Source organism: Methylobacterium organophilum, assembly GCF_022179465.1.
GTDB lineage: Bacteria > Pseudomonadota > Alphaproteobacteria > Rhizobiales > Beijerinckiaceae > Methylobacterium > Methylobacterium organophilum.
Window position 1 is genome coordinate 110972 of the sequence record NZ_BPQV01000009.1, and the last position, 111520, is coordinate 222491.

Below are 111520 nucleotides of genomic sequence, written 5' to 3' on the forward strand. Positions count from 1 at the left end.
CCGCGCAGGATCTCGAGGGCGCCCTCCGCCTGGGCGTAGCGCCGCTCGACGCGGGCGAAGAACAGAGCCGGCACCGGCTGGCCGCCGGCTGCCTCCTTGCTGGACATGTGAGGAAACAGCTCCCGGGATCAGCCGTAGCGCAGGGCCTGCACCGGATCGAGCCGGGCGGCGCGCCAGGAGGGATAGAGGGTCGCCACCAGCGAGAGGGCGATGGAGGTGAGCACCACCGCCGTGATCTCGTTGGCGTTCATCTCCGCCGGGATCTCGGCGAGGAAGCGCACGGTCGGATCCCAGGCGGAGGGGAAGAGGATCCGCTGGATCGGCTTGATGTTGAGGGTGAACACGATCCCGAGCGCGAGCCCGCACAGGGTGCCGACGATGCCGATCAGGGCGCCGTTGAGCAGGAAGACCCGCATGATCGTGCCCGGCGTCGCCCCCATGGTGCGCAGGATCGCGATGTCGCTCGACTTGTCGCGCACGAGCAGGATCAGGCCGGAGATGATGTTGAGGGTCGCCACCACCACAATCAGGCTGAGGATGAGGAACATCACGTTCCGCTCCACCTCCAGCGCGCCGAAGAAGGTGCGGTTGCGCTGGCGCCAATCGGTGAGCACCACCGGGCGCTCCGCGGCCATCTCCAGGTCGCCGCGCAGCTCGGCCACCCCGTCGGGATTGTCGATATAGACCTCGATCAGGCTGACATCGCCGTCGCGGTTGAAGAAAGCCTGCGACTCCGTCAGCGGCATGAACACGAAGGTCTGGTCGAACTCGGTCATGCCGATCTCGAACACCGCCTTGACCGTGTAGGTCTTGGTGCGGGGCGCCACGCCGAAGGGCGTGCTGGCGCCCTTCGGCGTCGAGAGGGTGATCTGGTCGCCGGCCTGGAGGCCGAGCGTCTCCGCGAGCCGGCGGCCGATGGCGACGCCGGTGCCGTCGTCGAAGCCGGCGAGCGAGCCGCCTTTGATGTTGGAGGAGATCGCCGCGATCTTGTCGAGGTCCTTGGCGCGTACGCCGCGCACCAGCACGCCGGAGCCGCCATAGGGCGAGGAGGCGAAGGCCTGCCCCTCCACGAGGGGGATCGCCGCGCGCACGCCGGCCACCTTCTCCAGGCGGTCGGAGAGGTCGGCATAGTCGGTGAACAGGCGATCGACCGGGGCGACGAAGATGTGGCCGTTCAGCCCGACGATCTTCGACAGCAATTCCGTGCGGAAGCCGTTCATCACCGAGAGCACGATGATGAGCGTGGCGACGCCGAGGGCGATGCCGAGCACCGAGAACAGGGCCACCACCGAGACGCCGCCGCCCCGCCGCCGCGCCCGGAGGTAGCGCCCGGCGATGATCCACTCGAAGGGCGCGAAGGGCGCGGTGCCGCCGCCGCCGAAGCGCGCGGCGAGGCTGCCGGCGAATGCCCGTGCCTTGATCCCGAGACCGGCCGCGCCCGCCATCGCCGCCTCAGACCAGCCGGAAGCGCGCGACGAGGTCGATCGGCGCGATGGTCTCGCGCTCGCCGGTGGCGCGGCGCTTGATCTCGACCTTGCCCTCGGCGAGCCCCTTCGGCCCGACGATGACCTGCCAGGGCAGGCCGATCAGGTCGGCGGTGGCGAACTTGGCGCCGGGGCGCTCGTCGCGGTCGTCGTAGAGCACCGACATGCCGCCGGTCTCCAGGCTCGCCTGGATCTCGGCGCAGGCCTTGTCGCAGGCGGCGTCGCCGACCTTCAGATTGATCAGGGCGACGTCGAAGGGCGCGACGGAATCCGGCCAGATGATGCCGCCCTCGTCGTGGCTCGCCTCGATGATCGCCGGCACGAGTCGGCTCGGGCCGATGCCGTAGGAGCCCATATGCACCGGCCGCTCCTGGCCGTCCGGCCCGGTGACCACGGCCTTCATCGGCGCGGAATACTTGGTGCCGAAATAGAAGATGTGCCCGACCTCGATGCCGCGGGCGGACATGCGCGCCTCCTCGGGCACCTCGGCGAAGACCGCCGCGTCGTGCATCTCGTCCGTGGCGGCGTAATGCGAGGTCCAGGCGTCGACCGTGCCCTGCAGCCCGGCCACGTCGTCGAAATCGACGGTGGGCGGGGGGATGTCGAAGTCGAGATAGGCCTTGTCGCAGAAGACCTCGCTCTCGCCGGTCTGGGCGAGGATGATGAACTCATGGCTGAGATCGCCGCCGATCGGGCCGGTATCCGCCCGCATCGGGATCGCCTTGAGGCCGAGCGCCGAGAAGGTCCGCAGGTAGGCCACGAACATCTTGTTGTAGGAGTGCCGCGCACCGGCCTGGTCGAGATCGAAGGAATAGGCGTCCTTCATCAGGAATTCCCGCGAGCGCATGGTGCCGAAGCGCGGCCGCACCTCGTCGCGGAACTTCCAGGAGATCTGGTAGAGGTTCTTGGGCAGGTCCTTGTAGGAGCGCGCGCTCGCCCGGAAGATCTCGGTGACGACTTCCTCGGCGGTGGGCCCGTACAGGATGTCGCGCTCGTGGCGATCCTTGATGCGCAGCATCTCCTTGCCATAGGCCTCGTAGCGGCCCGATTCCCGCCAGAGATCGGCCGACTGGATCGTCGGCATCAGGATCTCGATGGCGCCGGCGCGGTTCTGCTCCTCGCGGATGATCTTGCAGACCTTGTCCAGCACCCGCAGGCCGAGCGGCAGCCAGGCATAGATGCCCGCCGCCTCCTGACGGATCAGGCCCGCGCGCAGCATCAGCCGGTGCGAGACGATCTCGGCTTCCTTGGGCGTCTCGCGCAGGATCGGCAGGAAGTAGCGGGAGAGACGCATCGTCAGGCCTTCATGAAACCTTTTCGCACCCGTTGAGGGCGCGCTTGCGGGGCACACAACACATTGCCCCGGCAAAAGACAAGCGTTCCGGGGCGACGGTCTCCGCGCAATCGACGGACGGGGACTTCACATCCCGCTGGCGCCGCACCGCGCCGCGGTGACCCCGACCGGAAGGGCATATTGCCCCGTGAAAAAAAACGCAGCAAATCTCTCTTGGGCTGATGACAAAGGGAAATCTTCTTCCTATAAGCGGCCCCGTGATGGTCGCAGCCGTCTTCCGGCAGCGAACGGTCCGGGTCTTGGGAGGAACAATCAGCCGCCGCGCCGATCAAGATGCGCGAGACAAATCGAGGCTGTTCATATCCTTTATTCAAAAGCAAGGCTTCGAGCCTTGCTTTTTGTTTTGTTGGACCCTCCCTTCCAACGCGTAAGTCTTGAAGACCCGCTCGCAGCAGAGCGGCCTCGGATGCGGCGTATCCGATTGTCTTGGACGCGCCCGATCTCCCCGGACATCTGGACCGTCCCGCCGCTCCCCCAGCTCAGCCGGCAAAGCATTACGCGACTTCTCGCGGTCGTCTCCCGAGATCCGGCCCGCGGCCGTGCACGCCGCTACGCGGCGACCGCGCCGGACCGCGTCGAGGCCTGGCCGAACACGTCCCGCAGGTTGGCGAAGGCGTAGGCCGCGATGCAGAGGTAGCAGACCACCGGGGCGCCGAGGGATAAGGCAAGCCCGAAGCCATCCGCCAGCATGCCGGTGATCACGGGCACGATCGCCCCGCCGACGATGGCGACACAGACGATCCCCGCCCCCTGCGCGGTCCGCGCGCCCAGCCCTTCGATCGCCATGGCGAAGATGGTCGGGAACATGATCGCATTGGCGAGCCCCACCGCGATCAGCGTCCAGGCCGCGAGCGGACCGGCCGACAGGCCCGACAGGGTCGCGAGTAGGCCGGCCGTAAGCGCGCAGGCACAGAGCGCCGCCCCCGGCCGCACGAGGCGCAGCACCGCCGCGCCGACGATGCGGCCGGTGAGCGCGCCGCCCCAATAGAAGCTGAGGAGATGAGCCGCCCGTTCGGGGGGCGCCGCCAAAACCCGGGGCTGCTCCAGATAGCTGACCATCAGCGTCCCGATGGAGACTTCGGCGCCGACATAGAGGAAGATCGCCAGGGCTCCGAAGGCGAGGCGCGGCCGCCGCAGCAGGTCGAGCCCGAGGCCGCCGCCCCCGGCGGAGGCCGGCTTCTCCTCCCGCACCCGGCGGCGCAGGGACCAGAACAGGATCGCCAGGGCGCCGAGCCCCAGGGCGATCACCAGAAAGGGCGTGCGCACGACATCGGCCTCGGCTTGGCGCGCCGCGGCGAGGGCCGCCGCGTCCGTGCCCGCGGGCGCAGCCGATTGCGCCAGGATGGTGTAGGCGCCGATCACCGGCCCCACGGTGGTGCCGAGGGAATTGAAGGTCTGGGCCAGGGTGAGGCGGCTCGAGGCCTGGGCCGGGTCGCCGAGCCGGGCCACCAGGGGATTGGCCGCGACCTGAAGGATGGCGATGCCCGAGGCCATCACGAACAGGGCGAGCAGGAACATCGGGAACAGCCCGAGCCGCGCCGCCGGCGCGAAAAGCAGGCAGCCCGTGGCCATGACGAGCAGCCCGGTGACGAGGCCGCGCATGTAGCCGATCCGCGCCACCATCGCGCCGGCCGGCAGCGAGACGAGGGCAAAGGCCGCGAAGAAGCAGAACTGGGTGAGTGTCGCCTCGGTGTAGCTCAGCGAGAACAGGCTCTTGAGCTTGGGCGTGACGATGTCGACGAGAACGGTGGCGAGCCCCCAGGCGAAGAACAGCGCCAGCATGAAGGGAAAGAGCCAGCCCTGGCCGCCCGACCCGCCCTCGCTCCTGGCGGAGGTCGTCCCCGGGGCCGTCACCATGGCGTTCTCCCTGTCGCGCGCGGGCCAAGCCCGGCTCGCCCTTCGGCAGCTGCGCGTCCGGGGCAAAGTTGCAGAGGCAACGGCTCGGCTGTCAACAGAAAGCCGCACCGCATCCCAGGGGCTTCACAGCCGGGCCAGGGGGAAGACCAGCACCGCGATGAAGAAGGCCACGGCTGCGACGAGGGTCGTGACGAGGGCCTTCTCGCGCAGGCGCGGCAGGGCGGGCGCGCCGGGATCCTGCCCCGGCACCATCCGCTGCGGATCGGCTTCCGGCGCGTTGCCGATCGGCAGAATCGCGAACAGGAAGGTCCACCACAGCACGAAATAGAGGGCGCAGGCTCCGAACACGGTCAGGTCGAACACCTTCACGGCGATCCAGGCGATCGCCGCCACGCCGGCGGCGACCATGAGGAGCGTGAGCGGCGTGGAGGCCGCGACGGATCGGAACAGGCTGCGCACGAAGGGGCTCTCTCGGAAACGTCGGAACGGCCGCAGGTCGCTCAGACCTGTTCCAGTTCCACGAGGGTGCCGAGGAAGTCCTTGGGATGCAGGAAGATCACCGGCTTGCCGTGGGCGCCGATCTTCGGCTCGCCGGTCCCGAGCACGCGGGCGCCGGCAGCCTTCATCTTGTCGCGGGCGGCGATGATGTCCTCGACCTCGTAGCAGACATGGTGAATGCCGCCGGCCGGGTTCTTGTCCACGAAGCCCTGGATGGTCGAGTTCTCGCCGAGGGGCGACATCAGCTCGACCTTGCTGTTGGGCAGCTCGACGAACACCACCGTCACGCCATGCTCCGGCTGCGGCAGCGGCTCGGTCACCTTGGCGCCGAGGGTGTCGCGATAGACGGCCGTCGCCGCCTCGAGGTCCTTCACGGCGATGGCCACGTGGTTGAGCCGCCCGATCATTGTGTCGTCCTCCCTCGTCTCGTTCTTCGGTCACCGCGGGCGCGCGCGACGGGTCGCCCGCCGGCGCCCGCGGTGACCGTTTCGGTCCCCGGCGCACGGAGCGCCGGGAAAGCTATCACACCTCGACCACCTGCACGTGGCAGGCGGGCTTCTTACCCCAGGCCTCGTTGACGGCGGAGCGGACGGCCCGGTCGACCGCGTTCTCCACGGCCTCGGAATCCTTCATCTTGCCGCGCGACAGGCCGCTCAGGGTCCGGTGCACCGTGTCCACCACCGTGTCGAGCAGGGGTTCGTTCGAGCGCCCGCGGTTGGGCAGACCCATGATGTCCACCGCCGGCTCGCCGATCACCTCGCCCCGCTCGTCGATGGCGATGGCCACCGAGACGATGCCCGTCTGGGCGAGCTTGCGGCGCTCCGGGATCGCCCGGTCGTTCGCGTCGATCAGGACATTGCCGTCCTTGAACAGGCGGCCGGCCTTGACGTGGCCGATCACCTCCGGGGCGCCCGGCGCCAAGCGCACCACGGAGCCGTTGCGCGCCTTCACCACCGTGTCGACGCCCTGCGAGCGGGCGAAGCGCGCATGCTCGTCGAGATGCAGGGCCTCGCCGTGCACCGGCACGGCGGCCTTGGGCCGCGTCCAGGAATACATCGCCACCATCTCGTCCCGGCGGGGATGGCCGGAGACGTGAACGAGTTCGGTCCGGTCGGTGATGACCTCGACGCCGGCCTCGATCAGGTCGTTGATGATGGCCCCGACATCCCGCTCGTTGCCGGGGATGGCCCGCGAGGAGAAGATCACCCGGTCGCCCGCGGTCAGCGAGATCGCCGGATGGTCGTCCCGCGACACCCGGGCCAGGGCCGCCCGGGACTCGCCCTGCGAGCCGGTGAGCAGGCAGACGACCTTGTCGCGGGGCAGGCGCGCGTAGGAATCGGCGGAGAGGAAGTCGGGCAGGCCGTCGAGATAGCCGCATTCCCGGGCGACATCGATCACCCGGTCCATGGCCCGGCCCACGGCGATCACCTGCCGGCCGCAGGCCTTGGCCGCGTCGGCCACGGCGCGGATGCGGGCGACGTTGGAGGCGAAGGTCGTCACCGCGACCCGGTGCGGCGCCTCCTCGATCAGGCGGGCCAGGGTGGCCGCCACCTCGGACTCGCTCGGGGAACGGCCCTCGCGCACGATGTTGGTGGAATCGCAGACGAGCGCCAGCACGCCCTCGTCGCCGAGCGCCCGGAAGGCGTCGGGCGAGGTGATGTCGCCGGCCACCGGCGTGTCGTCGAGCTTCCAGTCACCCGTATGCAGCACGAGGCCGTGCTCCGTGCGGATGGCGATGGCGTTCGATTCCGGGATCGAGTGTGAGACGGGCACGAACTCGATCTCGAAGGGGCCGATCGGCACGCGCTTGCCGGGCTTGATCTCGCGCAGCTCCACCTTCGGCGCGCCAGGCTCGGAGAGCCGGCGGGTCTCCAAGAGCTGCTTGGCGAAGCGAGTCGCGTAGACCGGCGCCTTGAGCCGCGGCCACAGCTCGCTCACCGCGCCGATATGATCCTCGTGCGCATGGGTGATGAAGATGCCCAGAAGGTCCTTCCGGCGCTCCTCGATGAAGCTGAGGTCGGGGAACATCAGGTCGATGCCGGGGAAACCCTCCTCGCCGGCAAAGCCCATTCCGCAATCGACCATGATCCATTTGCGGCTCTTCTCCGGGCCGAAGCCATAGAGGGCCGCGTTCATGCCGATCTCGCCCACGCCGCCGAGCGGCACGAAGACGAGTTCGTCCTGCCTAGTCGTCATCTTGTCCTTGGTTCCACGTTCAGGCCGCCGTCGCGGCTTCTCCGAAATGCACCTCGCCCGCCGTCACGGTTCGCCGCGTACCATCATCCGGGGCGAGGATCACGAGCCGCCCCCCCTCGTCGATATCGTCGAAGGTCCCCGCCAGCGTCTCGCTGCCGGTGCGCACCGCCACGGGCTGCTTCAGCCCCGCGGCGCGCTCCAGCCAGCGCCGGCGGATTCCTTCCGGAAATCCGCGCCCCTTGTTCCAGATCCGGGCCGCTTCCACAAATCGTTCCGACAGGAATTCGAAGAGAAGCGGCGCATTGCCCCCGCCATGATCGCGCAGGCAGGCCGCCGGAGAGGGCAATCCCTCGGGTGCGGCGGCGACATTGACGCCGAAACCGATCACCACCGCCCGCCGCCCGCCGGGCAGCTGCTCGGCTTCGAGGAGGATGCCGGCGAGCTTCCTGCCCTCCGCCAGTACGTCGTTGGGCCATTTCAGGCGGAACGCGTCCGGGGACTTGGTCACGTCGCCGAGCGCCCCCACCAGGGCCACGCCGGCCACGAAGCCCAGGGTCGCGACCAGCTCCGGCGCCACGCCCGGCACCGGCCAGAGCAGGCTGGCGGCGAGGTTGCCTTCCGGCGAGACCCAGGCATTGCCGCGCCGCCCTCGGCCCGCCTCCTGGCGCTTCGTCACCACCCAGAGCGGGCCGGCCGTCCCCTCCCGGGCGAGGCGCAGGGCCTCGCTGTTGGTCGAGGGCAGCGTGTCGTGCAGGTGCAAACGATGCCCCTCGGCCCTTGCCCCCTGGCCGAGCCGAAACGTCATCGCTCTCAGAACAGGGACTTGGCCGCCTCGCCGGCTGCCGCCACGAGGGGCGCCGGGGCGAGGAAGAACAGCAGCACCACCGCACTCGACACGCCGAGCACGATGCGCAGGCCCGGCGCCATCGGCTCGTAGGGCGCGCGGGCATCGTCGAAATACATCACCTTGACGAGGCGCAGGTAGTAGAAGGCGCCGACCACGCTGGTGACGACGCCGATCACGGCCAGCGTCACGAGCCCTTCCTTGATGGCGGCGGCGAAGACGTAGAACTTCGCGAAGAAGCCGGCCAGGGGCGGGATGCCGGCCAGCGAGAACATCATCGCGGCGAGGCAGAAGGCCAGGACGGGATGCGTCCGCGACAGGCCGGACAGGTCGTCGATCGTCTCGTACATCCGGTCCTGGCGGCGCAGGCTCAGGAGCACCGCGAAGGCGCCGAGCGTCATCGCCAGGTAGATGATCATGTAGATGATGACGCCGCGTACGCCCTCCTCGGTGCCGGCGGCCAGCCCGATCAGGGCGTAGCCGACATTGCCGATGGAGGAATAGGCCATCAGGCGCTTGATGTTGCGCTGGCCGATGGCGGCGAAGGAGCCGAGCGCCATCGAGGCGATCGCCACGAACACGATGATCTGCTGCCAGATCGCCGTCACGTCCGGGAAGGCGCCGATGAAGACGCGCACGGTCATCGCCATGGCCGCCATCTTCGGGGCGGAGGCGAAGAAGGCGGTCACCGGGGTCGGCGAGCCCTCGTAAACGTCCGGCGTCCACATGTGGAACGGCACGGCGGCGAGCTTGAAGGCGACGCCGGCCGCCACGAACACGATGCCGAGCACGATGCCGAAGCTGGTGGCGCCGTGCAGGGCCGTCACGATGCCCGGGAAGGAGACGGTGCCGGTGAAGCCGTAGACCAGCGACGCGCCGTAGAGCAGCATGCCGGAGGAGAGCGCGCCGAGCACGAAGTACTTCAGGCCGGCTTCCGTCGACTTCACGTCGTCGCGGTGGAAGGCGGCGATGACGTAGGCGGCGAGCGACTGCAGCTCCAGGCCGAGATAGAGCGCGATCAGGTCGTTGGCCGAGGCCATCACCATCATGCCGATGGTGCAGAGCACGACCAGCAGCGGGTACTCGAACCGGTCGATCCGCTCGCGCTGGAAATAGTCGCGCGAGAGCAGGATGGTGGCGGCCGAGCCGATCAGGATCAGGGCCTTCATCACCCGGGCGAAGTTGTCGGCGATGAAGGCGCCGTTCAGCGTCGTCACCTTGCCCTGCTGGGTCACCACCAGGAAGAAGGTGAAGATCAGGAAGGCGAGCGCGCCGAGATTGACCCCTTCCGAGGATTTCTCGCCGCGCCAGGCGCCGTAGAGCACCAGCAGCAGGGCGCCGATGCTGAGCACGATCTCCGGCAGGACCGGGAGGATCGAGGGCATCACGGAATGGATGTTGCTCATCGGGCGGCGACCTCGGACGCGGCGTCGGCCAGCTTGGGCTTCTCCGCCGTCTTGAGCTTCAGCGTCTCGGCCTCGGCGGCCTGCGTGTTGGCGAGCGCGGCGCGCATGTTCTGCATCAGCTGGTCCGTCGACGGGGCGAAGGTGTCGAGGACCGGCGCGGGATGGACGCCGTACCAGATCGTCAGGGCGACGAGGGGGGCGATGATCAGCTTCTCGCGGGTGTCCAGATCGAGAATGCCCTGGAGGCTCGGCTTCTCGAGCTTGCCGTAGATCACCCGGGCGTAGAGCCAGAGGGCGTAGGCCGCCGAGAGGATGATGCCAAAGACCGAGAAGAAGGCCACGGTCGGGTTCGTCCGGAAGGCGCCCATCATGGCCAGGAACTCGCCGACGAAGCCGGAGGTGCCGGGCAGGCCGACATTGGCCATGGTGAAGACCATCATCGCCGCCGCGTAGAGCGGCATCCGCTTCACCAGGCCGCCATAGGCCGCGATCTCGCGGGTGTGCATGCGGTCGTAGACCACGCCGACGCAGAGGAAGAGCGCGCCCGAGACGATGCCGTGGGAGATCATCAGGAACAGGGCGCCCTGGATGCCCTGCTCGTTCAGCGTGAACAGGCCGAGCGTCACGAAGCCCATATGCGCCACGGAGGAATAGGCGATCAGCTTCTTGATGTCGGTCTGCATCATCGCGGTGAGCGAGGTGAAGATGATCGCGATCACCGAGAGGGCGAAGACGAGGGGCGCGAAGGACTGGCTCGCATCCGGCAGCATCGGCAGCGAGATCCGGATGAAGCCGTAGCCGCCCATCTTCAGGAGGATGCCCGCCAGGATCACCGAGCCGGCGGTGGGCGCCTCGACGTGGGCGTCCGGCAGCCAGGTATGGACCGGCCACATCGGCATCTTCACCGCGAAGGAGGCGAAGAAGGCGAGCCAGAGCCAGGTCTGCATGCCCACCGGGAAGCGGTGCGCGAGCAGGGTCGGGATGTCGGTCGTGCCGGCCTCCCAGTACATCGCCATGATGGCGAGCAGCATCAGCACCGAGCCGAGCAGGGTGTACAGGAAGAACTTGAAGCTCGCGTAGATCCGGCGCTTGCCGCCCCAGATGCCGATGATGAGGAACATCGGGATCAGTCCGGCCTCGAAGAACAGGTAGAACAGCACCAGGTCGAGGGCGCAGAACACGCCGATCATCGTCGTCTCGAGGACGAGGAAGGCGACGAAGTACTCCTTCACGCGGCTCTCGACCGAGAGCCACGAGGCGCCGATGCAGAACGGCATCAGGAAGGTGGTCAGCAGGATCAGCGGCATCGAGAAGCCATCGACGCCGAGCTTGAACTTGATCGTCTCGGCGAGCCAGCCATGGGTCTCGACGAGCTGGAAGCTCGGGCTCGCCACGTCGTAGCGCGCCCAGGCGACCAGGGAGAGCAGGAAGGTGACCACCGTGGTGATCAGCGCTGCCCAGCGGGCGTTGCGCTTCACGCCCTCGGTCTCGTCGCCGAGGGTCAGGATGAAGGCCGCACCGACGAGCGGAACGATCAGCAGGCCCGAGAGGATGCCGAGACCGAGCATCAATGCGCCCCCCCGGCCGCGCCGGTCACGAGATACCAGGTGATCAGCCCCGCGACGCCGATCAGCATCACGAAGGCGTAGTGATAGACGTAGCCGGTCTGGAGCCGGACCACGCCGCGGGTCACGTCGACCACGCGCGCGGCGATGCCGTTCGGGCCGAGGCCGTCGATGATGCGGCCGTCGCCCTCCTTCCAGAGGAACAGGCCGAAATTCTTGGCCGGGCGGACGAAGACCCGGTCGTAGATCTCGTCGAAGTACCACTTGTTGAGCAGGAAGCGGTACAGGACCGGCTGGGACTCGGCGAGCCGGTGCGGCATGTCAGGTCGGCGGATATACATCCAGAAGGCGAGCAGGAAGCCGGCCACCAGCATCACGAAGGGCGAGAGCGAGACCCAGCGGGGCGCCTCGTGGATCGCGTGCATGATGTGGTTCTCGGGGCCGTGCGCCAGGGCATGGCCCCAGAAGGCCTCCATGTCGTGCCCGATGAAGCGCTCCTTGAACACGAGGCCCGCGAGCAGCGCGCCGACCGCCAGGATCGCCAGCGGGATCGTCATCACCAGCGGGCTCTCGTGCGGCGTGTGGACGTGGTCGTGATGCTCGATCGCGCTGTGCGAGGCGGGCTCCACGTCGTGGCCGTGATCGTCGTGGGCGACGCCCTCGTGGTGGCCGGGGGCTCCGTCGGCCCCATGCGCCGAAGCGTCATGGGCGTGAGCATCGTGGCCGTGGGCGCCGTGCGCCGCCCAGCGGGCCGGGCCCTCGAAGGTCAGGAAGAACAGGCGCCAGGAATAGAAGGAGGTCATGAAGGCCGCCACCACCGTCGCCAGGAAGGCGAGCACGTGGCCCGGGCGGTCGGACATGTAGGCCGCCTCGATGATCGCGTCCTTCGAGTAGTAGCCGGCGGTGAAGGGGAAGCCGATCAGCGCGAGGGTGCCGATCGTCATCATCGCCGTGGTGAAGGGGATGTAGCGGCGCAGGGCCCCCATGTTCCGCATGTCCTGCTCGTGGTGCATCGCATGGATGACCGAGCCGGCCCCGAGGAACAGCAGCGCCTTGAAGAAGGCGTGGGTGAAGAGGTGGAACACGCCCGCGGCATAGGCGCCGACGCCCAGCGCCACGAACATGTAGCCGAGCTGCGAGCAGGTCGAGTAGGCGATGACCCGCTTAATGTCGTTCTGCACGAGGCCGACGGTCGCCGCGAAGAAGGCGGTGATGCCGCCGATGATCGTGACCACCGAAAGCGCGGTCGGCGCCAGCTCGAAGACCGGCGACAGGCGGGCGACCATGAACACGCCCGCGGTCACCATGGTGGCGGCGTGGATGAGGGCGGAGACCGGGGTCGGGCCCTCCATCGCGTCCGGCAGCCAGGTGTGCAGCAGGAACTGCGCCGACTTGCCCATGGCGCCCATGAAGAGCAGCAGGCAGGCGAGCGTCAGGGCGTGCCAGTCATGGCCCAGGAAGTGGAAATGCGCGTCCTTCAGCTCGGGCAGCTTGGCGAAGATGCCGTCGAAGGCGACCGAGCCGGTGAGCACGAAGACGAGGAAGATGCCCAGCGAGAAGCCGAAATCGCCGACGCGGTTGACGATGAAGGCCTTCATCGCCGCGGCATTGGCCGAGGGCTTCTCGTACCAGAAGCCGATCAGCAGGTAGGATGCGAGGCCGACGCCCTCCCAGCCGAAGAACATCTGCACGAGGTTGTCGGAGGTCACCAGCATCAGCATCGCGAAGGTGAACAGCGACAGGTAGGCGAAGAAGCGCGGCCGGTGCGGATCCTCGTGCATGTAGCCGATGGAATAGAGGTGCACGAGCGTCGAGACCGAGGTGACGACGATCAGCATCACCGCGGTCAGCGTGTCGGCCTTGAAGGCCCAGTCGACCACGAGGTCGCCGGCGGAGAACCACTGCGCCACCTGCACCCGCTCGGCATGCCCCTCTCCGGTCACCAGGAAGAAGGCGCCCCAGGCGATCAGGCAGGCGAAGGCCAGGCAGCCCGTCGTCACGTACTCGCTGATCCGGGCGCCGATGACGCGGCCGAACAGGCCGGCGACGAGGGCGCCGATCAGGGGGAAGAAGACGATCGCGTGGTACATGTCGGGCAGAAGCCTCGCAGAAGGCGGAAGGAAAGGGCGGCGGCGCTCGGCGCGGTCACCCCTTCATCATGCTCACGTCCTCGACGGCGATAGAGCCGCGGTTGCGGAAGAACACCACCAAGATGGCGAGCCCGATGGCGGCCTCGGCGGCGGCGACGGTCAGCACGAACAGAGCGAAGACCTGCCCGGTGATGTCGCCGAGATGGGTCGAGAAGGCCACGAGGTTGATGTTCACGGCGAGCAGGATCAGCTCGACCGACATCAGGATCACGATGACGTTCTTGCGGTTGATGAAGATCCCGAGCACCCCGAGGGTGAACAGGATCGCGGCGACCGTCAGGTAGTGGCTCAGGCCGATCATGACGAAGACTCCTGCCTAGCCTGTTCAGACCTCGACGCCCTGGCGCGAGGGCACCTTGACGTTGGTCACGGCCATGCCCTGCGTGCGGGCGTTCTGGACGGCGATGTTCTGGCGCTTCACGCCCGGGCGGTCCCTCAGCGTCAGCACGATCGCGCCGATCATCGCCACCAGCAGGACGAGGCCGGCGATCTGGAAGAAGTAGACGTAGTCCGTGTAGAGGACGCGCCCGAGCTCCTGGGCGTTGGTCAGGCCCTCGGCACCGGCGGCGCGGCCGAGGGGCGCCTGCACGAGGCCGGGATCGATCGTCCAGGATCCGACGACGAGGATGAGCTCGATGGCGAAGACCGCGCCGATCAGCGCGCCGATCGGCAGGTAGCGCTGGAAGCCCTGGCGAAGCGCGGCAAAATCCACGTCGAGCATCATCACGACGAAGAGGAACAGCACCGCCACGGCGCCGACATAGACGACCACCAGGATCATCGCCAGGAACTCGGCGCCCATCAGCACGAACAGGCCGGCCGCGTTCACGAAGGCGAGGATCAGGAACAGAACGGACGTGACCGGGTTCCTCGCCGAGATGACCATGAAGGCCGAGGCGAGGGCGACGCCCGCGAAGAGGTAGAAGAAGGCGGCGGCTGCGGTCATGCGGTCTTCAGCGTAGCCGCCCTGCGAGAGCGGCTCCTCCTGCCTTGAGAGACTCGGTCGAACCGCGGCGGGCGGCCCGTCTATAAAACCCGGTCCTGCGGCGCACAACCGGCGCGCCGCCCGGTCCGGAGCGTCAGCGATACGGCGCGTCGATCGCGATGTTGCGGGCGATCTCGCGCTCCCAGCGGTCGCCGTTCGCGAGCAGCTTCTGCTTGTCGTAGAGCAGCTCTTCCCGGGTCTCGACGGAGAACTCGAAGTTCGGCCCCTCGACGATGGCGTCCACCGGGCAGGCCTCCTGGCACATGCCGCAATAGATGCACTTCACCATGTCGATGTCGTAGCGGGTGGTGCGCCGCGTGCCGTCGTTGCGGCGCGGCCCCGCCTCGATGGTGATGGCCTGGGCCGGGCAGATCGCCTCGCAGAGCTTGCAGGCGATGCAGCGTTCCTCGCCGTTGGGATAACGCCGCAGGGCGTGCTCCCCGCGGAAGCGGGGGCCGCGATGGCCCATCTCGAACGGGTAGTTGATGGTGGCCTTGGGCTTGAAGAAGTACTTCATGGCGAGGACGAACCCCGACACGAACTCCTTGAGCAGAAGGCTGCGTGCGACCTGATCGAGCTTCACGGCGCGATCTCCGATGCGGTTGCGGTCAGGCCCCCGGCGCGAGGCCGGTGAGCTTGAGGACGAAGGCGACGACGACGACCGAGATCAGCGAGAGGGGAAGGAACACCTTCCAGCCGAGCCGCATGAGCTGGTCGTAGCGGTAGCGGGGCACCATGGCCTTCACCATGGCGATCATGAAGAACAGGAAGCTCGCCTTGAGCGCGAACCAGATCACGCCGGGCACCCAGGTGAAGGGCGCGAAGGGAATCGGCGAGAGCCAGCCGCCCAGGAACAGCACCGTGCCGAGCGCGCACATGGTCATGATCGCCACGTACTCGCCGAGCATGAAGAGCAGGTACGGGGTCGAGGAATACTCGACCATGTAGCCGGCCACGAGCTCGGATTCCGCTTCCGGCAGGTCGAAGGGCGGCCGGTTCGTCTCGGCCAGCGCCGAGATGAAGAACACCACGAACATCGGGAACAGCCACAGCCAGTACCAGCCGAGGATGCCGAGCGAGGTGTCCTGCGCCATCACGATGCGCGACAGGTTGAGCGAGCCGGCGCAGAGCAGCACGCAGATGATCACGAAGCCGAGGGAGACCTCGTAGGAGATCATCTGCGCGGCCGAGCGCAGGGCGCCGAGGAAGGCGTATTTCGAGTTCGAAGCCCAGCCGCCCATGATGACGCCGTAGACGCCGAGCGACGAGATCGCGAAGATGTAGGTGATGCCGACATTGATGTCGGCGATGGCCCAGTTCTCCGCGAGCGGGATCACCGCCCAGGAGGAGAGCGCCAGCGTTGCGAAGACGAGGGGGGCCAGCAGGTAGATCGCCTTGTTGGCGCCCGCCGGGATCACCGGCTCCTTGATCACGAACTTGATCAGGTCCGCGAAGGACTGGAACAGGCCGAAGGGGCCGACTACGTTCGGGCCGCGGCGCAACTGCACCGCCGCCCAGATCTTGCGGTCGGCGAGCAGGGCATAGGCGATGAAGACCAGCAGCGCCGAGAGCAGAACCAGGCTCTTGAGCGCCACCAGCAGCACGGTGCCGATCATCTCGAGGGGCGTCATGGGCGTCTAGCTCCTCACTCGGCCGCTTCGAGCGCCCGCCCGCGGGCGAGGTTCGAGCATTCCGCGAGCACCCGCGAGGCGCGGGCGATCGGGTTCGACAGGTAGAAGTCGCTGATCGGCGAGACGAACCCGTCCCGGGCCGGGCTGCCGCCGAGGCCGCTCAGGGTCTCGACGGTGGCGGCGACGTCGCCGCCCTGGACCGCGTTGAGCGCGGCGAAGACCGGATATTCCGCGTAGAGCGCCCGGCGCAGGGCGGCGAGGGAATCGTAGGGCAGCGTGTGGCCGAGCCGCTCGGACAGGGCGCGCAGGATCGCCCAGTCCTCGCGGGCATCGCCCGGCGGGAAGCCGGCGCGTCCGGTCATCTGCACTCGGCCCTCCAGATTCACGAAGGTGGCGCTCTTCTCGGTGTAGGTGGCGCCGGGCAGGATCACGTCGGCGCGCATGGCGCCGAGATCGCCGTGGGTGCCCTGGTAGATCACGAAGGCGCCGGGCTCGATCGCCCGCTCGTCGGCGCCGAGGTTGAACACCACGTCGAGGGCGCCCGCCGCGCAGATGCCGGCGAAGTCGAGGCCCCCCTCCCCCGGCACGAAGCCGAGATCGAGGGCGCCGGCGCGGGCCGCGGCGGTCGGCAGCACGCCGAAGCCGTTCCAGTCCGGGGTGACCGCGCCGATCGCCTTGGCATAGGCCGCCGCCGCCGCGAGCACCGCGGCGCCGTCGGGCCGGGCGACCGCGCCGGTGCCGACGATGACGAGGGGCCGCTCGGCCTTCTCCAGCACCGCGTGGAAGCTGTGCTGACCCGCGGCGAGGTCGGCCAGGGTCTCGGGGCCGGCGCCGAGATAGGTGTGAGGATAGGTGAGGTCCACGTCCTCGCCGATCAGCCCGACCGCGAGGGGCGCCATCCGCCAGCGCTTGCGGATGCGGACATTGAGGAGCGAGGCCTCGAGGCGGGGATTGGTGCCGACGAGCAGGATCGCGTCCGCCTGCTCGATGCCGGGGATCGTCACGGGCAGGGTGTAGGCGGCCCGGCCCCAGGCAGGATCGATCGCCTCGCCGGCCTGGCGGCTGTCGCGGTTCGTCACGCCCAGCGCGGTCATGAGCTGCTTGAGCGCGAAGATCTCCTCGACGCCGGCGAGGTCGCCGACGAGCGCGCCGATGCGGCTCGGATCCGTGCCCTTCACCTTGGCGGCGATGGCCGCGAAGGCCTCGCCCCAGGAGGCGGGGCGCAGGCGGCCGTTCTCACGCAGGAAGGGCCGGTCGAGGCGCTGAAGCCGCAGGCCGTCCACGACCTGCCGCGTCTTGTCGGAGATCCACTCCTCGTTGATGTCCTCGTTCAGCCGCGGGTTGATCTGCATGACCTCGCGGCCGCGGGCATCCACCCGGATCGCGGAGCCGACCGCGTCCATCACGTCGATCGACTCGGTCTTGTGCAGTTCCCAGGGGCGCACGTTGTAGCTCTGGGGCTTGGGCACGAGGGCGCCCACGGGGCAGAGATCGGCCACGTTGCCCTGCAGCTCCGAGCCCATGGCCTGCTCGAGATAGGAGGTGATCTCCATGTCCTCGCCGCGGCCGATGGCGCCGAGATCCGGCACGCCGGCCACCTCCGCCAGGAAGCGCACGCAGCGGGTGCAGTGGATGCAGCGGTTCATCGCCGTCCGCACCAGCGGGCCGATATACTTCTCCTCGACCGCCCGCTTGTTCTCCTTGTAGCGGGTCGAGTCGACGCCGTAGGCCATCGCCTGATCCTGCAGGTCGCAATGGCCGCCCTGGTCGCAGATCGGGCAATCGAGCGGGTGGTTGATGAGCAGGAACTCCATCACCCCCTCGCGCGCCTTCTTGGTGAGCCCGGAGCGGGTCAGCACCTCGGGCGGCTCGCCGTTCGGGCCGGGGCGGCAATCCTTCACCGCGTAGGCGCAGGAGGCCACGGGCTTCGGGGCGCCCTTCAGCTCCACCAGGCACATGCGGCAATTGCCGGCGATGGACAGCCGCTCGTGGAAGCAGAAGCGCGGGATCTCCGCACCCGCGATCTCGCAGGCCTGGAGCAGGGTGTAGTCGGCCGGGACATCGACCTCGGTGCCGTCGACGAGGATCTTGGTCATCGGGTCATCTCGAAGGTGAGCTGCGGCACGGCGATCACTCCGCCGCCATCGGCACCGCATCGGAATGCGGGTTGGCGCTGTAGCGGTCGATGCGCTTCTCGATCTCGGGGCGGAAATGCCGGATCAGGCCCTGGATCGGCCAGGCCGCGGCGTCGCCGAGGGCGCAGATCGTGTGGCCCTCGACCTGCTTGGTGACTTCGAGCAGCATGTCGATCTCGCGCTTCTGGGCGCGGCCCTCGGCCATGCGGGTGAGCACGCGCCACATCCAGCCGGTGCCCTCGCGGCAGGGGGTGCACTGCCCGCAGCTCTCGTGCTTGTAGAAGTACGAGATGCGCGCGATCGCCGAGACGATGTCGGTCGACTTGTCGAGGACGATCACCGCCGCGGTGCCCAGGCCCGAGCCGAGATTGCGCAGGGTGTCGAAATCCATCTTGGCGTCGATGATCTGCTCGGCCGGCACCAGCGGCACCGAGGAGCCGCCGGGGATCGAGCAGAGCAGGTTGTCCCAGCCGCCGCGCATGCCGCCGCAATGCTTGTCGATCAGCTCGCGGAAGGTGATTCCGAGCTCTTCCTCGACGTTGCAGGGCTTGTTGACGTGGCCCGACACGCAGAACAGCTTCGTGCCGGTGTTGTTCTTGCCGCCGAGGCCCGCGAACCAGGCGCCGCCCCGGCGCAGGATGGTGCCGGCCACCGCGATCGACTCGACGTTGTTCACCGTCGTGGGGCAGCCGTAGAGGCCCATATTGGCCGGGAACGGCGGCTTCAGCCGCGGCATCCCCTTCTTGCCCTCGAGGCTCTCAATGAGCGCCGTCTCCTCGCCGCAGATATAGGCGCCGGCGCCGTGATGGACGTAGATGTCGAAGGGATAGTCGTGGACGTTGGACTGGCCGACGAGCCGGGCCGCATAGGCCTCGTCCACCGCCCGCTGCAGAGCGAATTTTTCCGCCACGTACTCGCCGCGGATGTAGATGTAGCAGGCATGCGCGCCCATGGCGAAGCAGGCCAGCATGCAGCCCTCGATCAGGAGATGCGGGTCGTGCCGCATGATCTCCCGGTCCTTGCAGGTGCCCGGCTCCGACTCGTCGGCATTGACGACGAGGTAATGCGGGCGCCCGTCGGACTTCTTGGGCATGAAGGACCATTTCAGGCCCGTGGGGAAGCCGGCGCCGCCGCGGCCGCGCAGGCCCGAAGCCTTCATCTCGTCGATGATCCAGTCCCGGCCCATGTCGAGCAGGAACTTGGTGCCGTCCCAGGCGCCGCGCTTCTTCGCGGCGTCGAGATCCGGCGAATGCAGGCCGTAGAGGTTGGTGAAGATGCGATCCTGATCGGAGAGCATGCCGTCCTCCTCAACCCCTGGTGCCGGCGAGGCCGCGGGCCTGGCCGACCCAATCCTCGCGGTCGATCCGCCCCGGGAACGCCAGATAGGCGCCGACCCAGGCGACCTCCTGCGGGGACCAGGCGGCGACCTGGTCATAATGCCAGATGCCGAGATCGTTGAGCCGGCGCTGGTTCACCGGGCCGATCCCCTTGATCTTGGTCAGGTCGTCCGGCCGGTCGTCCCGGGCGGCGGGCAGGCCCTGCGGGCGGGTGCCGGCCGCGTCGGCACGGGCCTCCGGGTTCTCGGCCTCGGGCACGGCATCGTCCGCGCCGCTGGCGATGGGCTGGGCCGGCGGCTCGGTGCGCAGCACCTTGTCCTCGGCGACCGCGCGCTCCTCCTCGGCGATCTCCGCCTTCGGAGCCTCGCCCGCCGGAGCGGCATGGGCCTGCGAGGTCTTGGGCTCGGCGGCATCCGCCTCGTCCGAGGGCTTCACCGGCGTCTCGCCGGAGGCGGCGCGCTGAGCCGGGGCGTCGACCTTGCCCTGCTCGGTCGGCCGTCCGGCCGAGGGATGCGCGGGCTTGGCCTCGGTGGCCGCGCGCTGCTCGGTGGAGGCCGCCTCGTCGGAGGTCTCCTTGTCCTTGCCGGCCTCCTCGAAGCGCTTGCGCCAGGCGCCGATCCGGGAGCCGTCGAACAGACCCGGATCGGTCAGGGTGTTGACGGCGCCCATCGGCTCGGAGGCCTTGCGGCCGTTCTGCGGGCCGATCTTGACGGGGCGGCCCGCGGCGAGGTCGTCGAGGAGCGCGTTCAGGCTCTCCGGCGTCAGGTCCTCGTAATAGTCCTGGTTGATCTGCACCATCGGCGCGTTGCAGCAGGCGCCGAGGCACTCGACCTCGATCCAGGAGAAATTGCCGTCGGCGGAGACATGGCCGGGCGGTCCCAGCCGCTCGTGCAGCGCCTTCTTCAGCCCCTTCGCGCCGCAGACGTCGCAGGGGACGGTGCCGCAGAGCTGGATCCAGAACCGGCCGACCGGCTCGAGGGCGAACATCGTGTAGAAGGTCGCCACCTCCAGCACGCGGATATGCGGCATGCCGAGCTGGTCGGCGACCGCCTCGATCGCCTTCTGCGGCAGCCAGCCGCCATTCTGCTCCTGCGCCTTCCACAGGAGGGAGATCACCGCCGAGGCCTGACGCCCCTCGGGATATTTCTCGATCTGGCCGCGGGCCCACTCGGCGTTCTCGGGCGTGAACGCGAAGCTGGTCGGCTGCTCGGCGGCAGGTGCAAGTCTGCGGTTCGCCATGACGTCCGACTCGTCTCCTCAGCGGTCCACTTCGCCGAACACGATGTCGAGCGTGCCGAGCACGCAGGACACGTCGGCGAGCAGGTGGCCGCGGCACATCCAGTCCATCGCCTGTAGATGGGCGAAGCCGGGCGCGCGGATCTTGCAGCGATAGGGTTTGTTGGTGCCGTCCGAGACCAGGTAGACGCCGAACTCGCCCTTGGGGGCCTCGACCGCGGCGTAGACATCGCCGGCGGGCACGTGGAAGCCCTCGGTGTAGAGCTTGAAGTGGTGGATGAGCGCTTCCATCGAGCGCTTCATCTCCCGGCGCGGCGGCGGCGCGAACTTGCCGTCCGTCGAGGCGATCGGCCCCTGGCCGGCGGGCTCGCGCAGCTTGGCCACGCATTGCTTCATGATGCGCACGGACTGGCGCATCTCTTCCATCCGGATCACCTGGCGATCGTAGGTATCGCCGTTCTTTCCGACGGGGACGTCGAACTCCATCTCCTCGTAGGCCTCGTAGGGCTGCGCCTTGCGCAGGTCCCACGGGATGCCGGAGCCGCGCACCATCACGCCCGAGAAGCCCCAGGCGAGGGCCTCGTCCTGCGTGACGATGCCGATATCGACGTTGCGCTGCTTGAAGATGCGGTTGGCCATGACGAGGTCGTCGAGGTCGTCCACCACCTTCAGGAAGGGGTCGCAGAAGGCCTCGATGTCGTCGATCAGCGCGGGCGGCAGGTCCTGGTGGACGCCGCCGGGGCGGAAGTAATTGGCGTGGAGGCGGGCGCCGGAGGCTCGCTCGTAGAAGATCATCAGCTTCTCGCGCTCCTCGAAGCCCCAGAGGGGCGGCGTGAGCGCGCCGACATCCATCGCCTGCGTCGTCACGTTGAGGAGGTGGGAGAGGAGACGCCCGATCTCGCAGAACAGCGTGCGGATCAGCTGCGCCCGCCGCGGCACCGGGATGCCGGCAAGCCGCTCGACCGCGAGGCAGAAGGCATGCTCCTGGTTCATCGGCGCGACGTAGTCGAGCCGGTCGAAATACGGCGTGGCCTGCAGGTAGGTCTTGTGCTCGATCAGCTTCTCGGTGCCGCGATGGAGCAGCCCGATATGCGGATCGACCCGCTCCACCACCTCGCCGTCGAGCTCCAGAACGAGACGGAGCACGCCATGCGCCGCCGGGTGTTGCGGCCCGAAATTGATCGAGAAGTTGCGGATGTTGTGTTCGGACATGCCCGCAGCCTTCAGCTCGACTTCTTCTCGTCCCCCGGAAGCACGTAATCCGTGCCTTCCCACGGGGAGAGGAAGTCGAAGTTCCGGAATTCCTGGGTGAGCTTCACCGGCTCGTAGACGACGCGCGCCGCGTCCTGGTCGTAGCGGACCTCGACGAAGCCGGTGAGCGGGAAGTCCTTGCGGAGCGGGTGCCCCTCGAACCCGTAATCGGTGAGCATCCGGCGCAGATCCGGATGACCCGAGAACAGGATCCCGTAGAGGTCGTAGGTCTCGCGCTCGAACCAGTTGGCGGCGGGAAAGACCGAGATCACGGACGGGACCGGGGTGTTCTCGTCGGTCTGCACCTTCACCCGGATGCGCAGGTTATGGCGCAGGGAGAGCAGGTGATAGACGACGTCGAAGCGCCGCTCGCGCTCGGGATAGTCGACCCCGCAGATGTCGATGAAGCTGCGGAAGGCGCAGGCCGGGTCGTCGCGCAGATAGGTGAGCGCGTAGACGATGTCGGAGCTCTGGATGCCCAGGGTCAGCTCGCCATAGGCGACCTTCCACTCGGTCACGGCCGGCCCGAGGGCGCCGGCGATGCGCTCGCCGAGCGCCTTGAGGGCTTCGTCGCCCTGCGGCACCGCGATGGTGGAGCGCAGGGTGATGCCGTTGGTGGTGATGGCGTCGGTCATGCGCTCACCGCTCGATCGTGCCGGTGCGGCGGATCTTCCGCTGCAGCAGGAGCACGCCGTAGAGCAGCGCCTCCGCGGTCGGCGGGCAGCCCGGCACGTAGATGTCCACCGGGACGACCCGGTCGCAGCCGCGCACCACCGAATAGGAGTAGTGGTAGTAGCCGCCGCCATTGGCGCAGGAGCCCATGGAGATGACGTAGCGCGGCTCCGGCATCTGATCGTAGACCTTGCGAAGGGCCGGGGCCATCTTGTTGGTCAGCGTCCCGGCCACGATCATCACGTCCGACTGGCGGGGCGAGCCGCGGGGGGCGAAGCCGAAGCGCTCGCAATCGTAGCGCGGCATCGACATCTGCATCATCTCGACGGCGCAGCAGGCGAGGCCGAAGGTCATCCACATCAGCGAGCCGGTGCGGGCCCAGTTGATGAGATCGTCCGTCGTCGTCAGCAGGAAGCCGCGGTCGGCGAGTTCGCTGTTGATCGACAGGAAGGTCGGATCGTTCGCCCCGAACGGAAGACCGGTGGCGGGATCGAGGATGCCCTTCGGCTGGGGGGCGACCTCGGGCGTCCGGGAAAGCGCGGTGTTCAGAGCCATCCGAGCCTCGGTGAATAATGAATTATGGCGGATAACACGACCGTCAGTCCCATTCGAGAGCGCCTTTTCGCCACTCGTAGACGAAGCCGACGGTGAGCACGCCGAGGAAGACCATCATCGACCAGAAGCCGAACCATCCGAGTTCCCCGAAGGTGATGGCCCAGGGGAACAGGAAGGCCACTTCGAGGTCGAAGATGATGAACAGGATCGCGACGAGGTAGAATCGTACGTCGAATTTCATGCGCGCGTCATCGAACGCGTTGAAGCCGCATTCGTAGGCCGACAACTTCTCCGGGTCGGGACTGTTGTAGGCCACCAGGAAGGGGGCGACGAGGAGCGCAACGGCGATGAACAGCGAGACGCCGATGAAGACGATCAGGGGAAGGTAATCCGCCAGCAGGCCTGTCATCGCGACACCTCTTCGGCTCCCTGTGCTCTGGCCCGGTTGTCCGGTGGAGTTGGAATTTATCCAATGCCAGGCTGCGTTGGCGGGAGGCTTAGACGAGCGGTCCGGGTGAAACAAGGGCATTGCGCGTCGCACAAATGGCTTCTTGTCACTGCCGAGCCGTCGCGGGCCGCGCGGCGCCGGATCGGCGAATTCGGGCGGCCGGGGGCCGGGATGAAGCCTCGCCGTCGCCCGTGCGGCGACTCGACTCGGAAACGCCTTGACAGGTCGGGGCGGCGCTCATACACCGCCGGCCGTCGCCCAGAAGGCGTCACGCCACGCGGGCGTAGCTCAGTTGGTTAGAGTGCCGGCCTGTCACGCCGGAGGTCGCGGGTTCGAGCCCCGTCGCCCGCGCCACGTTCCTTGTACAATCCATCGTCGATGCCGCGGGCCCGACTCGCCGCGACGATACTGTACCATACGGAACCATCCGGCGGGACATTATAGGGGACATACGCCACGCGGGCGTAGCTCAGTTGGTTAGAGTGCCGGCCTGTCACGCCGGAGGTCGCGGGTTCGAGCCCCGTCGCCCGCGCCACGCATACCACGCATTCCCCAGCACCATACGGCCACGCTTGTTGCGGCGCGTCAGATCGCGCCTTCGGCCCGGTGAACCTCCCCGGCGCGCGGTGTTGGATCTCCATCGTCTCCAGATGGATCCCCTCGCATGCGAATCCCGATTCTTGCCGGCCTGACCGGCCTCGCGCTGCTCGTCTCGGGCGGCGCCATCGCCCAGAGCAGCACCACCGGTGGCCCCACGGGCAGCAACCTCAGCAATCCCAGCCGTGCCGGGGGCGCGGGACCGCAACCCCTGAATTCCGCCGGATCGACCACGGGCTCGGTCGGCACCGGAGCCGCGCCGGCCGGCGCGCCGGCAATCGGCTCGACGCCGGGCACCAATATCGGCGGCACCCCGACCAGCGGCCCGCCCGGCACCGGAGGCGCCGCGGGCGGCCCCTCCCTCGGCGGGCGGTAGCGCCAGGAGAGACCCTGACACGGCTGGGCCGGCAGCGCTCCTGCGCCGCCGGCCCGATTCCTGCGATGGTGCGCGATCGGGAACGGGAGACGGATGGAGGCGGGATGGCGGGCTTCTTCTTTCTCTATTTCACGGCCTGCGCCGCGAATGCGCCGGATACCTGCGAGTCGCGGCGCCTCCCCCTCGACGTCCCCGATGCGCGCGCCTGCCTGCACGTGGCCCAACCCCAACTCGCCCGCTGGGTCGGAGAGCACCCGCGCTATCGCATCACCCGCTGGCGCTGCGGCGCCCCGCCGAAGGAGGACGGGACGCGCATCTGACCCGAAGGCGGCGTGACCGGGGGGCCACAGGGCGCCCCCTCGCGCGAGCGCGGCCGCCGAGGGTTACCGTCATCGCCTCGCTTTCGCCTCAAGCGCCCGGAATGCGGGAGCCGGATCTCACCTCTGGCTCAGCCTCCGGCCCATGTCGCGCCCCTCTTCCGTCCGTCCCGCCCTGCTCGCGGCGGCGACGCTGCTCCTGGCGGCTGTCCTCTCCGGCTGCGGCATGGGCTCCTCGGTGCTCGAAGCCGACCTGCCGGTGAGCCCCGTTATCCTCGACGAGGGCGCGGCCGCAGCGGCGATCTCCCGCTACCGGGCGCAGCATGGACTCGGTCCCGTGGTGATCGATTCCAGCCTGATCCGGGCCGCCTCGTTCCAGGCCGGTGCCAATGCCCGGGCGGGGCGCCTCAGCCACGATCGCTTCGAGAGCCGCATGGCCGGCATCGGCCTCGGCCGCAGCTACGCCGCGGAGAATCTGAGCGCGGGCTCGGAGACCTTCGACCAGGTCTTCGCCCGCTGGAAGGCTTCGCCGGAGCACAACCGCAACATGCTGATCCCGCAGCTGCGTCGGGTCGGCATTGCCCGGGTGGATGCGCCCGGCACCCGCTACAAGCGCTTCTGGGCGCTGGTGATGGCCGGCAATTGAGGGCCGTCGCCGGGTGCCTCCCGTCTCCGGCGACACTTTATCGCCGCCTCTCCCCGGCGACGCTTGCGCCGCCAAAGCAAAATGGTTTTGAAACGCTCTGAACTCGCGGTTGCGATCGCGGGAACCGCGGACCGGTCTCCGGGCCGGTCCGATGATCGAGAACAAGGATGATGCCGCAACGGCATCCAGGGCGGAAACGATGACGAGCTACGCGCCGGCGAGCGAACAGGAGGCGGCTGCCCTGGTGGCGGAGGCGGCGGGCCGGGCGGAGCAGCTCCGCCTCGTCGGCGGCGGTACCAAGGCCGCCATCGGCCGGCCGGCCCAGGACGAGGCGACCCTGTCGGCGGCCGGCCTGACCGGCGTGACCCTCTACGAGCCGGCGGAGATGGTCGTCTCGGCCCGGGCGGGCACGCCCCTCGCCGAGATCCAGAGCCTCCTCGCCGAACGCGGTCAGATGCTGCCCTTCGAGCCCATGGATCATCGGGTGCTGCTGGCGAGCACGGGCGTGCCGAGCTTCGGCGCGGTGGCCGCCGTCAACAATTCCGGCCCCCGCCGCATCAATGCCGGCGCCGCCCGCGACAGCCTGATCGGCGTGCGCTTCGTCAACGGGCGTGGGGAGGCGATCAAGTCCGGCGGCCGGGTGATGAAGAACGTCACGGGCCTCGATCTCGTGAAGCTCATGGCCGGCGCCTGGGGCACCCTCGGTCTTCTCACCGAGGTGACCTTCAAGGTGCTGCCCGTACAGGAGCGGGTGGCCACCCTGGTCTTTTCCGGCCTCAACGACGCCCGCGCGGTCGAGGCCCTGGCCACCGCCCTGGGCTCGCCCTTCGAGCTCACCGGCGCCGCCCATCTCCCGGCCGGAATCGGCGCCGGGGAGGCCCGGACCTGCCTGCGTCTGGAAGGCTTCTCGACCTCGATCGACTACCGCCTCGGCGAGCTGCGCCGCCTGCTCAAGCGCTACGGCACGGCCGATACGCTGGAGGGCGAGGCAGGCGCGGCCCTCTGGCAGGGCATCCGCGACGTGGCGCCGCTCGCCGAGCCGCGCGACGCGGCGGTCTGGCGCATCTCCACCGCGCCGACAAGGGGACCAGCCGTGACGGCGGCCATCGCTGCGCGGCGGGCGGCCCGCTGGTTCTACGATTGGGGCGGCGGGCTGATCTGGCTCGCCACCGATGCCGCGGGCGATGCCGGGGCCGAGATTGTGCGGGCCGCCGTGAAGACGCAGGGCGGCCACGCCACGCTGATCCGCGCGCCGGACGCAATTCGCGCCGCCGTACCGGTGTTCGAGCCGCAGTCCGAGCCGCTGATGCGCCTGACCGCCGGCATCAAGGCCGCGCACGATCCGGCGGGCATCTTCAACCCGGGCCGGATGTATGCCGGGGTCTGAGGATCCCTCTGGCGGCAGGCCGGCGGGCTCTCCGGGCCCCGGCCTCTGCGTAGGCCCCGCCGCGCTAGGCTGACGGCGCGGACAGCGCCCGCATCGCCGTCTCCAGCTCCTCGCTCTGCGCGCGAAGCAACGCCGAGCTGTCTCCCAGGGAATGGGACGAGGCCACCGCTTCCGTCGTCGTCGCCTGCAGGGCGTCGAGCTGGCTCACGGCCTCGGCGATCGTCCTCCTGGCGCGGGAGACGCGCTCCGCCACGCCCGACGAGACCTCCTCGTAGGCGCCGCTGATGCGACCGATATCGAACGAGGCTCCGTGAACGGTCTCGATCTCGCCTCTCACGCGGTTCAGGGAGGCCGTCGCCTCCGCCGCGGCACGCCCCAGGCGGCCGACCTGAGCGGCGATCTCGGCGGTCGCCTGAGTGACCTGGGCGGACAAGTCCTTGACCTCGGCAGCGACGACCGAGAAGCCCCGCCCGGCCTCGCCCGCCCGTGCGGCCTCGATGGTCGCATTGAGCGCCAGCAGGTTCGTCTGGCCGGCGATCACGCCGATCAGATCGCCGATATGGCCGACATCCCGGATTTTTCCCTGCAGATCCGTGAAGGTCGTCACGGCTTCGGCGAGCGCGGCCACCGTCGTGCCCGAGATGGCGTCGATCCTCTCCGCGTGGCCCCGCGCCTCGTGGGACAGCGTGACGAGCTGCTGCATGAGCGCCGTGGGGCCCTCGATCTCCTGCGAGACCTCGGTGCTGGCCCGGTCGACATCGGCACGGCGCGCATCGACGTTCTGCGCCACGCTCAGCACCGTCCGGGATCCGGTCTCGACGCTCGCCGTCGTCTCGGCGAGCCGGGCAGCGATGCTCCCCAGGGCCTGCATCAGCCCCTCGGACCGCGCCCGCTGATCATGCTCCACCAGGGTGATGGCCAGCCGCTCCGCGACATAGGCCATCAGTTCCAAAAGCTCGCCATCAAGGCGGGCAGGCTCATGCGAGAAGAATTCGAGGACGATCTCGACCCGACCCTCGACGATGACGGGGAAGGCGAAGCAGCCTCGCACCCCGTTGGCCTTGGCCGTCGCGGCGCGGAGGAAACCCGGCAGCACGGTCACATCCTCGCAGGAGACGGGGTTGCCGTCGGCGGCCACGCGGCCGATCATGCCCTCGCCCGGGGCGAAGACGGCACGCTCCGAGGCCGCGACGAAGGATTCCGCCGCCTGGCTGCCCTGACCCGCCGCCAGGAACCAGACACCCATCGACGTCATTCGCCCGTCGCTGTCGGGCTGCCGCCGATAGGCGTGGGCGATCGGCCAGCCCGTGAAGCGCGCAACCGCCTCCAGGGATGCCCGGGTCGCCTCCGCGAGGCTCGGCGCCAGGGCGCAGTTGCGGGAGACCCCGTTGAGCAGGGCGAGAACGGAGGTCAGATCCCGGGTGATCGTCCGCGACAGAGCAGGCTTGGCTACCCGTGCCTTGCCGGTCCTGAGCCACCTGATCCTGCTCATGATCTCCGCCCCGCCGGCCCCCTGACGACCCGAGACCTTCGTAGAAACGACACGCACAAGCAGCAAACTCTTCGTCTCTCTTCAAAGAGCGCACATTCTATGCATCGGCTCTGTTGAAAAAATATTTCGGAGCTCGTCCGATTTCAACAGAAGTACGAGAGATTCTGCACAAATTTCAACTCAGACGCGCAGATATCCGCCAGATGGGTGCCCAAATCCTGGGCCCGGATCGGCACGGCGGTCGCGGTGCACCGGGGATGGCGGCGGGAGACGATGTCGCAGCCCGCGGGCGCGCTGCATTTCCTTGAAACCGGTCTAAAAGAGGCGGTACCGGCGACGCCACGCCCCAGAAACGCGACGAGACAAGCGTGCAAACCAATTTCAATCCCGCCCAGCTCGCCGATCCGGCCATGGCGGCTTCGGAAAAGATCCTGCGGACCTGCGTGCATTGCGGCTTCTGCACCGCGACCTGCCCGACCTACCTGCTGCTCGGCGACGAGCTCGATTCCCCCCGCGGCCGCATCTACCTGATCAAGGACATGCTCGAGGGCGGCAAGGCGGCGAGCGCCGAGGTCGTGAAGCATGTCGACCGCTGCCTCTCCTGCCTGTCCTGCATGACGACCTGCCCCTCGGGGGTGCATTACATGCACCTCGTCGACCATGCCCGCACGCATATCGAGAAGACCCATCGGCGCCCCCTCAGCGACCGGCTGATGCGCAGCGTGCTCGCCTTCGTCCTGCCCTATCCGAACCGCTTCCGGCTGGCGCTGCGCGGTGCCCGGATCGGCGCGCCCTTCCGGCCGCTCCTCGCCAAGCTCCCGCGGGTCGGCAACCGGCTCTCGGCCATGCTCGACCTCGCCCCCGCCGCCCTGCCGGGCCGCAACCCGACCGACCGGCCGGGCGTCTTTCCGGCTGCAACCGCCGGGAACCGGCGCGGCCGCGTGGCGCTGCTGCGGGGCTGTGCCCAGAGCGTGCTGCGGCCGGATTTCAACGAGGCGGCGATCCGGCTCCTCACCCGCCACGGGGTCGAGGTGGTGCAGCCCAAGGGCGAGGGCTGCTGCGGCGCCCTCACCCACCACATGGGCAAGGAGGAGTCCGCCCACGCCCATGCCAAGCGCACGATCGACGCCTGGATCGCGGAGGCCGATGCCAACGGGCTCGACGCCATCCTCGTCACCGCCTCGGGCTGCGGCACGACCATCAAGGATTACGGCTTCATGTTCCGGGACGATCCGGCTTATGCCGAGAAGGCCCGGCGGGTCTCGACCCTGGCCAAGGACGTGACGGAATATGTCGCCACTCTTGGCCTGATGCCCGCCGTGGTCGAGGCGGATCTCACCGTCGCCTACCATTCCGCCTGCTCGATGCAGCACGGCCAGGGCATCCGCACCGAGCCAAAGGCGCTGCTCAAGGCGGCTGGCTTCACCGTGAAGGACGTGCCGGAGGGCCATATCTGCTGCGGCTCGGCCGGGACCTACAACATCCTCCAGCCGGAGATCGCCGGGCGCCTGCGCGCCCGCAAGGTCGCCAATATCGAGCGGATGCGCCCCGACGTGATCGCGACGGGCAATATCGGCTGCGCCACGCAGATCGGGAAGGGCACCGCCATCCCGATCCTGCACACCGTCGAGTTGCTCGACTGGGCGACCGGGGGCCCGAAGCCGGCGGCGCTGGCGGCCCTCGCACCGTCGTCACTCCAGGCGGCGGAATGAGACGCGCACATCGCCTTCTCAAACCGCCTGGCCCGTGATATCCGGCCCCTCGCGCGGGTGTAGCTCAATGGTAGAGCAGCAGCCTTCCAAGCTGAATACGTGGGTTCGATTCCCATCACCCGCTCCAGAGCGCCTTCCCGGCTCTGGCCGTCCGATCCTGCGGACGCTATGAGGCGAAAGCCGAAGGCTCATCGCTCCCGCTCCCCCATGCCGCGCGGATCCTCGATCCGCCGCATATCCCCGTGAGGCGCGAAAGCGTTCGCGCGTGAGGAAACATGGCCTCCCGGCGGGAGGCCGGGGGAGATCCATGAGCCGTTCCCTGTCGCTCGACGAGTTCCTGGCGCAGCGCGCGAAGGACCGGCGTCTCGCTCGCCTGACCCACGACGTCGTCCTTCCGGTGGCCACGGGCCTGGAATTCGGAGCGGCGGAGAATCCGGTCGCCCTGCCCGACGGCATCAGCGTCGAGTACGTGGACTACGCCAAGGACGCCTGCAGCGACCGGCCGGGGGCGGTGGCCGTGGATTACGCCTGGACGGGCAGCGGCTCGCTCCAGGCCGTCGTCGGCCGCAGCGGCTACGATTTCGCCATCGCCGCGCAGGTCGCGCAATACGTTCCCAACCTGCTCGGCTGGTTCCGGGGCATCTACGAGGTCCTGCGGCCGGGCGGGGTCCTCAATCTCTCGCTGCCGGACCGGCGCTTCATGTTCGATCTGAAGCGGCATCCGAGCACCCTCGGCGAGGGCGTCGAGGCGCTGCTGCTCGATCTCGACCGGCCGAGCCCCCGGCAGATTTTCGACCACACCTATGGCACGGTCGCCCTCGATCCGACCCGCGTCTGGCGGGAGGACACCGATCCCGCCGCGCTGCCGCCCTTGAGCGGCGGCCATGCGCTGGCGCTGGCGCACAAGCATGCCCGGGAGGCCTTTTCGGCGGAGGGCCGCTACGTCACCTGCCATTGCTGGGTATTCACGCCATTCTCGTTCCTCGATCTGATCGAGGGCGCGAGCCGGCTCGGCCTCTTCCCGTTCGTCGTGAGCCAGTTCTCCGCCACGGAGCCGGGCTCGTTCGAGTTCTACGTCTGCGTCAGGCGGGACGCGGAGGAGGATCCCGAGGCGCTGCTCCGGATGCAGCTCGGTGCGATCGCCTATGTGCGCGACATCGCCCGGCAGCATCAGCGCGTCGCCCGCCGCCTGGCGAGCGATTAGGCCCGACCGCCCCGGCGCTCAGCCGCCGGTGACGCTCATGTGGCGGGGCACGGCGGCGGGGCGGGCCCGCTCGATGACGAAGTCGTGCCCCTTGGGCTTGCGGGCGATCGCATCGATCACCGCCTGGGTCACGAGGGCGTCGTCGGGGGAGGCGCGCAGGGCCGCGCGCAGGTCGGCGGCGTCCTCCTGGCCGAGGCACATGTAGAGCTTGCCGGTACAGGTCAGGCGCACCCGGTTGCAGCTCTCGCAGAAATTGTGGGTCAGCGGCGTGATGAAGCCGAGCCGGCCGCCGGTCTCCTCCACGCGCACGTAGCGGGCGGGGCCGCCGGTGCGGTCGGGCAGCGGCGTCAGGGTGTAGCGGCTCGCGAGGCGCTCGCGGGCGACGGAGAGCGGCAGGAACTGGTCCGTGCGGTCGCCCTCGATCTCGCCGAGCGGCATCACCTCGATCAGGGTCATGTCCATGCCGAGGCCGTGCGCCCAGGCGATCATGTCCGCGATCTCGTGCTCGTTGACGCCCTTCAGGGCCACGGCGTTGATCTTCACCTTGATCCCGGCCCGGCGCGCCGCCTCGATGCCGGCGAGCACCGTGGCGAGGTCGCCGCGCCGGGTGATCGCCCGGAACTTGTCCGCGTCGAGGGTGTCCAGCGACACGTTGACTCGCCGCACGCCGAGTTCGGCGAGCTCGGGGGCGAAGCGGGCGAGCTGCGAGCCGTTGGTGGTAAGGGTCAGCTCGTCGAGGGCGCCGCTCGTCAGGTGCCGCGAGAGGCGCCGGAACAGATGCATGATGTCCCGCCGCACCAGCGGCTCGCCGCCGGTGATGCGCAGCTTGCGCACGCCGCGGTCAATGAAGACGCCGCAGAGCCGGTCGAGCTCCTCCAGCGTCAGCAGGTCCCGCTTGGGCAGGAACTGCATGTCCTCGGCCATGCAATAGGCGCAGCGGAAATCGCAGCGGTCCGTCACCGAGATGCGCAGATAGGTGATGGCGCGCTGGAACGGATCGATCAGCGGCGCCGGGCGCGTGGCCGGTGCAGCGGGACCGTCGTTGCGGGGACCCCACATGGGCTGCTCGTCACGCTCTGCGGATACCGAAGGAATGGGTTTGTCGGCTGACAGATCCAACATCGCCCTCCATATGAGGACTCTGGTATTTCAGGGCAAGCGCAGGGCGCGGGGATCCGATCATCGCTCCCCGCAGGGTTGTATCCACCCAATGCAGAAGCCCCCCCGATTCTAAGGTGTGACGATGAGCGAGCGCTGGCCGACCGAGATCCGCCTGCTGGGGGACAAGCGCATCCTGCGCGTCGCCTTCGAGGATGGGGGGCGCTTCGACCTGCCGGCGGAGTATCTGCGCGTGTCGAGCCCCTCGGCCGAGGTGCAGGGGCATTCCCCCGCCGAGCGCCGGGTGATTGGCGGCAAGCGCGACGTGGCGATCCTCGCTGTCGAGCCCATCGGCAACTACGCCGTGAAACTCGCCTTCGACGACATGCACGACACCGGCATCTATGGCTGGGAGTACCTGTACGATCTCGGCCGCGAGTACCGGAATCGCTGGGCGGATTACCTGCGCGAGCTCGAAGCCCTGGGCCTCGATCGGGACCGCGCCGCGAGCGCCCCGGTGAAGGGCGGCCATTCCCATGGCGGCGGCGGGTGCGGCAGCGGAAGCTGCGGCTGCCACTGAGAAGCAGGATCCAACGAGAAAGGGCCGGTGCGCTGCACCGGCCCTTCTCATGTCGCGGCGCTCGGCAGCGTCAGCGCTGCACGATCACCCGGGTGCCGACCTTCACGCGGGTGTAGAGGTCGCTCACGTCCTCGTTGGTCATGCGGATGCAGCCCGAGGAGACGGCGGTGCCGATCGTCTCCGGCTCGTTGGAGCCGTGGATGCGGTACATGGTGCCGCCGAGATACATGGCGCGGGCGCCGAGCGGGTTCTCGATGCCGCCCTTCATGTAGCGGGGCAGGTCCGGGCGGCGGCGCAGCATCTCCGCCGGCGGGCGCCAATCCGGCCACTCGCGCTTCATGGTGATGGTCTGCGTGCCGCCCCAGGTGAAGCCCGGACGGCCGACGCCGACGCCGTAGCGCACGGCGGTGCCGTCGCCGTTGACGAGGTAGAGGCGACGCTCGGCGGTGGAGACCACGATCGTGCCCGCGCCGTAGGGACCGCTATAGGGGATGGTCTCGCGGGCGATCGCCGTCGCCTGCGGCACGGCCGCGGCGGCCGGCGCGGTCTGCTGCAGCGGATCGGCCGGCAGCGCCGCATTCGCCGTGGGCTCGGTGGCCTGCGGACGCACGCGAACCGTCAGCACCTCGGTGAGAGGCTGCCGGGTAAGCGGATCGATCTCGTAGGCATGGGCGGGAGCCGCCAGCGCCGCGGCGCAGGCGATCCCGGAAAGGGCGATGACAAGACGGCGCATCGAAGCCTCTGAGGCGGGCGGGCTGTGGATACTGGGTGGAAAACCAGCGCACGATGCCGTGGCAGTTCTCGCCAAGAGGTAAACTCCGCCGCCGTAAAGCCAAGCTTATTCCGCGCTGCGAAGCAGGTTCGCCCGACTTCGTGACCGCGTGGCAACACTGTGGCAGCGCCGCCGTAACTTGAAGGATTCCAGCCTTCTGCCCGGCCCTCACGGGAACGTTTGTTTTGCCCGTCTCCAAGGCCGGAGCCTGCGCGCCTTCCCGCGCGACGCGTCAGGCGGCGTCGAGGCCGAGATCGATGATCGGCGCGCTGTGGGTGATCCAGCCGACCGAGATCAGGTCGACGCCCGAGGCGGCGACCGGGCCGACCGTCTCCAGGTTGATGCGCCCCGAAGCCTCGGCGATGGCGCGGCCGTCGATCATCCGGACCGCCTCGCGCAGGGTTTCGGGGCTCATATTGTCGAGGAGCACGGCATCGGCGCCCACGGAGAGGGCCTGTTCGAGCTGAGAGAGGGTGTCGACCTCCACCTCGATCTTCACGAGGTGGCCCGCGTTGCGGCGCGCCCGCTCGATCGCCGGCACGATGCCGCCGGCCACGGCGATGTGGTTGTCCTTGATGAGCACGGCGTCGTCGAGGCCGAAGCGGTGGTTCGAGCCGCCCCCCGCCCGCACCGCATGCTTCTCCAAGGCACGCAGGCCCGGCGTGGTCTTGCGGGTGCACACGATCCGGGCATGGCCGTGGGGCCGGGCCGCCTCGACCAGGGAGGCGGTGGCGGTGGCGACCCCGGAGAGCCGGCAGAGCAGGTTCAGGGCGACGCGCTCGGCGGTAAGGATGGCCCGGGCGGGACCGGACAGGCGCAGCACTACGTCGCCGGGGGCGATGCGGGCGCCCTCGCCCCGCTCCACCTCGACCGAGACCGCGGGATCGATCAGCGCGAAGGCGATCAAGGCCGCATCCGTGCCGGCGATCACGCCGTTCTGGCGGGCGGCGATGACGCCGTCGAGCCGGGCGGAGGCGGGCACGATGGCGTCGGTGGTCACGTCGCCGGCCCGGCCGAGATCCTCCAGCAGCGCGGCCCGCACCAGAGGCTCGACCAGCAGGCGCGGCAGCGGGCTCAAGGGTTCGTCAGGCATCGGCGCGCTCGCGGATCGTTTGCTCCGCGCCGGTGCCGGCGAGGATCGCGGACAGGGTCGTCTCCGAGTGGCGCGGGGGCGCCTGTTCGGGATGGTCGGCCCGCCAATGGGCGCCGCGGCTCTCGCGGCGCTCCCGGGCGCAGGCAGCGATCATCAGGCCGGTGAGGGCGGCCTCGCAGCCGGACGCGGCGAGCTCCGAGAGCCGGGCGACCGCCCCTTCGAGGCCCTTCGCCTCGCGCACCACGCCGACATGGCGCTCCATGAGGGCGCGGACCTCCGCCAGGGCCGAGACGGGGGCCGCGGCCGAAGCCGAGGCGGGCCGCATCGGCGGAGCGCCGAGGGCGAGCGCGCTGCCCTCGATCGACTCGGCGATCCAGCGGCCGAAGGCCAGGGCTTCGAGGAGGGAGTTGCTGGCGAGCCGGTTGGCGCCGTGCAGGCCCGTGGAGGAGACCTCGCCGCAGGCCCAGAGGCCCGGCACGCTGGTGCGCCCGGCCGCATCCACCTTCACGCCGCCCATGTGGTAATGCGCCGCCGGCCGCACCGGGATCGGCTGCGTCGCCGGGTCGATGCCGGCCTCGGCGCAGAGCCCCGCCACGGTGGGGAAGCGCCCCGGCATGCGCCGGCCGAGATCGCCGGTCGCGTCGAGGAAGACCTGGGCGCCCCGGGCCTGGGCCTGGAAGATCGCCCGGGCGACCACATCGCGGGGCGCGAGATCGCCGCCGGCGATGCCCGCCATCACCCGCTCGCCGTGCTGATCGATCAGGGCGGCGCCCTCGCCGCGCAGGGCCTCGGTGGCGAGTGGCATGGGATCGGCCCCGGCCGCGATGGCGGTCGGGTGGAACTGCACGAATTCGAGGTCCCGCAGCACCGCACCGGCCCGCGCCGCAATGAGCAGGCCGCGCCCGAGGGCGCCGCGGGGATTGGTGGTCGAGGCGTAGAGCGCGCCGACGCCGCCGGTGGCGAGCACCACCGCCGCGGCGGGCAGCCGGAAGGTGGCACCGTCACGGGCGCAGACGAGGCCGCGGACCCGACCCTCGCCGTCCTGCATCAGGGCGCGGGCCTCGGCTTCCAGCACCTCGATGGAGGGGCAGGCACGCGCCGCGGCGGCCAGGGCTTCGAGCACCATGCGGCCGGTGGAATCGCCCTTCGCCCGCACGATGCGGCGGCGGCTATGAGCAGCCTCCAGCCCCAGGGCCAGGGCGCCGTCCGCCTCCCGGTCGAAGCCGGTGCGCAGGCCGACCAGCCATTCGACGAGGCGCGGCCCCGCCTCGGCCACGGCCAGCGCGATATCCGGCTCGCTCAGGCCCGCCCCGGCGGCGAGCGTGTCGTCGGCATGCAGGGCCGGCGCGTCGTCGGCGCCGATCGCGGCAGCGATGCCGCCCTGGGCCCAGCCCGTGGCGGTGCCGAGCCCGAGGGGCGCGGCGGTGACGAGGGTGACCGGGCGGGGGGCGAGACGCAGGGCCACGCTGAGGCCGGCCACGCCCGCGCCGACCACGATCACGCGGTCGGCCGGGCTGCGCGGAAGGACACTCATCAGGCGTTCGCGACCTTGGTGACCACGGGGGTCGGCTTCACGGCGAGCATGCGCTCCACCGCCTGCCGGGCACGGTCCGCAAGCGCGGGCTCGACGGTGATCTCGTGGCTCATCGTCTCCAGCGCCCGGCGGATGTTCCTGAGCGACATCCGCTTCATATGCGGGCACAGGTTGCAGGGCTTGATGAATTCGATGTCCGGGTTCGCCACGGCGATGTTGTCCGCCATCGAGCATTCCGTCACCAGCACCACCTGCGCGGGGCGCTTCGCGGTGACGTAGTTCATCATCATCGCCGTCGAACCGGAGAAGTCCGAGGCCTCGACCACCTCCGGCGGGCATTCCGGATGTGCGATCACGGTGATGCCGGGATAGCTGTCGCGCACCTCGGCGATGTCGGCCGGGGTGAAGCGCTCGTGCACCTCGCAATGGCCGGCCCAGGTCAGGATCTCCACCTCGGGCACGAGCTGCTGGACGTTGCGGGCCAAGAATTCGTCCGGGATCATCAGCACCCGCGGCACGCCGAGGGAGCGCACCACGTCGACGGCATTGCCGGAGGTGCAGCACAGGTCCGATTCGGCCTTCACCGCCGCGGAGGTGTTGACGTAGGTCACCACCGGCACGCCGGGATACTTCGCCCGCAGCGCCCGCACATCCGCCGGCGTGATCGAATCGGCGAGCGAGCAGCCGGCGCCCATGTCGGGGATCAGCACCGTCTTCTCGGGGTTCAGGAGCTTGGCGGTCTCGGCCATGAAGTGCACGCCGGCGAGCACGATCACGTCCGCGTCCACGTTCACCGCCTCGCGGGCGAGCGCCAGGCTGTCGCCGACGATGTCCGAGACCGTGTGGAAGATCTCCGGCGCCTGGTAGTTATGGGCCAGGATCACGGCGTTCCGCTCCCGCTTCAGCCGCAGGATCGCTTCCACGTCCGGCGCGAGGGCGGGCCACTCGATGGCCGGAACGTGCCGGCTGACGCGATCGTAGATGTCGGCGAGCGGGAAGCCCTCGGCGCGGTCCACCGGGCGGGCGAGAGAGGAAAGAGCCATCGGCACCTGCCTTTATGCTCACTTTGAGCATTGTGCCGACTAAAGTAGGCGTGGCTCCGGTCGTTGTCCAGATATGCTGAGACTGAGCATATCAGTTTTGCGACGCAAATCGCCGCTGCGGTGCAGCATGGCGGAATCGGGCCTTGACCCGCGCGCCCAGCTTCCAAAAGCGGAAAACTGATTACAATTACAGATTGTGAACACTCGAACCGAGTTAACCGGTTCGATCCCGCCGCGCCGTCAAATGAAGGTCTCCGTTCCTTCACCCGCGGCGACCACGATGACGACCGCTCTTCAGAGATCGCGCAGGATTTTCGCGAACATCCGAAGGATCGACTGCCTGTCCTGCAGCAGGGGCGCCTCCGCGATCGAATTCGCGCTGATCCTGCCCGTGCTCCTGCTGATTGTGATGAACATCTTCACCTGCGCCATCTATCTCGGCGCGGCCCACAACCTGCGTCAGCTTGCGGCGGAAGCGGCCCGCGCCTCGATTGCCGGCATCAACGACGCCGAGCGCACGTCCCTCGCCCTTCAGAGCGTGAAGGCCGGCCTCGCCTCCGGCTCGCTGATCCGCCCCGGCAGCATCGACACCGCCATCGCCGACGATCCCGCCGACCCGCAACTCTATCGGGTTACGCTGACCTTCGACGCGCGCAGCCTCGGCCTCGCTTCGGTGCCGGGAATCGCCCTGGTCGCGCCCGCCGTCCTCACAAGCTCCTTCAGCGTGCGCCGCGGGGGGCTGTGACCATGCCCCTCCGCACGCTCTTCCCGCGACGGTTCTTCACACAGGACCGACATGGCTCGGTCGCGGTGTTCGGCGCCCTCGGCATGACCGCGATCCTCGGGGCGGCCGCGATCGGCGTCGATCTCGGCGCTCTCTACGGGGCCAAGCGCCGGGCCCAGGGGGCCGTCGACCTGGCCGCCTCGCTGGCCGCAGCCGATCCCTCCGCCGCCCTGGGGACCGCCTGCCGCTCCCTCGCCGACAACGGCTATGCCGATTGCTCCAAGGCCGTCGTCCTGCCGGGCACCTATTCCGCGGAGAGCGGGAGCAGCGCCGCAAGCCGGTTCCAGCCGGGCGGCAAGCCGCCGAACGCGGTCCGCGTCACCCTCACGGCGGCGGCGAAGACCCTGTTCGCCCCCGTGCTCGGCCTGCCCTCCAGCTTTCCCGTCACCGCCGAAGGCACCGCGGCCACGGCGCGATTCGGGGCCTTCACCATCGGATCCGGCCTGGTCTCCCTCGACGGCGGCATCGCCAATGCCCTGCTCGGTGCCCTGCTCGGCGCCAAGCTCTCCCTGAGCGCGATGGATTACGACGCCCTGCTGAACAGCCGGGTCGACACCTTCCGCTTCCTGGATTCCCTGGCGAATTCCCTGAGTCTCCAGGCGGCGAGCTACAACGACGTCGTCTCCGCCAATGCCAGCGTCGGGCAGATCCTGACCGCGCTCTCGGCCAGCGTGCCGGATGCCAGCGCCGCCGCGGCCCTGTCCCAGGTCCGAGCCGCCGCCTCGGCCTCCGCCGGGCGGCTCAACGTCGCCCAGGTGCTCGATCTCGGCGATGCGGGCGCACTAGCGCCCGGGCGCGGCAGCCGCGGCCCCTCGGTCGGCACCTACGATCTGCTCTCGGCGGCGGTCGCCGCCGCCAACGGCACGCGCCAAGTCTCCGTCGATCTCGGCCTGACCATCCCGGGCCTGACCCGGACCCGCGTCACCGTCGCCGTCGGCGAGCGCCGTCAGAGTTCGGGCTGGGTGCAGCCGAACAGCCCCAGGGCGACGGTGCGCACGGCCCAGACCCGCGTGCTGATCGAAGCGGGCCTCACCGCTCCCCTCGGCCTCGGCACCCTGTCGCTGCCGGTCTATGCGGAAGCGGCCTATGGCCAGGCGACCTTGCGCTCCGTCTCCTGCCCCTGGACCGAATCGAGCGCCCGCTCGATGAGCCTCGACGTGCGCCCAGGGGCCGTCGACCTCGCCATCGCCAACGTTCCCGCCTCCGCCATCGACGGGTCGGGCGCCGCGCCCAATCTCAGCCAGCCCGCGGAGCTGCTGCGGCTCGCCCTGCCTCCCCTCGTCATCACCGGCCGCGCGCGCACGACGATCGGCCCCTCCAACAGCCAGACCGTGACCTTCAGCGCCGACGACATCGCCCGCAACCGCGTCCGCACCGTCTCCTCGACGGGGCTCGTCGGCTCGGCCACCGCGAGCCTGCTCGCCTCCATGTCGCTGGAGCTGAACGGCCTCGGCGTGCTCTCCCTGCCGACGCTGAAGCCCCTGACCCTGGCCGTGCTGAACACGGCGGCCCCGGCCATCGACCTCGTCCTCGACAACACCCTGCGGGCGCTCGGCATCCGCATCGGTTCGGCCGACGTCTCCGCCGACGGCGTGCGCTGCGATCAGGCGGTGCTGGTGCAGTGAGGCCGGGATCGGCTTGAAGGAGAGGCGCGAGCGCGCACTCCCGCCCGAGCGCGCATCCTTTCGCCGCACCCGAACTCTGGCTTGCCCGATCTCGGCATCGCTTGCTGATCCCGGGCAAGCCCGGGATCAGTCGGGGAGAGGGAAAAGCCGCTTCGATCGGACGCAAACCGGATGAAGCAGCCGTACGCCCGAGCCGGTAGCTCGGAGCGCGTCAGCCCGCCTTCTTCTGGAGGGCGGCCTTCACCTGCATGAGCTGGTCCCAGACCTGGCCCGGGGAGGTGCCCATGAAGTCGAGTCCCGCGGTCACGCCCCAATAGATCGCGACAACGATCAGAGGCACCAGGATCCAGCCCAGGATCTCCTCGTAGCGGTGCCGGTTGCGCCGCCGCCGCCGGCGCTCCTCGCGCGCGGTCGGCTTCCGGGGCTTGGCCGGAGCGGGCGGCGCCGAGACCGGGGTGAGCGGCTCCTCCTGCGCGTCGCTGGTCATGCTCCCCTCATCTCGTTTCCGTGGCGCGATCGACCGCGCCGGTGCGCGTTCCCGGCATATCCGGGGTTGCGGCGGCGAAGGCAACCCGGAAGCGAGAGCGGCCCGCACTTCCGTCACCGGAAGGCGGGCCGCTTCACATGCCCTGCCTCAAGGCGATCAGACCTTGAGCGGGACCTTCGGCACGGTGTTCGGCGGCTTGCGCGTGCCGCCCGACCCGCCGGCGGGCGGGTTCGGGTCGCTCTTGGCCGCCTTCTTGGCGCGGGCGGCCGAGCGCGGCTTGGAGCGACGGCGCTTGGCCGCGTTGGTCACGTCCTTCTCCGGGCGGGGCGTGACCGGACCGGCGGGATACTCGAAGCCGAGGCTCGCCTTCTCGCCGGCCTTGGTGCCTTCCGGCTGGCGCAGCACGACGCGGACGGTGCCGCCGTTCTTGAGCTGACCGAACAGCACCTCGTCGGCCAGCGGCGTCTTGATGGTCGACTGGATCAGACGGGCCATCGGGCGCGCGCCCATGGCGTCGTCGTAGCCATTCTCCACCAGCCAGTCGCGGGCCTCGTCCGAGAGCTCGATCGTGACGTTGCGGTCGGCGAGCTGCGCCTCGAGCTGGAGCACGAACTTGTCGACCACCTTGGCGACGACCTCCTTCGGCAGGTGGCCGAAGGAGATGATCGCGTCGAGCCGGTTGCGGAATTCCGGCGCGAACAGGCGGTTGATCGCCTCGACGTCGTCGCCGGAGCGCTTGTTCTGGGTGAAGCCGTAGGCCGACTTGGCCAGATCCGAGGCGCCCGCATTCGAGGTCATGATGATGATCACGTTGCGGAAATCGACCTGCTTGCCGTTGTGGTCGGTCAGCTTCCCGTGGTCCATCACCTGCAGGAGGATGTTGAACAGGTCCGGATGCGCCTTCTCGATCTCGTCGAGGAGCAGCACGCAATGCGGGTGCTGGTCGATGCCGTCGGTGAGCAGGCCGCCTTGGTCGAAGCCGACATAGCCGGGCGGCGCGCCGATCAGGCGCGAGACCGTGTGGCGCTCCATGTATTCCGACATGTCGAAGCGCAGCATCTCGACGCCCAGCGACGCGGCGAGCTGCTTGGCGGCCTCCGTCTTACCGACGCCGGTCGGGCCGGCGAACAGGTAGGAGCCGATCGGCTTGTCGGGATCGCGCAGGCCAGCGCGGGCCAGCTTGATCGCCGAGGTGAGCGCCTCGATGGCGTTCGACTGGCCGTAGACCACCCGCTTCAGGTTCTCGGTGAGGTTCTGAAGCACCACCGCGTCGTCCTTCGACACGGTCTTGGGCGGAATGCGCGCCATCGTGGCGATGGTCGCCTCGATCTCCTTGATGCCGATGGTGCGCTTGCGGCGCGCCTCCGGCACCAGCATCTGCGAGGCACCGGTCTCGTCGATCACGTCGATGGCCTTGTCGGGCAGCTTGCGGTCGTTGATGTAGCGCGCCGACAGCTCGACCGCGGCCTTCACGGCCTCGTTCGTGTACTTGAGCTTGTGGAACTCCTCGAAATACGGCTTCAGGCCCTTCAGGATCTCGATCGTGTCGGGGATCGACGGCTCGTTGACGTCGATCTTCTGGAACCGGCGCACCAGGGCGCGATCCTTCTCGAAGTACTGGCGGTACTCCTTGTAGGTGGTCGAGCCGATGCAGCGCAGGGCGCCCGAGGCCAGAGCGGGCTTCAGCAGGTTCGAGGCGTCCATCGCGCCGCCCGAGGTGGCGCCCGCACCGATCACGGTGTGGATCTCGTCGATGAACATGATCGCGTTGGGATGCGCCTCGATCTCCTTCATCACCTGCTTGAGGCGCTCCTCGAAGTCGCCGCGATAGCGGGTGCCGGCGAGCAGCGTGCCCATGTCCAGGGAGAACACGGTGGCGTCGGCCAGGACCTCCGGCACCTCGTGCTGGATGATCTTGCGGGCGAGGCCCTCCGCGATCGCGGTCTTGCCGACGCCGGGATCGCCCACCAGCAGCGGATTGTTCTTCTGGCGGCGGCAGAGCACCTGGATCGTGCGCTCCACCTCGGCGTGGCGGCCGATCAGCGGGTCGATCTTGCCGTCCCGGGCCTTCTTGTTGAGGTTGACGCAGTAGGCTTCGAGCGCGTCACCCTTCTTCTTGGTGCCGCGGGCCTCCTCGTCGCCGCCGCCGGGACGCTCGGAGCTGTCTTCCTCCGCCCCGCGCACAGGCTTCGATTCCGAGGCGCCGGGGCGCTTGGCGATGCCGTGGCTGATGTAGTTGACCGCGTCGTAGCGGGTCATGTCCTGCTCCTGCAGGAAGTAGGCGGCGTGGCTCTCGCGCTCGGCGAAGATCGCCACGAGCACGTTCGCTCCGGTCACCTCCTCCCGGCCGGAGGATTGGACGTGGATCACCGCGCGCTGGATCACGCGCTGGAAGCCCGCCGTGGGCTTGGCGTCCTGCCGCCCGTCACCGATCAGGTTGGAATGCTCGGTGTCGACATATTCGACGAGATTGCGCTTGAGCACGTCGATCTCGACGTTGCAGGCGCGCATGACCGCGGCTGCGTCCTGATCGTCGACGAGGGCGAGCAGGAGATGTTCCAGCGTCGCGTATTCGTGGCGCCGCTCGCCCGCCAGGGCGAGGGCTCTGTGAAGGGCCTGTTCCAGACTGCGGGAGAAGCTTGGCAATGCTCGGGCCTTTTCTCGCGAGAGCCTATTTCTTTTCCATAACGCACTGAAGCGGGTGTTGGTGCTTTCGCGCGAAATCCATCACCTGCGTTACCTTCGTCTCGGCGACCTCGTAGGTGTACACGCCGCACTCGCCGACGCCGTTCTGGTGAACGTGGAGCATGATCTGGTAGGCGTCCTCGTGGCTGCGGTTGAAGAACCGCTCGAGGACGTGAACCACGAACTCCATCGGCGTGTAGTCGTCGTTGAGGAGCAGCACGCGATACAGGCTCGGCCGCTTGGTGCGCGGCTTGGTGCGCGTGATGATCGCGGTGCCCGACCGGTCGTCGTCGCCCGAGCCTCGCGGACCCGCCGTGATCGCGGCCGCCCTGCCCTGCATCGGCATCCTGCCCTGCCTGGGGATGACTGACATCTGAACCGAACCGAACCCTTGACCTGGGGTGACGCGCCGGGTGACGCGCTCGCTTCGTCAAGCAATCTATAGGCCGGGAAACGACTGCGCCAGTCGGTGCGCGAACTTGTCCGTCCCCGCCTCGGACATGGCGCCCCCGATCTGTTTACGGGTTGGGCGAAAAAGCGGTTTTGCCGACGTATCGCAGCGCATTAACGGGCGCGTAACCGCCTTTGCATACCGTCACCCAACGAGAAGGTGTGGGTCCGTCGAGCGGGACCCGGACAGGCGGGGCGGGGTCTATCGTGATGCGTTGCGTTGTCGGCGGCTTGAGGACATCCCGCGCGCTGTCGGCTCTGGTGGCGGCTGTCATGGTCGTCGCCTTCAGCGCGTCCGCCGAGGCCAAGCGCGGCCGCCACCACCGGCCCTCCGCCGGCGGCTACAACCCGCCCTACGCGGCCATGGTCGTGGACGTGAAGTCCGGCAAGGTGCTGCACGCCATCAACGAGGATTCCCCGCGCCACCCGGCCTCGATCACCAAGGTGATGACGCTCTACCTGCTGTTCGAGCAGCTCGAGCGCGGCCGCTACCAGCTCGACACGCCCCTCGAGATCTCCGCCAACGCCGCCCGCCAGGCCCCGTCCAAGCTCGGCCTGCGCCCGGGCTCGACCATCGAGGTCGAGGACGCGATCAAGGCGATCGTCACCAAATCCGCCAACGACGTGGCCTGCGCCATCGGCGAGAACATCGCCGGCTCCGAGGCGCGCTTCGCCGAGATGATGACCCGCAAGGCCCAGGCGCTCGGCATGAGCCGCACGCACTACGCCAACGCCTCCGGCCTGCCCGACCCGGACCAGATCACCACCGCGCGCGACCTCACCATCCTCGCCCGCGCGATCCAGGACCGCTTCCCGCGCTACTATCGCTATTTCCAGACGCGCTCCTTCGCCTTCCGCGGGCGCGTCATCGGCAACCACAACCACCTGCTCGGCAATGTCGAGGGCGTGGACGGCATCAAGACCGGCTACACGCGCGATTCCGGCTTCAACCTGATGACCGCGGCCAAGTCGAACGACCGCCAGATCGTGGCGATCGTGCTCGGCGGCAAGTCGGGGGCGAGCCGCGACCGGATCATGGCCGATCTGGTGCGCACCCACCTGCCCCGTGCCTATGCCGGGGCCCGCCAGACCGGCCCCGTCGTCGAGGTGGCCGAGCGCGGCCGTCCGGCGGTGGTCGCCGACCAGGTCTCCGCCACCCGCACCCAGGTCGCCTCGGCCGACGACGAGGAGGAGGTCGAGACCACGAGCTCCACCAACGCCGTGCGTCCGCTGGCCGCCACCACGACCCCGGGCATGGCGCGCCGCTCCGGCGCGATCCCCGGCGCCGCCCAGGCCTATGCCGGCTCGCCCGCGCAGGCCCCCTTCCCCAGCGCCAGCGGCAAGCAGACCGCCCGCCTCCCCTCGGTCGAGGGCGCCGCCTCCCGGGTCGAGGGTCCGGCCAAGGCCGCCGATTCCAAGCCGGTGGTCCCGACCCCTTGGGTGATCCAGCTCGGCGCCATGGACGACGAGGACAAGGCGCGCTCGATGCTCTCCGAGGCCCGCGCCAAGGCCGGCGGCGCGCTCGGCAAGGCCGCCCCCTACACCGTGCGCGTCAGCCACGGCGGCGCCACCCTGTACCGTGCCCGTTTCTCGGGATTCGCCGAGCAGTCGAGCGCCCAGGATGCCTGCACCGCGCTGAAGAAGAGCGGCTTCAACTGCTTCGCCACCCGGAGCTGAAGGCCCGAGCCGATCCGTCCCGCCGCCGGCGGAGAGAGGATGCGAGCGAGCAAGCCGTGACGGCTGGGTGCGTCCCGGACGCGCCCCAAGAAGAAACCCGAGACCTTCGACAACGCGCGTGGAGTTCTAGCGATGTCGGTTCGTCAGTCTGTCCCGCGCCGCGTTGACCCGCGCCGCCCCCTCGACGCTGCCCCCCTGATCCGGGTGGAGGCGTTTCATGAGCGCCCGATGCGCCGTGCGGACCTCGTCGAGGGACGCCCCGCGCTCAAGCCCCAGGATCTGATAGGCCTCCTCCTCCGTCATCGGCCCTGGCTGAAGCGGTCGGCGCGGCCCCGGGTCCGCATCGCCCTCAGCGTGTTCACGCCATCCGGGGCGCCGGCTGTCCAGATACGCTTCTAGGATCGCCGCGCCCTGCGGGTCGGCGGATCCGCAGGCGACGAGGAGCCCCACGAGCTCCGGGACGGCGAGCGAGGACAGGAGCCGGCCGCGCAGCGGGCCGGCGAGCACCCGCCCATCGCTGAGGCTGCCGTCCGGCGCCTGCACGAGGGCGATCATGCGCGTGCGAAGCCCCCCTCCCCGGCGCGCGCCCGGGCGAAACATCCGCGCGAAAACCGCGCCGAGCCGGCCCCGCTCCTGCAGCAGCCAGACGCCGAGGATGGCGACGAGGGCGGCGATCTCGACACGCCCGCGCAGGGCGAACAGCCCCGCCAGAACCAGGACCGCGTAGCCGGAGAGCTGCCGCGGATCGGCCCGGAAGGGCAGCGGCCGCCCGGTCCGGCCGAGCCACCACAGGCCGAGAAGGGCGAGAAGACAGAGGGCGAGGAGCAAGGCCGCGACTCGAGGAAGCTGTCGGTCCGGCGCGGAACCGGCTCCGGGCCTCGGATGGGAATGGGGCGCCCTCCGCCGAAGGGGAGACCGGTTCGGCGCGGGAGGACATGGACGAACGGGATGGGCGGCGACCCTATCCGGCGGCGCCTCCCGTTGAAAGGCGTCGCTCCGAATCCGGCCGAACCCTCCGGAAGAGGTGTCAGAGCCGGCTCGACGCGATGTCGGCCGTGTCGACGCGGACCTTTCGGATGCGCCCGTCCCGCTCGACGAGGAGCGTCACCGCGCTATCGAGCCCCGCCGCCTCGACCGCGGCGTTCAGGTCGGCGAGGCGATGGACCGGCCGGTCGTTCACGCCCACGATGACATCGCCGATCTCGCTGGTCTGGGGATCGACCCCGCGCAGGCCGGCCCGGGCGGCGGGCGAGCCCGGCAGAACCCGCAGCACCACCACCCCATCGATGCCGAGGCGGGCCGCCGTCGCCTCCTGCCCCGCAATGATGCCGATGCCCGGGTTGCGCACCCGGCCATTGCGAATCAGGTCCGGCACCACGCGGTTCACCACGTCCACCGGCACGGCGAAGCCGATGCCCGCGCTCGCGCCGGAGGGGGAGAAGATCGCGGTGTTCACGCCGATCAGCCGCCCGGCCGAATCTAGCAGCGGGCCGCCCGAATTGCCGGGATTGATGGCCGCATCCGTCTGGATCACGCCGGAAAGCTCCCTCCCCTCCTGCGTCGGCAGGCGGCGCTGAAGGGCGGAGATCACGCCGGTCGTCAGGGTGTGGTCGAGGCCGAAGGGATTGCCGATGGCGAAGGCCGACTGGCCGACCTTGAGATCGGCCGAGGAGCCGATGGCGAGCGGCGGTGGCATCTTGGCCACGCGCCCGAGGCGCAGCACGGCGAGATCGTAGTTCGGCGCGGTGCCGACGACGCTCGCGCCGACGACCTCGCCGTTCGACAGGCGCACGGAGATGGAGCCGCCGCCCTGCGTCGCGCCCTGCACGACGTGGTTGTTGGTGACGATGTGGCCCGCCGCGTCCCAGACGAAGCCGGTGCCGGTCTGGGTCCCGCTGCCCTGCTGCTGCTCGCTGCCCTCCTCGTCGAGATCCATCAGGCTGCGGCCCTGCGCCGCCGCCTGCGCGAAGACGTGGACGACGGACGGGGACGCCCGGGCGAAGAGTTCCACCGTGGATTGCTCGGCGCTCGACAGGTCGCCCCGCGCGGTGACCGCCCGGGGCGCGTCCGCGGCATAGAAGAAGGCCAGGATGTAGGGCTGCGCCACGAAGGCGATCAGCAGGCCGAGGGTGAGCCCGAGGGCGATCCGAACGAAGCGATCCGGCACGGGCGAGGGATCCGGCACGAGGAAAAGACGCGTTGCTGCAGCGCAACATCCGCCGCGCCGGCTCAAGGCTAAGTGGGCCATGTTCAGCGACTGTTCAACGCATTCCCCGTTTTTAACCGGGGGAAGCGCGGTGGTGCGGCAGCGCACGGCCGGCGAGCTAAGGACAGGCTAACGAAATAGTCACAACTTCCAATGCAGGCTGTTTACTAACAGACGAGAAGCAGCCGTGGCGGTCGCAAGTCGCATTCACGTCGAACAGAGTGCGGCTTGTGCGAGGAAGTGCGTCAAAACGGTGTCAGGCCTGATGGTGATTGCCCGAATTGACCGCAAAGCCGCCGCAGAGATGCTTCCATCCTCCCGGAAACTCATCTCGCATTGGTTGTCGGCCATGTTTCACCCGACGACGATGCTCCGAACGGACACGGTTCATAAGGAAGAACAAGACATGGAAACCGAGGCCCTCGAACGACCCGCCGACCTGACGATCTGGCGCAACGCACAAAACGCGTCGCCGCTCGCGGAACCGGAGCGCTTCGACACCCTGCGCGAGGCGCTCGCCGCCGCCAGGGGCGCCCTGACGGATCCGTCGAAGCAACCCTGGATCATCACGGAAGAGGGCGAGATCCTCTCTCCGAACTGGATCAAGACCTACCTGAACTGACCTCCTTCGCGGCGCGCCCCTCACCCAGGCGCGCCGCGAACGCTCGCGAACGCTTCAGGGCAGTCGACGTGCCGGCAAGCGTGAACGAAGACCGGGCGCAGGCTTTGCGCCGCGTGGGGCGCGAGCTGCGCCGCCTCGAGGCCCTCGCCGGAAAGCGCCGCCTCCGGGTCCGGGCGATGCGGGCCCTGCGCGGCAGCCTCGGCGCCACCGCCACCTTCGGCCTCCTCCTCAAGCTGCAGCTCGCCGGCTCGGTCGCGCTCAAGATCGCCCTCGCCGCGCTCGTCGGCCTCGGCTTCGCCTGGCCGACCCTGGCCCTCCTCGTCTTCGCCCTGCTCGGGCTTCTCTGGGCGATCGTCAGCCTGTTCGACGGCAGCGGCGGCCCGCATCCGTTCGATGGCGACGGCCCCTGCGACTGCGCGCGCCGGGAGACCCGCGCCAAGCGCCTCGAAGATCTCATCGCGCAGCGGCGGGCCTGGCTCGACGCCCCGTCAGGCCCCGCCCCGAGCCTGCGCCGGGACGGGAGCCGCGGGCCGGCCCGACTCCTCGGACTTTAGGCCGAGAGAGCCGAAATTGTATTCATTTTCATTGCGATGCTCTTGGCAGTAGCCCCGCCCCACGGCTTTCCTATAATGCGCGGCAACAAAGAGGCGGCATCCGGCCGCCGACAAGACGACAGCCCGAGACGAACGCCATGAGTCCCCGCGCCACGAGCTCCCGGATCCCCGATTTCAGCACGCTCGGCTTCGCCGCGGGCGGGTTCAAGGCGCCGCCGCCGCCCCTGTCCGAGCCGTGGATGACGCCCGAGGGCATCCCGGTGAAGGGCTTCTACGGGCCGGAGGACCGCGAGGGGCTCGAAGGCGTCGACTCGTTCCCGGGCCTGCCGCCCTATCTGCGCGGCCCCTATCCGGCGATGTACGTCACCCAGCCCTGGACCATCCGGCAATATGCCGGCTTCTCCACGGCCGAGGATTCGAACGCCTTCTACCGGCGCAACCTCGCGGCGGGGCAGAAGGGCCTCTCCGTCGCCTTCGATCTCGCCACCCACCGCGGCTACGATTCCGACCATCCCCGCGTCTCGGGCGATGTCGGCATGGCAGGCGTGGCGATCGATTCGATCTACGACATGCGCACGCTCTTCTCCGGCATCCCGCTGGACGAGATGACGGTGTCGATGACGATGAACGGCGCGGTGCTGCCGGTGCTCGCGCTCTACATCGTCGCGGCGGAGGAGCAGGGCGTGCTGCCGGAGAAACTGGCCGGCACGATCCAGAACGACATCCTCAAGGAGTTCATGGTCCGCAACACCTACATCTATCCCCCCAAGGGATCGATGCGGATCATCTCGGACATCTTCGGCTACACCTCGAAGAACATGCCGAAGTTCAACTCGATCTCGATCTCCGGCTACCACATGCAGGAGGCCGGGGCGACGCAGGATCTGGAGCTCGCCTACACGCTCGCCGATGGCGTCGAGTACATCAAGGCGGGCCTCGCCGCGGGCCTGACCATCGACCAGTTCGCCCCGCGCCTGTCCTTCTTCTGGGCGATCGGGATGAACTTCTTCATGGAGGTCGCCAAGATGCGGGCCGCGCGCCTGATCTGGGCGAAGCTCGTGAAGCAGTTCGATCCGAAGAGCGACAAGTCCCTGCCGCTGCGCACCCACTCGCAGACGAGCGGCTGGTCGCTGACCGCGCAGGACGTGTTCAACAACGTCACCCGCACCTGCATCGAGGCGATGGCCGCGACCCAGGGCGGCACGCAGTCGCTCCACACCAACGCGCTCGACGAGGCCCTGGCCCTGCCGACGGACTTCTCCGCCCGCATCGCCCGCAACACCCAGCTCTTCCTGCAGCAGGAGAGCGGCACCACGCGGATCATCGATCCCTGGGGCGGCTCCTACTATGTCGAGCGGCTGACCCACGACATCGCCGCCCGCGCCTGGGAGCATATCCGTGAGGTCGAGGAACTCGGCGGCATGGCCAAGGCCATCGAGGCCGGCATCCCGAAGCTGCGCATCGAGGAGGCCGCGGCCCGCGCCCAGGCCCGCATCGATTCCGGCCGCCAGACCATCGTCGGCATCAACAAGTACAAGCCCGACGACGAGATGGCGATCGAGCTCCTGCGCGTGGACAATGCCGACGTGCGCGCCCGCCAGATCGAGAAGCTGAAGCGCCTGCGCGCCGAGCGCAACCAGGCCGATGTCGACGCGGCGCTCGCCGCGCTCACCGCCGCGGCGGACACCAACGAGAACCTGCTCGCGCTCGCCGTCAACGCGGCGCGGGCCAAGGCCACGGTCGGCGAGATCTCGGAGGCGCTGGAGAAGGCCTGGGGCCGCCACCGCGCCGAGATCCGCTCGATCTCGGGCGTCTACAAGCGGGAGGTGGGCGGCATGTCGCCGGTGGTGGAGCAGGTGCGCGGCCTCGTCGAGGCGTTCGAGGAGAACGATGGGCGCCGCCCGCGCATCCTCGTGGCCAAGATGGGCCAGGACGGGCACGACCGCGGTCAGAAGGTGATCGCCTCCGCCTTCGCCGATCTCGGCTTCGACGTGGATATCGGGCCGCTCTTCGCGACCCCGGCCGAGGCGGCCCGCCAGGCGGTGGAGAACGACGTGCACATCGTCGGCGTCTCCTCGCTGGCCGCCGGCCACCTCACCCTCGTGCCGGAGCTGAAGGCCGCGCTGACCGAGGCGGGCCGCGGGGACGTGATGATCGTCGTCGGCGGCGTGATCCCGCCGGGGGATTATCCGGCCCTCTACGCGGCCGGCGCCTCGGCGATCTTCCCGCCGGGCACGGTCATCGCGGAGGCCGCGGTGAAGCTCCTCGGCGAGCTGAACGAGCGCCTCGGCTATGTCGAGCGGCAGGCGGCCGAGTAGCGGGCGGCCCTTCGGGATCCTCCGGAGCGCGGGCGAAACGCGCCCGCGCTGGCCGAGTGGAGGAGTACCGAATCGCCCCGCATCAGCCGAAAAACCGCTCGCACGGTATTGCGATGCAGCGTAACCTCCGCCGCGAGTAAAGCGGGATTTACCAAGATGTCTGATGCCGATCGCGAGCTGATCCTTCCGGTGATCCTGTGCGGTGGATCCGGGACGCGGCTGTGGCCGGCCTCCCGCGAGAGCATGCCGAAGCAGTTCACGCCCCTGGTCGAGGCGGAGCGTTCGACCTTCCAGGCGACGGCGCTGCGGGTGTCGGACAAGACGGTGTTCGGCCGTCCCAGCGTGATCGCGGCGAGCGAGTCCCGCTTCATCGTGGCCGAGCAGCTGGCGCAATGCGGCAGCGCGGCCGACATCCTCCTGGAGCCGGATCGGCGGGATTCCGCCGCGGCCGTGGCGGTGGCGGCGCTGCACGCGGCGCGGCGGGCGCCGGAATCGGTGGTGCTGATCCTGGCGGCCGACCACGTGATCAGCGATCCGGCCGCCTTCACCGAGGCCGCCCGCGTGGCGGCCCAGGGCGCGCGCGCCGGCTACATCATGACGCTGGGCATCGAGCCGACCCGGCCGGCCACGGATTACGGCTACATCCAGCTGGGCGAGAGCCTCGAGGGTCTGCCGGGCCAGTACCGGGTCGGGCGCTTCGTCGAGAAGCCGGACGCGGCCGGGGCCGGGCGCCTGATCGCGGAAGGCGCCCTGTGGAACTCGGGCTACTTCCTGTTCCGGGCCGACGTGATGCTGGCCGAACTCGAGACCCATGCGCCGGCGGTGCTGGAGGCGGCCCGCGCCGCGCTCGCCGCGGCCACGACCGACCTCGACTTCGTGCGCCTGGACGCGGCCGCCTTCGCGCAGGCGCCTAAGATCTCGATCGACTACGCGGTCATGGAACGCACGGAGCGGGCCGGCGTACTGCCGGTCTCCTTCCCGTGGTCGGATGTCGGCACCTGGGACGCGGTCTGGCAGGTGCTGGACCATGACGGCTCCGGCAATGCCGTGCGCGGGCGGGTCGAGCTGATCGGCACCCGCAACAGTCTCGTTCACAGCGAGGGCGAGGGCCTGACCACGGTGGTGGGGCTTGAGGACGTGGTGGTGGTGGCCACCCCGGACGCGGTGCTGGTGGCCTCCAAGGCCCGCTCCGGCCAGGTCAAGGATCTGGTCACGACGCTTCGCGCCCGGGGCCATGCCGAGGCCGACGCCCACCGGCGCATGTACCGCCCCTGGGGCTGGTACCAGCGCATCGATATCGGCGAGCGCTTCCAGGTGAAGCGGATCATGGTCACGCCCGGCGGGCGCCTGTCCCTGCAGAAGCACTTCCACCGGGCCGAGCACTGGGTGGTGGTCAAGGGCACCGCCGAGGTGACGATCAACGAGCGCGTGGTGCTCGTGCACGAGAACGAGGCGGTCTACCTGCCGATCGGCTCGATGCACCGCCTCTGCAACCCCGGGAAGATCCCCCTCGAACTGATCGAGGTCCAGGTCGGCTCCTATACCGGCGAGGACGACATCATCCGCGTCGAGGACGTCTACGGGCGCTGAGCGCCGGCTTAACCTCTATCGACGCTGGCCGCCCTCACGACGCGGCCAGTCTCCCCCAGATCAGGGCGACGAGGACGAGTCCGCCGAGGCAGCGCCGCCAGGGATTGACCCCGCGCGCCACCTCGTCGAGGGCCCACCAGGCCAGGCTCAGGCTCGCGAGCCAGGAGAGGGCGAGCCGCGGCGTGCCGCCCTCCGGCGACAGCCAGGCGCCGCAGGAGGCGGCCAGGAACAGCCAGAGCGGCACGTTCGGCCATTGGCCGATCACGATGCGGCCGGTCGCCCGATCGCGGAAGAACCAGTCCAGGACGCGTCGCACGATGCGGAGCGGGACCCGGCTCAGGTCGGCTCGGCGGGGCTGCCGCCCTTGCGAATCGGCTCGCAGATCTTCGGGCTGATCTTGTCGAGATGCGGACAGGCATTGGTCTGGTACCAGCTCCGCAGCTCCGGCTGGTTCGGCGCGATGAACATCGCGGTCAGGACGAAGCCCGCGGCCAGGATCACGATCAGGACGATGAGGCTGCGCATGGAATGCTCCGGCGGGCGCGGAGAGAACGCACGGAGCCGCCCCCGCCGGCCAGGCACCGCGCCATCGAGAAGACGCGAGACCGTATCCGCGTTCCAGAACGCCGCGGCGAAACCCGTGGAGGCCCCTCAGCGCGGAGGGGCTTCGGGGGACTTGCTCGCAGGCTCCGCAGGCGGCTCCGAGGGTACCGCGAGGGGCGCATCGAGGGGCGATTGCGGCCGCAGATGCCGGAGCGGGCCGTCGCTCCCCGGCAGGAGCCCCGAATCCTGCATCAGAATCAGGATGAGCACGGCCCCGATCATGCAGGCGACCGTCCAGAGCAGCTCGAGCTGGCGCCGTCGAACGACGATGAGAATCAGGACGCCGAGAAACGCGGCGATCAGGAGAAACACCAGCATCGGTCGACCCTGCCACCGTTACCGCTTTCACGCACCCCCGGGACCGGCTGAGCGTCGCTTTGAAGCCGCGAAAGCTTAAAGAAGGGGCCGCAAGAGCCTGCACCGCCTTGCCACACCCGCTCCGCGTCTGGTATGGCGACCGCCTTTCCGCGATGCGTGATCTGCCATCGCCGGGGCGTCCTTCGCGGCACCCCGTACCCGCGACACACTGATATCACAGGCGGCCGGGCCAGGACCGCGCCGACGGAAGACCGATGAAGATTCGCAACTCGCTCAAGTCGCTGCGCGGCCGTCACCGCGACAACCAGCTCGTTCGCCGCAAAGGCCGCGTCTACGTCATCAACAAGACGCAGAAGCGCTTCAAGGCGCGCCAGGGCTGAAGCCCGGCCCCGCGTCGGCGCAGCGCGTTGACGCGGCATCGCGGGGGTGAGAGCCTGCCGGCCATGCCCGGCCTCGCCCTCCTCCTGCTCAGGCTCATGAATTCGGCTCGCCTCGGCTTGGTCCTGGGCGGGCTTTTCGCATTTCCGGCCCTCGCGGGCGAGGCGCCGCGCAAGCCCCCGCATCCGCCCATGAGCCTCGACGAGCTCTATGGCCGGCTGAAGGAGGCCGACGAGCCGGCGAGCGCCAAGGCCATCGCCGGCATGATCGAGCGGCGCCTCGCCCGCTCGGGCAGCGCCACCGTCGATCTGCTCAGCGAGCGTGCCCGCCAGGCCATGGCCGGCGACGACGTCCCCCTCGCCGTCGAGCTGATGGACCGGGCCACGACCCTGGAGCCGGGCTGGGCCGAGGGCTGGAACCGCCGGGCGACCCTGTTCTTCCGCCTGTCGGACCCGCAGAGCGCCATTGCCGACCTTCAGCACGCCCTGGTGCTGGAGCCGCGCCACTTCGAGGCCTGGGCGGCCCTCGGCAAGCTGTACCTCGCCCAGGACGACAAGGCGCGCGCGCTGGAAGCCTTCCGGCGCGCGGAGGCGATCTACCCGCAATGGGACGTCCTGCAGAAGGCGATCGAGCGGCTGACGCCGGACGTCGAGGGCCGCGAGCTCTGAATCAAGGGCTCGGCGATCGCCCCGCGTCGATCCCTCGAAGCGGCTGCGGCCGCGAGGTCCCACGCCGGAGACTCCCCAGCGTCCCGACCGGAGAAGCTCTGCGCCATCCGGACGTGGTCGCGCGCCCACATCGCCGCACGAGCCCCGAAGCCCACAACCTTGAATGGGCCTTTTCGCACCTCGCGGTGCGACCCGGTCGCTTTTCGATTCCTGGGTCAGATTAAATTCGATGGTCGTCCGTGTGTTGCGACGCACCGCACAAAGCTCAAGCCTGTGCGACGGTCGATCGTGACGAAATAGTGCAGCATATTTCGGACATTAGCGCAAAATCTCAGAGATTTGACGCCAGCCGAACCTTTTGCTGCATTGCACGTTACAGCCTTTCGAAACCGCTGTGCCGCTTCGCGGCGGAGCCGAGCCTCACGATCGGGAAGGAAAAGGAGTGTCGATGAATTTTTCCGAGTTCGTATCCTACGGTTGCGCGGTTGCCCTGGTGGGCATGCTCGTCATGACCGCTCTCGGCGTCTCCGGCGTGATGTTCGACGATATCGCCGCCCAGGCGAACGCCAACCGCTGAGGACAACGGTAGGCACAGGTCTCCAAGGCTTCTTTGCTTCCCTTGCGGGCCCGGCCCGCAAGCGTCACGCCGCCTTCAGGACGCGGATGGCGCCGAGCGTCTCGTCCCGCATGGTCAAGAAGCGCGGAAACAGGTCGTCGAGGTCGCCACCGTCACGGCAGGCAGCCTCGATCTCGCGGCAGAGTCGCGAGATGCCGACGAAGCCGAGGGCGCCCGCGGCCGAGACCACGGCGTGGGCGTCCTCGGCGAGCTTCTTCCGGTCAGGAATCCCCACGGGAACGGGTCGCGCGGGAAAGCGCAGGGCAATATCCGTCTCGAGCAGCGTCAGCAGGATCCGTACCCGGTCGTAACCGACGGCGGCCCGGACCGAGGCATAGGCCGAGCCATCGAGAACCTGGGGGTCCGCGCCGCTTCCGCCCGCGGGTGCCTTCCGTCGCCTCGGCCCCTTCTCCAGCCAGCGATCGACCAGCGCATGCAGCTCCGCGCGCTTGAATGGCTTGCCGATGTGGTCGTCCATGCCGGCCGCGCGCAGTTCCTCCACCTGATCGGGAATCACGTTCGCCGTCATGGCGAGGATGGGCATGTCGCCGGCCGGTGACGGGAGTTGCCGGATCCGGCGCGTCGCCGCGACGCCGTCCATGCCCGGCATCTGCACGTCCATGAGGATGAGGTCGTAGGGCCTCTGCCCGGGCTCCAGGCTCGCCTGGACCTTCGCCAGCGCCTCCGCCCCGTCCTGGGCCACGTCGACCTGCCAGCCGCGCAAGGTCAGCACGGCCTTGGCCAGATCCTGGTTGATCGGAACGTCCTCGGCGAGGAGCAGCCGCGCCGGGGCCGCGGCCGGGGCGTCCATGGCGGATCCGGCCGCGGTCTCCGCCGCGGGGGCCGGCACGGAGGCGGAGGGCGTCTCGGAATCGGCGAGCGCCAGGGTGAACCAGAAGGTCGAGCCCTCGCCCTCGCGGCTCTGCACCCCGATCTCGCCGCCCATCATGGTGACGAGGTGGCGGCTGATCGCGAGGCCCAGTCCCGAGCCGCCGAAACGGCGGCTGATCGAGCCGTCGACCTGGCTGAAGCGCTTGAACAGCCGGTCCTGCAGGGATTCGGGGATGCCGATGCCCGTGTCGGTGACCTCGAAGCGCATCGCGGTGGCGGCCTCGCCATCGGCCAGGCGCACGCGCCCCTCCGGCCGCACCACGAGGCTCACCGAGCCCGAGGGCGTGAACTTCACCGCGTTGTTGAGCAGGTTGAGCAGCACCTGCCGCAGGCGGTTGCCGTCGCCGACGACCCGCTTCGGCAGGCGCGGATCGAGGAGGCAGGTCACCGCGAGGCTGCTCTTGAGGGCGGCTCCCCGCACGATCGCCACCGTGTCCTCGATGAGGGTGTGCAGGGCGAAGACGACCGGATCGAGCTTGAGCTGGCCGGCCTCGACCTTCGAGAAGTCGAGCACGTCGTTCACGACGGTGAGCAGGGCGTTGCCCGATCCCTGGATCAGCTCCAGGCGGCGGCGGTCCTCCGGCGTGTGATGCGGCTCCTCGAGCAGGAGATCGGCATAGCCCAGGATGCCGTTGAGCGGCGTGCGGATCTCGTGGCTCATGGCCGCGAGGAACTCGCTCTTGGCGGCGCTCGCCCGCTCCGCCTCCAGGCGGGCCGCCTCGGCGGCGGCGGTCGCCGCCTGCAGGGCGGCCTCGGCCTTCTTCTGGCCGGTGACGTCGATATGCAGGCCGGCCATCCGGTAGGGGCGGCCCTCCTCGTCGTAGAAGGTCCGGCCGCGGGCCTGGATCCAGCGCTCGGTCGTCCCGGAGATGATGCGGAACTCGGCCTGGTAAACGGAGCGCGTGTCGACCGCCTGCTTGATCGCGTCCCAGGTCGACATGCGGTCGTCCGGATGCAGGATCTCGGTCCACTGCGCCGCGGTGAGCGTGGGCGCCGCCCCGGTCAGCCCGAACAGCTGCATGCTCTCCGGGCTGAGCACCCCGATGCCGGTGACCATGTCCCAATCCCAGGCGCCGGCGCCCGCCACCTCCTGGGCCATGCGCAGCAGGCTGTGCGCATCCTCCAGGCGCTTGCGCGCGGTGACGATCTCGTCGATGTCGATGGCCGTGCCCAGCCATTCCACGGGCTCGTCGCCGGCCCGGATGATCGGAATCATCAGAAGCTTGTGCCAGCGATAGGCCCCGTCGTGCCGCCGGAGACGCCCCTCGACGGTGAAGGGCGAGCGAGTCTCGACCGCGCGGCGCCAGGCCTCCTCCATGCGCTCCTGGTCGTCCGGATGGTTGCGGCTGATCCGTTCCACGCGCTCGGGCCCGAGGGGGCCGTAATAGGTCTGGAAGGCGGCGTTGGCGTAGATCGCCTGACCGTCCCGCGCCCGGGTCGCCCAGACCAGGATGGGCAGCGCCTCGGCGAGGCCGCGATAGCGCGCCTCGCTCTCCGCGATCGCCGCCTCGGCGGTCTTGCGCTCGGTCACGTCCATGATGGTGCCGAACAGGCCGATCGCGCCGCCCGCCGCGTCCGTCTCCCAGACGCCCTTCACCGCGACGTGACGCACTTCCCCGCAGGGCCGGACGATCCGGGCCTCGAAGTCGTAGCTGAGCCGCCCGCGGAGCGCCCCCTCGACCAGCTCGGCCACCCGGGCGCGGTCATCCGGATGGAAGATGGACGCGATCTCGGACAGGGGCGGCCGCGGCGTGCCCGGGTGCAGGCCGAGGACGCGGTAGAAGCCGTCCGACCAGTGCTGGCACCCGTCGGCGAAGGCGACGCGCCAATGGCCGATCTCCGCGATCTCCTCGGCCAGCGTCAGGGCGCAATTCGCCCCCGCCAGGGCCTGCTCGCGCTGGATCAAGCGCGCGCTCTGGGCGGCGATGAGCTGATCGCGGGAGCGGCGCGTGGCGATCTCGCGGTCGCGCACCACGCCGGCCTCGTGCAGCCGGAGATGGGCGACCACCACCGTGGCGAAATCGGCGAGCGCCCGGGCATCCTCCTCGGAGAAGTCGCGGGGGGCGGTGTCGATCAGGCAGAAGGCGCCGACCCGGATTCCCGGCCTCAGGGTCAGGGGGGCGCCGGCATAGAACCGGATCGGCCCGGGGGGAAAGCGCGGGTCGGCGGCGACGTCCGGGAGCACCAGCACCGCGTCGCTGCGGATCGTGTGATCGCAGAAGCTGCCCTCGCGCGGGATCTCGACCGGCATCAGGCTGCAGCCGGCCTTGAACCAGAGGCGGTCGGCATCGACCAGGGAGACCAGGGCGGTGGGCACCCCGAACAGGCGCTCGGCGGTGCGGCAGACGGCGGAGAAATGCTCTTCCGTTGGGGTGTCGAGAATCGCGAGCGCGTGCAGTGCTGCGAGACGGTCCGCCTCGCTCAACGAAATGTTCATCCGAGGTGCGTCTCGTGCGAGGCGTCGAAGGTCGAACGCGACGCGGAAATTGACGAATCACGCTGCGCCGAAGAGCCGGCAGCACGCGAATTCAGATTTGGCTTCGCAGTGCAGCAAGCGTCAAGCTTCTCCTCGCCACGGGTCAGGCCGATCGACCGCCCGCGCGCCTCCCAATTCAGGCGTGCGGCCTCCAGAGCCCAGATCATGCCGAGCATCATGTAGACGTGACGCCACTTCTCGACGTCGATCTGCACCGCCTGCAGGAAGAACATCAGCAGAGCCGGCCAGACGATCTGCGCATGGCTCCGGAACGGCGTGTCCCGGGCGAGCAGGCGGAAGCCGACGAAGCCCGTGGCCAGGACGAGGCCGATGAAGACGGCCCCGCCGAACCAGCCGCCATTGGCGAAACTGCCGATATAGGAATTGTGCGGCTCCAGCCGGAAGATCTGGCGCCAGTGCATCGGGCCCATGCCGAAGGGCAGCTCCAGCAGCATCTCCATGCCGCGGATCTGGTTGCCGAAGCGGCCGGTCTCGCCCTCGTCGTAGTCCTGGGTCACGGAGGCCCGGGCCTCGAACTGCTTGGCGACGCTGTCGACGGAGAGGAGCCCGACCATGGTGACGAGGCCGAGCGCCGCCGTCACCGCGGTGATGGTGAGGATGCGGCGGCGCAGGCGCGGCGACCGGCTCGTCACGAAGACCGAGGCGACCATCAGCCCGACCGCGACGACGGTGCCGCCCCAGGAGCCGCGGGAGAAGGACAGGAAGATGCCGGCGAGCACCACGAGGGTGGCCAGCACGCACAGGAACGGGCGCCGCGCCGTGCCCGTCAGCAGGGCGTGCATCGGGTAGAGCGCGCCGAGGGTGAGGAAGGAGCCGAACACGTTCGGGTCCTGGAAGGTGCCGGAGGCGCGGCCGTATTTCGAGAACAGGTCCTCGTTCCCGATCAGGCCGAGATAGCCGAGGATGCCGAGGCTGGCCGAGAAGACGCAGCTCGCCGTGTAGGCCCGCAGCGCGAGTTCCATGCGCCGATGGGTCTCGTCGGAGAACAGCATCGCGAAGAACAGGCAGGTGACGATGAGGTAGCCGAGCTGGATCGTCCACATCAGCGGCACCGGCTCGTCGACATAGGGCAGCAGCGCCGTCGTGATCGCGGCGAAGTAGAGGAGGAGCAGCCCGACGAGGGGCAGGATGCCGCGATGCAGCCGGATGCCGAGCATCAGCCAGAGCAGCATCGTCGGGATGGCGACGACGTCGTAGGGCGAGGTCTCGGAGAAGGCGAAGCAGGCGAAGAAGATGAAGGCCGCGAGCAGCGCCTTGGCCACGCCCTCGACGACGACCCGCACGGGCAGGCGGCTCCAGGCTCCGCGCGCGAACGGGCCGGCCTCCGGCGATGCGCTGGTGGACGACACGGGATGCCCTGAACTCCGCGGGCCCGCGACGCCGGCCCCTTCCAGCGGCCATGATGGCCCCGGAAAGGTTGAGATTTGACTGCCCGGGCAGCGGCACCGCCCGGTTCTCAACGGGTCTCACGAAGGCCCCCTCGACCGAAGGAGCGGCGCCGGCGCCTTTCCTCGTCCCTCCGGGAGAGGTGGCCGCGCGGCGGACGGAGAGGGCGGAGCCGGTGTTGCCGGAATGGCGCTCGGCATGCCCACTCCACCGCGCTCACGCGCGGTCCCCCTCGCCCAGGGGGCGAGGATAGGCGCGGCCACCGCTTCCCTTGGCTGGAGACGGCATCGCCCCCCCGTCCCTGCAAGCGCGAGCGAAACCGCTCCCGTCCTCACGAGGCGGGGCCGAGTCGATCCGGGGCTCGCCTTTTCCGGAGGGGTCGCGCTCTGGATTGCTTCGGCTCCGCCCCCGGAGCGTCACGCCTTGCAGGCGAGAAACTCCTCCCGGATCGCGTCCGCGTCGAGCTTGCGGCCGATGAAGACGACCCGGGAGATGCGGGGCTCGTCGTCCTTCCAGGGCCCCTGGAGGTCGCCGTCGAGGATCTGGTGGACGCCCTGGAAGACGAAGCGCTGCGGCTCGCCGGGGAAAGCGACGATGCCCTTGCAGCGCAGGATGTCCGGCCCCTGCACCTGGGTCAGGTTCGAGATCCACGGCATGAATTTTTCCGGATCCACCGGGCCGTCGATGCGCGCGGAGACCGACTGCATGTCGTCGTCGTGATGATGGTGGTGGCCCTCCTCGAGGAAGTCGGGCTCGATGTCGAGGATGCGCGAGAGATCGAAGGCGTTGCGGTCGAGCACCTGGTCGAGGGGCACCGCGCAGCGGCTGGTGCGGTGGAGCTTGGCATAGGGGTTGATCGCGCGGATCAGGCCCTCGACGCGGTCGAGATCGGCCGCCTCGACGAGGTCGGCCTTGTTGAGCAGGATCACGTCGGCGAAGGCGATCTGGTTCTTGGCCTCCGGGGCGTCCTTGAGGCGCTCGGCGAGCCATTTCGCGTCGGCCACGGTCACCACGGCGTCGAGGCGGGCGGCGCTGCCCACATCCTCGTCGATGAAGAAGGTCTGGGCGACGGGGGCCGGGTCGGCCAGCCCCGTGGTCTCCACGATGATCGCGTCGAACTTGCCGCGGCGCTTCACCAGCCCGTCCATGATGCGGATCAGGTCGCCGCGCACGGTGCAGCAGACGCAGCCGTTGTTCATCTCGAACACTTCCTCGTCCGCGCCGATGACGAGGTCGTTGTCGATGCCGATCTCGCCGAACTCGTTGACGATCACCGCGTAGCGCTTGCCGTGGTTCTCGGTGAGGATCCGGTTGAGCAGCGTGGTCTTGCCCGCGCCGAGATAGCCGGTGAGCACGGTCACAGGGATCTTGTCGGTGGAGAGGTCGGCCATGGGGGATCTTCGTGCCTGGGGACGGGGGTCGTCCCTGTCATATTGTATCAGCACGCCGCGATGAAAGTGACCGGCCGCCGGCTTTCTTCGGATGTGGCGCAGCCGCTCCCAGGGCGTGTCCCGGGGGGACGGGAGAAGCGTCGCAATATTGGCGCACGCCGTCGCTAAAGGCTGGCCCGGCGAGGCGGGCGAGCGGAATCGGCTTGCCAAGACCGGGGCGGGGCGGAACCGTCCGGCTCGTATTCCAGGAGGCACCGGGGGCGTGGTGGAGCGGGGGACAGCAGCGCACGGCCGCGGGCCGCGGGCGGATTCGGCATGGCCGTGGGAGCCCGTGTCCCGGCGGCCGGCGGCTCACGAAAAGCTGATGGGGCAATCCGACGCTTTCCCGCGCGCCCGTCGCGGTTTCGGTGCACAGGGAGCGCCGCTCCGCACGGACGGGCCATCCGGCACCGCCTTCCGCCCCATCCGACGCCGAGCCTGACCCGTCCATGGACGCCCGAAACACGACCACGCCGGACATGCGCGACCAGATCGATTCCGAGCGCGCCCATCGCCGGGGGCGCCGCTCCGCCCTGCTGCGGATCGCCCTCCTCCTGTCGCTCGTCGTCGCGGGCGTCGCCGCGATCGCCATCTGGCCGCAGCGCACGCGGGAGCTGATCGCGCAGGCGGTCGCCCTCCTCCACGACGTCAAGGAGGGCGAGACGGCGGAGAACGAGGCGGCCGAGGCCAGGCCCGCCTCGGGCCTGCGCGTGTTCAAGCCCAGCGCCGAGCAGCGCAACGCCTTCGCGATCAAGCCCGTGGAGACGATGCTGTTCCGGCCCGAGGGCTCGGCGGAGGGGCGCATCGCCCTCAACGACGACGACAACGTGCCCGTGACCTCGCCCTATGCCGGGCGCGTCAACAAGGTGCTGGTGCGGGCGGGCGACCGCGTGAAGGCCAACCAGGTCCTGCTGACCATGGAGGCCACGGACATGGTCCAGGCCCAGAACGACTACCAGGCCGCCCTCAACACCCTGCACAAGACGCAGGCCCTGCTGAAGCTCAACCAGACCATCGCCGCCCGGCAGCAGGAGCTGTTCCAGGCCCGGGCCACGGCGCTCAAGGACTATCAGTCCGCCCAGAACGACGTCATCGCCGCCCAGAGCGACCTCGGCACGGCGGAAGCCTCGCTCCAGGCGGTGAAGAACCGCCTGCGGCTCCTGGGCAAGACCGACGCCGAGATCGTGCAGTTCGAGCGGAACGGCACCCTCAGCTCCGAGACCGAGATCCGGGCGCCGATCGCCGGCACCATCGTCCAGCGCAAGGTGGGCGTCGGGCAGTACATCTCCTCCAACAGCGATCCGGTCTTCGTGATCGGCGATCTCTCCACGGTCTGGCTCATCGCCAATGTCCGCGAGAGCGAGGTGCCCCGGATCAAGATCGGCCAGGTGGTCGAGGCCCGGGTGGTCGGGCTGCCGCGCCTCACCTTCAAGGCGAAGGTCGACTACATGGCCGCGAGCCTCGACCCGGCCACGCGCCGGCTCGCGGTGCGCAGCGAGGTGGAGAATCCCGACCGCCTGCTGAAGCCCGAGATGTTCGCGAGCTTCACCATCGTCACCGGCGACGACCGGGCCTCGCCGGGCGTGCCCAGCGCCGCCGTGGTCTACGAGGGCGAGCGCGCCCATGTCTGGGTCGCCCGCCCCGATGGCGCGGTCGAGGCCCGGGACGTGAAGCTCGGGCTCACCAACGGCGACTTCGTGCAGGTCGTCGAGGGGCTGAAGCCCGGCGAATCCATCGTGACCCGCGGCGCCCTGTTCATCGACCGGGCGGCGAGCGGGGAGAAGGCGTCGTGAACGCGCTGATCGCCTTCTCCCTGCGCCAGCGGGTGCTGGTGTTCCTGCTGTTCCTGATGACCCTCGGGATCGGCTATGCCAGCTACACCCAGCTCAACATCGAGGCCTACCCCGATCCGGTGCCGCCGCTGGTCGACGTGATCACGCAGGTGCCCGGCCAGTCCGCGGACGAGATCGAGCGCTACATCACGATCCCCCTCGAGGTGCAGCTCGCGGGCATCCCCAACGCCACCGTGGTACGCACGATCTCGCTGTTCGGCCTGTCCGACGTGAAGATCCAGTTCAACTACGAGTTCACCTATCAGGAGGCGCTCCAGCGCGTCCTCAACCGGCTGTCGCAGCTGCCCCCACTGCCCAACGGCGCCCAGCCGCAGATCTCGCCGACGAGCCCGGTGGGCGAGATCATGCGCTACAAGCTGCTCGGGCCGGCGGGCTTCAGCTCCACGGACATGAAGACCCTGCAGGACTGGGTGCTGCAGCGCCGCTTCAAGGCGATTCCCGGCGTGGTCGACGTCACCGCCTTCGGCGGCAAGGCCAAGGAATACGAGATTTCCGTCGATCTCGCCCGGCTGCAATCCCACGGCATGACCCTGGTGCAGCTCGTCACCGCGCTGAACAACTCCTCGATCAATGTCGGCGGCCAGACGCTGAACGTCGGCGAGCAATCGGCCGTGGTGCGCGGCATCGGCCTGATCCGCGACATGGACGATATCGGCGACACCATGCTCACCCAGGTGAACGGCGTGCCAGTGCTGGTGCGCGACGTCGCCGAGGTGCGGGTGTCGAGCGCGCCGCGGCTCGGCATCGTCGGGCACGACGCGGACAGCGACGTGGTCGAGGGCATCGTCCTGATGAGCCGCGGCGGCGAGTCCCTGCCGACCCTCAAGCGCGTCGAGGCGGAGATCGACCGCATCAACGCCGGCGGCATCCTGCCCCCGGGCGTGAAGATCGAGCGGATCTACGACCGGCGCGGCCTGATCGAGACCACCACCCACACGGTCATGCACAACCTCGTCTTCGGCGTGGTGCTGGTCTTCGTGGTGCAGTGGCTGTTCCTGGGCTCCTTGCGCAGCGCCATCATCGTGGCCGCGACCATCCCCTTCGCCCTGGGCTTCGCCATCACGATCCTGGTGCTGCGCGGGGACTCGGCCAACCTGCTCTCCCTCGGCGCGATCGATTTCGGCCTGATCGTCGACGCCACCGTTATCATGGTGGAGAACATCTTCCGCCACTGCGCCGAGCCCGAGCACGGCGAGGGCCAGGCGCCGCCGCCGGGGCTCAGCGGCCGCCTCGCCACCATCGCCATCGCCGGCATGGAGGTGAACCGGGCGATCTTCTTCTCGGCCACGATCATCATCGTCGGCTTCCTGCCGCTCTTCACCCTGACCGGCGTCGAGGGCCACATCTTCGGCCCCATGGCCAAGACCTACGCCTACGCGCTGATCGGCGGCCTGCTCGCGACCTTCACCGTTTCCCCGGCCCTCTCGGCCCTGATCCTGCCGAACCACGTGGAGGAGAAGGACACGCTGATCGTGCGCCTGCTGCGCTTCGGCCACGTGCTGATCCTGCGCTTCGCCCTGCGCAACAAGCTGCTCGCCCTGCTCGGGATCTTCGCCATGCTCGGCGCCTCCGGCATCGCGGCGCGGACCCTGGGCCTCGAATTCCTGCCCAAGCTCGAGGAGGGCAACCTCTATATCCGCGGCACCATGCCGGGCTCGATCTCGCTGGAGGCGGGGGATTCCTACGTCCAGGGCATCCGCAAGCTGGTCCAGGCGGTGCCGGAGGTCGTCACCGTGATCTCGCAGCAGGGCCGGCCCAACGACGGCACCGACGCGACGGGCTTCTTCAACGTCGAGATCCTGGCCCCGCTGAAGCCGATCGGCGAGTGGCGCAAGGGCATCTCGAAGGAGGACATCATCGCCGACCTGCAGGCGAAGTTCGACGCGCAGTATCCCGGCATCGAGTTCAACTTCTCCCAGTACATCGAGGACAACGTCCAGGAAGCGGCCTCGGGCGTGAAGGGCGAGAACTCCGTCAAGATCTACGGCACCGACCTCAACGAGATCACCAAGACCGCCGAGGCGATCAAGCGCGTGCTCTCGACCATCCCCGGGATCGAGGACCTCGCCGTCTTCACCTCCCTCGGCCAGCCGACGGTGCGCATCGACATCGACCGGCGCAAGGCGGCCCGCTACGGCCTCGCGCCGGGCGACGTGAACACCACGGTGCAGGCGGCGATCGGCGGCCAGACCGCGGGCGACCTCTACGAATACGGCTCGGACCGGCACTTCCCGATGCGGGTGCGCCTGGCGCCCGAATACCGGCGCTCCCTGGAGACGATCCGCAACATCACCATCGGCGCCACCGCCAGCAACGGCAGCGTCATCCAGGTGCCCCTCTCCGAGATCGCCACCGTCGAGCTCGTCTCGGGCGCGGCCTTCATCTACCGCGAGGACCAGGAGCGCTACATCCCGGTGAAGTTCTCGGTGCGCGGGCGCGACCTCGGCAGCGCCGTGATCGAGGCGCAGCGCCGGGTCGCCGAGGAGGTCGCGCTGCCCGCCGGCTACCATCTCGAATGGGTCGGCCAGTTCACCAATCTCAAGGAGGCGGTGGCCCGCCTGAGCGTGGTGGTGCCGATCACCCTCGCCCTGATCGCCCTGCTCCTGTTCGTGAACTTCTCCTCCGTCTCCGACATGCTGCTCACCCTCTCGGTGATCCCGATGGCGATGATCGGCGGCATCTTCGCCCTGGTGCTGACGGGCACGCCGTTCTCGATCTCGGCGGCGATCGGCTTCATCGCCCTGTTCGGCATCTCGACGATGGAGGGCGTGATCCTGCTCGCCTATTACAACCAGCTCCTCGAGGAGGGGCAGAGCCGGGCGGCGGCGGTCTGGAACGCCGCCAACGTGCGCATGCGGCCGGTGATGATGACCTGCGTGGCTGCCTGCGTCGGCCTGCTCCCGGCGGCGGTCTCCACCGGCATCGGCTCGCAGGTGCAGAAGCCGCTGGCCCTCGTGGTGGTGGGCGGCATCCTGCTCGCGCCGAACCTGATCCTCGTGGTGGTGCCGGTGCTGATCGGCCTGTTCTCCCGCCGCCGCCCGAATTCCGCCGCCCAGCCCGGCGCCCATGCGAGGGCCGCCGCGTGAAAGAATCCGCCGTGTTGCCCAGGCCACAGCCCCGCCGCGGCAGGCCCCGTGCGGCCGGAGCCGCGTTGACAGGCGGGCCCCTCCCCCACCTCTACGGGGCGTCGGCACGCGATCGGGGAGCGGGCGCCAGGATGCTTCAGGGACGGCCGCGCAGCCTCGCCGCCGCCGCGCTCGCGCTCTTCGCCGCGCTGGCACAGGCGGGCTGCGCCGTGGGTCCCGACTTCGTGGCCCCGAGCGATCCGCAGGTCGCCGGCTACACGAAGGGCCCGCTCAAGGATCCGCGCGCGGCCGCGGGCGTGGCGACGAGCCAGGGCGGCTCGGCCGACCAGGATTTCGTGCACGGGGCCGACATCCCCGGCGAGTGGTGGCGCCTGTTCCGCTCCAAGGCGCTGAACCGCCTCGTCGAGGAGGCGCTCGCCAACAATCCGAGCCTCGACGCGGCCCAGGCCACCCTGCGCATGGCCCGCGAGAACATCCTGGCGCAGAAGGGCACACTCTTCCCGACCGTCGGCTTCAACGGCCTCGCCTCGCGCCAGAAGGTGCCGGGCGGGGACCTGCAGAGTCCGCTGCAGAATCCCAACCAGCTCCTCTACAGCCTCTACACGCCGCAGGTGCAGGTCGCCTTCACGCCGGACGTGTTCGGCGGCAACCGCCGCCAGATCGAGTCGCTGGAGGCACAGGCCGAGAACCAGCGCTTCCAGCTGGAGGCGGCCTATCTCACCCTCACCTCCAACGTGGTGCTCGCCGCGATCCAGGAGGCCTCCCTGCGGGCGCAGATCGACGCGACCAAGCGCGTGATCCAGGCACAGACGGAGGTGCTGCAGCTCTACAACAAGCAGCTCTCCCTCGGGCAGGTCGCCGGGGCCGACGTGGTGCAGCAGCAGGCCCAGCTCTCGGTCTCGCAGCAGCTCCTGCCGCCGCTGGAGAAGCAGCTCGCCCAGCAGCGCAACCTGCTCACCGCCCTGGTCGGCCGCTTCCCGAGCGAGGAGGTCACCCAGACCTTCACCCTCGCGAGCCTCAAGCTGCCGACCAAGCTCCCGGTCAGCCTACCCTCCAGCCTCGTGCAGCAGCGGCCGGACGTGAAGGCGGCGGAAGCCGCGGTGCACCAGGCCAGCGCCGATCTCGGCGTCGCCGTGGCGAACCGGCTGCCCCAGTTCACCATCACCGCGAATGGCGGCTCCTCGGCCACCCGCATCGCCCAGCTCGCCACCTCGGCGGCGAGCTTCTACGGCATCGTCGGCACCATCGCGCAGCCCCTCTTCGACGCGGGCACGCTCTACCGGCGGCAGCGGGCCTCCGAGGAGGCGCTCAACGTGGCCCAGGCCCAGTACCGGGCGGTGGTCATTTCGGCCTTCCAGAACGTCGCCGACGTGCTGCGGGCGCTGCAATCGGATGCCGACGCGGTCGCGGCCGCGGGCGCGGCGGAGAAGGCGACCGGCGAGAGCGTCGGGCTGATCCGCAAGCAGTTCGAGGCCGGGGCCGTCAACAGCGCGACGCTGCTCATCGCGCAGCAGGCCTATCTCTCGGCGCTGGTGAATTCCGCCAGCGCCCGCGCCAACCAGTATGCCGACACCGCCGCCCTGTTCCAGGCGCTCGGCGGCGGCTGGTGGAACCGCATGGACGTCCGCCCCCCCCGCCCCGAGACGGACCCGGCGCGGTTCTTGTGAGCGGGTTGCTGGGCTGAAGACCCGGCCGGTCTTCGGTTCATCGGAGCGGCGGTGAGGGGGAGTCGCCGGAGGTGGCTCCTCCGGAATCGCCCCCCCTCACCGCGGCCTCAACGCCTCCGTCAGGGCCCGGACGGCATTGCCGAACCCCTCCGCGCCGGCGAGCAGACGCTCCAGCAGGAGGGCGCCCTCCAGGGTCGCCACCACCATCCGGGCCTGGGCGGGCGGGTCGAGGTCGGCGCGGAGCGTGCCGCTGGCGACGCCCTCCCCGATCACCCGCTCCAGCCAGCGGATATGCTTGTCGAAGAAGCGGGCGATGTCGCCCTTGAGCGCGGCGGGCAGCGTGTCGAGCTCCACGGCCAAAGCCGCGCAGAGGCAGCCGAGCCCCTGCTCGACGCCGAGGAGATAGAGCCGGGCATAGGCCGCGATCCGCGCCAGCCCGTCCCCGCTCTCGCTCAGGATCGTGTCGAGCGCCGCGTCGTAGCGGGCGTCGTAGGCCTCGATCAGGGCGCGGGCCAGGTCTTCCTTGGTGCGGAAATGGTGATGGATGCTCGCCTTGCGGATCCCCACCGTCTCCGCGAGGTCCGCATAGCTGAAGCCGGAATAGCCACGGCCCCGCACCAGGATCTCCGCCTGGACCAGAAGCTCGGCACGGGTGTCTCTCATGGGCGTCGTCGGGGTCGTCTTCGGGTCGTCGCGCGGGGGCCGGTCACGGGACGGTGACCGTTTCGGATCCCTGGAAAGCTAGGTCTCGCACTTGACGCGGCAAAAATCTACCTACTAGATGGTAGCAATATAAATCAGGAGGAAATGGTCGATGGCTGCGGGAGCGGTCGGAAAGGGTGTCGCCGCCGCGGAGCGTCCTCCCTTCGGGCGCGCCTCCCGGCGCGAGGCCCTGTTCGGCGGCCTTTGCCTCTGCTGTCTGCCGGCCTTGGGACGGGCCGCCGAATCGTTCGCCCTCGACGAGGTGGCCCCCGGGACCTTCATCCGCCGCGGCCCCGATGCGGAGGCGACGCCGGAGAACGACGACGCCATCGCCAATATCGGCTTCATCGTCGGCAAGGACGGGGTGCTCGTCACCGAATCCGGCGGCAGCCTCGCCGATGGGCAGTGGCTGCGGGCCGAGATCGCCAAGCGCACGGACAAGCCGATCCGCTACGTGGTGCTGACCCACGTCCATCCCGACCATTGCTTCGGCGCGGCCGCCTTTGCCGCGGACAAGCCGACCTTCATCGGCCATGCGAGCCTGCGCGAGGCCCTCGATGCCCGCGGCGAGTTCTACCGCAAGCGGCTCGCCGAGATCCTCGGCGAGGACAAGGCCGGCACCGTGGTCTACCCAACCATGACGGTGAAGGATTCGGCCGAGATCGATCTCGGCGGGCGCCGGCTCAGCTTCCACGCCCACGGCGCCGCCCATACCAGCAGCGACCTCTCGATGCTCGACCACGAGAGCGGCCTCTTGTTTCCCGCCGACCTGCTCTTCGTCGGCCGCATCCCCTCCCTCGATGGCAGCCTGCTCGGCTGGTTCAAGGAGATCGAGGTGCTGAAGGCGATGGGCGCCACGCGTGCCGTGCCGGGCCACGGCCCCACCCTGGTCGATTTCGCGCCCGAGGCCGCCAACCTCGCGCGTTATCTCGGTGCCCTGCGCGACGAGACCCGGAAGGCGATCTCCACCGGCCTGCCGATCGAGCAGGCGGTGGCGACGGTGGCCCAATCCGAGCGCGGGCAATGGGCGTTGTTCGACACCTATCACGGCCGCAACGTCACGCAGGCCTATAAAGAGCTTGAGTGGGAATGAGGCGGGGCTACATCAATTTAGAGTGGAGGTTCACGCCATGAAGAACTGGATCCTCGCCCTCGGGCTGACCCTGTCGGCCGCGGCGCTGAGCACGGGCCAGGCGCGCGCCGGCGCCACCGATTCCGACGAGGAGCGCGCCGCCCGCTGGAAGGAGGTGAAGACCTCCATCTTCGGCGACCGGGCGATCGAACCCGGCGAGAACGTCGTGAAGATCGACGCCCCCGCCCGCGCCCTCGACGCCGCCCTGGTGCCGATCACCCTGACCATGCCCGAGAAGGACAAGGTCAAGGCGCTCTCCTTCGTGATCGACGACAATCCGTCGCCCTACGCCGCCCACTTCACCTTCGGCCCGGCGGCCGACCCGGGCGAGATCAAGCTCCGGGTGCGGGTGAACAACTACACGAACGTCCACGCCGTCGTGGAGACGAAGGACGGCAAGCTCTTCGAATCCGCCAAGTTCGTGAAGGCCTCGGGCGGCTGCTCCGCGCCCATGGGCATGAGCGACGAGGAGGCCATGAAGGGCATGGGCGAGATGCGCATGAAGTTCGGCGGCGAGCCGGCCCCCGGCAAGCCGGTCGAGGCGACGCTGATGGTCCGCCACCCGAACTTTTCCGGCATGCAAATGAACCAGATCACCCGCGACTACACGCCGGCGCGCTACATCAACAAGCTCGACGTCTCCTACGGCGACAAGCTGATCTTCCACCTCGACGGCGACATCTCCATCGCCTCGAACCCGGTGATCAACTTCGCCTTCCTCCCGGAGGGCAAGGGCCCGATCAAGGTCGTGGCCTCCGACAACCAGGACGGGCACTGGGAGCAGACCTTCAATGCCCCCTCGCCGAGCAACTGAGCGGGCGGACACGATGCAGGCCTGTCTTCGCCTCGCCGCCCTCGCCGGCCTCGCCCTGCTCCTCGGAGCGGCGGGGCCGGCCAATTCGCCGGTCGACGTGCCAGAGCCGGAGGGCCTCTATACCGGGCCGCAGCGCGGCTACACCCCGCCGACGCTGAAGGGCGCCAAGGTCGTCGACCTCGCCGCGCTGGAGGCGCTCCAGGCGGAGGCCAAGCCCGTGCTGATCGACGTGGCGCTGGCCGACCGCAAGCCGGAGGGCCTGCCGCCGGACCGGCCCTGGTTCCCGGCCCACCGCTCGATCCCCGGCGCGGTCTGGTTCCCGAATGCCGGCGCGGTGCCCCTGCCGCCGGAACGGGAGGCGACCTTCCTCAAGCGCGTCGAGGACCTGACCGGCGGCGACAAGGCCCGCGCCATCGTCACCTTCTGCCATCCGGAATGCTGGGGCAGCTGGAACGCGGGCAAGCGGCTCGTGCTTGCCGGCTACACCAACGTGCACTGGTTCCCGTCGGGCATTGAGGGCTGGCAGGACGCGCACGAGACGAGCGTGCTCAAGCCGGATCCGGCTTGGGGCGCGAGCGGGGGTGCCGCGCAGCGCTGAGGGTTCCATGCTCGACCGCCGATCGATTCTCTTCAGTCTCCTCGTCCTCGGAGCTGGGCTCGAAGCCGGCTTCGGAGCCGCGCTTCCCTTCGACGAAGCCGGCTTCGAAGCCGCGCAGGCCGCCGGGCGGCCGATTCTCGTCGCGATCAGCGCGCCCTGGTGCCCGATCTGCAAGGCGCAGAAGCCGATTCTCGCCCGCCTCTCCGCCGAGCCCCGCTACAAGGATCTCGCCCTGTTCGAGATCGATTTCGACAGCCAGAAACCCCTGGTCCGCCGCTTCGGCGCCACCATGCAGAGCACGCTGATCGCCTTCAAAAACGGCAAGGAGGTCGGCCGCTCCGTCGGCGAGACGCAGCCGGAGTGGATCGAATCTCTTCTGGAGAAAACCCTCTGAGCCCCGTTCGCGCCGCTTTCGCCGGCAAACCGGCCTGCGTCTGAAATTTCAGCAAATTCAAGCGCATCGAACCTCTGTGACCGATTGACAGGGGCCGGGTTGTGGCAGAAAAAAGGCAGGCCCGGAGGCGGTCCGAAGTCCAGGGAGGAAACGCCCGCAAAGGGCCTGGGAACGGGTCAACCGTTACCCAAATCGGTCGCAGCGGCCCCTCCGGGTCGCCCGCCTCGTACCGGCGCATCGGCTCAAGGAATGGGCAACGGCCGGCAATCCGCTTATAGGCACCGCATCGTAACGCCGCTCCCGTCGAGCGCCGCGAATCCGTTGCGGCACTCGCCTGTCTCGAGCGGCAGGAAGGGCGTTCCGCCATGTCGCAGCTCGTGCAATCCCGCCGCGTCAAGGCCGTCGACCTCGCGCGCCGCAAGGCCGAGGGGCGCAAGATCATCGCGCTCACCGCCTATCACGCCCACACGGCGAGCATCCTCGACGCCCATTGCGACTTCATCCTCGTCGGCGATTCGCTGGGCATGGTGATGCACGGCATGGAATCGACCCTGCCCGTCACCCTGGAGATGATGATTCTGCAGGCACAGGCGGTCATCCGCGGCACCAGCCGGGCCCTGATCGTTGTCGACATGCCCTTCGGCTCCTACGAGGCGAGCCGCGAGCAGGCCTTCATGAACGCCGCCCGCGTGCTCAAGGAGACCGGCGCCGGCGCGATCAAGATGGAGGGCGGCGCCCGCTTCGCCGAGACCGTCGAATTCCTGGTCCAGCGCGGCATCCCGGTGATGGGCCATATCGGCCTGACCCCTCAATCGGTGAACACGATGGGCGGCTTCCGCGTCCAGGGCCGCACCGCCGAGAGCGAGCGTCGCCTGATGGAAGACGCCCGCGCGATCAACGATGCGGGCGCCTTCGCCATCGTGATGGAGGGCATCGTCGAGCCGGTGGCCAAGGCCATCGCCACCTCGGAGGCCATCACCACGCCGACGATCGGCATCGGCGCCACCGCCCATTGCGATGGGCAGATCCTGGTGCTGGAGGATATGCTCGGCCTGTCCGACCGCTCTCCGAAATTCGTGAAGAGCTACGGCTCCCTGCGCTCCCATATCGAGGAGGCGGTACAGGCCTATGCGGAGGAGGTGCGCAGCGGGCGCTTCCCGGCCGAAGAGCACACCTACCCGCCGGCCTGAACGCCCCCTTCGCCTTGACGAAGAGCGGCCGATCGGGCATTCACGCCCGCGAGTTCGGCCGGGCTTCCCCGGCCCTTTTGCGTTTCGCGCGAAGCGGAATGCCCTCACCCTTGAAGCGCCGTGGCGGTCCTCTCGCGAGACCGGCCGGCGCTTGAGCACCGCTTCAGGAGCCACACATGGCCAAGGCCGTTACCGTCAAGATCCGTCTCGTCTCGACCGCCGACACGGGCTACTTCTACGTGACCAAGAAGAACTCGCGCACGCAGACCGAGAAGCTGACCATGCGCAAGTACGATCCCGTCGCCCGCAAGCACGTGGATTTCAAGGAAGCCAAGATCAAGTAAGCCCGTTCGAGTCGCGCGCGGCGACCGAACGTCAAAGAAGCCGCCCCGGGATCCGGGGCGGCTTCTTTGCTTTTAGGGTCGGCACTCAGAGCACCGACATGGCGCCGGCCACCGTCACCAGGGTACCGGAGGTGTAGCTGCTCTCCTCCGCCGCCAGCATGACGTAGGCGGAGGCGAGCTCCGCCGGCTGGCCGGGGCGGCCGAAGGGCACCTGGCTGCCGAAGCTCTTCACCGACTCCTCGCGCATTCCAGAGGGGATGAACGGTGTCCAGATCGGCCCCGGCAACACCCCGTTCACGCGGATGCCCTTCTCTGCCAGGAGCTGCGCAAGGCTGAGCACGAGGTTGCTGAGGGCACCCTTGGTGGCGCTGTAGGCGAGGAGCGTCGGCATCGGGTGCTTGGAATTCACCGAGGAGGTGAAGATCACCGAGGCGCCCGGCTTCAAATGCGGAACCGCCGCCTTGGTGACGTAGAACGCGCCGAAGACGTTGGTCCGGAAATGGTCCTCGAAGATCGTGTCCTCGATCGCCTCGATCCCGTCATTGGGCTGCTGGAAGGCGCCGTTATTTACCAGAATGTCGAGGCGGCCGAAGCGCTCCACGGTGCGGGCGACGATCTCGCGGCCATAGGCCGGATCCTTGAGGTCGCCTGGCAGCAGCAGCGCGCGCCGCCCCGCCTTCTCGACCCAGCCAGCGACCGCCTCGGCGTCCTTCTGCTCCTCGGGCAGGTAGGAGATCGCCACATCGGCACCCTCACGGGCATAGGCGATGGCCACCGCTCGGCCAATGCCGCTGTCGCCACCGGTAATGAGCGCCGCCAAGCCGGAGAGCTTGCCCGAACCGCGGTAGCTCTCCTCCCCGTGGTCAGGCTCGGGCATCATCTTGCCGGTCTTTCCGGGGAAGCTCTGCGGCTGGCCCTCGAAGGGCGGACGGGGGTATTTCTTCAACGGATCGTTCGGCATGAGGCGGGTCTCGGAGCTCCCTGAGGTTCCTCCGGCAACCGGACCGATCCCAAGCTGTTCCCGCACCTGCCTGCGCCGATCGTCGCGAGCCTCCGAGCCGTGATGCTCGCACGGGCAGGCGCGCCTCTGTATTCCACCCTCTGTCATTGAAACGTCGCGGATGCGCCGGAAAGGCTGACATCCCCTCGCGAGGAGAACCGGGCTCAATGGATTTCCACCGCCGCTTCACCGTGCTGATGTGCGCTCCCGCCTTCGACCCGGATGATCTCGAAGGCGCGCGGGTCGCGCAGATCGTGGCGGCCGTCGAGCAGCGCGGCTTCGAGGTGGTGCGCGCCCGGCGCGTCGAGGACGCGGCCATCGCCGTGCAGACGGATGCCGCGGTGGGCTGCCTCGTGGTCGACTGGGGCAAGCGCGGCCTCGATGGCAAGGCCGCGGCGCTCATCGACATGATGCGCAAGCGCGGCCTGGAAATGCCGATCGTCATCATGGTCCGGCGCAAGCGGCTCGAGGACATCCCCGTCGAGCTGCTCGACTTCATCGACGGCTACATCTTCCTCGCCGAGGAGACCCCGGAGTTCATCGCCCGCAACCTCGTCTCCCGCGTCACCCAATATGCGGAGACCCTGAAGACGCCCTTCTTCGGCGCGCTCGTCGACTATGCCGAGGAGGGCAACCAGCTGTGGACCTGCCCGGGTCACAATGGCGGCATCTTCTACAACCGCTCGCCGATCGGCCGGATCTTCGTCGAGCATCTCGGCGAGGCGATCTTCCGCGACGACCTCGACAACTCGGTGCTCGATCTCGGCGACCTGCTGACCCACGAGGGCCCAGCCCTGAAGGCGCAGAAGGAGGCCGCCAAGATTTTCGGGGCGGAGAAGACCTACTTCGTCCTCAACGGCACCTCGGCCTCCAACAAGATCGCCCTCTCGGCGCTGGTGGCCGAGGACGACCTCGTGCTGTTCGACCGCAACAACCACAAGGCGGCCCATCACGGCGCCCTGTTCCTGGGCGGCGGCATCCCGATCTTCCTGGAGACGGACCGCAACGCCTTCGGCCTGATCGGGCCGATCTACCACGAGGCCCTCGACGAGACCCGGATCCGCGAGAAGATCCGGGACAACCCGCTGGTGAAGGACAAGGAAGCCTGGCGCCGGGAGCGCCCTTTCCGCGCCGCCGTCATCGAGCAATGCACCTATGACGGCACGATCTACGACGCGCAGGAGATCGTCGAGAAGATCGGCCACCTCTGCGACTACATCCTGTTCGACGAGGCCTGGGCGGGCTTCATGAAGTTCCACCCGCTCTATGCCCGCCGCTTCGCCATGGGCCTGACCGGGCTCGACGAAACCTCGCCGGGCATCATCGCCACCCAATCGACCCACAAGCAGCTCGCCAGCTTCAGCCAGGCCTCGCAGATCCACACCCGCGACGGGCATATCCGCGGCCAGACCCGCCGGGTCGAGCACAAGCGGCTGAACGAGAGCTTCCTCGTCCACGCCTCCACCTCGCCGTTCTATCCGCTCTTCGCCTCCCTCGACGTGGGCGCGCAGATGATGAAGGGCCGCTCCGGCGTGGTGCTGTGGGACGATACGATCCGTCTCGGCATCGAGTGGCGCAAGAAGGTGCGCGCCATCCGCAAGGAGTTCGAGGAGAACGAAGCCGATCCCAAGCGACGCTGGTTCTTCGATCCCTTCGTGCCGGACGTGGTGACCGGCCCCGAAGGCACGGAGGTTCCCTGGGAGAGCATCGCGACCGACGCGCTGGCGAACGACGCCCGGTACTGGGAGCTGACACCCGGCGCCTCCTGGCACGGCTTCACCAAGGTGGCGCCGGGCTACGCCATCACCGATCCCAACAAGCTCACCGTTCTCACTCCCGGCTTCGACCATAAGACCGGCGAATATGCCGAGCACGGCATCCCGGCCCCGATCGTGGCCCAATACCTGCGTGAAAACCGCATCGTCGCCGAGAAGAACGACCTGAACTCGCTGCTCTTCCTGCTCACGCCGGGCGTCGAATCCTCGAAAGCCGGCACCCTCATTTCGGGCCTCGTCGCCTTCAAGCGGCTGCACGACGACAACGTGCTGCTCGAAGAGGCGATGCCGGAATTCGTTGGCCGGCGGCCGAAGCGCTACCGGGGCGTGCGCCTGCGCGACCTCTGCGCCGACTTCCACAACTTCCACCGCGAGGCGAACACCTCCGCCCTCCAGCGCAAGCAGTTCATGCCCGAGCACCTGCCCGAGATGGTGATGGCGCCGAAGGCCGCCGCCCAGATGCTGACCCGCAACAAGGTCGATTACGTGCCGATCGCAGAAGCCGAGGGGCGCATCGCCACCACCCTGATGCTGGTCTACCCGCCGGGCATCGGCACCGTGCTGCCGGGCGAGCGGCTCGACGCGCGGGCGAAGCCCATGCTCGACTACTTCAAGATGTTCGAGGCCTCGGCGAACCTGTTCCCCGGCTTCGAGGCGGAGATCCAGGGCGTCTACCGCGAGGTCGATCCGGACGGGCGGATCCGCTTCCACACCTATGTGCTGCGCGAGGGCGCCTGATGGCGGAGGGCGCAGCGCGGTTCCTCAACGGCCAGGACATCGTGATCCGACCCTCGTCGGACGCCGATGTCCCGGCGATGATCGCGATCTACGAGTGCCACATCCGCAGGGGCGTCGGCGACACGGGCGATTTCGAGGAGGAGCGCCTGCTGCCCGACGACCTCAAGCGGCGGCGCAAGAACATGCGCAAGAAGCGCCTGCCGCACCTCGTCGCCGAGCGGGGCGGCGCGGTGGCGGGCTACGCCTATGCCGTGCCGTTCCGCAAGCGGCCGGCCTATCGCTACACCCTGAAGCACTCGATCTACGTGCATCCCAACCACCTGCATGCGGGGATCGGGCGCCGGCTGCTGCCGGCGCTCATCGAGGCCTGCGCCGCGGGCGGATACCGGCAGATGATCGGCTATATCGATGCCCGCAACGAGGCGAGCCTGCGCCTGCACGAGGCCTGCGGCTTCACCCGAGTCGGGTACCTGCCGGCGATCGGCTACAAATACGGCCGCTGGAGCGACAGCGTGATGGTCCAGTGCCCCCTCGGCACCGGCTCCGACGACCAGCCCTCCTCCTGGCAACGGCCGGAAACCCTGGTTCCGGCCGTCGTGGAGGAAGATGCGCTTCAGCCCTGAAGCTTCGCCATCAGGGCTTCGGAGAGGGCGAAGTTGACGTAGACGTTCTGCACGTCGTCCTGATCCTCGATCACCTCGACCAGGCGAACCAGCTTCTCGCCGGTCTCGTCATCGACGTCGATCGTGTTCTGCGCCTTCCAGACGAGGCCGGTGCGGGTCGGCTCGCCGAAGCGGGCTTCGAGGGCCTTGGCGACCTCGCCGTAGGAATCCTGCGCGCAGGTCACCTCGTGACCGTCCGCGTCCGAGCGCACGTCGTCGGCTCCCGCCTCGATCGCCGCCTCCAGCATCGAATCGGCATCCGCCACCGAGGCCGGGAAGGCGATGACGCCGACGCGGTCGAACATGAAGGCCACCGCCCCGGTCTCGGCGAGGCTGCCGCCGGATTTGGTGAAGGCGGAGCGCACGTCCGAGGCGGTGCGATTGCGGTTGTCGGTCTGCGCCTCGACGATCAGCGCAGCGCCGCCCGGGCCGTAGCCCTCGTAGCGGATCTCCTCGTAGTTCTCGCCGTCGGCACCGGCGGCCTTCTTGATCGCCCGCTCGATATTGTCCTTGGGCATGTTCTCGGCCCGGGCCGCGAGCACCGCGGCACGCAGGCGCGGGTTCATGGCCGGGTCCGGGGTGCCGAGCTTAGCCGCGACGGTGATCTCTCGGGCGAGCTTACCGAAGACCTTGGAGCGGACCGCGTCCACGCGGCCCTTGCGGTGCATGATGTTCTTGAACTGTGAATGGCCGGCCATGGCGCTTTCCCCGTGCCGTGGCGGAGGGCTCGGGAGGCCCGATCCTCGACGCCCGCGGCGATGTTTCTAAGGAGGCAGCCTTATAGGCGGGGCGCCCCTTCGCTGGCAACGCAGGGCACCGCCTCGCGAAGAAAGAACCCGGGAGCATCGACTCGCCCACGGGAACGTTGTCCCGGCTCAACCATGACGGGATGGACGATGACGCGCGGGCGAACAGGTAGCGTGGTGGTGACGGGCGGAACGGCCGGGGTCGGCCGGGCGGTGGTCGAGGCCTTCGCGAGACGCGGCTGGAACGTGGCGGTGATCGCCCGCGGCGAGAAGGGCCTGGATGGCACCGTGCGCGCCATCGAGCGGCTCGGCGGCCGGGCGCTCGCTTTCTGCGCCGACGTCGCGGATGCGGATGCCATGCGCCAAGCTGCGGACGAGACGGCGGAGGTTTTCGGCGGCATCGATGTCTGGGTGAACAATGCCATGCTCACGGTCTATGCCGAGGTGCGCGACATGGGCCCGGAGGAATTCGCCCGAGTGACCGAGGTGACCTATCTCGGTCAGGTCCACGGCACGCAGGCCGCTCTGCGCCACATGCTGCCGGCGAACCGCGGCACCATCGTCCATATCGGTTCGGCCCTGGCCTACCGCTCCATCCCCCTGCAATCGGCCTATTGCGCGGCCAAGGCGGCGGTCCGCGGCTTCGTGGATTCCCTGCGCACCGAACTCCTGCATGACGGCAGCGCCGTGCGGCTGACCATGGTGCAATTGCCGGCGGTCAACACCCCGCAATTCGACTGGGCCCGCTCGCGCCTGCCGCGAAAGCTCGAGCCGGTGCCGCCGATCTTCCAGCCGGAGGCGGTCGCCGAACAGATCGTCCGCGCCGCTTTCGAAGCGCCGCGCGAACTCTGGATCGGCGGCGCGAGCTGGAAGGCGATCCTCGGCAACATGATCGCCCCGGGCCTGATCGACCGCTATCTCGCGACCCATGGCTTTCGCGGAGAGATGACGAGCGAGCAAGCCATGAAGAAACGCCCCGACAACCTCTACGAGCCGGTCGACACCGATCCCGGCGCCCATGGCCGCTTCGACGACCGCTCCGCGAACCGGGTCGCGGCGGCCGATCCACGCTGGCTGAAGCTCGGCCTCGCAGCGGCCCTCGGGCTGGTCGGGGGCGCGACCCTGTTCGCGACGCGGGCCGAGGGGCGCGGGCTCAGCCGCGGCGCAGGAGGCGCTTCGCCTCGGCTTTCGCCGCGTGCTCGAAACGGGCGAGCCTGACCCGGCGCTCCAGGCTCACGAGACCGTCGCCGCCGGGCGGCACCGCGATGATCTCGGCGACGATCTCGCGCTCCCGGTACAGGCTTTCGAGGGCCGAGCCTGGCAGGGTCGCCGAATCGAGGCGGTCGGCGAAGGCGGTCTCGTGCAGGGCGCGCACGATCTCCGCTTCGAGGAGCAATCCGGGCGCCGCTTGGCGCTCGCCCTCGTCATAGGCGGTCTTGAGCAGGGCCGCGTTGCGGCCCGCGATGAGGGCGAGGCTGATCGCCAGCGGCCGCCCGTCCAGGGCGAGGGTATCGGCACGGATGCCGATGGGGCCACCGGTCGCCGCGAACAGGCTGCGGGCAAACGCTTCGGTGCGCGGGCGCGAGCGCAGGGCTGTGCCGGCCTCCCCCTTCCAGCCCGCCGCTTCGAGGGCAAGGAAGGCTTCCACCGCCTCAGCCAGAGCTCCGCCCTCGCGCGCCGTCTCGATGGTGAGGCGCCCCGTCTCTTCCAGGCGACGCCGGCGGCGGCGCAGATCCTTCAGGCGATTCTTGTGGGGATGCCCGTCGAGGAAGGCGTCATGGTCGGGCCGGCGTTCCAGGACCGGGCGTTCGAAGCTCTCGATCTCGGCGAAGCTCCAGCCCTCGGCCCGCATGGCCGCGAGCAGGGCCGCTCCGACCCGGGCCTGCGTCGACAGGAGCGGCCAGCGCCAGGCGCGACCGCCCGAGGCCTGCGCCAGTCCCTCCGTGAGGAGCAGCATGGTCTCGGCGAATTCGGGGCCTTCGGCCACGAGGGGCGCCGTCGAGGTGACGAAAGGAGAGAGGAACGGCTTGGCGACGGCCCGGCCGAAACCGGTGATGTCGAGCCCGCGGGTGAAGGGCAGCACCGCGTCGAGGCGGTCGCCGTGGCGCACGGTGACGAGGCCGAGGTCACGCGGAGCAAGGCCGTGGGCGCGATGCGCCTCGACGACATGGCGGCTGAAATGCGGATGCGGATCGGCGGCCCGCTCGGACAAGGCGTCCCAGTCGCGGTCGCCGGCAGCGAGCGCTTCCGCCGTGACGATCTCGATCCGCGCGGAAGCAGGACGGGAGGCGGAACCGGCGCGGAACCGGGACAGGATCGCCGTCATGGGCAGGCGGGCTTTCGCAAATGGGTGAAGGCGCTCGTGGACAGGCCATGGATGGCGCGGGCGCCGAGCGCCATACCGGCCGCCCGCAAGACGGTCGCCGACGCCATGGCCAGGGCCGCGCCCAGAAGGCCGAGCAGAGGCACGAGGGTGAGGGTCAGGAGGACACCGAGGGCGAGCGCCGCGACGGTGATGCCGGCACAGAGGCGCTCGCCCCCGAGCATGTTCAGAAGGTCCTCCCCCGGACCGAACAGGCTGGCCCCGACGCTGCCGGCAACCAGGATCGCGACGAGCGGCAACGCCTCGCGGAATGCGGGACCGAATAGGCCGAGCAGCAGCGGAGCCGCCGCCACGGTCCCGGCGGCAACGACGGCGGTCGCGAGGGAGGTCCAGAGGGCCTGGCCCCGCACCAGCGCCAGAAGCGCCGCCTCGTCGCCCCGTGCGCGGGTGGCGGCGAAGCGCTGGGCCGTGGCCGCGGAGGCGGCGTAATGCACGAAGACCGTGAATTGCTGGATGCGCGTGGCCGCGAAATAGAGGCCGACGCTCGCCGGCGGCATCAGGAAGCCGAGCACCACCACGTCGATGAAGCCGAAGGCGGCCGTGGCGAGGTCGCCCCCGGCGATCGGCAGACAGGCGGCAAGCCAGGGCCGCCAGCGCATCCGCCTCTCTCCTTTCGGCAGCACGGTGCGCAGGCGCGCGGCAAGCAGGACGGCCTGGAGGATCGCCGACAGGCCCGTGGCGAGCAGGGTGCAGGCGACAGCGACCCAGGCCTCGGCCGGGGCTCCGCCGAGCACCGCGGCGATCATGAAGGCCATGATCAGGCCCTGGCGCAGCAGGTAGGGCGGCGCGATCGCGAGCACCGCCCAGTTCTGGCTGCGCGCCACGCCTTCGAGATAATCCTGCAGGGCGAAGAGCGGCAGCAGCAGCGCCCCAAGCAGGATCGGTGTGCCGTAGGGGTCCGCGAGAAGGCCGCCTTCCAGGCACAGGCAGAGCCATCCGAGACCGGCAAGGGCGAGGCCGCCGAGGACGCTCGCGGCGGCACCTCCGGCCAGGAAGCCGCGCATCTCGTCGAGGCGCCCCGTCTCCTGGGCCGCCGGCAGGAAGCGGCAAGCCCCCTGCGACAGGCCGAGGGTGGCGGTATGACCAAGGATGGCGACCCAGACCCAGACGGTCGCGAAGATGCCGTACTCGCTGCTGCCCATCATCCGGGCCATCAGCACCTGGGCGACATAGGCGAAGCCCGCCGCGGCGATGCGCACGGCGAAGACCCCCAAAGCCGAGGCACCGGCGCCGGAGCTGGCCGCCTTCAGCCGGCCGATGGCCGCATCGAGGGACGAACCGGCCGCCATCGGGGTTCCGCCTGCCGCGGGCGGAAGCGCGCCGCAACCCTCAGGTTACGCGGCGCGCGTTTCGGCGAAGTTAAATCGGCTCAGTTGCCCGAGGGGGTCGCCTTGCCTGGGGGCAGCGCGCCCTGCGGGGCCGTCCCGGCGGTGCCGGTCGCGGCCGGGTCGGATTTGAGAAGCGACAGGGTGATGGCCCGGGTCACGTGTTCGGCCATGCAGCGGAAGCCGAGATCGCTCAGCCGGAATTGCGGCCCGAGCATGTGGGTCTCGTAGCGGCCGCCGGTAGTGGAGAGGTAGCGCATCGCCTCGTAGCGATGCACCAGGGGCACCGCCTCGCGGCTCGCGATCTCGCGGACCTTGGCGACCATGTCGTTGTAATAGGCGTCCTCGGCGAGGCTCTGGGTGAAGAGCGGGTCGATCAGCACGATGTCGATGTGGTGCGACTTGATCCACTTCACGGTGTCGTCGAGCGCCTCGCCGAAGGCGTCGAGATCGACCCGGGCGAGGGCGTCGTTGGTGCCCACCTGCCAGACCACGAGGTCGGGCTCAGTCTCGGCGACGATGGAGCGCAGGCGCTCCCCGGCCCCACTGGTGATCTCCCCCGAGAGCCCGCGGGAATCGACCTCGATGTCCACGTCCGGCAGCGAGCGCTCCAGCGCCGTCTCCAGCCTCACCGGATAGGACGCCGCCGCGCCCATGCCGGCAGAGGAGGAGCCGATGGAGAGGACGCTGATCGGCCGCTTCTGCTTCAGGGCCACCTTCACCGCGGAAAGCTTGGCGAGGGTGTAGAGCTTCGAGCCGGGCACGCGGCATTCCGGCGACAGGCTCGGATCGACCGCCTCGACGCTGGATCCCGGCGCGGCGGGGATGGGCTGGGGCGGCGAGACCACCGCCGGCGCCGTCTCCGCCGCCAGCGGCGCGGTGACGAGGAGAAGCAGGCCGGCGAGGGCGGACGGGCGCAGGCGGCCCCTCATGGCGCCGGGGCCACCTTCGGCTTTCGGGAACGCCACTCGACGAACCATGAGGTGAAACCCAGACCGAACAGGCCGAACCCGACCACGCACACATCGACCAGGAAGCCGCCCCCCGTCTGGAACCGGACGAACTGCGCTCCCAGGCTGAAGAGCGAGCCCATCGAGAACACGGCGAGCGAGTTGCGCCCTAATCCCGAGAGGAACCGCGCCAGCGGCTCGATCCAGGGAAGGATCCAAGCATACACCGCCTGGAAGCAGAGGAGTACTCCGCAGAAATGAACGAGGCGTGCCGGGGTCAGATAGGTCTTGTCGAACACGAAGAGCAGGCGCGGCTCGGGCACGAGCAGGGGGTCCGGCCGGATCTCGTAGACCGAGAGCACGACTCCGATCGCCACGATGACAGCGCCGAGCGGCATCAGCCGGCGGAACCACAGGCGCAGCCGGGCCGAGCGTCGGGTCGCGTCCTGCAGGAAGAAGCCGAGCACCAGCAGCAATTGCCAGCAGAGCGGATCGAAGAACCAGGCCCCCTCCCCCGGCCAGGAGGGCAGGTTCCAGTCGAAGATCAGGCTCGTCAGGTAAAGGGCGAAGGACAGGCCCAGCACCGCCCAGCGGCTCAAACGCGACATGATCACCATGCCCGGCGACATGGCGAGCAGCACCACGTAGAGGGGCAGGATGTTGAAGAAACCGAGCTGGTGCGTCAGCAGCACCACGCCGACGATGGTCTGAATCGGATCGGCGAACAGCACACCGGCATTGTGCCATTCGAGGATCAGCGGGTTGTCGAGGGCAAGCGCCGCGCCCGCGATCATGGCGAGCCCGAGGGTGATGATGGTGATCTGCGCCCGGTAGACCTCGATGGTGCGCGAGAGCATGCGCAACACGCTGCGCATCGCCGGCTCGGGCGCGCCATCACGCCCCCGCGTGGCCAGGCCGATCGACCAACCGGCCAGGAACACGAACAGCTCCGCGGCATCCGAGATGCCGTATTGCGAGAAGGTGTAGTGCTGGAAGGTGTTGCCGGGAATGTGATTGATGAAGATCGTGATCAGCGCGAAGCCGCGCCAGAAATCGATCGCGTTCGGTTCCCGCATCGGGCTCCCGTCTCCGGCGTGAAGGCGTCGCGGCGCGCTCCCGGCAAGCGCCCGCTGCGGAAAGCCGTGCCGTGATAGAGGGGCGCGCCGTCCTTGCAAAGCCGCTGCGCCGGACGCGGAATCCAGGCCGCGCAGCCGATCCCTGGAATTTGAAGAGCCGGATCGCTATAGCCTCAATCCGAACAACCGTTCCCTCGCGGCCTCGAACCGGCGCGGCAGGCGCCGCCCATCCATCGATGAACTCCCTCGATCTCCCGAAGCCCCCGCACGAGACGCGCGTCGTCGTCGCCATGTCCGGCGGCGTCGATTCCTCCGTCGTGGCCGGGCTCCTGAAGCGCGAGGGCTACGACGTCGTCGGCATCACGCTGCAGCTCTACGACCACGGCGCCGCCACGCACCGGAAGGGCGCCTGCTGCGCTGGCCGCGACATCCACGACGCCAAGCGCGTGGCGGAGACGCTGGGCATCCCGCATTACGTGCTCGATTACGAGGACCGTTTCCGGGAATCGGTGATCGACCGCTTCGCCGAGAGCTACCTCGCCGGTGAGACGCCGATCCCCTGCGTCGAGTGCAACCGTTCCGTGAAGTTCCGCGACCTGCTCGGCATGGCCCGCGACCTCGGGGCCGAGGCCCTCGCCACCGGCCATTACGTGGCGAGCCGGCCCGGGCCGAACGGGCGGCGCGCGCTCTACCGCGCCCTCGATCCCGCCCGCGACCAGAGCTACTTCCTCTACGCCACGACGCCGGAGCAGCTCGACTACCTGCGCTTCCCCTTGGGCGAACGGCCCAAGGACGAGACTCGTCGGCTCGCGCGCGACCTCGGCCTCGCCGTGGCCGAGAAGCCGGACAGCCAGGACATCTGCTTCGTGCCGCAGGGACGCTACGCCGACGTGATCGCCAAGCTGCGCCCGGAGGCGACCCGGGCGGGGGAGATCGTCGATCTCGACGGGCGTGCGCTCGGCACCCACGAGGGCATCGTGCACTATACGGTCGGCCAGCGGCGCGGACTGCGGCTCTCGGTCGGCGAGCCGCTCTACGTGGTGCGGCTCGAGCCCGAAAGCGCCCGCGTCGTGGTCGGCCCCCGCTCGGCTCTGGCCACGAGCCGGATCCGCCTGGACGACGTGAACTGGCTCGGCGCCGGCCCGCTCCAGGACCTCGACGGCCTGCCGGTCGCCGTCCGCGTGCGTTCCACCCGCGAGCCGCGACCCGCCCATCTGAGCTGGAACGCGCAGCGGGGATATGCGGAAGTCACACTGGTGACGCCTGAAGATGGTGTGTCTCCCGGTCAGGCCTGCGTGATCTACGCCGACGAGGATTCGCGCGCCCAGGTTCTGGGCGGCGGTACCATCCGGCGGGTGGACAGCGTGCCGGCGGGCACGGCCAAGGCCGCCTGACGCGTTGAGACCCGAACCCTTTCGACATTCCAGACGAGGACCGACGACGCGATGCTGAGCGAGCCGATGCGGGAGGCGGGGCCGAGCACGGCGCTGATGCGCAAGGCCTACGCCCGTTGGGCGCCGGTCTACGACGTGGTCTACGACAAGCTGACGGAGCCCGCGGCCCGCGCCGCGGTGAACGCCGCCGTGGCCCACGGGCCGCGCGTGCTGGAGGCCGGCGTCGGCACCGGCCTGTCGCTCGGTTACTACCCCAAGGGCAGCTTCGTCTGCGGGGTCGACCTCTCGGAGGACATGCTGAAGCGCGCCCGCGCCAAGGTGCGCCGCCGCGGGCTCTCCCATGTCCACGGCTTGCAGGTGATGGATGTCTGCCGCCTCGGCTATGCCGACAACACCTTCGACGCGGTGGTGGCGCAGTTCCTGATCACCCTCGTGCCCGATCCCGAGGCGGCCCTGTCCGAGTTCCTGCGGGTGGTACGGCCGGGCGGAGGCATCGTGCTCGCCAACCATTTCGGGCAGACCGATGGGCCGGTGGCCCGGGTCGAGGAGATCGTCGCCCCGCTCTGTACGAAGATCGGCTGGTCCTCCGCCTTCAAGTCGACGCGGATCGAGGCCTGGGCCCGGGCGAACGGCGTCGAGTTCGTCGGTGTGGCACCGACCTTCCCCGGCGGCTTCTTCAAGATCCTGCGGATGCGCAAGCCGGGGTGACCACCCCTCCCACCATGCCGGCACCCCGCGGCGGCCTCTGGCTGCGGATCTTGCCCTTCGCCGCCCTCGTCTGCCTGACGCTGGTGGTGCTCGTCTCCGGGATCTGGCGCGAGATCAGCCTCGACAGGCTGCTCGCCTCCCGGGACTGGCTCCACGACAGCGTGGCGCAGAACCGGCCGCGCGCGCTCGCCGTCGCCGTGCTGGTCTATGTCTCCGCCGTCATCGTCTCGGTGCCGGCGAGCCTCGTGCTGACGATGATCTACGGCTTCCTTTTCGGGACACTGACGGGCGCGCTCACGGCCGTCTGCTCGGCCACCACGGGCGCCATGATCGTCTTCTCGATCGGCCGCTACGCCGCTCGGGACCTGATCCTGCGCCGGGCCGGCTCCTGGCTGGGCCGTTTCGCCGAGGGCTTCCGGCGGGATGCCTTCGGCTACGTCGCCTTCCTTCGGCTCCTGCCGATCTTCCCGTTCTGGATGACGAATCTGGTGCCGGCGGCCTTCGGTGTGCGCCTGCGCACCTTCGTCCTCGCCACCTTCCTGGGGTTGCTCCCCGGCGCCTTCATCTATGCCAGCCTCGGCTCGGGCGTGAACGACCTCGCAGCCGCTCATGCCCGCGCCAAGGCGCTCTGCCTCGCCACCAACGGCACGAATTGCGAGGAGGCGATCGATCTGCACGGGCTGATCACGCCGACCACGATCGCTTCGCTGGTCGGCCTCGCGCTTCTAGCTCTCTTTTCGGTCGGAATCAGGCGGCAGCTTGAGCGACGGACGCGACCGGATTAACGATTGCGCGCAATGATGCTGCCAGCCGACGCGGCGTCGGAACCTGGCGGCGGCAAAAGAAGCAAGAGAAGACGGCATTCGCCCATGAACGGCCGTCCCGGGGAACGAGCGGGGGAAACGCAAAGCGGAACCATGGAGATGGCAGGCAGCCAGACGGTTGCGTCGGCAAGCGACACGACCAAACGGCCCACGCCCGGGAAACGCCTGTCGGCGTTCTTCGGGCGCCAGCTCGGGCTGTCCGGTCGCTTGTTCCTGCTCACCGTCGCCTTTGTCGCCATCGCCGAAATCCTGATCTACATGCCGGCGGTGGCCAATTACCGCCGCTCCTGGCTCTCCGACCGGATCGCCGCCGCCCAGGTCGCCGCCTTGGTGCTCGACGCGGCGCCGGACGGCCATGTCACCGAGGATCTCGCCCGACGCCTGCTGACCGGCGTGAACGCCCGCGCCATCGCCGTGCGCGACAAGGAAACCCGCCAGCTCGTCACCCTGGAGACCGTCCCCGACGAAGTCGCTGATATGGTCGACCTGCGCCACTACGACTGGATCGAGGCGATCCACGGGGCTTGGCGCACCTTCGTCGCGCCGTCCGACGCGCCGATCCGGGTGGTGGGCAAAGGGCGCGACGGCTTCGACCTCGTCGAGATCCTGCTCGACGAGGCGCCCCTGCGGGAGGCGATGATCGACTTCTCGATCCGGCTGCTTCTCTCCTCCCTCGTCATCGCCGCGGCCGCCGCCGGCCTCGTCTTCGTGACGCTGCAATTCTTCATCGTGCGGCCGGTGCGGCGCCTCGTGCGCAACATCACCGAGTTCGCCGACGATCCCGAGAGCGCGGAGAAGGTGATCCGGCCGACGCGGCGCACGGACGAGATCGGCCATGCCGAGACGGCGCTCGCGCGGATGGAGACGGCGCTCTCGGACGAGCTGCGCCAGAAGCGGCGGCTCGCCGAGCTCGGCCTCTCGGTCAGCAAGATCAATCACGAGCTGCGCAACCTGCTCACCACCGCGCAGCTTCTGGGCGACCGCCTGGAGGGCGTGGCCGATCCGATCGTGCAGCGCGTGGCGCCCCGGCTCGTCGCCACCCTCGACCGGGCGATCCGCTTCTGCGAGGCGACCCTGGCCTATGGGCGGGCGACGGAAGCGAACGCCCAGCGCCGCCTGGTGAAGCTCAAGCCGATCCTCACGGAGCTCACGGACCTGTCCGACCTTGCCCCGGGCACCCGCACCCATGTGCGCGTGCAGGCTTCGAGCGATCTCGAGATCGATGCCGATCCGGAGCAGCTCCAGCGCGCCCTGACCAATCTCGTGCGCAACGCGGTGCAGGCCCTGGCGACCTGCCCGGACGCCGCCGTCGAGCCGATCGTGCGGATCGACGCCCACCGGGAGGGCCCCTGCGGGCTCGGCCGGGTGACGATCCTCGTGACGGACAACGGCCCCGGCCTGCCCGAGCGCGCCAAGGCGCATCTCTTCGCCCCGTTCCAGGGCTCGGTCCGGGCCGGCGGAACGGGTCTCGGCCTCGCCATCGCCGCGGAGCTGGTGCGCCTCAACGGCGGCACGCTCGGCCTCGACGAGACCCGCTCGGGCGCCCGCTTCCGGATCGTGATCCCGGACCGCAGCGCCCGCGCGGAGGCGGCCTGAGGCGGGCTATTCCGCCGCCTTGAACTCGCCCTCGAGCCGCAGGGCGATCTCGTCGCCGAGCACCGGCAGGTAGGCGCTCACGCCGAAATCCGAGCGCTTGATCACCGCGCGGCCGTCGAAGCCCACGGTGTATTTCTTGTCCACCGGATGCGCGCCGGCCTGGTTGAAAGTGGCGTCGAAGGAGACCGGCTTCGTGACGCCCTTCAGGGTCAGGTCGCCGATGACGCGGGCCGTGGTCGGCCCGGTCGGCTCGACCGCACGGGCGACGAAGCGCGCCTCCGGGAAAGTTTCGACATCGAGGAATTCCGGCTTCTTCAGGTGCTCGTCGAGCTGCGCGTTCAGGGTGCCGACGCTCCCCGTACCGATCCGCACGGAGAGGGTGCTCTTGGCCGGATCCTTCGGATCGAGGCTCGCCTCGCCGGACACGTCCGAGAAGGCGCCGTAATAGGTCGAGAAGCCGAGATGGCTGATCGACCAGGTGATCTTGGCATGGTCGGGATCGAGCAGGTAGCGCCCTGGCCGCACCTGGGTAGGGTCCGTCGAGACGCCGGGGGCCGGAGGGGCGCTCTTGGCCGCGGGCTCCTGGGCGGCGGTGGCCGCGCCCGGCCAGGCGGTCCCCGTCGCGAGAAGGAGTGCCAGGACGGTCGCGCGTTTCATACGGTCACCTTGTCGGTTCGGGTCGTCTCGGGGATATGGCACTCGGGCCGGCGAACCAAGCCCGGCGCCAATACGGATCCCGCATGATCGGCAAGCTCAAGGGCGTGGTGGATTCCTTCGGGGAGGATTTCGTGATCCTCGACGTGCAGGGGGTCGGCTATCTGGTCCACTGCTCGGCGCGCACCCTGCAACGGATGAATGCCGGGGAGACGGCGACCCTCTCGATCGAGACCCATGTCCGCGAGGACATGATCCGCCTCTACGGCTTCCGCGCGGATGCCGAGCGGGAATGGTTCCGTCTGCTCCAGACCGTGCAGGGGGTCGGCTCCAAGGTGGCGCTCGGCGTCCTCTCGGTGCTGGAGCCCGACGCGCTCTCCCAGGCCATCGGGACCGGCGACCGCACGGCCATTGCCCGAGCGCCCGGCGTCGGTCCGCGGCTCGCCGCCCGCCTCGTGGCGGAGCTGAAGGATAAGGCGCCCGCCTTCGCCCCCGCCGACCCGACGCTCGCCGCCCTGCGCGGGCCGGAGACCGGTGGCGGTCTGCCGCAGCCCGTCGCGGACGCGATCTCCGCTCTGGTCAATCTCGGCTACGCCGAGGCGCAGGCTTCGTCAGCCATCGCCGCCGCCCTCAAAGCCGCCGGCGAGACACCGGAGACGAAGACCTTGATCCGGCTGGGCTTGCGGGAGCTCGCCCGCTGAGGCCCCCATAACACCCACCCCAGATAGCAGAAACGGGATCAGATCCCGCCCTCGTCGAAGGGCGGTGGCTGGAGTCGGGCCCAGGCGGCAGCGACACGCTCCGGCTTGAGGCCGAGGTCGCGGGCGCAGGCGAGCAGCATCGGCTCGTCGCGCATCACGTGGTCGAGGACCGCACCGAGGAAACCCGGCTCCCCCGCGGCAACTCGCAGGGCATCGGGCGTCAGCCCGCTCTCGGCCATGAAGAGATGCAGGCGCTCGGGATCCTGCGCGAGCCAGCCCAAAACCTCTAATCCGAGGCGTTCGGCCGCGTCATCTCCATGATCAAATTTGCGTTTCATCAAGGAGTACCACTTAAAAGGAATTTGGTCAGCGTGCGAGGAGAGCGAGGTCACTTATGCCCCGGAACCTTGGGTCATGACAAAGACGGTTCTCATCGTCGAGGACAACGAGCTGAACATGAAGCTCTTCAACGATCTGTTGGAGGCTCACGGCTACGCGACCCTCAAGACCGCCAACGGCATCGAGGCGATCGAGCTGGCCCGGACGCATCGTCCGGACCTGATCCTCATGGACATCCAACTCCCGGAAGTCTCCGGCCTCGAAGTCACCAAATGGCTCAAGGACGACGACGAATTGCGGGGGATCCCCGTCATCGCCATCACCGCCTTCGCGATGAAAGGTGACGAAGAGCGCATCCGAGAGGGCGGCTGCGAGGCATATCTGTCGAAGCCGATCTCCGTGGCGAAGTTCCTGTCGACCGTGCGCAGCTTCCTGGAAGACGGCGTGAAGCGCTGAGCCCTGCCCGAGGCGGCCAGGGTGTGAGGGATCGGATATGTCTGCCCGCGTCCTGATCGTCGACGACCTCTTTCCGAACGTGAAGCTGCTCGAGACGAAGCTCGCCCTCGAATATTTCGAAACGCTCGCCGCGATGAACGGCGCGGATGCCCTCGCGATCTGCGAGAAGGGCCTGTGCGACATCGTCCTGCTCGACGTCATGATGCCCGGCATGGACGGCTTCGAGGTCTGCCGCAGGCTCAAGGCGAACCCGGCCACCGCGCATCTGCCCGTGGTCATCGTCACCGCCCTCGACCAGCCCTCCGACCGCCTCCGCGGGCTCGAGGCAGGCGCCGACGACTTCCTCACCAAACCGATCGACGACACCGCCCTCTTCACCCGGGTCCGCAGCCTGGTGCGGCTGAAGGCGGTGACCGACGAACTGCGTAGCCGTGCACTGGCCTCGCGCGCGATGGGCATGGCCGACCCCCTCGCCCTCGCCGCCGCTGAGGACGGCCAGAACGCCCGCATCCTGCTCGTCGAGGACCGGCCGAGCGCGGCCTCCCGCCTGTCCGAGGCGCTGTCGCGCCAGCACCACGTCGTGATCGAGCCCGATCCGGGCAAGGCGCTCGCCCTCGCCACGGAAGGCGATTTCGAGCTCGCCCTGGTCAGCCTGGATCTCGCGGAGTTCGACGGCCTTCGCCTGTGCGGCCAACTCCGCTCCCTCGACCACACGCGCAACATGCCGCTGATCATGCTGGCGGAGGAGCACGAGCGGGCACGGGTCATCCGCGGCCTCGAATTCGGCGTGAACGACTTCTTACTTCGACCGATCGACCGCAACGAGCTGATCGCGCGAGTCCGCACCCAGGTGCGCCGCCGTCGCTTCTCCGAAACCCTGCGCGTCGCCCTCACCGCCTCCCTGGAACTCGCGGTGACCGACGATCTGACCGGGCTTCACAACCGCCGCTATCTCGACGGCCGTCTCGGCCCGGTCTTCGGCGACGCGGCGGCGCGCAAGCGCGGGCTCGCCTGCCTCCTCCTCGACATCGACCGCTTCAAGGCGATCAACGATACCTACGGCCACGATGCCGGCGACGAGGTGCTCCGCGCCTTTGCCGGCCGCGTCCGCGCCCTCACCCGCGAGGTCGACATCGTCGCGCGCTACGGCGGCGAGGAGGTGGTCATCATCCTGCCCGGCACCGAGATCGCGGAAGCCCGCGCCGTGGCCGAACGGATCCGCCTGCGGATTGAGCGGGAGCCCTTCGCCATCGAACGCGGCGCGAAGGCGATCGCCGTCACGGTCTCCATCGGCGTCGCCGAGCGTGAGGCGCGCGATCAGGGTCCCTCCGACATGCTGAAGCGCGCGGACACGGCGCTCTATCGAGCCAAGGAAGCCGGCCGCAACCGGGTCGAGGCCTCGGCGGCCGCCTGAACCTCCCGGGCGATCAACCGGCGCCGGGATCGGCCTCCTCCCCCTGCCCCGGATGCCCCGGCTTCCCATCAGTCTTCTCGTTCGGATCCTTGACGGCATCGGGCGCGATGTTGCGCCGCGCGCCGCCCCCCTCGTCCGAAGCGGGATGCTCTGTCCCGTCACGGTCTCTGTCTTTGTCTCTGTCGGCCTGAAACATCGCATCCCTCTCAGACGAACACCGGCGCAAGGCGCACGGCGACCTCAGACGGGAACGCCCGGGTCGGCCAATCGATGCGGCACAGGGAAGCGTGACGGATCGACCGGGGCGGCAAAGCCTTCACAGGAGAGGCGGCGGCCACATGGCCGAGGCGAAGCGCCCCATGAGGAGGTCTCAACGCGATGCTGTCGGAAGAGGGAGGCTTGGCCTTCTCGAACATCGGGCGTGCGGACAGCCATGGCGCGTCCGCGGAAGAACCCTCCCGGCTACGCCTGATCCCCGCCAGCCTCGCCGCACCTCACCCCGGCCTCTGGATCCTGACCGTCCTCCTCATCGTCTTGGATGCGATCTGGCTCTCGCTGTCGGGCATCCGGCTCCAGGCGCGGGGCTTCGCGATCGGCTTCGCCTTCGTGGCCGTGCTGCTGGTCGCCGCCGCCCTTCTGGGACCGATCAAGTCCGAGCCCAAGCTGCGTGCCATGGCCCTGGCATCCGCCAGTCTCGTCGCCTTCACCCTGCCGCTCGCGGTCCTCCACTACCTGACCGCGACCCTCCCTCTCCCCTTCGCGGACGAGACACTGGCCCGGGTCGAAGCGGCCCTCGGGTTCGACTGGGTCGCCTACATCGCGTTCCTCGCGGCGCATCCCTCGCTCTCGTGGTGGCTCGCGCTGGCCTACCATTCCAGCGGTCCCCAGATTGCCGTGGTGGTGATCGTCCTGAGCGCATGCTCCCGACTGGGGCGCCTCTGGACGTTCGTGCGCCTCTACGGAGCGCTGATGCTGTGTTCGGTCCTGGTGGCGGCGATCTTTCCGGCCATCGGCTCCTATGCCCATTTCAAGCCGGGTATCGTGCCCGCCGACCAGTTCGAGACGGTCGGCGCGGTCTGGCACCTAGAGCCCCTGAACCGCCTGCGCGAGGGCACGATGCGGGTGATCGCCCTTGAGGACATCCGCGGGCTCGTCACCTTCCCCTCCTTCCATGTCTGCCTGGCCATCATCTCCGCCTGGGCCCTGGCGCCGGTGCCGATGATCGGTCCCCTCGCCGCGCTTCTCAACATCGCCGTCATCGTCGCGACGATCGGCTCGGGCGGCCACTACCTTCCCGATGTCCTGGCGGGCGGCCTGCTCTCGCTCCTGATACTGAGCGGCCAGCGCCTGTCGCGCGGACGCTCGATCTTCTGGCGGCGTGTCAGACAGGCGGCCTCTCCCCTCGACCGAGCGGCCTCACCGCCTCGCACCGCAACCGGCTGATCGGATCGAGCGGGCTTCTTCGCCCGTCGCCTGCAGGGGATAGCTGCAACGACCTTTTCGCCAGCGCAGCGAAACGGCAACCGAGAACAGGAAAAGGGGAATTCGGCCGAGCCCGCCACGGCGGTTCGGCGAGGCGATCCATCACGCCGTCGATCGGAGCAGGGCCACGGAAATTGGTGCGGACGGCGGGACTCGAACCCGCACAGCCTTGCGGCCGCAAGATTTTAAGTCTCGTGCGTCTACCGGTTCCGCCACGTCCGCGCCGGGCGACGGCGTAGCGGTCGCCCGGCGCCAGATCAAGCCGTCGCGTCGGTCAGGCGCCTTCGGGATTCCAGCCGTAGAGCCAAGCGTAGCGCCCGCTCATGCCGGTGGGGCCGAGGCGGCGCATCACCAGGTTGCGGACGGCTCCCTTGAAGGCGCCGGCATGGTACGCTCGGCCATTGGCCCGGGCCGCCTTCTGTACGCGCCGCACCCGCGCGTAGCGGGCGCGGGAATAGGCCGCGAGGGCGGCGGGCACGTCTGGGTCGCTCGCGAGGCAGCGGGCGAGGATGGCCGCGTCCTCGATCGCGAGAGCGGCGCCCTGTGCCAGGAAGGGCAGCACCGGATGGGCCGCATCCCCCAGGAGCGCCAGGCGCCCCCGCGCCAGCGGTCGTCCGGCCGGGCGGTCGACGAGGGACCAGACCACCCAGGTATCGGGCAGACCGAGCAGGTCGGCCAGGGGTGAAGCCGCATCCTCGAAATGGGCGCGCAGGACCGCCGGCTCGCCGAGGCGGCCCCAATCCTCGTCGCCCTCCCGCTCCGGCACAATGGCAACGACGTTGAGCCGCTGGCCGCCCATGATCGGGTAATGCACCACGTGCCGGCGCGGGCCGAGCCACAGCCCGGTCTGCTCGCCGGCTAGGGCTTCGGGCACGGCCTCCCGCAGCACCGTCGCCCGCCAGGCGGCCTGCCGGTGGGTCACGAGCGGGCGCGGGTCGAGCCCGTGCCGCAGGCGCGAGCGCACCCCGTCGGCCGCGACGACGAGATCGGCCTCCAGGCTGTCCCGACGCCCGCCATCGACACTCTCGAGCGCCAGCGTCGCGGAGCGTGCCGCTTCCTGCAGTCCCGTCACCTCGCGTCCCACCATCAGGCGGATGCCCGTCCGCGCGCGGACGGCATCGAGCAGCAGCGTCTGCAGGTCGGCCCGGTGGATGACGTAGTAGGGCGAGCCGTAGCGCTCGCGCAGGGGCGCCCCGAGGGCGACGCCACCGATCCGCCGCCCGCTTGCCAGGGAACGAATCTCGACGCCCGGCGGCTCGTTGGCCGCCCGGCGCAGGGCCGCACCGAGGCCGAGCCCGATCAGGACGCGGCTCGCATTGGGCGAGATCTGGAGTCCCGCACCGACCTCCGAGAAGCCGGTGCGGCGTTCGATGAGAGTGACGTCGTGACCGGCCGCATTCAGCGCGAGCGCAGCCGTCAAGCCGCCGATGCCGGCCCCGACGATGGCGATCGAGAGCGTACTCAAGGCCGGATCAGGCGGCGTCCTTGGCTCCGGGCTCGTCGCTCCAGAGGCAAGCCGCCGGCTCCGCGGTGCCGGGCCGCAGCTTCGGGTCGTAGCGGAACAGCGTCGAGCAGTACTGGCAGATGATCTCGTCGTCCCGCCCCATGTCGAGGAAGACATGCGGATGGTCGAAGGGCGGCAGCGCGCCGATGCACATGAACTCCTTGGAGCCGACATGCACCACCGCCACGCCGGGCTGGTTGTGGAAGTGCGGAACCGCCTTGTCTGCCATCGCGCCGTCCTGTGCCGGTGCCCGCGACAGCGCCGCGGACCGATCCTCGAATGCCGAAGGCTTGAGGGTCTAGCCCGTCGCGGCGGCGAAGCCTAGAGCCCGAGGGGCCCGACAGGGTTGGCGCTCGCGGCCGCGAAGCGTAAACACATCGGGAATCCGACCGAGCGCGTTAAAAATACCGTCATGAGCCGAGACCAAACCGCCGTTGCCGAGGGATCCCGGCGCGCGCCCGAGCCGCCGATCCACGGGCCGGAGGGATTCGAGGGCATGCGCCGCGCCGGTCGCCTGACCGCCGCGGCCCTCGACCTGCTCATGGAGGCGGCGCAGCCCGGCGTGACCACCGAGCATCTCGACCGTCTCGCCTTCGAGTTCGGCATGGATCACGGCGCCTATCCGGCCTCGCTGCATTACCGCGGCTACCGGAAGTCGATCTGCACCTCGATCAACCACGTCGTCTGCCATGGCATCCCCAACGACAAGCCCCTGCGCGAGGGCGATATCGTCAATCTCGATATCTGCCTGATCCTCGACGGGTGGCACGGCGATTCGAGCCGCATGGCCTATATCGGCGAGGTACCACGCAAGGCGCAGCGCCTGTGCGAGATCACCTACGAGGCGCTGATGCGCGGCATCCAGGCCGTGAAGCCCGGCGGCTCCACCAACGACATCGGTCGCGCGATCCAGACTTACGCCGAATCCGAGCGCTGCTCGGTGGTGCGCGACTTCTGCGGCCACGGGCTCGGCCGGGTCTATCACGATGCCCCGACCATCCTGCACTACGTCGAGCCGAGCTACGACGTGCCGCTCAAGCCGGGCCAGTTCTTCACCGTCGAGCCGATGATCAATCTCGGCCGGCCGGCGGTGAAGGTTCTCGGCGACGGCTGGACCGCCGTGACCCGCGACCGCTCGCTCTCGGCCCAGTTCGAGCACACGATCGCGGTGACGGAAGACGGCTACGAGATCTTCACCCTCTCGCCCAAGGGCCTCGACCAGCCCAAGCCGCAAGGCTGAGCCGCGGATGTCGCGCAGGCTGCCGGACCCGTCCGCGGCGCCCGGCCTGCTCGATTCGATCGCCGACGTGACGCCCGCCCCGGCGCAGGCGGAGGTTCCCCATTACCACGGCCACCGGGAGCGGCTGCGTGCCCGCTTCGCGGAAGCCGGGGCCGATGCGCTCGCCGATTACGAACTGCTTGAGCTCGCCCTGTTCCGGGCGATCCCCCGGCGGGACGTGAAGCCGCTCGCCAAGGCACTGATCAAGCGGTTCGGCTCCTTCGCCGAAGTGGTGAGCGCGGAGCCCGGCCGGCTCGCCGAGGTCGAGGGCGTCTCAACCGGGGTAATCGCCGATCTCAAGCTGATCCAGGCCGCCGGCCACCGCCTCGCCCGCGGCGCCGTCGCCGCCCGGCCGCTGCTCTCCTCCTGGAGCGCGCTCCTCGAATACCTGCGCGCCACCATGGCCTTCTCGCCCCGGGAGGAGTTCCGGGTGCTGTTCCTCGACAAGCGCAACCACCTGATCGCCGACGAGGTGCAAGGCCGCGGCACCGTCGACCACACGCCGGTCTACCCTCGCGAGGTGGCCCGCCGCGCGCTCGAACTCTCGGCCACGGCGATCATCCTCGCCCACAACCACCCCTCGGGCGACCCGACGCCCTCCGGCGCGGACGTGCGCATGACCCGGGAGATCGTATCCGTTCTCGATCCCCTCGGCATCGTGGTGCACGACCACGTCGTCCTCGGACGGGAGGGACATGCCAGCTTGAAGGGTTTGAAACTGATCTGACCTGGGGATGGCCCCGCACGCGGGTTCCCCTGGCCTGCCTCTTGCCTAGTTTGAGTCGAAGAAACGGGAGAGGTGGATGGCGCTCAAGGCCTTCGACGAGATGCGCGGTCCGGGGGATGCGGCGGCGGATTCGCCCGCCGTGCGCGCGGCCTATGACAGCCTGAAAACTTGGCTCGATCAGACCCCGCCGGAGCATTTCAATACGCGCCGCAGCCAGGCCGAGATGCTGTTCCGGCGCATCGGAATCACCTTCGCCGTCTACGGCGCCAACGAATCGACCGAGCGGCTGATCCCGTTCGACATCATCCCGCGGGTGCTCACCAAGCCGGAATGGGGTTTCCTGGAGCGGGGCCTGAAACAGCGGGTGACGGCGCTCAACGCCTTCATCAACGACATCTACGGCGCCGAGGAATGCATCAAGGCCGGCGTGATCCCGGCCGACCTCGTCTACCGCAACCCGCATTACCGCATGGAGATGCGGGCCTTCGACGTGCCGCACGATCTCTACGTGCACATCGCCGGCATCGACATCGTGCGCACCGGCGAAGACGAGTTCTTCGTTCTGGAGGACAATGCCCGCACCCCGTCCGGCGTGTCCTACATGCTGGAGAATCGGGAGGTGATGCTGCGGCTCTTCCCGGAGCTGTTCTCCCGGCACCGGGTCGCACCGGTCGAGAACTATCCCGATGCCCTGCTCGCCACCCTGCGCAGCCTCGCGCCCCAGTCCGCAACGCGGGACCCGACGGTCGTGCTGCTCACCCCCGGCCGCTACAACTCGGCCTTCTACGAGCACTCGTTCCTGGCGGACAAGCTCGGCGTCGAGCTGGTGGAGGCGGGCGACCTCTTCACCAAGGACGACGTCGTCTACATGCGCACCACCGAGGGGCCGCGCCGGGTCGACGTGATCTATCGCCGCCTCGACGACGACTTCCTCGATCCCCTGGTGTTCCGGCCGGATTCGGTGCTTGGCGTGCCGGGCCTGATGAACGCCTACGAGCGCGGCAACGTCACCCTGTCGAACGCGGTCGGCACCGGCATCGCCGACGACAAGGCGGTCTACAGCTACATGCCGGAGATCGTGAAGTTCTTCACCGGCGAAGAGCCGATCCTGCACAACGTGCCGACCTGGCGCTGCCGGGAGAAGGAGGCCTTCTCCTACGTCATGGACAATCTGAAGGACCTCGTCGTGAAGGAGGTCAATGGATCCGGCGGCTACGGCATGCTCGTCGGCCCGCATGCGACCAAGCGCGAGATCGAGGATTTCGCCAAGAAGCTGCGCCACGCGCCGGACAACTTCATCGCCCAGCCGACCCTGTCGCTCTCGACCTGCCCGACCTTCGTCGCCTCCGGCGTCGCGCCCCGGCACGTCGATCTGCGCCCCTTCGTGCTCGCCGGCGCCGACGAGATCCGCATCGTGCCCGGCGGCCTGACCCGCGTGGCGCTGAAGGAGGGCTCCCTGGTCGTCAATTCGAGCCAGGGCGGCGGCACCAAGGACACCTGGGTGCTCGACGCATGAGCAATCCGGCGCACCGACGGGCACACTCGCCCCGTGCGCCTTTCCTTATTGCCGGCGGATGGAGCAGCTGCGCAAACAAGATGCAGCGTCCCCGCTTCTCCTTCCTTTCCGGCTCCGGCCGGGCGTGCCTATGACGTGAAGCCATGCTGTCCCGCACCGCCGACAATCTCTATTGGCTCTCGCGCTACGTGGAGCGCGCCGAGTTCGTGGCGCGCATCCTTGATGCCGCCCACCGGCTCGCGGCCCTGCCCTCGAACTACGGCGGCGGCGAGAGCAACGAATGGGCCTCCGCCCTCTCCTCCGCGGGTGACCCGGAGGTGTTCAAGACGCTCTACGACACGGTCGACGAGCACACGGTCTGCAACTTCCTCGCCTTCTCGCCACACAATCCGTCCTCGATCCGCTCCTGCATCGCCACCGCCCGCGAGAACGCCCGATCGATCCGGACGGCGCTGACCACGGAGATGTGGGAGGCGATCAACGGCGCCTATCTGGAGCTGCGCAACTACGAGGGCCGGGAGCTCAACCGGGAGGAGTTCTCGCTCTTCCTCGACTGGGTGAAGCGCACCTCTCTGGCCTTCGACGGCTCGGCCTACCGGACGATGCTGCGCAACGACGCCTACTGGTTCACCCGCCTCGGCACGGCGATCGAGCGCGCGGACAACACCGCCCGCATCCTCGACGTGAAGTACCAGATCCTGCTGCCGGCCTCGGAGCGCGTCGGTGGCAGCCTCGACTACTTCCAGTGGACCACGATCCTGCGCGAGGTCTCGGCCTTCAACGCCTATCACTGGGTCTATCGCGAGAGCATCAAGCCGTTGCTGGTCGCCGACCTCCTGATCCTCAACCGGGAGATGCCCCGCTCCCTGGCGAGCTGCTACCGCATGCTGGTGGAGCATCTCGACCTGATCGCGGATGCCTATGGCCGGCGCGGCGAGAGCCAGCGGCTCGCGAGCAATCTGCGGGCCCGGCTTCATGGGGCCGATATCGAGCGCATCTTCGCCTCGGGGCTCCACGAGTTCATCGAAGGCTTCATCGCCGACAACAACAAGATCGGCGCGGCGATCAGCGAGCAGTATCTGGTCTGAGCAAGGTCGCGCGAGAAGAGTTCACGCCGGGAAGGCAAGGCATGCGAATCCGCGTCGTTCACGACACGATCTACACCTACGAACAGGCGGCACGGGGACTGATCCAAGTGCTGCGGCTGACGCCACGGGATCATGACGGCCAGCATGTGCGCGAATGGCGCATCGAACCTTCGGTGAACGGGCGCCTCACCGCCCGCGAGGACGGGTTCGGCAACATCGTCCACTGGTTCTCCGCGGACGAGGCGGCGGAGGAGCTGACCATCCGCGTGACCGGCGAGGTCGAGACCTTCGAGACCCACGGCATCGTGCGCGGCGCGGTCGAGCGCCTGCCCGACCTGTTCTACCTGCGCGACACGAACCTGACGGAACCCAGCGCCGAACTCGTCGCCTTCGCGGACGAGGTCGCGGCCCGGGCCGAGGCCACGCCCCTCGCCCTGTGCCACGCCCTGCTCGAGGCGATCCACGACCGGGTCACCTTCGAGCCCGGCCCGACCAGCGCGAGCACGACGGCGGCGCAATCCTTCGAGGTGGGCAAGGGCGTGTGCCAGGACCTCACCCACATCTTCCTCTCGGCCGCCCGCCACCTCGAGATCCCGACCCGCTACGTCTCCGGCTATTTCCACCGCAACGACGGGACCGACGACCAGAAGGCCGGACACGCCTGGGCCGAGGCGCTGGTGCCGGATCTGGGCTGGGTCGGATTCGATGCCGCCAACGGCATCTCGGCGACAGAGGCCCATATCCGTGTGGCGAGCGGCCTCGACTATCTCGGCGCGGCGCCGATCCGCGGCAGCCGCATGGGCGGCGGCATCGAGACCCTCGAAGTGGCCCTGCGCGTCGAGCAGGTGCAGGCGCAGAGCCAGCAGAGCCAAAGCCAGTCGCAGGGCTGAGGCCGCCCCGCGACGTCGCGATCAAGGACTGGGGCCGCAATCGGAGACCTTCGGTCTCATGGGGCGTACCAGCACCCCTGAATTTGCGATACCGGCCGCTAGATGTCCGAACCGATCCCTCGCGGTCGCGCGCGGAGGTATAAATGGGACGTCGTCCGCGAGTATAAAAATAGAATAATTCTACTGTGTTTTGCCTGCGCAACACCGCGTGCAATACATAATTCGCTTGCGCACTTCTCATTGACGCGCCAGCGATCCGTCCGCATCCCTGTGTGCAACTTCTCGCACCCGGATGAGATCGTGTTTCCCGTCTTCCTTGTCAGCCGCGGACGCGAGTCTGAGTCGCGGTCTCCCATCGACGCTCGCCGCACCCCGTCCACGGCCGGCACCGGGCCGGGCACGGATTTCGCCGTGGCGTCGCTCCCCGGCCGCCACCGTCATGCGGCCCTGGCCGGCGGCCTCTCGCTGATCGCCCTCGGCGTCGCGGCCCCCGCGCAGGTCCTCGCCCAGACGACGACCCGCCTCGAAGAGATCAGCGTGCAGGGGAGTCGGCCGGTGGATGCGGCCGGCGCGGGCACGTCCCGTGCAGTGGTGCCCGATTCCGCGGCCGCGCCCAACACCGCTGCGAATGGCGGCCTCAACGGGCCGGCCGGCGCCATCGGCACGCCGCCCGGCCAGGAGAGCCCGGTCGGCCCAATCCGGGGCTATGTCGCGACCCGCTCGGCGACGGCGACCAAGACGAACACGCCGCTGATCGAAACCCCGCAATCCATCACCGTGATTGGCCAGACGCAGATCGCCGAACAGGGCGCGACCACGCTGACCCAGGCGACGCAATACACGGCCGGCATCTATTCCGGGACCTTCGGCGCGGACGAGCGCGTCGACTACTTCACCCTGCGCGGGTTCGTCGCCAGCGATTACGGCATCTACAAAGACAGCCTGCAGCTTCTCAATTACGGCTTCGGCACGTTCAAGCAGGAGATCTTCGGCCTCGAACGCATCGAGGTCCTGCGCGGTCCCTCCGCCGTGCTGTTCGGCGCCGGGAACCCGGGCGGTCTCGTCAACCAGATCACCAAGCGCCCGACCGAGCAGCCCTTCGGCTATGTCGAGGCGGGGGGCGGCTCGTTCGGCCAGAAGTACCTTGCCTTCGACATCGGCGGTCCGGTCGATGGTTCCGGCCACTGGTTCTACCGCCTGACCGGCATCGGACGGCAGGGTGGGACGCAGATCGACGGGGCGGATTCGGACCGCGTCTACATCGCCCCGTCCTTCACCTACCGGCCGGATGCGGGCACCTCCTTCACGGTGTTGACGAGCTACCAGCGCGACTGGTCGGCCGTGACTGCGAACTTCCTGCCCTATTACGGCACGGTGCGGCCCAATGCGAGCGGCCTGCGCATCGATCGTTCCCTGAATGTCGGCGACCCCAACATCAACAACTTCCAGCGCGAGCAAGCTTTCGCCGGATACGAGTTCGCGCACATCATCGACGAGACTTGGACGGTCCGGCAGAATTTTCGCTACTCGTTCAGCGACGGCACCCAGAACTCGTATATCGGCCAGCTCGGCTATGCGGATCCGGCCACCCAGACTCAGCTGGCACGCTATCAGTTCAATTACAGCGACCGGGTGAACCTGTTCCAGGTCGACAATCAGGCCGAGGCACGCTTCTCCGATGGCCTATTTCTGCACGACGTGATTTTCGGCGTCGATTACAAAAACTATACGCTCTACGACAATCAGGGCACCAACTTCGCGGCCAATCCGTTCTATGCCGCTCCGTCTCTGAACCTCCTGGCCCCGAATTTCGGCCCTGCCCTCGGGCGCCCGGGGCCTTATCAGGTCAACGTCAACAGCTTCTCGCAGATCGGCCTCTACGCGCAGGACCAGATCAAGCTGACGGACCGGCTGACCCTGATCGGCGGCCTGCGCCAGGACTTCGCCGCGAGCGACGTCACCGACAAGCTCTTCAACGGCGCGAACAGCACCCGGCGTGACGACCAGGCGCTGACGGGCCGCATCGCGCTCCTCTACAATTTCGATCCCGGGATCGCGCCCTACGTCGCGTACTCAACCTCGTTCCAGCCCCAGATCGGACCGGACGCGATCACCGGTGCAGCGCTCAAACCCGATCGGGGCGAGCAGGTCGAAGTCGGCCTCAAGCTGCAGCCGGTGGGCGCGCCCTACTTCCTGACGGTGGCGGCCTTCGACCTCGTCCGCGACAATCCGCCGATCCCCGTTCCGTCGGGCGTGGGCTTCGGCACCACGCAGCTCGGAAGCGTGCGCTCCCGCGGCGTCGAGGCGCAATTCGTCGCCACCCTGGCGGAAGGCCTGAACGTCGTCGCCGCCTATACCCACTACGACCTGGATTACATCAGGCTCGAGGATCCGCGCCTTCAGGGGCTGATCGGCAAGACACCGACCAATGTGCCCCAGACCTTCGCCTCCCTGTTCGCGGATTACACGATCCCGGTGGGGGAGCTGCGCGGCTTCGGTTTCGGTGGCGGCGTGCGCTATGTCGGGCATTCCTACGCGGATTCCTACAACACCTTGAAGGTGCCGGAATACGTGCTCTTCGACGCGACGGTCCATTACGCCTGGGACAATGGCTGGCGCGCGGCGGTCACCGCCGCCAACATCGGCGACAAGCGCTTCGTCTCCTCCTGCCAATCCGAGAATTCCTGCTTCTACGGCGAGGCGCGACGGGTGATCGGCAGCCTGAGCTACAAGTGGTGAGGGACTGAAAGCCGCCCGGCCCACGGGATCCGGGCGGCGGCCCGTGCAGGGCCGCCCGCCGAAAAGAGGATCTTGCGAGGCCTTGAGCGCCGTGCGATCCGAGCCGCGTTCACCTCTCGAAACACCCGGGCGGGCACTCTCATGACCTACTGCGTCGGACTGCTCGTCGAGGACGGGCTCGTGATGATCGCAGACACCCGCACCAATGCGGGCATCGACGACATCTCCACCTATCGCAAGCTGCACATGTTCAACGTGCCCGGCGAGCGCGTGATGATGCTCGCCTCGGCCGGCAACCTCTCGGTGACGCAATCCGTCATCAGCATGCTCGGCGAGGGCGTGGAGAACGAGGAGGGCGGCCCGCCCCAGAAGCTCGTCGAAGCGCCGACCATGTTCAAGGCGGCGCAGCTTGTCGGCAAGGCGATCAAGCGCGTGCACGCCATCGAGCGCGAGGGCTTCGAGCAGGCCCGGATCCGCTTCGAGGTGTCCTTCCTGTTCGGCGGCCAGATCGCGGGCGAAGGCATGCGCCTGTTCATGATCTACTCGGCCGGCAACTTCATCGAGTGCGGCAAGGACGCGCCGTTCCTGCAGATCGGCGAGCACAAATACGGGAAGCCGATCCTCGACCGGGCGGTGACCTTCGAGACCGACGTCTACGACGCCCTCAAGGTCGGCCTCGTCTCGATGGATTCGACCATGCGCTCGAATCTCGGCGTCGGCCTGCCGATCGACATCGCCGTGGCCCGCCGCGATGCCCTCGACCTCGAGGTGAACTACCGGATCGAGGCCGGGGAGAGCTACTTCCACGATCTGCGCGAGCGCTGGTCGGCGGCCCTGCGCGCGGCGCACCGGGCGATCCCGCGGCCGCCCTACGCGCCTCAGGGCTGATCGCTCAGGCCGGGACGGTCTCCCGCACCAGCGCCGGCAGGCCGTAGTAATCCTCCAGGATCCGCGGGTAATGCGCGGAGCGGTAAGGCTTGCGCCGCGCCCAGAGCGCATCGACGGGCAGCGCCAGCAGGGCGTCGTTGAGGCCCTGCGGATCCTCGATCAGCCGTGAATCGAGGATGTGCCCCTCCCCGAGCGCCCTCAGGCGCTCGGCCTGGGCGCCGAGATCGAACACCACAGGCGGAACGCCGGCGGCAAGCGCCATGGACAGGGTGTAGCAATAGGTCTCCGGCCAGATCGACGGCAGGAAGACGAGGTCGGGATCGAGCTTCTTCAGGGCCGCGAAGGCCTCCGCGTCGCTGGCATAGCGTCCGGTCTCGCGCACGCCGACGCCGTGCAGGGTCTTCTTGACGTTGGAATAGCCGACGATGGTGAAGCTGACCGGCAGCGCGCGGAACTGCGCGTCGAGGGCCAGATTATAGAGCACGTCCGCCCCCTTGTGGGTGCCGAACGCGCCGAGCAGGGCGATGCGCAGGGGCCGGTCGCCGCGGACGTACCGCGGCAATTCGGTCGCCGGCCAGTCCTCCTCGTGCGGACGGATCACGAGATTGGGGAGCCCAAGGGCCGGCCCGAGGCGCCCGGCGATGTCGTCGGAGGGCGCGTAGACCCGCCGCGCGCCGGCCAGGAACTCCGCGAACACCGCGCGCCGTTCCGCGGGGTCCGGCACACCGTCCGCCTTGGCATCGAGCCGGATGCAGTCGCGGCAGACCTCCGGCTCCGGCATGCGGCAATACACGCCCTCGGGCCGGACCAGATGGTTGCGATGGCAGGCGGCGGAATAGTCGTGCAGCGTGCAATCATAGGCCGGCAGGCGCCGGATCAGCGCCATCAGGTCCCGGGCCGAACTCCAGCTCAGCTCTGCCAGCGAATGCACATGCACCAGGGACGGCTTCAGCCAATCCAGGAACTCGGCGAGCAGGCCGGCTTCCTTGGTGAGAGAGATCGGGTCGAGGGAGCCGGCGGCGAAATCGATGCCCGTATCCTCCGGCAGACCGAGCTTGACCGTGTCCGGCCCGGCCGTGCGCAGATAGACCACCTCCATCCCCTCGGCCCGCAGTCTTCGCGCCATCGCCTCGGTATGGGTCTCGATCCCCCCGCTCCAGTCGTGGGTGACGAACAGGGCGATGCCCTCCCCCGCCCGGCGGGCGAAGCGGAAGACATCGAGCCGGTGCCGGGCGAATTGCGCCGGGTCGACCTTGATGTGATTCTCGACCCGCAGGCGGTAATCGGGGTGCTTGCGCAGCACCGTGTTGAAGATCTCTTCGCCCTTGGTCGCGATCAGCGAACCGAAGGAGACGCTTCCCGAATGGAAGACGTAGACGTCGTGGGCGAGCAGGTTCTGAAAGCCGGCCTTCGACGCCCGCAGGCAGAAGTCGTTCTCCTCGCCATAGCCCTTGCCGAAGGTCTCCGCGTCCAGGGAGCCGACCGCGTCGATGACCGCGCGGCGCATGTAGAAGCAGAAGCCGACGCCGGTCGGGACCGGCGAGTGCGAGCGGGCGTTGCAGAGCGCGGCATAGGCGTCGATCTCGTGCGGCTCGATCTCCAGGCGGTTCTGGTTGTCGGCGTTGAAGACCGGGTAGCTGCAGATGGTGGCGTTGTTGGAAAACGGCGTCACGGTCGCGACCCACGCGTCCTGCTGCGCATGCCAGAGCAGCCGGTCGAGCCAGTCGCCGAACACCACGATGTCGGCATTGAGCAGGACCACGTCCTTGCCGGCGGCGATGTCCAGGCCGCGGTTGCAGGTGGCCACGAAGCCGAGATTGGCCTCGTTGGTGCGGTAGGCGAACAGGCCCTGCGCGGCGAGGTCATCCAGCGCGGCGGTCAGGCGCGCGTCGGGGCCGGCATCGTTGATGACGAGCAGGGCGAAGCGCGTGCGCGGCCGGCTGGCCAGCACGGAATGGATCGCCCGGAGAGTGTCGTCGTAGCCCTTGTAGACGGGCATGATCAGGACGACCTCGGCCACCTCCAGATCGGCGGCGGGCGTCACCGCCTGCCAGGCCGTAGGCTCCGGCGCGACCTGGGGCGGCCAGTTGCCCCGTCCGTGCGGATTGGGGCTGTAGCCCCGGGCCCGCCCCACCGCGAGATAATGGAAGAACGGATTGACCCCGGCCGCGATCTCGTCGCCGTACCGCCCCCGGTAGTAATGCATCGAGAAATGCTTGTTCGGGTCGCGGTTCTCCCGGACGCCGAATTCGAGGAAGTGGCGCACCGGGTCGATGCCGGAAGCGCGCACGTCGCCCTGGCGGCTGAGATAGAACTCGGCGTCGAACTCACCCCGGACGGTCTCGTAGACCTGCACGTCGGAGGCCGTCGCCAGATCCCGCGGCAGGCGGTCCGTGCCGAGATCCGCGTTCGCCCCCGGCAGCTCCGCCCCGTCATGCAGGAGCGGGTAGGTCGAGACGTAATGGTAGAACGGGCTCACCCCGAGCCGGCGCACATGGCCGTGCAGGTGGAGGTAGGTCTCGCCCGAGAAGCCTTCGGAGGGGTCCAGGCCCTGCTTCCAGCCCCGGGTCAGGTAATGGGCGATGGGATCCTCGTCGTCGTCGAGCGCGGCGGCGACGGCATAGCCCGGCGCATCGAAATAGGGGGCGATCAGGCCCGCCTGGATCTCGATGAATTCCGGCCCCGGCAGCGTCGGCGAGCGCAGGCGCTCCTCGGGCGAGAGCCGGGCGTAATGCAGGAGCGGGTTCACGGCTTCGGCCAGGCCCCGCAGGTAGCGGTCCCGATAGTAGAGCGTCGAGAACACGGCCGAGGGATTGCGACCCTCGCGCCAGCCGTGATCGAGGTAGTGGATCAGGGGATCGATCGTGTCCCGGCCGACATCGGGATACTCGGCACAGTAGAAGCGGGCGTCGAAGAACGGCTGGATCGCGTTGGCCTCGCGGCTCCGCCGGCGGAGGCGCCTCGACAATCTGAACACAACCAAGTCTTTCCCGAAATTAACGAATTCTACCGCAATCGCGGCAGCGGTAGGCGGCTTCCTCGAATCGGTCAAGGTGGCGCGGGGGCGGCTCGCAAAGGTTTGCTCCGGCGGTTCCGAGGCCTGGTGGAACGCTCCCTTCGCGCCTTGCACGTGAAGTGTGGCACATGCCGGGCAGCCTCGGCGTTGCGAAGGCGGGACGGGCATGCGACAGCCGGTTTTCCCACGGGGCGGCACGAGGCCCCGGATCACGGGAGGAGCGAGCCATGGCGACGAGAGGCTTCACGGGGCGTCCCCCCGCCGCCGAGATCCGCGAGCGCCTGCCGCCCGGCCAGTATCTCACCGACGACTTCCCCGTGCTGCAGCTCGGGCCGACGCCGCGGGTGTCCCTCGACACCTGGCGCTTCACCCTGCGCGAGGGCGCCCGCCCGATCGCGAGCTGGAACTGGGAGGAGTTCAACGCCCTCCCCCGCACGCGCTGGAAGGGCGACATCCACTGCGTGACCAAGTGGTCGAAATTCGACACGGCCTGGGAGGGCGTGAGCCTCGACGACATCCTCGCCGCCGCCGGCATCGCGGCGCCGACGCCCTACGTCCTGGCCGAGGGGCACGACGACTACACCACCAACGTTCCGGTCGCCGACCTTCTCGGCGGCAAGGCGATGGTCGCCACCACCTATGACGGCGCGCCGATCGAACCCGACCACGGGGGCCCGGCCCGGCTCTTCGTGCCGCATCTCTATTTCTGGAAGAGCGCGAAGTGGGTGAAGGGCCTTCGCTTCACCCAGAAGGACGAGGCCGGCTTCTGGGAGCTGCGCGGCTATCACATGTACGGTGATCCCTGGCGCGAGCAGCGCTTCACCGGGGATTGAGGCTCGTGTCCGACCGCCCTCCCCTCCCCTGGACGACCGCCACGATCGCCGCCATCGGGCAGGCGACGACACGGGTGAAGAGCTTCCGCTTCGACGGCCTCGGCGCCCGGCACCGGGCCGGGCAGTATGTCGAGGTCCGGCTCACGGCCGAGAATGGCTACCAGGCCCAGCGGAGCTACTCCATCGCCTCCGCGCCGGGCGATCCCGCCGGGATCGAGCTGATGATCGAGGCGCTCGACAACGGCGAGGTCTCCTCCTTCTTCGACACCGTCGCCGAGGTCGGCGACGCGATCGAGCTGCGCGGGCCCATCGGCGGCTCCTTCGTCTGGTCGCCGGAGGATGGCGGGCCGGTGCTGCTCATCGGCGGCGGCTCGGGGGTGGTCCCCCTGCTGTCCATGGTCCGGGCGCGGGCGCAGAGCGGGTCCGAGGCGCCGATGCTGCTCCTCTACTCGGCGCGCAACGCCGCCGAGGCCATCGGACGCTCGGAACTGCTGGCGCGCTCCCGCGACGAGACCGGATTCGACCTGACCCTGCTCCTGACGCGGGAAGGCCCGACCGCCGGGCGCCGGATCGACCGGGTGATGATCGACACGGCGATCGAATGCCTCGGCCTGCCGCGCCATGTCTTCGTCTGCGGCGGCAACGCCTTCGTCAGCCATGTGAGCAATCTGCTGCTCGATGCCGGTCTGAAGCCCGGCACCATCCGCACCGAGCGTTTCGGCGGCTGAGGCCCCGTCTCCCTCGAGATGTCTCGAACCCTTGGCACCGCGGCGGCGAGCGGCTACCGCGCATGCCTCCATCGATCGTCGGGAGCGCACAGGATCATGAAGCTCGTGGTGGCAGGCGCCGAGGGGCGCATGGGGCGGATGCTGATCCGCGCGGTGGCCGAGACCGAGGGCTGCATCCTGGCGGGCGTCCTCGACCGCGAGGGCTCCGCCGTCCTCGGCCAGGATGCCGGCCTGCTCGCGGGCATCGGCGAGACCGGTGTGAAAGTCAGCGACGACCCGCTGCCGCTGCTGGCCGCGGCCGAGGGCCTCCTCGACTTCACCGCCCCCGCCGCGACCGTGGCCTATGCGGCGCTGGCCGCCCAGGCCCGCATCGTCCACGTGATCGGCACCACGGGCCTCTCCGCGGAGGACCTGCGCAAGATCGAGGCGGCCTCCTACCACGCCCGCATCGTGCGCTCGGGCAACATGTCCCTCGGCGTGAACCTGCTCGCGGGCATCGCCCGAAAGGTCGCCGCCACCCTCGGCGAGGAATTCGACATCGAGGTGCTGGAGATGCACCACCGCATGAAGGTGGACGCCCCCTCGGGCACCGCCCTGCTGCTCGGCGAGGCGGCGGCGGAGGGGCGGGGCGTCGCCCTCGCCGAGCGCCGAGTCTCGACCCGCGACGGCCATACCGGGGCGCGGCGCCCCGGCGACATCGGCTTTGCCACCCTGCGCGGCGGCAGCGTGGTCGGTGACCACAGCGTGATCTTCGCCGGCCCCTCCGAGCGCATCACCCTCTCGCACCACGCCGAGGACCGGGCGATCTTCGCCCGCGGCGCCGTGCGGGCCGCGCGCTGGGCCTTCGACAAGCCGCCGGGCCTCTACGGCATGGACGACGTGCTCGGGCTCGCCTGAGGATTGGACGAAAGTTCGGCTGACGATTTCCACGTGTCGTCAGCCCTTCGCTTCTGCGAAAGGACCGCCTCTGCTACAGCGGCCCCATGCTCAAGGCGATGGCGCCGCCGCGCCCGCCCGTCCCGGAGACCGATTGCCCATGGAGCGCATGCTCGTCCTCGCTCGCCACGGCCAGAGCGAGTGGAACCTCAAGAAGCTCTTCACCGGCTGGCGCGACCCCGAATTGACCGAGCTCGGCGTGGAGGAGGCCCGCAATGCCGGCCGCTGGCTCAAGGCGCAGGGCAGCCAGTTCGACGTCGCCTTCACCTCGAACCTGCGCCGCGCCCAGCGCACCTGTGCGCTGATCCTGGAGGAGATGGGCCAGGCCGGCCTGGAGACGATCCGCTCCGAGGCGCTGAACGAGCGCGACTACGGCGACCTTTCCGGCCTCAACAAGGACGATGCCCGCGAGCGCTGGGGCGACGCCCAGGTGCATGAATGGCGCCGCTCCTACGACGTGCCGCCCCCCGGCGGCGAGAGCCTGAAGGACACCGCCGCCCGCGTGCTGCCCTATTACATCCAGACCATCCTGCCGCGGGTGATGGCCGGCGAGCGGGTTCTGGTGGCCGCCCACGGCAACTCCCTGCGGGCGCTGGTGATGGTGCTCGACGGCATGACCACAAAGACGATCGCGAGCCTCGAGATCGCCACGGGCATCCCGCTCGTCTATCATCTCAAGGCCGACACGACGGTGGAATCCAAGCTGATCCTCGACAAGGACATCGACCAAGATCTCTGAGCAGCACGCGCCCGTCGCCCTGGCGCCGGGCCTGATCCACCATCCCCGCTTCCTCGACGCGGCCGGGCAGGACCGGCTCGCCGAGGAGTTGTGTGCCGTCTTCGCGCAGGCACCGCCCTACCGCCCCACCATGCCGCGCACGGGCAAGCCCTTCTCCGTGCGCATGACCAATGCCGGCCCCCTCGGGTGGGTCTCGGACCGCGACGGCTACCGCTACCAGCCCCGGCATCCCGAGACCGGCCGGCCCTGGCCCGCGATCCCGCCGACGGCTTTGGCCGTGTGGGAGGCCCTCGCCGGATGGCCGGCCGGCCCGGAGGCCTGCCTGGTCAATCTCTACGATCCGCAGGCGCGGATGGGCCTGCACCAGGATCGCGACGAGGCCGAGCTCGATGCCCCCGTGCTCTCGCTCTCCCTGGGCGCCCCTGCCCTGTTCCGCTTCGGCGGCACGCGCCGCGAGGGGCCGACCCGCTCCGTGCGGCTCGAGGCCGGTGACGCCCTGGTGATCGGCGGCGCCTCCCGCCTGATCTTCCACGGGATCGACCGGGTCCTGCCCGAGGATCCGGACCTGTTCGCGCCGCGGCCGGAATCACGCTTCGGCGATCTGCTGCCTCCGGGCGGCCGCTGCAACCTCACGCTGCGCCGCGTGACGCGTTCGGACGCGTCCCCAACCGCTTGACTCGGCTCGGACGGCGGTCGACCCATCGTAGGCGCGGCGGTGGCATGCCCCTGCCGGCCCGGCGGAGAAACGGTTCGATGTCCCTGCGTCCCAAAGCCCTCCTGCTCGCCCTCCTGGCTGTCCTGTCCGCGCCCCTCGCCCCCGCCGGGCTGCGGGCCGAGGAGGTGATCTACCCCTCCTCCTCCCGCTTCGGCCTGGAGCCGCCCGCGGACATGATCGCCTCCAAGCGCTTCCTGGGCTTCGAGCGTCCCGAAGGCGGCGCGACGGTGCAGATCGTCGAGCTGGCCCCCTCCGCCTTCGCCGAGATGGTCCAGACCTTCACCGACGAGAATCTGCGGGGCCAGGGCTTCAATGTGGAGAAGCGCGAGCGGCTGAAGGTCAGCGGCGACGCCGACGCCCTACTCTTCACCGGGGACCAGCCCGCCAACGAGGCCCAGGGCACGCCGGCGATCCGCAAATGGATCCTGCTGGTCGGCGCCGCCGACGTCACAGGCGTCTTCGTGGTGCAGCTCGCGCCCGGGGCCGAGACCGAGGAGGCGATACGCGCCATGCTGACCGGCGTGAAGATCCGCCCGCCGCTGAGCCTGGAGCAGCAGGTCGAGGTGCTGCCCTTCCGCATCACCGATCTCGCCGGCTTCCACCCGGTGCGCGTGCTCGCCGGCAACTCGGTCTTGCTGACCAAGGGGCCGAAGGACCAGTTGATGAACCTCGATCAGCC

102 protein-coding genes and 4 tRNA genes (2 of these 106 cut by a window edge) are annotated in these 111520 nt (G+C 69.1%); 53 read left to right on the plus strand and 53 right to left on the minus strand.

Going from position 1 to position 111520, the window contains the following annotated elements:
• The 22 genes from MFF21_RS15650 to MFF21_RS15755 all read right to left on the minus strand — a co-directional run.
• Positions 1-107 carry the beginning of an ABC transporter ATP-binding protein gene (locus tag MFF21_RS15650; RefSeq protein ID WP_238312164.1) on the minus strand. It extends 604 nt beyond the left edge of the window, so 107 of the gene's 711 nt are visible here — the first part of the coding sequence; its start codon is at positions 105-107; the stop codon falls past the left edge of the window.
• Between the two features lie 21 nt (positions 108-128).
• Positions 129-1445 carry a lipoprotein-releasing ABC transporter permease subunit gene (locus tag MFF21_RS15655; RefSeq protein WP_238312166.1) on the minus strand — a complete coding sequence of 439 codons (1317 nt, stop codon included), beginning with the start codon at positions 1443-1445 and terminating at the stop codon, positions 129-131.
• Positions 1446-1452: 7 nt separating this feature from the next.
• Complete coding sequence (gene proS, locus MFF21_RS15660; protein ID WP_238312168.1) at positions 1453-2778, minus strand: proline--tRNA ligase; 1326 nt, start codon at positions 2776-2778, stop codon at positions 1453-1455.
• A 609-nt stretch (positions 2779-3387) separates the two neighbouring features.
• Positions 3388-4695 (minus strand): sugar MFS transporter, encoded by a 1308-nt coding sequence (locus MFF21_RS15665; protein WP_238312170.1) that lies wholly within the window; start codon positions 4693-4695, stop codon positions 3388-3390.
• Between the two features lie 123 nt (positions 4696-4818).
• Entirely contained in the window at positions 4819-5103 is a 285-nt protein-coding gene (locus MFF21_RS15670) for a DUF1467 family protein (protein ID WP_238312345.1), read from the minus strand.
• 92 nt (positions 5104-5195) lie between these two features.
• The gene (gene mce, locus MFF21_RS15675; RefSeq protein ID WP_238312172.1) at positions 5196-5600 is read right to left on the minus strand and encodes a methylmalonyl-CoA epimerase; all 405 of its coding nucleotides are present in this window, start codon (positions 5598-5600) and stop codon (positions 5196-5198) included.
• Between the two features lie 115 nt (positions 5601-5715).
• Positions 5716-7389, minus strand: coding sequence for a ribonuclease J (locus MFF21_RS15680; RefSeq protein WP_238312173.1), 1674 nt, complete (start codon positions 7387-7389; stop codon positions 5716-5718).
• A gap of 19 nt (positions 7390-7408) precedes the next feature.
• Positions 7409-8194 carry a biotin--[acetyl-CoA-carboxylase] ligase gene (locus MFF21_RS15685; protein WP_238312175.1) on the minus strand — a complete coding sequence of 262 codons (786 nt, stop codon included), beginning with the start codon at positions 8192-8194 and terminating at the stop codon, positions 7409-7411.
• Positions 8195-8199: 5 nt separating this feature from the next.
• Positions 8200-9639 (minus strand): NADH-quinone oxidoreductase subunit NuoN, encoded by a 1440-nt coding sequence (gene nuoN / locus MFF21_RS15690; protein ID WP_238312176.1) that lies wholly within the window; start codon positions 9637-9639, stop codon positions 8200-8202.
• Positions 9636-11207: an NADH-quinone oxidoreductase subunit M gene (locus MFF21_RS15695; RefSeq protein ID WP_238312178.1), complete on the minus strand. Its 1572-nt coding sequence runs from the start codon at positions 11205-11207 to the stop codon at positions 9636-9638. Before MFF21_RS15695 ends, nuoN begins: the two co-directional genes overlap by 4 nt.
• The gene (gene nuoL / locus MFF21_RS15700) at positions 11207-13294 is read right to left on the minus strand and encodes an NADH-quinone oxidoreductase subunit L (protein WP_238312179.1); all 2088 of its coding nucleotides are present in this window, start codon (positions 13292-13294) and stop codon (positions 11207-11209) included. The genes MFF21_RS15695 and nuoL overlap by 1 nt, the downstream gene beginning before the upstream one ends.
• A gap of 55 nt (positions 13295-13349) precedes the next feature.
• Complete coding sequence (gene nuoK, locus MFF21_RS15705) at positions 13350-13655, minus strand: NADH-quinone oxidoreductase subunit NuoK (RefSeq protein ID WP_238312181.1); 306 nt, start codon at positions 13653-13655, stop codon at positions 13350-13352.
• A 24-nt stretch (positions 13656-13679) separates the two neighbouring features.
• Positions 13680-14300 (minus strand): NADH-quinone oxidoreductase subunit J, encoded by a 621-nt coding sequence (locus MFF21_RS15710; RefSeq protein ID WP_238312183.1) that lies wholly within the window; start codon positions 14298-14300, stop codon positions 13680-13682.
• Positions 14301-14433: 133 nt separating this feature from the next.
• On the minus strand, positions 14434-14922 hold the full coding sequence (gene nuoI / locus MFF21_RS15715; protein WP_238312185.1) for an NADH-quinone oxidoreductase subunit NuoI: 489 nt from the start codon (positions 14920-14922) through the stop codon (positions 14434-14436).
• A 25-nt stretch (positions 14923-14947) separates the two neighbouring features.
• Entirely contained in the window at positions 14948-15970 is a 1023-nt protein-coding gene (gene nuoH, locus MFF21_RS15720; RefSeq protein ID WP_238312187.1) for an NADH-quinone oxidoreductase subunit NuoH, read from the minus strand.
• Between the two features lie 14 nt (positions 15971-15984).
• A complete protein-coding gene (nuoG, locus tag MFF21_RS15725) occupies positions 15985-18066 on the minus strand; it encodes an NADH-quinone oxidoreductase subunit NuoG (RefSeq protein WP_238312188.1) in 2082 nt (693 codons plus the stop codon).
• 34 nt (positions 18067-18100) lie between these two features.
• Positions 18101-19402 carry an NADH-quinone oxidoreductase subunit NuoF gene (gene nuoF, locus MFF21_RS15730; RefSeq protein ID WP_238312190.1) on the minus strand — a complete coding sequence of 434 codons (1302 nt, stop codon included), beginning with the start codon at positions 19400-19402 and terminating at the stop codon, positions 18101-18103.
• A 10-nt stretch (positions 19403-19412) separates the two neighbouring features.
• The gene (nuoE, locus tag MFF21_RS15735) at positions 19413-20681 is read right to left on the minus strand and encodes an NADH-quinone oxidoreductase subunit NuoE (protein WP_238312191.1); all 1269 of its coding nucleotides are present in this window, start codon (positions 20679-20681) and stop codon (positions 19413-19415) included.
• An 18-nt stretch (positions 20682-20699) separates the two neighbouring features.
• Entirely contained in the window at positions 20700-21890 is a 1191-nt protein-coding gene (locus tag MFF21_RS15740) for an NADH-quinone oxidoreductase subunit D (protein ID WP_238312193.1), read from the minus strand.
• Positions 21891-21901: 11 nt separating this feature from the next.
• Positions 21902-22564 (minus strand): NADH-quinone oxidoreductase subunit C, encoded by a 663-nt coding sequence (locus tag MFF21_RS15745; protein WP_238312195.1) that lies wholly within the window; start codon positions 22562-22564, stop codon positions 21902-21904.
• 4 nt (positions 22565-22568) lie between these two features.
• On the minus strand, positions 22569-23156 hold the full coding sequence (locus MFF21_RS15750) for a NuoB/complex I 20 kDa subunit family protein (RefSeq protein WP_238312197.1): 588 nt from the start codon (positions 23154-23156) through the stop codon (positions 22569-22571).
• A 43-nt stretch (positions 23157-23199) separates the two neighbouring features.
• Complete coding sequence (locus MFF21_RS15755) at positions 23200-23565, minus strand: NADH-quinone oxidoreductase subunit A (RefSeq protein ID WP_238312199.1); 366 nt, start codon at positions 23563-23565, stop codon at positions 23200-23202.
• Positions 23566-23881: 316 nt separating this feature from the next.
• Here MFF21_RS15755 and MFF21_RS15760 point away from each other — a divergent pair.
• The 6 genes from MFF21_RS15760 (at position 23882) to MFF21_RS15785 (ending at position 26927) form a co-directional block, all read left to right on the plus strand.
• Positions 23882-23958, plus strand: a tRNA-Asp gene (locus tag MFF21_RS15760).
• Between the two features lie 104 nt (positions 23959-24062).
• A tRNA-Asp gene (locus MFF21_RS15765) sits at positions 24063-24139 on the plus strand.
• A gap of 129 nt (positions 24140-24268) precedes the next feature.
• Entirely contained in the window at positions 24269-24577 is a 309-nt protein-coding gene (locus MFF21_RS15770) for a hypothetical protein (RefSeq protein WP_238312201.1), read from the plus strand.
• Positions 24578-24681: 104 nt separating this feature from the next.
• Positions 24682-24897, plus strand: a complete 216-nt coding sequence (locus tag MFF21_RS15775) for a hypothetical protein (RefSeq protein WP_238312202.1) — start codon at positions 24682-24684, stop codon at positions 24895-24897.
• A 142-nt stretch (positions 24898-25039) separates the two neighbouring features.
• Complete coding sequence (locus tag MFF21_RS15780) at positions 25040-25540, plus strand: CAP domain-containing protein (RefSeq protein WP_238312203.1); 501 nt, start codon at positions 25040-25042, stop codon at positions 25538-25540.
• 199 nt (positions 25541-25739) lie between these two features.
• Positions 25740-26927: an FAD-binding protein gene (locus MFF21_RS15785; RefSeq protein WP_238312205.1), complete on the plus strand. Its 1188-nt coding sequence runs from the start codon at positions 25740-25742 to the stop codon at positions 26925-26927.
• 64 nt (positions 26928-26991) lie between these two features.
• Here the strand turns inward: MFF21_RS15785 and MFF21_RS15790 are convergent, their stop codons facing one another.
• Complete coding sequence (locus tag MFF21_RS15790) at positions 26992-28419, minus strand: methyl-accepting chemotaxis protein (RefSeq protein WP_238312207.1); 1428 nt, start codon at positions 28417-28419, stop codon at positions 26992-26994.
• A gap of 368 nt (positions 28420-28787) precedes the next feature.
• Here MFF21_RS15790 and glcF point away from each other — a divergent pair, with 368 nt between their 5' ends.
• The 3 genes from glcF to MFF21_RS15805 all read left to right on the plus strand — a co-directional run bounded on the left by glcF (position 28788) and on the right by MFF21_RS15805 (position 31335).
• Entirely contained in the window at positions 28788-30131 is a 1344-nt protein-coding gene (gene glcF, locus MFF21_RS15795) for a glycolate oxidase subunit GlcF (RefSeq protein WP_238312209.1), read from the plus strand.
• A 53-nt stretch (positions 30132-30184) separates the two neighbouring features.
• Positions 30185-30258: transfer RNA gene (locus MFF21_RS15800), tRNA-Gly, on the plus strand.
• A 180-nt stretch (positions 30259-30438) separates the two neighbouring features.
• Complete coding sequence (locus MFF21_RS15805; RefSeq protein WP_238312211.1) at positions 30439-31335, plus strand: class I SAM-dependent methyltransferase; 897 nt, start codon at positions 30439-30441, stop codon at positions 31333-31335.
• An 18-nt stretch (positions 31336-31353) separates the two neighbouring features.
• Here MFF21_RS15805 and moaA read toward each other — a convergent pair whose 3' ends face one another.
• Complete coding sequence (moaA, locus tag MFF21_RS15810) at positions 31354-32394, minus strand: GTP 3',8-cyclase MoaA (RefSeq protein WP_238312213.1); 1041 nt, start codon at positions 32392-32394, stop codon at positions 31354-31356.
• A gap of 184 nt (positions 32395-32578) precedes the next feature.
• Between moaA and MFF21_RS15815 the strand changes: the two genes are divergently transcribed.
• The gene (locus MFF21_RS15815; protein WP_238312215.1) at positions 32579-33013 is read left to right on the plus strand and encodes a gamma-butyrobetaine hydroxylase family protein; all 435 of its coding nucleotides are present in this window, start codon (positions 32579-32581) and stop codon (positions 33011-33013) included.
• Between the two features lie 70 nt (positions 33014-33083).
• Here the strand turns inward: MFF21_RS15815 and MFF21_RS15820 are convergent, their stop codons facing one another.
• From MFF21_RS15820 to nadA, 4 genes are all read right to left on the minus strand, one after another.
• Complete coding sequence (locus tag MFF21_RS15820; RefSeq protein ID WP_238312217.1) at positions 33084-33746, minus strand: L,D-transpeptidase; 663 nt, start codon at positions 33744-33746, stop codon at positions 33084-33086.
• A 271-nt stretch (positions 33747-34017) separates the two neighbouring features.
• The gene (nadC, locus tag MFF21_RS15825) at positions 34018-34878 is read right to left on the minus strand and encodes a carboxylating nicotinate-nucleotide diphosphorylase (protein WP_238312219.1); all 861 of its coding nucleotides are present in this window, start codon (positions 34876-34878) and stop codon (positions 34018-34020) included.
• Complete coding sequence (locus MFF21_RS15830) at positions 34871-36412, minus strand: L-aspartate oxidase (protein WP_238312221.1); 1542 nt, start codon at positions 36410-36412, stop codon at positions 34871-34873. Before MFF21_RS15830 ends, nadC begins: the two co-directional genes overlap by 8 nt.
• Complete coding sequence (gene nadA / locus MFF21_RS15835) at positions 36412-37455, minus strand: quinolinate synthase NadA (RefSeq protein WP_238312223.1); 1044 nt, start codon at positions 37453-37455, stop codon at positions 36412-36414. The genes MFF21_RS15830 and nadA overlap by 1 nt, the downstream gene beginning before the upstream one ends.
• A gap of 280 nt (positions 37456-37735) precedes the next feature.
• Between nadA and MFF21_RS15840 the strand changes: the two genes are divergently transcribed.
• Both MFF21_RS15840 and MFF21_RS15845 read left to right on the plus strand, forming a co-directional pair.
• Entirely contained in the window at positions 37736-38200 is a 465-nt protein-coding gene (locus MFF21_RS15840) for a TadE/TadG family type IV pilus assembly protein (protein WP_283206539.1), read from the plus strand.
• A 2-nt stretch (positions 38201-38202) separates the two neighbouring features.
• Positions 38203-39864 (plus strand): TadG family pilus assembly protein, encoded by a 1662-nt coding sequence (locus MFF21_RS15845; RefSeq protein ID WP_238312226.1) that lies wholly within the window; start codon positions 38203-38205, stop codon positions 39862-39864.
• A gap of 211 nt (positions 39865-40075) precedes the next feature.
• On the opposite strand, the gene MFF21_RS15850 is transcribed toward MFF21_RS15845, so the two are convergent.
• The 3 genes from MFF21_RS15850 to clpS all read right to left on the minus strand — a co-directional run bounded on the left by MFF21_RS15850 (position 40076) and on the right by clpS (position 43382).
• Positions 40076-40351, minus strand: a complete 276-nt coding sequence (locus tag MFF21_RS15850) for a hypothetical protein (RefSeq protein ID WP_238312228.1) — start codon at positions 40349-40351, stop codon at positions 40076-40078.
• Between the two features lie 156 nt (positions 40352-40507).
• Complete coding sequence (gene clpA, locus MFF21_RS15855) at positions 40508-42997, minus strand: ATP-dependent Clp protease ATP-binding subunit ClpA (protein ID WP_238312230.1); 2490 nt, start codon at positions 42995-42997, stop codon at positions 40508-40510.
• A gap of 25 nt (positions 42998-43022) precedes the next feature.
• Complete coding sequence (gene clpS / locus MFF21_RS15860) at positions 43023-43382, minus strand: ATP-dependent Clp protease adapter ClpS (protein ID WP_373325033.1); 360 nt, start codon at positions 43380-43382, stop codon at positions 43023-43025.
• 314 nt (positions 43383-43696) lie between these two features.
• Between clpS and MFF21_RS15865 the strand changes: the two genes are divergently transcribed.
• Positions 43697-45163, plus strand: coding sequence for a D-alanyl-D-alanine carboxypeptidase (locus MFF21_RS15865; RefSeq protein WP_238312347.1), 1467 nt, complete (start codon positions 43697-43699; stop codon positions 45161-45163).
• A 126-nt stretch (positions 45164-45289) separates the two neighbouring features.
• Here the strand turns inward: MFF21_RS15865 and MFF21_RS15870 are convergent, their stop codons facing one another.
• Positions 45290-45991 carry a J domain-containing protein gene (locus MFF21_RS15870; protein ID WP_238312231.1) on the minus strand — a complete coding sequence of 234 codons (702 nt, stop codon included), beginning with the start codon at positions 45989-45991 and terminating at the stop codon, positions 45290-45292.
• A 199-nt stretch (positions 45992-46190) separates the two neighbouring features.
• Positions 46191-47330, minus strand: a complete 1140-nt coding sequence (locus tag MFF21_RS15875; protein WP_238312233.1) for a S1C family serine protease — start codon at positions 47328-47330, stop codon at positions 46191-46193.
• Positions 47331-47775: 445 nt separating this feature from the next.
• On the opposite strand from MFF21_RS15875, the gene MFF21_RS15880 reads away from it, so the two are divergent.
• The 4 genes from MFF21_RS15880 to MFF21_RS15895 all read left to right on the plus strand — a co-directional run bounded on the left by MFF21_RS15880 (position 47776) and on the right by MFF21_RS15895 (position 52453).
• Entirely contained in the window at positions 47776-47991 is a 216-nt protein-coding gene (locus MFF21_RS15880) for a hypothetical protein (protein WP_238312348.1), read from the plus strand.
• Positions 47992-48071: 80 nt separating this feature from the next.
• Entirely contained in the window at positions 48072-48545 is a 474-nt protein-coding gene (locus MFF21_RS15885) for a hypothetical protein (protein WP_238312235.1), read from the plus strand.
• Between the two features lie 137 nt (positions 48546-48682).
• Positions 48683-50863: a methylmalonyl-CoA mutase gene (scpA, locus tag MFF21_RS15890; protein WP_238312236.1), complete on the plus strand. Its 2181-nt coding sequence runs from the start codon at positions 48683-48685 to the stop codon at positions 50861-50863.
• A 156-nt stretch (positions 50864-51019) separates the two neighbouring features.
• The gene (locus tag MFF21_RS15895) at positions 51020-52453 is read left to right on the plus strand and encodes a mannose-1-phosphate guanylyltransferase/mannose-6-phosphate isomerase (protein ID WP_238312238.1); all 1434 of its coding nucleotides are present in this window, start codon (positions 51020-51022) and stop codon (positions 52451-52453) included.
• Positions 52454-52487: 34 nt separating this feature from the next.
• Here MFF21_RS15895 and MFF21_RS15900 read toward each other — a convergent pair whose 3' ends face one another.
• The 3 genes from MFF21_RS15900 to MFF21_RS15910 form a co-directional block, all read right to left on the minus strand.
• Positions 52488-52769, minus strand: a complete 282-nt coding sequence (locus MFF21_RS15900) for a hypothetical protein (RefSeq protein WP_238312240.1) — start codon at positions 52767-52769, stop codon at positions 52488-52490.
• Positions 52770-52789: 20 nt separating this feature from the next.
• Positions 52790-52978, minus strand: a complete 189-nt coding sequence (locus MFF21_RS15905; RefSeq protein WP_238312242.1) for a hypothetical protein — start codon at positions 52976-52978, stop codon at positions 52790-52792.
• Positions 52979-53104: 126 nt separating this feature from the next.
• Entirely contained in the window at positions 53105-53374 is a 270-nt protein-coding gene (locus MFF21_RS15910; RefSeq protein ID WP_238312244.1) for a hypothetical protein, read from the minus strand.
• A gap of 254 nt (positions 53375-53628) precedes the next feature.
• On the opposite strand from MFF21_RS15910, the gene ykgO reads away from it, so the two are divergent.
• The 3 genes from ykgO to MFF21_RS23995 all read left to right on the plus strand — a co-directional run bounded on the left by ykgO (position 53629) and on the right by MFF21_RS23995 (position 54997).
• On the plus strand, positions 53629-53754 hold the full coding sequence (gene ykgO / locus MFF21_RS15915; RefSeq protein ID WP_003601867.1) for a type B 50S ribosomal protein L36: 126 nt from the start codon (positions 53629-53631) through the stop codon (positions 53752-53754).
• 63 nt (positions 53755-53817) lie between these two features.
• Positions 53818-54420, plus strand: coding sequence for a tetratricopeptide repeat protein (locus MFF21_RS15920; RefSeq protein WP_238312246.1), 603 nt, complete (start codon positions 53818-53820; stop codon positions 54418-54420).
• Between the two features lie 448 nt (positions 54421-54868).
• Entirely contained in the window at positions 54869-54997 is a 129-nt protein-coding gene (locus MFF21_RS23995) for a hypothetical protein (protein ID WP_283206540.1), read from the plus strand.
• Positions 54998-55061: 64 nt separating this feature from the next.
• Here MFF21_RS23995 and MFF21_RS15925 read toward each other — a convergent pair whose 3' ends face one another.
• The 3 genes from MFF21_RS15925 to MFF21_RS15935 all read right to left on the minus strand — a co-directional run bounded on the left by MFF21_RS15925 (position 55062) and on the right by MFF21_RS15935 (position 61201).
• Entirely contained in the window at positions 55062-58364 is a 3303-nt protein-coding gene (locus tag MFF21_RS15925; protein ID WP_238312248.1) for a PAS domain-containing protein, read from the minus strand.
• Positions 58361-59773, minus strand: a complete 1413-nt coding sequence (locus tag MFF21_RS15930; RefSeq protein WP_238312250.1) for an O-antigen ligase family protein — start codon at positions 59771-59773, stop codon at positions 58361-58363. Before MFF21_RS15930 ends, MFF21_RS15925 begins: the two co-directional genes overlap by 4 nt.
• A 453-nt stretch (positions 59774-60226) precedes the next feature.
• Complete coding sequence (locus tag MFF21_RS15935; RefSeq protein ID WP_238312251.1) at positions 60227-61201, minus strand: CobW family GTP-binding protein; 975 nt, start codon at positions 61199-61201, stop codon at positions 60227-60229.
• 488 nt (positions 61202-61689) lie between these two features.
• Between MFF21_RS15935 and MFF21_RS15940 the strand changes: the two genes are divergently transcribed.
• From MFF21_RS15940 to MFF21_RS15950, 3 genes are all read left to right on the plus strand, one after another.
• On the plus strand, positions 61690-63033 hold the full coding sequence (locus MFF21_RS15940) for an efflux RND transporter periplasmic adaptor subunit (RefSeq protein ID WP_238312254.1): 1344 nt from the start codon (positions 61690-61692) through the stop codon (positions 63031-63033).
• Positions 63030-66179 carry an efflux RND transporter permease subunit gene (locus MFF21_RS15945; protein WP_238312257.1) on the plus strand — a complete coding sequence of 1050 codons (3150 nt, stop codon included), beginning with the start codon at positions 63030-63032 and terminating at the stop codon, positions 66177-66179. The genes MFF21_RS15940 and MFF21_RS15945 overlap by 4 nt, the downstream gene beginning before the upstream one ends.
• A 131-nt stretch (positions 66180-66310) precedes the next feature.
• Positions 66311-67846, plus strand: a complete 1536-nt coding sequence (locus MFF21_RS15950) for an efflux transporter outer membrane subunit (protein ID WP_238312258.1) — start codon at positions 66311-66313, stop codon at positions 67844-67846.
• A gap of 96 nt (positions 67847-67942) precedes the next feature.
• On the opposite strand, the gene MFF21_RS15955 is transcribed toward MFF21_RS15950, so the two are convergent.
• Positions 67943-68509: a TetR/AcrR family transcriptional regulator gene (locus MFF21_RS15955; protein ID WP_238312260.1), complete on the minus strand. Its 567-nt coding sequence runs from the start codon at positions 68507-68509 to the stop codon at positions 67943-67945.
• Between the two features lie 151 nt (positions 68510-68660).
• Between MFF21_RS15955 and MFF21_RS15960 the strand changes: the two genes are divergently transcribed.
• The 6 genes from MFF21_RS15960 (at position 68661) to rpmG (ending at position 73020) form a co-directional block, all read left to right on the plus strand.
• Positions 68661-69641 carry a quinoprotein relay system zinc metallohydrolase 2 gene (locus MFF21_RS15960; protein ID WP_238312262.1) on the plus strand — a complete coding sequence of 327 codons (981 nt, stop codon included), beginning with the start codon at positions 68661-68663 and terminating at the stop codon, positions 69639-69641.
• Between the two features lie 37 nt (positions 69642-69678).
• Positions 69679-70494 carry a quinoprotein dehydrogenase-associated SoxYZ-like carrier gene (locus tag MFF21_RS15965; RefSeq protein WP_238312264.1) on the plus strand — a complete coding sequence of 272 codons (816 nt, stop codon included), beginning with the start codon at positions 69679-69681 and terminating at the stop codon, positions 70492-70494.
• A 13-nt stretch (positions 70495-70507) separates the two neighbouring features.
• A complete protein-coding gene (locus tag MFF21_RS15970) occupies positions 70508-71092 on the plus strand; it encodes a rhodanese-like domain-containing protein (RefSeq protein WP_238312266.1) in 585 nt (194 codons plus the stop codon).
• A 7-nt stretch (positions 71093-71099) separates the two neighbouring features.
• Positions 71100-71486, plus strand: coding sequence for a thioredoxin family protein (locus MFF21_RS15975; RefSeq protein ID WP_238312267.1), 387 nt, complete (start codon positions 71100-71102; stop codon positions 71484-71486).
• Positions 71487-71851: 365 nt separating this feature from the next.
• Complete coding sequence (gene panB / locus MFF21_RS15980; protein ID WP_238312269.1) at positions 71852-72676, plus strand: 3-methyl-2-oxobutanoate hydroxymethyltransferase; 825 nt, start codon at positions 71852-71854, stop codon at positions 72674-72676.
• Positions 72677-72852: 176 nt separating this feature from the next.
• Positions 72853-73020, plus strand: a complete 168-nt coding sequence (gene rpmG / locus MFF21_RS15985) for a 50S ribosomal protein L33 (RefSeq protein WP_238312271.1) — start codon at positions 72853-72855, stop codon at positions 73018-73020.
• An 85-nt stretch (positions 73021-73105) separates the two neighbouring features.
• Here rpmG and MFF21_RS15990 read toward each other — a convergent pair whose 3' ends face one another.
• Positions 73106-73981: an SDR family oxidoreductase gene (locus tag MFF21_RS15990; protein WP_238312272.1), complete on the minus strand. Its 876-nt coding sequence runs from the start codon at positions 73979-73981 to the stop codon at positions 73106-73108.
• Positions 73982-74187: 206 nt separating this feature from the next.
• Between MFF21_RS15990 and MFF21_RS15995 the strand changes: the two genes are divergently transcribed.
• Both MFF21_RS15995 and MFF21_RS16000 read left to right on the plus strand, forming a co-directional pair.
• Entirely contained in the window at positions 74188-76533 is a 2346-nt protein-coding gene (locus MFF21_RS15995) for an Orn/Lys/Arg family decarboxylase (RefSeq protein WP_238312274.1), read from the plus strand.
• Positions 76533-77156 carry a GNAT family N-acetyltransferase gene (locus MFF21_RS16000; protein WP_238312276.1) on the plus strand — a complete coding sequence of 208 codons (624 nt, stop codon included), beginning with the start codon at positions 76533-76535 and terminating at the stop codon, positions 77154-77156. The genes MFF21_RS15995 and MFF21_RS16000 overlap by 1 nt, the downstream gene beginning before the upstream one ends.
• Here MFF21_RS16000 and MFF21_RS16005 read toward each other — a convergent pair.
• Entirely contained in the window at positions 77147-77893 is a 747-nt protein-coding gene (locus MFF21_RS16005) for a YebC/PmpR family DNA-binding transcriptional regulator (protein WP_238312277.1), read from the minus strand. The genes MFF21_RS16000 and MFF21_RS16005 overlap by 10 nt on opposite strands.
• Before the next feature lie 198 nt (positions 77894-78091).
• On the opposite strand from MFF21_RS16005, the gene MFF21_RS16010 reads away from it, so the two are divergent.
• Complete coding sequence (locus MFF21_RS16010) at positions 78092-79159, plus strand: SDR family oxidoreductase (RefSeq protein ID WP_238312279.1); 1068 nt, start codon at positions 78092-78094, stop codon at positions 79157-79159.
• Here the strand turns inward: MFF21_RS16010 and MFF21_RS16015 are convergent.
• From MFF21_RS16015 to MFF21_RS16030, 4 genes are all read right to left on the minus strand, one after another.
• Entirely contained in the window at positions 79095-80267 is a 1173-nt protein-coding gene (locus MFF21_RS16015; RefSeq protein ID WP_238312281.1) for a GNAT family N-acetyltransferase, read from the minus strand. The two genes, MFF21_RS16010 and MFF21_RS16015, sit on opposite strands and share 65 nt — an antisense overlap.
• Positions 80264-81613 carry a lipopolysaccharide biosynthesis protein gene (locus MFF21_RS16020; RefSeq protein ID WP_238312283.1) on the minus strand — a complete coding sequence of 450 codons (1350 nt, stop codon included), beginning with the start codon at positions 81611-81613 and terminating at the stop codon, positions 80264-80266. The genes MFF21_RS16015 and MFF21_RS16020 overlap by 4 nt, the downstream gene beginning before the upstream one ends.
• 80 nt (positions 81614-81693) lie before the next feature.
• Positions 81694-82581 (minus strand): SGNH/GDSL hydrolase family protein, encoded by an 888-nt coding sequence (locus tag MFF21_RS16025; RefSeq protein ID WP_238312284.1) that lies wholly within the window; start codon positions 82579-82581, stop codon positions 81694-81696.
• Positions 82578-83675: an OpgC family protein gene (locus MFF21_RS16030; protein ID WP_238312287.1), complete on the minus strand. Its 1098-nt coding sequence runs from the start codon at positions 83673-83675 to the stop codon at positions 82578-82580. The genes MFF21_RS16025 and MFF21_RS16030 overlap by 4 nt, the downstream gene beginning before the upstream one ends.
• A gap of 236 nt (positions 83676-83911) precedes the next feature.
• Between MFF21_RS16030 and mnmA the strand changes: the two genes are divergently transcribed.
• From mnmA to MFF21_RS16050, 4 genes are all read left to right on the plus strand, one after another.
• The gene (gene mnmA, locus MFF21_RS16035) at positions 83912-85069 is read left to right on the plus strand and encodes a tRNA 2-thiouridine(34) synthase MnmA (RefSeq protein WP_238312288.1); all 1158 of its coding nucleotides are present in this window, start codon (positions 83912-83914) and stop codon (positions 85067-85069) included.
• A gap of 51 nt (positions 85070-85120) precedes the next feature.
• Complete coding sequence (locus MFF21_RS16040; RefSeq protein ID WP_238312289.1) at positions 85121-85777, plus strand: methyltransferase domain-containing protein; 657 nt, start codon at positions 85121-85123, stop codon at positions 85775-85777.
• Positions 85774-86562 carry a TVP38/TMEM64 family protein gene (locus MFF21_RS16045; protein WP_238312290.1) on the plus strand — a complete coding sequence of 263 codons (789 nt, stop codon included), beginning with the start codon at positions 85774-85776 and terminating at the stop codon, positions 86560-86562. Before MFF21_RS16040 ends, MFF21_RS16045 begins: the two co-directional genes overlap by 4 nt.
• 138 nt (positions 86563-86700) lie before the next feature.
• Positions 86701-88197, plus strand: a complete 1497-nt coding sequence (locus MFF21_RS16050; protein ID WP_238312291.1) for a sensor histidine kinase — start codon at positions 86701-86703, stop codon at positions 88195-88197.
• A gap of 6 nt (positions 88198-88203) precedes the next feature.
• Here the strand turns inward: MFF21_RS16050 and MFF21_RS16055 are convergent, their stop codons facing one another.
• Positions 88204-88854, minus strand: coding sequence for a YceI family protein (locus tag MFF21_RS16055; protein WP_238312292.1), 651 nt, complete (start codon positions 88852-88854; stop codon positions 88204-88206).
• A gap of 83 nt (positions 88855-88937) precedes the next feature.
• On the opposite strand from MFF21_RS16055, the gene ruvA reads away from it, so the two are divergent.
• Positions 88938-89552, plus strand: a complete 615-nt coding sequence (ruvA, locus tag MFF21_RS16060) for a Holliday junction branch migration protein RuvA (protein WP_238312293.1) — start codon at positions 88938-88940, stop codon at positions 89550-89552.
• Positions 89553-89590: 38 nt separating this feature from the next.
• Here ruvA and MFF21_RS16065 read toward each other — a convergent pair whose 3' ends face one another.
• Positions 89591-89890, minus strand: a complete 300-nt coding sequence (locus MFF21_RS16065) for a DUF3572 domain-containing protein (RefSeq protein WP_238312294.1) — start codon at positions 89888-89890, stop codon at positions 89591-89593.
• Between the two features lie 76 nt (positions 89891-89966).
• Between MFF21_RS16065 and MFF21_RS16070 the strand changes: the two genes are divergently transcribed.
• Complete coding sequence (locus tag MFF21_RS16070; RefSeq protein WP_238312295.1) at positions 89967-90347, plus strand: response regulator; 381 nt, start codon at positions 89967-89969, stop codon at positions 90345-90347.
• Between the two features lie 37 nt (positions 90348-90384).
• Complete coding sequence (locus MFF21_RS16075; protein WP_238312296.1) at positions 90385-91761, plus strand: PleD family two-component system response regulator; 1377 nt, start codon at positions 90385-90387, stop codon at positions 91759-91761.
• Positions 91762-91774: 13 nt separating this feature from the next.
• Here MFF21_RS16075 and MFF21_RS16080 read toward each other — a convergent pair whose 3' ends face one another.
• Entirely contained in the window at positions 91775-91957 is a 183-nt protein-coding gene (locus MFF21_RS16080; RefSeq protein ID WP_238312297.1) for a hypothetical protein, read from the minus strand.
• A 182-nt stretch (positions 91958-92139) separates the two neighbouring features.
• Here MFF21_RS16080 and MFF21_RS16085 point away from each other — a divergent pair, with 182 nt between their 5' ends.
• On the plus strand, positions 92140-93204 hold the full coding sequence (locus MFF21_RS16085) for a phosphatase PAP2 family protein (protein WP_238312298.1): 1065 nt from the start codon (positions 92140-92142) through the stop codon (positions 93202-93204).
• 174 nt (positions 93205-93378) lie between these two features.
• Here MFF21_RS16085 and MFF21_RS16090 read toward each other — a convergent pair.
• From MFF21_RS16090 to MFF21_RS16100, 3 genes are all read right to left on the minus strand, one after another.
• Positions 93379-93465 (minus strand) — tRNA-Leu (locus tag MFF21_RS16090).
• A gap of 52 nt (positions 93466-93517) precedes the next feature.
• Positions 93518-94708: an FAD-dependent monooxygenase gene (locus MFF21_RS16095; protein WP_238312299.1), complete on the minus strand. Its 1191-nt coding sequence runs from the start codon at positions 94706-94708 to the stop codon at positions 93518-93520.
• Between the two features lie 7 nt (positions 94709-94715).
• Positions 94716-94976: a zinc-finger domain-containing protein gene (locus MFF21_RS16100; RefSeq protein WP_238312300.1), complete on the minus strand. Its 261-nt coding sequence runs from the start codon at positions 94974-94976 to the stop codon at positions 94716-94718.
• A gap of 183 nt (positions 94977-95159) precedes the next feature.
• On the opposite strand from MFF21_RS16100, the gene map reads away from it, so the two are divergent.
• From map to MFF21_RS16135, 7 genes are all read left to right on the plus strand, one after another.
• Positions 95160-95987: a type I methionyl aminopeptidase gene (map, locus tag MFF21_RS16105; protein ID WP_238312301.1), complete on the plus strand. Its 828-nt coding sequence runs from the start codon at positions 95160-95162 to the stop codon at positions 95985-95987.
• Between the two features lie 7 nt (positions 95988-95994).
• Positions 95995-96753 carry a RadC family protein gene (radC, locus tag MFF21_RS16110; protein WP_238312302.1) on the plus strand — a complete coding sequence of 253 codons (759 nt, stop codon included), beginning with the start codon at positions 95995-95997 and terminating at the stop codon, positions 96751-96753.
• A 76-nt stretch (positions 96754-96829) separates the two neighbouring features.
• Positions 96830-98269 (plus strand): circularly permuted type 2 ATP-grasp protein, encoded by a 1440-nt coding sequence (locus MFF21_RS16115; protein WP_238312303.1) that lies wholly within the window; start codon positions 96830-96832, stop codon positions 98267-98269.
• 143 nt (positions 98270-98412) lie between these two features.
• Positions 98413-99357: an alpha-E domain-containing protein gene (locus tag MFF21_RS16120; RefSeq protein WP_238312304.1), complete on the plus strand. Its 945-nt coding sequence runs from the start codon at positions 98413-98415 to the stop codon at positions 99355-99357.
• 41 nt (positions 99358-99398) lie between these two features.
• Entirely contained in the window at positions 99399-100247 is an 849-nt protein-coding gene (locus MFF21_RS16125) for a transglutaminase family protein (protein ID WP_238312305.1), read from the plus strand.
• A 411-nt stretch (positions 100248-100658) separates the two neighbouring features.
• Entirely contained in the window at positions 100659-102986 is a 2328-nt protein-coding gene (locus MFF21_RS16130) for a TonB-dependent siderophore receptor (protein WP_238312306.1), read from the plus strand.
• 141 nt (positions 102987-103127) lie between these two features.
• Positions 103128-103874, plus strand: coding sequence for a proteasome-type protease (locus MFF21_RS16135; protein WP_238312307.1), 747 nt, complete (start codon positions 103128-103130; stop codon positions 103872-103874).
• Positions 103875-103878: 4 nt separating this feature from the next.
• Here MFF21_RS16135 and MFF21_RS16140 read toward each other — a convergent pair whose 3' ends face one another.
• Entirely contained in the window at positions 103879-106851 is a 2973-nt protein-coding gene (locus tag MFF21_RS16140) for a glycosyltransferase (RefSeq protein ID WP_238312308.1), read from the minus strand.
• Positions 106852-107117: 266 nt separating this feature from the next.
• On the opposite strand from MFF21_RS16140, the gene MFF21_RS16145 reads away from it, so the two are divergent.
• From MFF21_RS16145 to MFF21_RS16170, 6 genes are all read left to right on the plus strand, one after another.
• Positions 107118-107723: a sulfite oxidase-like oxidoreductase gene (locus MFF21_RS16145; protein WP_238312309.1), complete on the plus strand. Its 606-nt coding sequence runs from the start codon at positions 107118-107120 to the stop codon at positions 107721-107723.
• A 5-nt stretch (positions 107724-107728) separates the two neighbouring features.
• Entirely contained in the window at positions 107729-108451 is a 723-nt protein-coding gene (locus MFF21_RS16150; RefSeq protein ID WP_238312310.1) for a ferredoxin reductase, read from the plus strand.
• Between the two features lie 96 nt (positions 108452-108547).
• Entirely contained in the window at positions 108548-109348 is an 801-nt protein-coding gene (gene dapB, locus MFF21_RS16155; protein WP_238312311.1) for a 4-hydroxy-tetrahydrodipicolinate reductase, read from the plus strand.
• Positions 109349-109487: 139 nt separating this feature from the next.
• The gene (locus MFF21_RS16160; protein WP_238312312.1) at positions 109488-110126 is read left to right on the plus strand and encodes a 2,3-bisphosphoglycerate-dependent phosphoglycerate mutase; all 639 of its coding nucleotides are present in this window, start codon (positions 109488-109490) and stop codon (positions 110124-110126) included.
• Entirely contained in the window at positions 110119-110802 is a 684-nt protein-coding gene (locus MFF21_RS16165; RefSeq protein WP_373325036.1) for an alpha-ketoglutarate-dependent dioxygenase AlkB family protein, read from the plus strand. Before MFF21_RS16160 ends, MFF21_RS16165 begins: the two co-directional genes overlap by 8 nt.
• Before the next feature lie 77 nt (positions 110803-110879).
• Positions 110880-111520 carry the 5' portion of a hypothetical protein gene (locus MFF21_RS16170; RefSeq protein WP_238312313.1) on the plus strand. Its footprint extends 325 nt past the window's final position, so the window shows 641 of its 966 coding nt (coding positions 1-641); the start codon lies at positions 110880-110882; its stop codon lies off the right edge, out of view.

Excerpts from the sequence above, each read along its gene's own strand:
- MFF21_RS15845 (WP_238312226.1), top strand. The coding sequence starts at position 38,203 with ATGCCCCTCCGCACGCTCTTCCCGCGACGGTTCTTCACACAGGACCGA.
- ruvA (WP_238312293.1), top strand. The coding sequence starts at position 88,938 with ATGATCGGCAAGCTCAAGGGCGTGGTGGATTCCTTCGGGGAGGATTTC.
- MFF21_RS15940 (WP_238312254.1), top strand. The coding sequence starts at position 61,690 with ATGGACGCCCGAAACACGACCACGCCGGACATGCGCGACCAGATCGAT.
- proS (WP_238312168.1), bottom strand. The coding sequence starts at position 2,778 with ATGCGTCTCTCCCGCTACTTCCTGCCGATCCTGCGCGAGACGCCCAAG.
- nadC (WP_238312219.1), bottom strand. The coding sequence starts at position 34,878 with ATGCCTGACGAACCCTTGAGCCCGCTGCCGCGCCTGCTGGTCGAGCCT.
- MFF21_RS15830 (WP_238312221.1), bottom strand. The coding sequence starts at position 36,412 with ATGAGTGTCCTTCCGCGCAGCCCGGCCGACCGCGTGATCGTGGTCGGC.
- MFF21_RS15910 (WP_238312244.1), bottom strand. The coding sequence starts at position 53,374 with ATGCTGGTGTTTCTCCTGATCGCCGCGTTTCTCGGCGTCCTGATTCTC.
- MFF21_RS16160 (WP_238312312.1), top strand. The coding sequence starts at position 109,488 with ATGGAGCGCATGCTCGTCCTCGCTCGCCACGGCCAGAGCGAGTGGAAC.
- MFF21_RS15680 (WP_238312173.1), bottom strand. The coding sequence starts at position 7,389 with ATGACGACTAGGCAGGACGAACTCGTCTTCGTGCCGCTCGGCGGCGTG.
- nuoF (WP_238312190.1), bottom strand. The coding sequence starts at position 19,402 with ATGCTCTCCGATCAGGATCGCATCTTCACCAACCTCTACGGCCTGCAT.
- MFF21_RS15670 (WP_238312345.1), bottom strand. The coding sequence starts at position 5,103 with ATGGTCGCCGCCGGCGTGGCGGCGATCGCCTGGATCGCCGTGAAGGTG.
- MFF21_RS15785 (WP_238312205.1), top strand. The coding sequence starts at position 25,740 with ATGACGAGCTACGCGCCGGCGAGCGAACAGGAGGCGGCTGCCCTGGTG.
- MFF21_RS15895 (WP_238312238.1), top strand. The coding sequence starts at position 51,020 with ATGTCTGATGCCGATCGCGAGCTGATCCTTCCGGTGATCCTGTGCGGT.
- ykgO (WP_003601867.1), top strand. The coding sequence starts at position 53,629 with ATGAAGATTCGCAACTCGCTCAAGTCGCTGCGCGGCCGTCACCGCGAC.
- map (WP_238312301.1), top strand. The coding sequence starts at position 95,160 with ATGAGCCGAGACCAAACCGCCGTTGCCGAGGGATCCCGGCGCGCGCCC.
- MFF21_RS15925 (WP_238312248.1), bottom strand. The coding sequence starts at position 58,364 with ATGAACATTTCGTTGAGCGAGGCGGACCGTCTCGCAGCACTGCACGCG.
- rpmG (WP_238312271.1), top strand. The coding sequence starts at position 72,853 with ATGGCCAAGGCCGTTACCGTCAAGATCCGTCTCGTCTCGACCGCCGAC.
- MFF21_RS16020 (WP_238312283.1), bottom strand. The coding sequence starts at position 81,613 with ATGGCGGCCGGTTCGTCCCTCGATGCGGCCATCGGCCGGCTGAAGGCG.
- scpA (WP_238312236.1), top strand. The coding sequence starts at position 48,683 with ATGAGTCCCCGCGCCACGAGCTCCCGGATCCCCGATTTCAGCACGCTC.
- MFF21_RS15960 (WP_238312262.1), top strand. The coding sequence starts at position 68,661 with ATGGCTGCGGGAGCGGTCGGAAAGGGTGTCGCCGCCGCGGAGCGTCCT.
- nuoE (WP_238312191.1), bottom strand. The coding sequence starts at position 20,681 with ATGGCGAACCGCAGACTTGCACCTGCCGCCGAGCAGCCGACCAGCTTC.
- MFF21_RS15995 (WP_238312274.1), top strand. The coding sequence starts at position 74,188 with ATGGATTTCCACCGCCGCTTCACCGTGCTGATGTGCGCTCCCGCCTTC.
- nuoN (WP_238312176.1), bottom strand. The coding sequence starts at position 9,639 with ATGAGCAACATCCATTCCGTGATGCCCTCGATCCTCCCGGTCCTGCCG.
- dapB (WP_238312311.1), top strand. The coding sequence starts at position 108,548 with ATGAAGCTCGTGGTGGCAGGCGCCGAGGGGCGCATGGGGCGGATGCTG.
- MFF21_RS16070 (WP_238312295.1), top strand. The coding sequence starts at position 89,967 with ATGACAAAGACGGTTCTCATCGTCGAGGACAACGAGCTGAACATGAAG.
- MFF21_RS15745 (WP_238312195.1), bottom strand. The coding sequence starts at position 22,564 with ATGACCGACGCCATCACCACCAACGGCATCACCCTGCGCTCCACCATC.
- nuoK (WP_238312181.1), bottom strand. The coding sequence starts at position 13,655 with ATGATCGGCCTGAGCCACTACCTGACGGTCGCCGCGATCCTGTTCACC.
- MFF21_RS16120 (WP_238312304.1), top strand. The coding sequence starts at position 98,413 with ATGCTGTCCCGCACCGCCGACAATCTCTATTGGCTCTCGCGCTACGTG.
- MFF21_RS15905 (WP_238312242.1), bottom strand. The coding sequence starts at position 52,978 with ATGCGCAGCCTCATCGTCCTGATCGTGATCCTGGCCGCGGGCTTCGTC.
- nadA (WP_238312223.1), bottom strand. The coding sequence starts at position 37,455 with ATGGCTCTTTCCTCTCTCGCCCGCCCGGTGGACCGCGCCGAGGGCTTC.
- MFF21_RS16115 (WP_238312303.1), top strand. The coding sequence starts at position 96,830 with ATGGCGCTCAAGGCCTTCGACGAGATGCGCGGTCCGGGGGATGCGGCG.
- MFF21_RS16025 (WP_238312284.1), bottom strand. The coding sequence starts at position 82,581 with ATGAGGGGCCGCCTGCGCCCGTCCGCCCTCGCCGGCCTGCTTCTCCTC.
- MFF21_RS16065 (WP_238312294.1), bottom strand. The coding sequence starts at position 89,890 with ATGAAACGCAAATTTGATCATGGAGATGACGCGGCCGAACGCCTCGGA.
- MFF21_RS15850 (WP_238312228.1), bottom strand. The coding sequence starts at position 40,351 with ATGACCAGCGACGCGCAGGAGGAGCCGCTCACCCCGGTCTCGGCGCCG.
- MFF21_RS15655 (WP_238312166.1), bottom strand. The coding sequence starts at position 1,445 with ATGGCGGGCGCGGCCGGTCTCGGGATCAAGGCACGGGCATTCGCCGGC.
- MFF21_RS16000 (WP_238312276.1), top strand. The coding sequence starts at position 76,533 with ATGGCGGAGGGCGCAGCGCGGTTCCTCAACGGCCAGGACATCGTGATC.
- nuoG (WP_238312188.1), bottom strand. The coding sequence starts at position 18,066 with ATGACCAAGATCCTCGTCGACGGCACCGAGGTCGATGTCCCGGCCGAC.
- MFF21_RS15920 (WP_238312246.1), top strand. The coding sequence starts at position 53,818 with ATGCCCGGCCTCGCCCTCCTCCTGCTCAGGCTCATGAATTCGGCTCGC.
- MFF21_RS16055 (WP_238312292.1), bottom strand. The coding sequence starts at position 88,854 with ATGAAACGCGCGACCGTCCTGGCACTCCTTCTCGCGACGGGGACCGCC.
- MFF21_RS15880 (WP_238312348.1), top strand. The coding sequence starts at position 47,776 with ATGGAAACCGAGGCCCTCGAACGACCCGCCGACCTGACGATCTGGCGC.
- MFF21_RS15775 (WP_238312202.1), top strand. The coding sequence starts at position 24,682 with ATGGCGGGCTTCTTCTTTCTCTATTTCACGGCCTGCGCCGCGAATGCG.
- MFF21_RS15865 (WP_238312347.1), top strand. The coding sequence starts at position 43,697 with ATGCGTTGCGTTGTCGGCGGCTTGAGGACATCCCGCGCGCTGTCGGCT.
- clpS (WP_373325033.1), bottom strand. The coding sequence starts at position 43,382 with ATGCCGATGCAGGGCAGGGCGGCCGCGATCACGGCGGGTCCGCGAGGC.
- MFF21_RS15805 (WP_238312211.1), top strand. The coding sequence starts at position 30,439 with ATGAGCCGTTCCCTGTCGCTCGACGAGTTCCTGGCGCAGCGCGCGAAG.
- MFF21_RS16135 (WP_238312307.1), top strand. The coding sequence starts at position 103,128 with ATGACCTACTGCGTCGGACTGCTCGTCGAGGACGGGCTCGTGATGATC.
- MFF21_RS15665 (WP_238312170.1), bottom strand. The coding sequence starts at position 4,695 with ATGGTGACGGCCCCGGGGACGACCTCCGCCAGGAGCGAGGGCGGGTCG.
- MFF21_RS15955 (WP_238312260.1), bottom strand. The coding sequence starts at position 68,509 with ATGAGAGACACCCGTGCCGAGCTTCTGGTCCAGGCGGAGATCCTGGTG.
- MFF21_RS15750 (WP_238312197.1), bottom strand. The coding sequence starts at position 23,156 with ATGGCTCTGAACACCGCGCTTTCCCGGACGCCCGAGGTCGCCCCCCAG.
- panB (WP_238312269.1), top strand. The coding sequence starts at position 71,852 with ATGTCGCAGCTCGTGCAATCCCGCCGCGTCAAGGCCGTCGACCTCGCG.
- MFF21_RS16100 (WP_238312300.1), bottom strand. The coding sequence starts at position 94,976 with ATGGCAGACAAGGCGGTTCCGCACTTCCACAACCAGCCCGGCGTGGCG.
- mnmA (WP_238312288.1), top strand. The coding sequence starts at position 83,912 with ATGAACTCCCTCGATCTCCCGAAGCCCCCGCACGAGACGCGCGTCGTC.
- MFF21_RS16005 (WP_238312277.1), bottom strand. The coding sequence starts at position 77,893 with ATGGCCGGCCATTCACAGTTCAAGAACATCATGCACCGCAAGGGCCGC.
- MFF21_RS15755 (WP_238312199.1), bottom strand. The coding sequence starts at position 23,565 with ATGACAGGCCTGCTGGCGGATTACCTTCCCCTGATCGTCTTCATCGGC.
- nuoH (WP_238312187.1), bottom strand. The coding sequence starts at position 15,970 with ATGACGCCCCTCGAGATGATCGGCACCGTGCTGCTGGTGGCGCTCAAG.
- MFF21_RS16145 (WP_238312309.1), top strand. The coding sequence starts at position 107,118 with ATGGCGACGAGAGGCTTCACGGGGCGTCCCCCCGCCGCCGAGATCCGC.
- MFF21_RS15685 (WP_238312175.1), bottom strand. The coding sequence starts at position 8,194 with ATGACGTTTCGGCTCGGCCAGGGGGCAAGGGCCGAGGGGCATCGTTTG.
- MFF21_RS16015 (WP_238312281.1), bottom strand. The coding sequence starts at position 80,267 with ATGACGGCGATCCTGTCCCGGTTCCGCGCCGGTTCCGCCTCCCGTCCT.
- MFF21_RS16010 (WP_238312279.1), top strand. The coding sequence starts at position 78,092 with ATGACGCGCGGGCGAACAGGTAGCGTGGTGGTGACGGGCGGAACGGCC.
- MFF21_RS16050 (WP_238312291.1), top strand. The coding sequence starts at position 86,701 with ATGGCAGGCAGCCAGACGGTTGCGTCGGCAAGCGACACGACCAAACGG.
- MFF21_RS23995 (WP_283206540.1), top strand. The coding sequence starts at position 54,869 with ATGAATTTTTCCGAGTTCGTATCCTACGGTTGCGCGGTTGCCCTGGTG.
- MFF21_RS15740 (WP_238312193.1), bottom strand. The coding sequence starts at position 21,890 with ATGTCCGAACACAACATCCGCAACTTCTCGATCAATTTCGGGCCGCAA.
- MFF21_RS15965 (WP_238312264.1), top strand. The coding sequence starts at position 69,679 with ATGAAGAACTGGATCCTCGCCCTCGGGCTGACCCTGTCGGCCGCGGCG.
- MFF21_RS15935 (WP_238312251.1), bottom strand. The coding sequence starts at position 61,201 with ATGGCCGACCTCTCCACCGACAAGATCCCTGTGACCGTGCTCACCGGC.
- radC (WP_238312302.1), top strand. The coding sequence starts at position 95,995 with ATGTCGCGCAGGCTGCCGGACCCGTCCGCGGCGCCCGGCCTGCTCGAT.
- MFF21_RS15780 (WP_238312203.1), top strand. The coding sequence starts at position 25,040 with ATGTCGCGCCCCTCTTCCGTCCGTCCCGCCCTGCTCGCGGCGGCGACG.
- MFF21_RS15950 (WP_238312258.1), top strand. The coding sequence starts at position 66,311 with ATGCTTCAGGGACGGCCGCGCAGCCTCGCCGCCGCCGCGCTCGCGCTC.
- MFF21_RS15790 (WP_238312207.1), bottom strand. The coding sequence starts at position 28,419 with ATGAGCAGGATCAGGTGGCTCAGGACCGGCAAGGCACGGGTAGCCAAG.
- MFF21_RS15820 (WP_238312217.1), bottom strand. The coding sequence starts at position 33,746 with ATGCGCCGTCTTGTCATCGCCCTTTCCGGGATCGCCTGCGCCGCGGCG.
- MFF21_RS15710 (WP_238312183.1), bottom strand. The coding sequence starts at position 14,300 with ATGACCGCAGCCGCCGCCTTCTTCTACCTCTTCGCGGGCGTCGCCCTC.
- MFF21_RS15975 (WP_238312267.1), top strand. The coding sequence starts at position 71,100 with ATGCTCGACCGCCGATCGATTCTCTTCAGTCTCCTCGTCCTCGGAGCT.
- mce (WP_238312172.1), bottom strand. The coding sequence starts at position 5,600 with ATGATCGGGCGGCTCAACCACGTGGCCATCGCCGTGAAGGACCTCGAG.
- MFF21_RS15840 (WP_283206539.1), top strand. The coding sequence starts at position 37,736 with ATGACGACCGCTCTTCAGAGATCGCGCAGGATTTTCGCGAACATCCGA.
- MFF21_RS16085 (WP_238312298.1), top strand. The coding sequence starts at position 92,140 with ATGCTGTCGGAAGAGGGAGGCTTGGCCTTCTCGAACATCGGGCGTGCG.
- MFF21_RS15990 (WP_238312272.1), bottom strand. The coding sequence starts at position 73,981 with ATGCCGAACGATCCGTTGAAGAAATACCCCCGTCCGCCCTTCGAGGGC.
- MFF21_RS16080 (WP_238312297.1), bottom strand. The coding sequence starts at position 91,957 with ATGTTTCAGGCCGACAGAGACAAAGACAGAGACCGTGACGGGACAGAG.
- MFF21_RS16075 (WP_238312296.1), top strand. The coding sequence starts at position 90,385 with ATGTCTGCCCGCGTCCTGATCGTCGACGACCTCTTTCCGAACGTGAAG.
- MFF21_RS16125 (WP_238312305.1), top strand. The coding sequence starts at position 99,399 with ATGCGAATCCGCGTCGTTCACGACACGATCTACACCTACGAACAGGCG.
- MFF21_RS15815 (WP_238312215.1), top strand. The coding sequence starts at position 32,579 with ATGAGCGAGCGCTGGCCGACCGAGATCCGCCTGCTGGGGGACAAGCGC.
- moaA (WP_238312213.1), bottom strand. The coding sequence starts at position 32,394 with ATGTGGGGTCCCCGCAACGACGGTCCCGCTGCACCGGCCACGCGCCCG.
- MFF21_RS15970 (WP_238312266.1), top strand. The coding sequence starts at position 70,508 with ATGCAGGCCTGTCTTCGCCTCGCCGCCCTCGCCGGCCTCGCCCTGCTC.
- MFF21_RS16040 (WP_238312289.1), top strand. The coding sequence starts at position 85,121 with ATGCTGAGCGAGCCGATGCGGGAGGCGGGGCCGAGCACGGCGCTGATG.
- MFF21_RS16030 (WP_238312287.1), bottom strand. The coding sequence starts at position 83,675 with ATGCGGGAACCGAACGCGATCGATTTCTGGCGCGGCTTCGCGCTGATC.
- nuoL (WP_238312179.1), bottom strand. The coding sequence starts at position 13,294 with ATGTACCACGCGATCGTCTTCTTCCCCCTGATCGGCGCCCTCGTCGCC.
- MFF21_RS15695 (WP_238312178.1), bottom strand. The coding sequence starts at position 11,207 with ATGCTCGGTCTCGGCATCCTCTCGGGCCTGCTGATCGTTCCGCTCGTC.
- MFF21_RS15770 (WP_238312201.1), top strand. The coding sequence starts at position 24,269 with ATGCGAATCCCGATTCTTGCCGGCCTGACCGGCCTCGCGCTGCTCGTC.